General features: G+C 69.5%; 112 protein-coding genes, 5 tRNA genes and 2 pseudogenes. 30 read left to right on the plus strand and 89 right to left on the minus strand.

All coding sequences use genetic code 11. The features are described 5' to 3' along the window. Positions 1 to 140: 140 nt before the first annotated feature. The 4 genes from glmM to ACF1AG_RS31010 form a co-directional block, all read right to left on the minus strand. Positions 141 to 1,499 carry a phosphoglucosamine mutase gene (gene glmM, locus ACF1AG_RS30995; RefSeq protein WP_359599665.1) on the minus strand — a complete coding sequence of 453 codons (1,359 nt, stop codon included), beginning with the start codon at positions 1,497 to 1,499 and terminating at the stop codon, positions 141 to 143. A 360-nt stretch (positions 1,500 to 1,859) separates the two neighbouring features. Beyond that, complete coding sequence (rpsI, locus tag ACF1AG_RS31000; protein ID WP_048458032.1) at positions 1,860 to 2,372, minus strand: 30S ribosomal protein S9; 513 nt, start codon at positions 2,370 to 2,372, stop codon at positions 1,860 to 1,862. Between the two features lie 42 nt (positions 2,373 to 2,414). Next, positions 2,415 to 2,858, minus strand: coding sequence for a 50S ribosomal protein L13 (gene rplM / locus ACF1AG_RS31005; RefSeq protein WP_019526965.1), 444 nt, complete (start codon positions 2,856 to 2,858; stop codon positions 2,415 to 2,417). 243 nt (positions 2,859 to 3,101) lie between these two features. After that, entirely contained in the window at positions 3,102 to 4,316 is a 1,215-nt protein-coding gene (locus ACF1AG_RS31010) for a glycosyltransferase family 87 protein (protein ID WP_391810754.1), read from the minus strand. 74 nt (positions 4,317 to 4,390) lie between these two features. On the opposite strand from ACF1AG_RS31010, the gene ACF1AG_RS31015 reads away from it, so the two are divergent. Next, positions 4,391 to 5,275: a hypothetical protein gene (locus tag ACF1AG_RS31015; protein WP_359599668.1), complete on the plus strand. Its 885-nt coding sequence runs from the start codon at positions 4,391 to 4,393 to the stop codon at positions 5,273 to 5,275. A gap of 19 nt (positions 5,276 to 5,294) precedes the next feature. Here ACF1AG_RS31015 and truA read toward each other — a convergent pair whose 3' ends face one another. From truA to ACF1AG_RS31215, 40 genes and pseudogenes are all read right to left on the minus strand, one after another. Further along, positions 5,295 to 6,125 carry a tRNA pseudouridine(38-40) synthase TruA gene (gene truA / locus ACF1AG_RS31020; RefSeq protein WP_359599739.1) on the minus strand — a complete coding sequence of 277 codons (831 nt, stop codon included), beginning with the start codon at positions 6,123 to 6,125 and terminating at the stop codon, positions 5,295 to 5,297. Between the two features lie 152 nt (positions 6,126 to 6,277). Then, complete coding sequence (gene rplQ, locus ACF1AG_RS31025; protein ID WP_359599670.1) at positions 6,278 to 6,775, minus strand: 50S ribosomal protein L17; 498 nt, start codon at positions 6,773 to 6,775, stop codon at positions 6,278 to 6,280. A 171-nt stretch (positions 6,776 to 6,946) separates the two neighbouring features. Further along, positions 6,947 to 7,969 carry a DNA-directed RNA polymerase subunit alpha gene (locus ACF1AG_RS31030; RefSeq protein ID WP_003966937.1) on the minus strand — a complete coding sequence of 341 codons (1,023 nt, stop codon included), beginning with the start codon at positions 7,967 to 7,969 and terminating at the stop codon, positions 6,947 to 6,949. Between the two features lie 245 nt (positions 7,970 to 8,214). Next, entirely contained in the window at positions 8,215 to 8,619 is a 405-nt protein-coding gene (gene rpsK / locus ACF1AG_RS31035; protein ID WP_003956432.1) for a 30S ribosomal protein S11, read from the minus strand. A 64-nt stretch (positions 8,620 to 8,683) separates the two neighbouring features. Then, a complete protein-coding gene (gene rpsM, locus ACF1AG_RS31040; RefSeq protein ID WP_004984507.1) occupies positions 8,684 to 9,064 on the minus strand; it encodes a 30S ribosomal protein S13 in 381 nt (126 codons plus the stop codon). Between the two features lie 192 nt (positions 9,065 to 9,256). Then, entirely contained in the window at positions 9,257 to 9,370 is a 114-nt protein-coding gene (gene rpmJ, locus ACF1AG_RS31045) for a 50S ribosomal protein L36 (protein WP_003974245.1), read from the minus strand. A gap of 59 nt (positions 9,371 to 9,429) precedes the next feature. Further along, a complete protein-coding gene (infA, locus tag ACF1AG_RS31050) occupies positions 9,430 to 9,651 on the minus strand; it encodes a translation initiation factor IF-1 (protein ID WP_004927214.1) in 222 nt (73 codons plus the stop codon). A 234-nt stretch (positions 9,652 to 9,885) separates the two neighbouring features. Beyond that, positions 9,886 to 10,722: a type I methionyl aminopeptidase gene (gene map, locus ACF1AG_RS31055; protein ID WP_359599672.1), complete on the minus strand. Its 837-nt coding sequence runs from the start codon at positions 10,720 to 10,722 to the stop codon at positions 9,886 to 9,888. A gap of 157 nt (positions 10,723 to 10,879) precedes the next feature. Beyond that, positions 10,880 to 11,533, minus strand: coding sequence for an adenylate kinase (locus ACF1AG_RS31060; protein ID WP_359599673.1), 654 nt, complete (start codon positions 11,531 to 11,533; stop codon positions 10,880 to 10,882). Then, positions 11,533 to 12,846 (minus strand): preprotein translocase subunit SecY, encoded by a 1,314-nt coding sequence (gene secY / locus ACF1AG_RS31065; RefSeq protein ID WP_359599675.1) that lies wholly within the window; start codon positions 12,844 to 12,846, stop codon positions 11,533 to 11,535. Before secY ends, ACF1AG_RS31060 begins: the two co-directional genes overlap by 1 nt. 243 nt (positions 12,847 to 13,089) lie before the next feature. Next, on the minus strand, positions 13,090 to 13,545 hold the full coding sequence (gene rplO / locus ACF1AG_RS31070) for a 50S ribosomal protein L15 (protein ID WP_024883206.1): 456 nt from the start codon (positions 13,543 to 13,545) through the stop codon (positions 13,090 to 13,092). 2 nt (positions 13,546 to 13,547) lie between these two features. Next, on the minus strand, positions 13,548 to 13,730 hold the full coding sequence (rpmD, locus tag ACF1AG_RS31075; protein ID WP_003974250.1) for a 50S ribosomal protein L30: 183 nt from the start codon (positions 13,728 to 13,730) through the stop codon (positions 13,548 to 13,550). A gap of 2 nt (positions 13,731 to 13,732) precedes the next feature. Next, complete coding sequence (rpsE, locus tag ACF1AG_RS31080; RefSeq protein ID WP_004927232.1) at positions 13,733 to 14,338, minus strand: 30S ribosomal protein S5; 606 nt, start codon at positions 14,336 to 14,338, stop codon at positions 13,733 to 13,735. Between the two features lie 41 nt (positions 14,339 to 14,379). Further along, positions 14,380 to 14,763 (minus strand): 50S ribosomal protein L18, encoded by a 384-nt coding sequence (rplR, locus tag ACF1AG_RS31085; protein WP_004927235.1) that lies wholly within the window; start codon positions 14,761 to 14,763, stop codon positions 14,380 to 14,382. Between the two features lie 3 nt (positions 14,764 to 14,766). Then, complete coding sequence (gene rplF / locus ACF1AG_RS31090) at positions 14,767 to 15,306, minus strand: 50S ribosomal protein L6 (RefSeq protein WP_024883205.1); 540 nt, start codon at positions 15,304 to 15,306, stop codon at positions 14,767 to 14,769. A 24-nt stretch (positions 15,307 to 15,330) separates the two neighbouring features. After that, on the minus strand, positions 15,331 to 15,729 hold the full coding sequence (gene rpsH, locus ACF1AG_RS31095; protein ID WP_024883204.1) for a 30S ribosomal protein S8: 399 nt from the start codon (positions 15,727 to 15,729) through the stop codon (positions 15,331 to 15,333). Between the two features lie 211 nt (positions 15,730 to 15,940). Next, positions 15,941 to 16,126, minus strand: coding sequence for a type Z 30S ribosomal protein S14 (locus tag ACF1AG_RS31100; RefSeq protein WP_003948630.1), 186 nt, complete (start codon positions 16,124 to 16,126; stop codon positions 15,941 to 15,943). A 5-nt stretch (positions 16,127 to 16,131) separates the two neighbouring features. Next, entirely contained in the window at positions 16,132 to 16,689 is a 558-nt protein-coding gene (gene rplE, locus ACF1AG_RS31105; protein WP_006130773.1) for a 50S ribosomal protein L5, read from the minus strand. Beyond that, positions 16,689 to 17,012: a 50S ribosomal protein L24 gene (gene rplX, locus ACF1AG_RS31110; RefSeq protein WP_003992365.1), complete on the minus strand. Its 324-nt coding sequence runs from the start codon at positions 17,010 to 17,012 to the stop codon at positions 16,689 to 16,691. The genes rplE and rplX overlap by 1 nt, the downstream gene beginning before the upstream one ends. Before the next feature lie 2 nt (positions 17,013 to 17,014). Further along, positions 17,015 to 17,383 carry a 50S ribosomal protein L14 gene (gene rplN, locus ACF1AG_RS31115; RefSeq protein WP_003998823.1) on the minus strand — a complete coding sequence of 123 codons (369 nt, stop codon included), beginning with the start codon at positions 17,381 to 17,383 and terminating at the stop codon, positions 17,015 to 17,017. Positions 17,384 to 17,513: 130 nt separating this feature from the next. Beyond that, complete coding sequence (gene rpsQ / locus ACF1AG_RS31120; protein WP_019526950.1) at positions 17,514 to 17,801, minus strand: 30S ribosomal protein S17; 288 nt, start codon at positions 17,799 to 17,801, stop codon at positions 17,514 to 17,516. Continuing rightward, the gene (gene rpmC / locus ACF1AG_RS31125; protein ID WP_003974259.1) at positions 17,798 to 18,022 is read right to left on the minus strand and encodes a 50S ribosomal protein L29; all 225 of its coding nucleotides are present in this window, start codon (positions 18,020 to 18,022) and stop codon (positions 17,798 to 17,800) included. Before rpmC ends, rpsQ begins: the two co-directional genes overlap by 4 nt. Beyond that, positions 18,022 to 18,441: a 50S ribosomal protein L16 gene (gene rplP, locus ACF1AG_RS31130; RefSeq protein WP_004984526.1), complete on the minus strand. Its 420-nt coding sequence runs from the start codon at positions 18,439 to 18,441 to the stop codon at positions 18,022 to 18,024. The genes rpmC and rplP overlap by 1 nt, the downstream gene beginning before the upstream one ends. Positions 18,442 to 18,446: 5 nt before the next feature. Further along, positions 18,447 to 19,274 carry a 30S ribosomal protein S3 gene (rpsC, locus tag ACF1AG_RS31135; RefSeq protein ID WP_004927271.1) on the minus strand — a complete coding sequence of 276 codons (828 nt, stop codon included), beginning with the start codon at positions 19,272 to 19,274 and terminating at the stop codon, positions 18,447 to 18,449. Then, complete coding sequence (gene rplV, locus ACF1AG_RS31140; protein WP_006130776.1) at positions 19,274 to 19,621, minus strand: 50S ribosomal protein L22; 348 nt, start codon at positions 19,619 to 19,621, stop codon at positions 19,274 to 19,276. The genes rpsC and rplV overlap by 1 nt, the downstream gene beginning before the upstream one ends. A gap of 44 nt (positions 19,622 to 19,665) precedes the next feature. Beyond that, positions 19,666 to 19,947: a 30S ribosomal protein S19 gene (gene rpsS / locus ACF1AG_RS31145; protein ID WP_031076666.1), complete on the minus strand. Its 282-nt coding sequence runs from the start codon at positions 19,945 to 19,947 to the stop codon at positions 19,666 to 19,668. A 12-nt stretch (positions 19,948 to 19,959) separates the two neighbouring features. Then, on the minus strand, positions 19,960 to 20,796 hold the full coding sequence (rplB, locus tag ACF1AG_RS31150; protein ID WP_033272458.1) for a 50S ribosomal protein L2: 837 nt from the start codon (positions 20,794 to 20,796) through the stop codon (positions 19,960 to 19,962). Between the two features lie 50 nt (positions 20,797 to 20,846). After that, positions 20,847 to 21,266, minus strand: coding sequence for a 50S ribosomal protein L23 (gene rplW, locus ACF1AG_RS31155; RefSeq protein WP_006130779.1), 420 nt, complete (start codon positions 21,264 to 21,266; stop codon positions 20,847 to 20,849). Continuing rightward, the gene (gene rplD / locus ACF1AG_RS31160) at positions 21,266 to 21,925 is read right to left on the minus strand and encodes a 50S ribosomal protein L4 (protein WP_359599677.1); all 660 of its coding nucleotides are present in this window, start codon (positions 21,923 to 21,925) and stop codon (positions 21,266 to 21,268) included. The genes rplW and rplD overlap by 1 nt, the downstream gene beginning before the upstream one ends. A gap of 8 nt (positions 21,926 to 21,933) precedes the next feature. Continuing rightward, on the minus strand, positions 21,934 to 22,578 hold the full coding sequence (gene rplC, locus ACF1AG_RS31165; RefSeq protein WP_093767507.1) for a 50S ribosomal protein L3: 645 nt from the start codon (positions 22,576 to 22,578) through the stop codon (positions 21,934 to 21,936). Between the two features lie 18 nt (positions 22,579 to 22,596). Beyond that, entirely contained in the window at positions 22,597 to 22,905 is a 309-nt protein-coding gene (gene rpsJ, locus ACF1AG_RS31170; protein ID WP_003948644.1) for a 30S ribosomal protein S10, read from the minus strand. Between the two features lie 390 nt (positions 22,906 to 23,295). After that, positions 23,296 to 24,306 carry an SUKH-3 domain-containing protein gene (locus ACF1AG_RS31175; protein WP_391810755.1) on the minus strand — a complete coding sequence of 337 codons (1,011 nt, stop codon included), beginning with the start codon at positions 24,304 to 24,306 and terminating at the stop codon, positions 23,296 to 23,298. Beyond that, positions 24,307 to 24,450: a YwqJ-related putative deaminase gene (locus ACF1AG_RS31180; RefSeq protein WP_359599740.1), complete on the minus strand. Its 144-nt coding sequence runs from the start codon at positions 24,448 to 24,450 to the stop codon at positions 24,307 to 24,309. An 8-nt stretch (positions 24,451 to 24,458) separates the two neighbouring features. Then, positions 24,459 to 24,854, minus strand: a complete 396-nt coding sequence (locus ACF1AG_RS31185) for a hypothetical protein (protein ID WP_391810756.1) — start codon at positions 24,852 to 24,854, stop codon at positions 24,459 to 24,461. Positions 24,855 to 25,054: 200 nt separating this feature from the next. Then, a pseudogene (locus ACF1AG_RS31190) lies at positions 25,055 to 25,159 on the minus strand (DUF397 domain-containing protein); the annotation flags it as partial. A gap of 21 nt (positions 25,160 to 25,180) precedes the next feature. Further along, on the minus strand, positions 25,181 to 25,636 hold the full coding sequence (locus ACF1AG_RS31195) for a hypothetical protein (protein WP_345576415.1): 456 nt from the start codon (positions 25,634 to 25,636) through the stop codon (positions 25,181 to 25,183). Between the two features lie 95 nt (positions 25,637 to 25,731). Then, positions 25,732 to 30,159 carry a DUF6531 domain-containing protein gene (locus ACF1AG_RS31200; RefSeq protein WP_391810757.1) on the minus strand — a complete coding sequence of 1,476 codons (4,428 nt, stop codon included), beginning with the start codon at positions 30,157 to 30,159 and terminating at the stop codon, positions 25,732 to 25,734. A 201-nt stretch (positions 30,160 to 30,360) separates the two neighbouring features. Continuing rightward, complete coding sequence (locus tag ACF1AG_RS31205) at positions 30,361 to 30,828, minus strand: hypothetical protein (RefSeq protein WP_391810758.1); 468 nt, start codon at positions 30,826 to 30,828, stop codon at positions 30,361 to 30,363. A gap of 15 nt (positions 30,829 to 30,843) precedes the next feature. Then, positions 30,844 to 31,491: a hypothetical protein gene (locus tag ACF1AG_RS31210; RefSeq protein ID WP_359599686.1), complete on the minus strand. Its 648-nt coding sequence runs from the start codon at positions 31,489 to 31,491 to the stop codon at positions 30,844 to 30,846. A 100-nt stretch (positions 31,492 to 31,591) separates the two neighbouring features. Continuing rightward, a complete protein-coding gene (locus ACF1AG_RS31215) occupies positions 31,592 to 31,924 on the minus strand; it encodes a cupin domain-containing protein (RefSeq protein ID WP_359599688.1) in 333 nt (110 codons plus the stop codon). Between the two features lie 76 nt (positions 31,925 to 32,000). On the opposite strand from ACF1AG_RS31215, the gene ACF1AG_RS31220 reads away from it, so the two are divergent. After that, the gene (locus ACF1AG_RS31220) at positions 32,001 to 32,759 is read left to right on the plus strand and encodes a DUF2071 domain-containing protein (protein ID WP_359599689.1); all 759 of its coding nucleotides are present in this window, start codon (positions 32,001 to 32,003) and stop codon (positions 32,757 to 32,759) included. Between the two features lie 57 nt (positions 32,760 to 32,816). Here the strand turns inward: ACF1AG_RS31220 and gdhA are convergent, their stop codons facing one another. Then, positions 32,817 to 34,151: an NADP-specific glutamate dehydrogenase gene (gene gdhA, locus ACF1AG_RS31225; RefSeq protein ID WP_387795072.1), complete on the minus strand. Its 1,335-nt coding sequence runs from the start codon at positions 34,149 to 34,151 to the stop codon at positions 32,817 to 32,819. Between the two features lie 753 nt (positions 34,152 to 34,904). Between gdhA and ACF1AG_RS31230 the strand changes: the two genes are divergently transcribed. Further along, complete coding sequence (locus tag ACF1AG_RS31230; RefSeq protein WP_391810759.1) at positions 34,905 to 35,366, plus strand: hypothetical protein; 462 nt, start codon at positions 34,905 to 34,907, stop codon at positions 35,364 to 35,366. 145 nt (positions 35,367 to 35,511) lie between these two features. Here ACF1AG_RS31230 and ACF1AG_RS31235 read toward each other — a convergent pair whose 3' ends face one another. The 3 genes from ACF1AG_RS31235 to ACF1AG_RS31245 form a co-directional block, all read right to left on the minus strand. Then, on the minus strand, positions 35,512 to 36,699 hold the full coding sequence (locus ACF1AG_RS31235) for an endo-1,4-beta-xylanase (RefSeq protein ID WP_359599693.1): 1,188 nt from the start codon (positions 36,697 to 36,699) through the stop codon (positions 35,512 to 35,514). Between the two features lie 134 nt (positions 36,700 to 36,833). Next, the gene (locus ACF1AG_RS31240; protein ID WP_391810760.1) at positions 36,834 to 37,736 is read right to left on the minus strand and encodes an LLM class flavin-dependent oxidoreductase; all 903 of its coding nucleotides are present in this window, start codon (positions 37,734 to 37,736) and stop codon (positions 36,834 to 36,836) included. A 45-nt stretch (positions 37,737 to 37,781) separates the two neighbouring features. Then, entirely contained in the window at positions 37,782 to 38,804 is a 1,023-nt protein-coding gene (locus ACF1AG_RS31245; protein ID WP_391810761.1) for an aldo/keto reductase, read from the minus strand. A 167-nt stretch (positions 38,805 to 38,971) separates the two neighbouring features. Here ACF1AG_RS31245 and ACF1AG_RS31250 point away from each other — a divergent pair, with 167 nt between their 5' ends. After that, positions 38,972 to 39,559 (plus strand): TetR/AcrR family transcriptional regulator, encoded by a 588-nt coding sequence (locus ACF1AG_RS31250; RefSeq protein ID WP_387795043.1) that lies wholly within the window; start codon positions 38,972 to 38,974, stop codon positions 39,557 to 39,559. A 386-nt stretch (positions 39,560 to 39,945) separates the two neighbouring features. Here the strand turns inward: ACF1AG_RS31250 and tuf are convergent, their stop codons facing one another. The 4 genes from tuf to rpsL form a co-directional block, all read right to left on the minus strand. After that, on the minus strand, positions 39,946 to 41,139 hold the full coding sequence (tuf, locus tag ACF1AG_RS31255) for an elongation factor Tu (RefSeq protein WP_048458061.1): 1,194 nt from the start codon (positions 41,137 to 41,139) through the stop codon (positions 39,946 to 39,948). A gap of 169 nt (positions 41,140 to 41,308) precedes the next feature. After that, on the minus strand, positions 41,309 to 43,435 hold the full coding sequence (gene fusA / locus ACF1AG_RS31260) for an elongation factor G (RefSeq protein WP_058916773.1): 2,127 nt from the start codon (positions 43,433 to 43,435) through the stop codon (positions 41,309 to 41,311). Positions 43,436 to 43,474: 39 nt separating this feature from the next. Further along, the gene (gene rpsG / locus ACF1AG_RS31265; RefSeq protein ID WP_003998848.1) at positions 43,475 to 43,945 is read right to left on the minus strand and encodes a 30S ribosomal protein S7; all 471 of its coding nucleotides are present in this window, start codon (positions 43,943 to 43,945) and stop codon (positions 43,475 to 43,477) included. Between the two features lie 2 nt (positions 43,946 to 43,947). Then, positions 43,948 to 44,319 carry a 30S ribosomal protein S12 gene (gene rpsL, locus ACF1AG_RS31270; protein ID WP_003948652.1) on the minus strand — a complete coding sequence of 124 codons (372 nt, stop codon included), beginning with the start codon at positions 44,317 to 44,319 and terminating at the stop codon, positions 43,948 to 43,950. A 402-nt stretch (positions 44,320 to 44,721) separates the two neighbouring features. Between rpsL and ACF1AG_RS31275 the strand changes: the two are divergent. After that, positions 44,722 to 45,252 (plus strand): annotated as a pseudogene (locus ACF1AG_RS31275) (Crp/Fnr family transcriptional regulator); the annotation flags it as partial. Here the strand turns inward: ACF1AG_RS31275 and ACF1AG_RS31280 are convergent. Beyond that, positions 45,192 to 45,365, minus strand: a complete 174-nt coding sequence (locus ACF1AG_RS31280; protein ID WP_359599742.1) for a hypothetical protein — start codon at positions 45,363 to 45,365, stop codon at positions 45,192 to 45,194. The pseudogene ACF1AG_RS31275 and the gene ACF1AG_RS31280 overlap by 61 nt on opposite strands. A gap of 90 nt (positions 45,366 to 45,455) precedes the next feature. On the opposite strand from ACF1AG_RS31280, the gene ACF1AG_RS31285 reads away from it, so the two are divergent. After that, complete coding sequence (locus ACF1AG_RS31285) at positions 45,456 to 45,620, plus strand: hypothetical protein (RefSeq protein ID WP_359599743.1); 165 nt, start codon at positions 45,456 to 45,458, stop codon at positions 45,618 to 45,620. 6 nt (positions 45,621 to 45,626) lie between these two features. Here the strand turns inward: ACF1AG_RS31285 and ACF1AG_RS31290 are convergent, their stop codons facing one another. The 11 genes from ACF1AG_RS31290 to ACF1AG_RS31340 form a co-directional block, all read right to left on the minus strand. Continuing rightward, positions 45,627 to 46,157, minus strand: coding sequence for a DUF1707 and DUF4190 domain-containing protein (locus tag ACF1AG_RS31290; protein WP_359599698.1), 531 nt, complete (start codon positions 46,155 to 46,157; stop codon positions 45,627 to 45,629). Between the two features lie 174 nt (positions 46,158 to 46,331). Further along, positions 46,332 to 50,240 (minus strand): DNA-directed RNA polymerase subunit beta', encoded by a 3,909-nt coding sequence (locus tag ACF1AG_RS31295; protein WP_359599700.1) that lies wholly within the window; start codon positions 50,238 to 50,240, stop codon positions 46,332 to 46,334. A gap of 94 nt (positions 50,241 to 50,334) precedes the next feature. Further along, complete coding sequence (gene rpoB, locus ACF1AG_RS31300) at positions 50,335 to 53,820, minus strand: DNA-directed RNA polymerase subunit beta (RefSeq protein WP_387795044.1); 3,486 nt, start codon at positions 53,818 to 53,820, stop codon at positions 50,335 to 50,337. Between the two features lie 581 nt (positions 53,821 to 54,401). Continuing rightward, positions 54,402 to 54,788 carry a 50S ribosomal protein L7/L12 gene (rplL, locus tag ACF1AG_RS31305; protein ID WP_033272480.1) on the minus strand — a complete coding sequence of 129 codons (387 nt, stop codon included), beginning with the start codon at positions 54,786 to 54,788 and terminating at the stop codon, positions 54,402 to 54,404. A 114-nt stretch (positions 54,789 to 54,902) separates the two neighbouring features. After that, on the minus strand, positions 54,903 to 55,433 hold the full coding sequence (gene rplJ / locus ACF1AG_RS31310) for a 50S ribosomal protein L10 (protein ID WP_024883173.1): 531 nt from the start codon (positions 55,431 to 55,433) through the stop codon (positions 54,903 to 54,905). Positions 55,434 to 55,770: 337 nt separating this feature from the next. After that, on the minus strand, positions 55,771 to 56,703 hold the full coding sequence (locus ACF1AG_RS31315; RefSeq protein WP_387795045.1) for a hypothetical protein: 933 nt from the start codon (positions 56,701 to 56,703) through the stop codon (positions 55,771 to 55,773). A 170-nt stretch (positions 56,704 to 56,873) separates the two neighbouring features. Continuing rightward, positions 56,874 to 57,599: a 50S ribosomal protein L1 gene (gene rplA / locus ACF1AG_RS31320; RefSeq protein ID WP_145829780.1), complete on the minus strand. Its 726-nt coding sequence runs from the start codon at positions 57,597 to 57,599 to the stop codon at positions 56,874 to 56,876. 81 nt (positions 57,600 to 57,680) lie between these two features. Next, on the minus strand, positions 57,681 to 58,115 hold the full coding sequence (gene rplK / locus ACF1AG_RS31325) for a 50S ribosomal protein L11 (protein WP_024883170.1): 435 nt from the start codon (positions 58,113 to 58,115) through the stop codon (positions 57,681 to 57,683). A gap of 179 nt (positions 58,116 to 58,294) precedes the next feature. Next, on the minus strand, positions 58,295 to 59,122 hold the full coding sequence (nusG, locus tag ACF1AG_RS31330) for a transcription termination/antitermination protein NusG (protein WP_391810762.1): 828 nt from the start codon (positions 59,120 to 59,122) through the stop codon (positions 58,295 to 58,297). A gap of 80 nt (positions 59,123 to 59,202) precedes the next feature. Next, the gene (gene secE, locus ACF1AG_RS31335; protein WP_086704420.1) at positions 59,203 to 59,472 is read right to left on the minus strand and encodes a preprotein translocase subunit SecE; all 270 of its coding nucleotides are present in this window, start codon (positions 59,470 to 59,472) and stop codon (positions 59,203 to 59,205) included. A gap of 108 nt (positions 59,473 to 59,580) precedes the next feature. After that, positions 59,581 to 59,653: transfer RNA gene (locus ACF1AG_RS31340), tRNA-Trp, on the minus strand. A gap of 284 nt (positions 59,654 to 59,937) precedes the next feature. Here ACF1AG_RS31340 and ACF1AG_RS31345 point away from each other — a divergent pair. After that, complete coding sequence (locus ACF1AG_RS31345; protein WP_387795047.1) at positions 59,938 to 61,164, plus strand: pyridoxal phosphate-dependent aminotransferase; 1,227 nt, start codon at positions 59,938 to 59,940, stop codon at positions 61,162 to 61,164. Between the two features lie 127 nt (positions 61,165 to 61,291). Beyond that, on the plus strand, positions 61,292 to 62,332 hold the full coding sequence (locus tag ACF1AG_RS31350; protein ID WP_359599709.1) for an adenosine deaminase: 1,041 nt from the start codon (positions 61,292 to 61,294) through the stop codon (positions 62,330 to 62,332). Here the strand turns inward: ACF1AG_RS31350 and ACF1AG_RS31355 are convergent. The 7 genes from ACF1AG_RS31355 to ACF1AG_RS31385 all read right to left on the minus strand — a co-directional run bounded on the left by ACF1AG_RS31355 (position 62,277) and on the right by ACF1AG_RS31385 (position 65,651). Continuing rightward, complete coding sequence (locus tag ACF1AG_RS31355) at positions 62,277 to 62,996, minus strand: hypothetical protein (RefSeq protein ID WP_359599711.1); 720 nt, start codon at positions 62,994 to 62,996, stop codon at positions 62,277 to 62,279. The two genes, ACF1AG_RS31350 and ACF1AG_RS31355, sit on opposite strands and share 56 nt — an antisense overlap. A 74-nt stretch (positions 62,997 to 63,070) precedes the next feature. After that, positions 63,071 to 64,126 (minus strand): UDP-N-acetylmuramate dehydrogenase, encoded by a 1,056-nt coding sequence (locus ACF1AG_RS31360; RefSeq protein ID WP_359599713.1) that lies wholly within the window; start codon positions 64,124 to 64,126, stop codon positions 63,071 to 63,073. Between the two features lie 71 nt (positions 64,127 to 64,197). After that, complete coding sequence (locus ACF1AG_RS31365) at positions 64,198 to 64,626, minus strand: MaoC family dehydratase (protein ID WP_225654515.1); 429 nt, start codon at positions 64,624 to 64,626, stop codon at positions 64,198 to 64,200. An 8-nt stretch (positions 64,627 to 64,634) separates the two neighbouring features. Next, positions 64,635 to 65,087 (minus strand): MaoC family dehydratase N-terminal domain-containing protein, encoded by a 453-nt coding sequence (locus ACF1AG_RS31370; RefSeq protein ID WP_359599714.1) that lies wholly within the window; start codon positions 65,085 to 65,087, stop codon positions 64,635 to 64,637. A 119-nt stretch (positions 65,088 to 65,206) separates the two neighbouring features. Next, positions 65,207 to 65,371: a 50S ribosomal protein L33 gene (rpmG, locus tag ACF1AG_RS31375; RefSeq protein ID WP_003948671.1), complete on the minus strand. Its 165-nt coding sequence runs from the start codon at positions 65,369 to 65,371 to the stop codon at positions 65,207 to 65,209. 88 nt (positions 65,372 to 65,459) lie between these two features. Further along, a tRNA-Met gene (locus tag ACF1AG_RS31380) sits at positions 65,460 to 65,532 on the minus strand. 46 nt (positions 65,533 to 65,578) lie between these two features. Further along, a tRNA-Thr gene (locus ACF1AG_RS31385) sits at positions 65,579 to 65,651 on the minus strand. A gap of 209 nt (positions 65,652 to 65,860) precedes the next feature. Between ACF1AG_RS31385 and ACF1AG_RS31390 the strand changes: the two genes are divergently transcribed. Together ACF1AG_RS31390 and ACF1AG_RS31395 are read left to right on the plus strand one after the other, a co-directional pair. Next, positions 65,861 to 67,129, plus strand: a complete 1,269-nt coding sequence (locus ACF1AG_RS31390) for an amidohydrolase family protein (protein WP_359599716.1) — start codon at positions 65,861 to 65,863, stop codon at positions 67,127 to 67,129. 87 nt (positions 67,130 to 67,216) lie between these two features. Continuing rightward, complete coding sequence (locus ACF1AG_RS31395) at positions 67,217 to 67,873, plus strand: SDR family oxidoreductase (protein WP_359599717.1); 657 nt, start codon at positions 67,217 to 67,219, stop codon at positions 67,871 to 67,873. An 18-nt stretch (positions 67,874 to 67,891) separates the two neighbouring features. On the opposite strand, the gene ACF1AG_RS31400 is transcribed toward ACF1AG_RS31395, so the two are convergent. The 3 genes from ACF1AG_RS31400 to ACF1AG_RS31410 form a co-directional block, all read right to left on the minus strand. Continuing rightward, positions 67,892 to 68,104, minus strand: a complete 213-nt coding sequence (locus ACF1AG_RS31400) for a hypothetical protein (RefSeq protein WP_086703910.1) — start codon at positions 68,102 to 68,104, stop codon at positions 67,892 to 67,894. Between the two features lie 280 nt (positions 68,105 to 68,384). Next, positions 68,385 to 69,269, minus strand: a complete 885-nt coding sequence (locus tag ACF1AG_RS31405; RefSeq protein ID WP_391810763.1) for a hypothetical protein — start codon at positions 69,267 to 69,269, stop codon at positions 68,385 to 68,387. A gap of 284 nt (positions 69,270 to 69,553) precedes the next feature. Further along, positions 69,554 to 69,681 (minus strand) — tRNA-OTHER (locus tag ACF1AG_RS31410). A gap of 177 nt (positions 69,682 to 69,858) precedes the next feature. Here ACF1AG_RS31410 and ACF1AG_RS31415 point away from each other — a divergent pair. Beyond that, the gene (locus ACF1AG_RS31415; RefSeq protein WP_391810764.1) at positions 69,859 to 70,911 is read left to right on the plus strand and encodes a Shedu anti-phage system protein SduA domain-containing protein; all 1,053 of its coding nucleotides are present in this window, start codon (positions 69,859 to 69,861) and stop codon (positions 70,909 to 70,911) included. A gap of 91 nt (positions 70,912 to 71,002) precedes the next feature. Then, complete coding sequence (locus ACF1AG_RS31420) at positions 71,003 to 71,791, plus strand: NUDIX domain-containing protein (RefSeq protein ID WP_391810765.1); 789 nt, start codon at positions 71,003 to 71,005, stop codon at positions 71,789 to 71,791. Here the strand turns inward: ACF1AG_RS31420 and ACF1AG_RS31425 are convergent. After that, complete coding sequence (locus tag ACF1AG_RS31425; protein WP_391810778.1) at positions 71,775 to 72,782, minus strand: XRE family transcriptional regulator; 1,008 nt, start codon at positions 72,780 to 72,782, stop codon at positions 71,775 to 71,777. The genes ACF1AG_RS31420 and ACF1AG_RS31425 overlap by 17 nt on opposite strands. Before the next feature lie 770 nt (positions 72,783 to 73,552). Between ACF1AG_RS31425 and ACF1AG_RS31430 the strand changes: the two genes are divergently transcribed. The 11 genes from ACF1AG_RS31430 (at position 73,553) to ACF1AG_RS31480 (ending at position 82,528) form a co-directional block, all read left to right on the plus strand. Next, on the plus strand, positions 73,553 to 73,822 hold the full coding sequence (locus ACF1AG_RS31430; protein WP_391810766.1) for a DUF6284 family protein: 270 nt from the start codon (positions 73,553 to 73,555) through the stop codon (positions 73,820 to 73,822). After that, a complete protein-coding gene (locus ACF1AG_RS31435) occupies positions 73,819 to 74,352 on the plus strand; it encodes a hypothetical protein (protein ID WP_391810767.1) in 534 nt (177 codons plus the stop codon). The genes ACF1AG_RS31430 and ACF1AG_RS31435 overlap by 4 nt, the downstream gene beginning before the upstream one ends. Further along, a complete protein-coding gene (locus tag ACF1AG_RS31440) occupies positions 74,349 to 75,359 on the plus strand; it encodes a DUF2637 domain-containing protein (RefSeq protein WP_391810768.1) in 1,011 nt (336 codons plus the stop codon). The genes ACF1AG_RS31435 and ACF1AG_RS31440 overlap by 4 nt, the downstream gene beginning before the upstream one ends. Continuing rightward, complete coding sequence (locus ACF1AG_RS31445) at positions 75,359 to 75,727, plus strand: RRQRL motif-containing zinc-binding protein (protein ID WP_391810769.1); 369 nt, start codon at positions 75,359 to 75,361, stop codon at positions 75,725 to 75,727. The genes ACF1AG_RS31440 and ACF1AG_RS31445 overlap by 1 nt, the downstream gene beginning before the upstream one ends. A gap of 10 nt (positions 75,728 to 75,737) precedes the next feature. Continuing rightward, positions 75,738 to 76,049: a hypothetical protein gene (locus ACF1AG_RS31450; protein ID WP_391810770.1), complete on the plus strand. Its 312-nt coding sequence runs from the start codon at positions 75,738 to 75,740 to the stop codon at positions 76,047 to 76,049. A gap of 295 nt (positions 76,050 to 76,344) precedes the next feature. Continuing rightward, complete coding sequence (locus ACF1AG_RS31455; RefSeq protein WP_391810771.1) at positions 76,345 to 78,132, plus strand: MarR family transcriptional regulator; 1,788 nt, start codon at positions 76,345 to 76,347, stop codon at positions 78,130 to 78,132. A 95-nt stretch (positions 78,133 to 78,227) separates the two neighbouring features. Next, on the plus strand, positions 78,228 to 79,175 hold the full coding sequence (locus tag ACF1AG_RS31460) for a bifunctional DNA primase/polymerase (RefSeq protein ID WP_391810772.1): 948 nt from the start codon (positions 78,228 to 78,230) through the stop codon (positions 79,173 to 79,175). Between the two features lie 86 nt (positions 79,176 to 79,261). Continuing rightward, positions 79,262 to 79,591, plus strand: a complete 330-nt coding sequence (locus ACF1AG_RS31465; protein ID WP_391810773.1) for a hypothetical protein — start codon at positions 79,262 to 79,264, stop codon at positions 79,589 to 79,591. Then, positions 79,588 to 80,730: a DUF3631 domain-containing protein gene (locus ACF1AG_RS31470; protein ID WP_391810774.1), complete on the plus strand. Its 1,143-nt coding sequence runs from the start codon at positions 79,588 to 79,590 to the stop codon at positions 80,728 to 80,730. The genes ACF1AG_RS31465 and ACF1AG_RS31470 overlap by 4 nt, the downstream gene beginning before the upstream one ends. Positions 80,731 to 80,902: 172 nt before the next feature. Beyond that, a complete protein-coding gene (locus ACF1AG_RS31475) occupies positions 80,903 to 81,091 on the plus strand; it encodes a helix-turn-helix domain-containing protein (RefSeq protein ID WP_364119952.1) in 189 nt (62 codons plus the stop codon). A gap of 69 nt (positions 81,092 to 81,160) precedes the next feature. Further along, a complete protein-coding gene (locus ACF1AG_RS31480; protein WP_391810775.1) occupies positions 81,161 to 82,528 on the plus strand; it encodes a tyrosine-type recombinase/integrase in 1,368 nt (455 codons plus the stop codon). A gap of 172 nt (positions 82,529 to 82,700) precedes the next feature. Here the strand turns inward: ACF1AG_RS31480 and ACF1AG_RS31485 are convergent. Beyond that, positions 82,701 to 82,782: transfer RNA gene (locus ACF1AG_RS31485), tRNA-Tyr, on the minus strand. A 236-nt stretch (positions 82,783 to 83,018) separates the two neighbouring features. On the opposite strand from ACF1AG_RS31485, the gene ACF1AG_RS31490 reads away from it, so the two are divergent. After that, positions 83,019 to 83,507, plus strand: a complete 489-nt coding sequence (locus tag ACF1AG_RS31490) for a YajQ family cyclic di-GMP-binding protein (RefSeq protein ID WP_359744275.1) — start codon at positions 83,019 to 83,021, stop codon at positions 83,505 to 83,507. 133 nt (positions 83,508 to 83,640) lie between these two features. Here ACF1AG_RS31490 and ACF1AG_RS31495 read toward each other — a convergent pair whose 3' ends face one another. After that, positions 83,641 to 83,907, minus strand: coding sequence for a GlsB/YeaQ/YmgE family stress response membrane protein (locus tag ACF1AG_RS31495; RefSeq protein WP_026243884.1), 267 nt, complete (start codon positions 83,905 to 83,907; stop codon positions 83,641 to 83,643). A gap of 93 nt (positions 83,908 to 84,000) precedes the next feature. On the opposite strand from ACF1AG_RS31495, the gene ACF1AG_RS31500 reads away from it, so the two are divergent. After that, on the plus strand, positions 84,001 to 85,290 hold the full coding sequence (locus tag ACF1AG_RS31500; RefSeq protein WP_359599722.1) for an APC family permease: 1,290 nt from the start codon (positions 84,001 to 84,003) through the stop codon (positions 85,288 to 85,290). A 125-nt stretch (positions 85,291 to 85,415) separates the two neighbouring features. Here the strand turns inward: ACF1AG_RS31500 and ACF1AG_RS31505 are convergent, their stop codons facing one another. The 12 genes from ACF1AG_RS31505 to ACF1AG_RS31560 form a co-directional block, all read right to left on the minus strand. Further along, entirely contained in the window at positions 85,416 to 85,811 is a 396-nt protein-coding gene (locus ACF1AG_RS31505) for a YccF domain-containing protein (protein ID WP_359599723.1), read from the minus strand. Continuing rightward, positions 85,808 to 86,668 carry a zinc metalloprotease HtpX gene (gene htpX, locus ACF1AG_RS31510; RefSeq protein WP_359599725.1) on the minus strand — a complete coding sequence of 287 codons (861 nt, stop codon included), beginning with the start codon at positions 86,666 to 86,668 and terminating at the stop codon, positions 85,808 to 85,810. Before htpX ends, ACF1AG_RS31505 begins: the two co-directional genes overlap by 4 nt. A 231-nt stretch (positions 86,669 to 86,899) precedes the next feature. Continuing rightward, entirely contained in the window at positions 86,900 to 88,411 is a 1,512-nt protein-coding gene (locus tag ACF1AG_RS31515; RefSeq protein WP_359599727.1) for an NADH-quinone oxidoreductase subunit N, read from the minus strand. Continuing rightward, positions 88,408 to 89,982, minus strand: a complete 1,575-nt coding sequence (locus ACF1AG_RS31520; protein ID WP_359599729.1) for an NADH-quinone oxidoreductase subunit M — start codon at positions 89,980 to 89,982, stop codon at positions 88,408 to 88,410. Before ACF1AG_RS31520 ends, ACF1AG_RS31515 begins: the two co-directional genes overlap by 4 nt. A gap of 6 nt (positions 89,983 to 89,988) precedes the next feature. Then, the gene (locus ACF1AG_RS31525; RefSeq protein WP_359599731.1) at positions 89,989 to 91,983 is read right to left on the minus strand and encodes an NADH-quinone oxidoreductase subunit L; all 1,995 of its coding nucleotides are present in this window, start codon (positions 91,981 to 91,983) and stop codon (positions 89,989 to 89,991) included. Then, a complete protein-coding gene (gene nuoK / locus ACF1AG_RS31530) occupies positions 91,980 to 92,384 on the minus strand; it encodes an NADH-quinone oxidoreductase subunit NuoK (RefSeq protein ID WP_037641041.1) in 405 nt (134 codons plus the stop codon). The genes ACF1AG_RS31525 and nuoK overlap by 4 nt, the downstream gene beginning before the upstream one ends. Further along, on the minus strand, positions 92,384 to 93,052 hold the full coding sequence (locus tag ACF1AG_RS31535) for an NADH-quinone oxidoreductase subunit J (protein ID WP_359599733.1): 669 nt from the start codon (positions 93,050 to 93,052) through the stop codon (positions 92,384 to 92,386). The genes nuoK and ACF1AG_RS31535 overlap by 1 nt, the downstream gene beginning before the upstream one ends. Beyond that, complete coding sequence (locus ACF1AG_RS31540; protein WP_359599735.1) at positions 93,049 to 93,606, minus strand: NADH-quinone oxidoreductase subunit I; 558 nt, start codon at positions 93,604 to 93,606, stop codon at positions 93,049 to 93,051. Before ACF1AG_RS31540 ends, ACF1AG_RS31535 begins: the two co-directional genes overlap by 4 nt. After that, positions 93,606 to 94,574, minus strand: a complete 969-nt coding sequence (locus ACF1AG_RS31545; RefSeq protein WP_359599737.1) for a complex I subunit 1 family protein — start codon at positions 94,572 to 94,574, stop codon at positions 93,606 to 93,608. Before ACF1AG_RS31545 ends, ACF1AG_RS31540 begins: the two co-directional genes overlap by 1 nt. Then, positions 94,571 to 95,851: an NADH-quinone oxidoreductase subunit C gene (locus tag ACF1AG_RS31550; protein ID WP_391810776.1), complete on the minus strand. Its 1,281-nt coding sequence runs from the start codon at positions 95,849 to 95,851 to the stop codon at positions 94,571 to 94,573. Before ACF1AG_RS31550 ends, ACF1AG_RS31545 begins: the two co-directional genes overlap by 4 nt. Next, entirely contained in the window at positions 95,848 to 96,570 is a 723-nt protein-coding gene (locus tag ACF1AG_RS31555; protein WP_359607854.1) for an NADH-quinone oxidoreductase subunit B family protein, read from the minus strand. The genes ACF1AG_RS31550 and ACF1AG_RS31555 overlap by 4 nt, the downstream gene beginning before the upstream one ends. Then, on the minus strand, positions 96,561 to 96,953 hold the full coding sequence (locus ACF1AG_RS31560; RefSeq protein ID WP_359607856.1) for an NADH-quinone oxidoreductase subunit A: 393 nt from the start codon (positions 96,951 to 96,953) through the stop codon (positions 96,561 to 96,563). The genes ACF1AG_RS31555 and ACF1AG_RS31560 overlap by 10 nt, the downstream gene beginning before the upstream one ends. Before the next feature lie 240 nt (positions 96,954 to 97,193). Here ACF1AG_RS31560 and ACF1AG_RS31565 point away from each other — a divergent pair, with 240 nt between their 5' ends. From ACF1AG_RS31565 to ACF1AG_RS31585, 5 genes are all read left to right on the plus strand, one after another. Beyond that, a complete protein-coding gene (locus ACF1AG_RS31565) occupies positions 97,194 to 98,420 on the plus strand; it encodes a sensor histidine kinase (RefSeq protein ID WP_387795060.1) in 1,227 nt (408 codons plus the stop codon). A 110-nt stretch (positions 98,421 to 98,530) separates the two neighbouring features. After that, a complete protein-coding gene (locus ACF1AG_RS31570) occupies positions 98,531 to 99,895 on the plus strand; it encodes a sensor domain-containing protein (RefSeq protein WP_359607860.1) in 1,365 nt (454 codons plus the stop codon). A gap of 253 nt (positions 99,896 to 100,148) precedes the next feature. Continuing rightward, complete coding sequence (locus ACF1AG_RS31575; RefSeq protein ID WP_391810779.1) at positions 100,149 to 100,808, plus strand: LuxR C-terminal-related transcriptional regulator; 660 nt, start codon at positions 100,149 to 100,151, stop codon at positions 100,806 to 100,808. A 152-nt stretch (positions 100,809 to 100,960) separates the two neighbouring features. Next, positions 100,961 to 102,892 (plus strand): 2-oxoacid:acceptor oxidoreductase subunit alpha, encoded by a 1,932-nt coding sequence (locus ACF1AG_RS31580; protein WP_391810777.1) that lies wholly within the window; start codon positions 100,961 to 100,963, stop codon positions 102,890 to 102,892. Next, entirely contained in the window at positions 102,885 to 103,943 is a 1,059-nt protein-coding gene (locus ACF1AG_RS31585; RefSeq protein WP_359607972.1) for a 2-oxoacid:ferredoxin oxidoreductase subunit beta, read from the plus strand. Before ACF1AG_RS31580 ends, ACF1AG_RS31585 begins: the two co-directional genes overlap by 8 nt. Positions 103,944 to 104,069 lie beyond the last annotated feature (126 nt).

The raw sequence follows: 104,069 nt of genomic DNA on the forward strand, positions 1-104,069 counted from the left end.
CCGCAGGCGTCAAACCCAAGCCCCCACCGGACGGCACGACGCACCGCAGGCGTCAAACCCAAGCCCCCACCGGACGGCACGACGCGCCGCAGACGTCAGCCCTCATCCCACCGGACAGGAACCGCCACAGGCACAAAACCTCAGCCCAGCGCCGACTTCACCGCATCCGCGAGCCGCCCCGCCACCGACCGCGCCTGGTCGATGTCGGCCGCCTCCACCATCACCCGCACCAGAGGCTCCGTCCCCGACGGACGCAGCAGCACACGCCCCGTCTCACCGAGCTCCCGCTCGGCCTCGCCGACAGCCGTCGCCAGCTCCGCCGACGTCTTCACACGGGACTTGTCCACATCAGGCACGTTGATCAGCACCTGCGGCAACCGCTCCATCACAGAGGCCAGCTCCCGCAGCGACCGCCCGCTCTCCGCGACCCGAGCCGCCAGCAGCAGCCCCGTCAGCGTCCCGTCCCCCGTCGTCGCGTGGTCGAGGATGATCACGTGCCCGGACTGCTCGCCGCCCAGGGCGAACCCGTGCTGCTTCATCTCCTCCAGCACGTACCGGTCCCCCACCGCCGTCTGGACGAGACGGATCCCCTCCCGCTCCATGGCGAGCTTGAACCCGAGGTTCGACATCACCGTCGCGACCACCGTGTCGGACCGCAACGCGGACCGCTCCCGCATGGCCAGTGCCAGCACGGCGAGGATCTGGTCCCCGTCGACCTCCTCCCCCGTGTGGTCGACGGCGAGACACCGGTCGGCGTCCCCGTCGTGCGCGATGCCCAGCGCGGCCCCGTGCTCGACGACCGCGGCCTTCAGCTGCGCGAGGTGCGTGGACCCGCACCCGTCGTTGATGTTCAGCCCGTCCGGCTCGGCGCCGATGGTGACGACCTCGGCCCCGGCGCGCCGGAACGCCTCGGGGGAGACCTGCGACGCGGCCCCGTGGGCCTCGTCGAGGACGATCTTCAGCCCGTCGAGCCGGTTCGGCAGCACGCCCACCAGGTGGGCGACGTACGTGTCGAAGCCCTCGCCGTGGTCCCGCACGCGCCCGACCCCGGACCCGGTGGGCCGCCCCCACGGCGCACCGGTCCGGTGCTCCTCGTAGACCGCCTCGATCCGGTCCTCCAGTTCGTCGGCGAGCTTGTGCCCGCCGCGGGCGAAGAACTTGATCCCGTTGTCGGGCATGGCGTTGTGGCTGGCGGAGAGCATCACACCGAGGTCGGCGCCGAGCGCACCGGTGAGGTGGGCGACGGCCGGCGTCGGCAGCACGCCGACCCGCAGGACGTCCACGCCCGCGCTGGCGAGTCCGGCGACCACGGCGGCCTCCAGGAACTCCCCGGACGCGCGCGGGTCACGCCCGACCACCGCGGTGGGCCGGTGCCCTTCGAACGTGCCCGCCTCGGCGAGTACGTGCGCGGCGGCGACGGACAGGCCGAGCGCCATCTCCGCCGTGAGATCCGCGTTGGCGACACCGCGCACGCCGTCCGTGCCGAAGAGTCGTCCCACTTGTCCTCCTGAGGATGCGTCAGTATCGGCAGCCCTCCAGGGCCCCGCCACCAAGGTCCCGCCGAGGCGTTGGACCGGCCCGTACGGCCGACGGCTGTGCCACTGACAAAGCTGAGCTCATGATGTTCGACATTGCTTCTGATGTTCGACGGTCACGGAGCGCCCGCAGCTCCGAAGCCGCATGAACACGCACCACGGCCTCACCGGGCGTACACCACGATGCCACCGCCGAGCCATCCGATCACATTAGCGTTTGAGCGCCTTGTGCCGTTATACGCCCGCGTCTGTGAATAAACGAACGCCCCGGCAGCACGTTGGCGTGCCGCCGGGGCGTTCGGAGTACGCGCGAGCGCCCTGCGATTAGCGCTTGCTGTACTGCGGAGCCTTGCGGGCCTTCTTCAGACCGGCCTTCTTCCGCTCGACCGCACGGTCGTCGCGGCGCAGGAAGCCGGCCTTCTTCAGGGCACCGCGGTTGTTGTCGACGTCCGCCTCGTTCAGCGCACGGGCGACACCGAGACGAAGCGCACCGGCCTGACCGGAGACACCGCCACCCGCGATGCGGGCGATGACGTCGTAGCGGCCCTCGAGCTCGAGCACCTTGAAGGGCTCGTTCACTTCCTGCTGGTGCACCTTGTTCGGGAAGTAGTCCTCGAGGGTGCGACCGTTGATCTTCCACTTGCCGGTGCCCGGGACGATCCGGACGCGGGCGATGGCGTTCTTGCGACGGCCCAGGCCGGCGGCCGGCTGGGGCTCACCGAAGCGGGACGCCATGGACTCCGAGGTGTACTCGCCCTCGACGGGGGCCTCGGACTCGGTGGTGTAGCTGTCGATGTCAAGCTCTTCGAGCGGCTGCTCGGCAGTGGTCTCGGCCACGATTCTCCTCAGATTCTCTTCGGTCTTAGGGGGTGGCCGGACTTACTGCGCGACCTGGGTGATCTCGAACGGCACCGGCTGCTGGGCAGCGTGCGGGTGCTGGTCGCCCGAGTAGACCTTCAGCTTCGAGAGCATCTGACGGCCCAGGGTGTTCTTGGGGAGCATGCCCTTGACGGCCTTCTCGATGGCCTTCTCGGGGTTCTTGGCAAGCAGCTCGTCGTAGCGGACGGAGCGCAGACCACCCGGGTAGCCCGAGTGGCGGTACGCCATCTTCTGGGTCCGCTTGTTGCCGGAGAGGTGCACCTTGTCGGCGTTGATGATGATGACGAAGTCACCGGTGTCGACGTGAGGGGCGTAGATCGGCTTGTGCTTGCCACGCAGGATGGATGCGGCAGTGGAGGCCAGACGGCCCAGGACGACGTCCTGAGCGTCGATGACGTGCCACTGGCGCGTCACATCGCCGGGCTTGGGGCTGTACGTACGCACGGTTCGTAGCCTTCGCTTCTTCAGTGAATGGTCCTGACAAGGTCACCGAAGACGATCACGACAGCCCTGACCGCACAGCGGTGACGCAAACCGCGTGCTGGTCGCTGGTCATCGGCCCGGTGGACCGGTGTAAGGGCCCCTCACGTGAGAATGAGTAAGCCACTACACACAACAGAGACGCAGAATACCCGTGCTCGGCCGGACGGGTCAAAACGAGCCCGCCGCCCATGGGCGCGCCCCATTTTACGGCCGTACGGCGCCCCCCGCGGCCGCGCGCCACCCGCCCCCCTCCCGACCGGCGCCTTCCTCCTCTCGGGCGCCCCGCGCGCCCCGGACGGCGTGGTAAGCCACCGTCCCCGCCAGCACGCACAGTGTGGCCGCGTCCCGGAACGCCCGGCGCTTCCCCGACTCCAGCCACGGCCAGGTCACCCCCGGCAGCTGCGGAACCAGCGCCAGCCAGAACCACGGCCGCCGCGTCACCGACCCCGCGTACGGCAGTCCGGCGAACAGCAGCGGCAGCACGACGAGCAGGTAGTGGTTGTAGGAGGGCCGCGACACCAGGAACGCGGACAGCATCAGCCCGGCGGAGGTCTCCGCCAGCCGCAGCGGCTCGGGCCCCGGCCCCCGCCACCGTCGGTAGGCGCACGCCACGCCGACCGCGGCGGCGGCGACCGCCAGCGCCTGGGCCAGGGCCTCGGGGACGCCGAGCCGGGGCAGCACGGCCGCCGGGCCCGCCTCGTAGAGCCGGAGGAAGGCGTCGTCGGCGGTGAAGAGGAAGGGAAGGGTCTGCGTGAGGAAACCGGTGGGGTCGGGCAGGAAGAAGGCGGCCACCACCGACGACACCGCAGGCACCAGCACCACCAGCGCGAGCGCCCCCCACCGGCGCGCGAACAGGAACAGCAGCGCCATCGGCGCGAGCAGCGGCTTCAGCGCCACCGCCACCCCGATCACGGCACCCGCCGCGACCCACCGCCCCCGGCTCGCCAGCAGCAGGCACAGCGGCAGCGCCAGCACGGCCGTCACCGTCCAGTTGCCCAGCCGCACCAGCTGCGCGAACGGCGCGAACCCGGCGGCCAGCCCGAGCAGCCCGAGGACGGCGAGCCTGCTGCGCAGCGGAACCCGGTGCAGCAGCAGCGCGCACACCCAGCCCGCCACGAGTGCGAGGACGACCAGGACCGGCGTCAGGACGTCGAGCACGGACCTCGGCAGCAGCGCCTGCGGGGCGGCCGCGACGACCGCGCTCGGGAAATAGAGGAAATGCGCGTCGTCGTACGGCGATCCGCCGTCCAGCCAGGTGCGCGCCGCGTCCACGACGATGCCGTTGTCCATGCCTCCGTCCGAGGTCACCAGCACCGTATGGGTCGTCAGAGCGGCCAGCACCGCCACGAGTCCGGCCCACCAGCCGATGCCCGCGGGGCGCACCAACCACCCGGAGATGTCGCTTTTGCCCGTCGCCATGGGCGCAACGCTAGGGCCTCGCGGGCCCGTTGAGTCGGACCAGCACACCCCTTGCCCCGTCTAAGATGCGCCCCATGAGCTTTGGGCAGGGGGGGTCCTCGCAGCAGTGGGATCCCTGGAAACCGAATTCGCAGCAGCCGTGGAACGGCGGCGGCAGCGCCGGCGGGTCACCCGACTGGGCGGCCCTCGCCGACGCGTCCGAGGCGCGCGCCAAGCGGCGCCGCCTGCTGTTCATAGGCGGCGGCGCGCTCGCCGCCGTGGCGATAGGCACCGCGGTGGCGGTCGCCGTCGTATCGGCGGGCGGCTCGAACCAGGCCTCCCCGGGCACCGAGTCCGCACTGCCCGGCGTCTCCGACCTGCCGAGCGCCACCGGCACGGTCCCGTCGTTCGAGCCGACGAGCGCGCCGCCCCCGCTGGACCCGAAGGACTTCGTCGCCAGCGCCCAGAAGGACAAGGCGCCGCTGAGCCCCGACATCCTGTTCCCGGGCACGCAGCTGACCATGGGTGACACGGTCTACAAGAAGGGCCCGACGGCGGACACCAAGAACTGCGCGTCCGCGGCGAAGTCCACGCTCCCCAAGGTCCTCACCGACAACAAGTGCACGCGGCTGATCCGCGTCACCTACAGCCGGGACGGCGTGGCCGTGACGGTCGGCGTGGCGGTCTTCGCGACCGAGGCGCAGGCCACGAAGGCCAAGCAGCAGGCGGACGCGAAGAGCATCGTCAAGTCGCTGTCCGGCGGCGGGGTGAAGGACTTCTGCGTCGGCGCGGTCTGCCGCTCCACCACCAACGCCTACGGCCGCTACGCCTACTTCACGCTGGCCGGCTTCACCGGCGGCAAGGACGTGACGGAGAAGGACAAGGCCGTCTTCAAGACCGGCGACGACCTCCAGGAGTTCACGTACCGTCAGATCCGCCGCAGGGGCGAGGCCCAGGCGTCGGCGGCGGCGGCCGGCTGACCCGGCCGCCCGGAGCGCGTCAGCAGCAGCCGGCCGACGGCAGCGTCCGCTTGTTGCGCGCCTCGACGCTACGGGCCGCGAGGAGCTCGTCGGCCGGGTAGCCGACCTCCTCCAGGGTCAGGCCGTGCGGGCGTACGACGTGGACCGCCGAGTCCCGTACGCCCGCCGCCAGGACCTTCGCGGGCCAGTCCGGCGTGCGGTGTCCGTCGCCGACGAACAGCAGCGCGCCGATCAGCGAGCGCACCATGTTGTGGCAGAAGGCGTCGGCCCGCACGGTGGCCGTGATGATCCCGTCGTCGCCGCGGACCAGGCTCAGCTGCTGGAGCGTCCGGATGGTCGTCGCGCCCTCGCGCCGCTTGCAGTAGGCGGCGAAGTCGTGCTCGCCGAGCAGTCCGCGGGCGGCCTCGTTCATGGCGTCCACGTCGAGCGGCCAGTCGTGCCACAGCACGTGGTTGCGCAGCAGCGGGTCGACGCCGCCGGGGTTGTCGGTGACGCGGTAGGCGTAGCGCCGCCAGATCGCCGAGAACCGGGCGTCGAAGCCCTCCGGCGCCTCCCTGAGCGCCCACACCCGCACGTCCTTCGGCAGCCGCCCGGCGAGCCGCTTCAGCAGCTTCGGCCGGTGCTCGGCCCACACCTCGCGCGGCAGGTCCACGTGGGCGACCTGACCGCGCGCGTGCACACCGGCGTCGGTCCGCCCGGCCACGGTCAGCTCGTACGTCGTCGCGGACCGCGTCACGGTCCGCAGTGCGTCCTCGATCTCCCCCTGTACGGTCCGCCGCCCTCCGGCCTGCTTGGCCCACCCGGAGAATTCGGTCCCGTCGTAGGAAAGATCCAGCCGAACCCGCACCACATCACTCACCCGGACATCTCCATTCCAACAACGAAGCGGGCCCGCTCCTTTGAAAGAAGCGGGCCCGACAACACCCTCAAGGGGCGCGGGGAACTGCGCGAACAACCACGACGGAGCCGCGGCCGCCCATCGGCAGGCCCCCGGCAGAACGCTTACGCGTCCTTCGACTCCTCGGCCGGCGCCTCGGCAGCCTCGTCCTTCGACAGGTCCGCCTTCGGCTCAGCAGCCTCGGCGTCCTTCGCGGAACGCTTGGTCGCGGCCTCGGCCTCGCCGACCGCGGCCTGCTGCACCGTCAGCGCCTCGACCAGCTCGATGACGGCCATGGGCGCGTTGTCGCCACGGCGGTTACCGATCTTGGTGATACGGGTGTAGCCACCGGGACGGTTCTCGTACCGCGGGCCGATCTCGGTGAAGAGCGTGTGGACGATGCTCTTGTCCGTGATCACCTGGAGCACCTGACGGCGGTTGTGAAGGTCGCCCTTCTTCGCCTTGGTGACCAGACGCTCGGCGTAGGGACGCAGCTTGCGCGCCTTCGCCTCGGTGGTGGTGATGCGGCCGTGCTCGAAAAGCGCCTTCGCGAGGTTCGCGAGCATGAGCTTCTCGTGCGCGGCGCTGCCGCCCAGACGGGCACCCTTGGTGGGCCTCGGCATAGTGACTCTCCTGTGTGTCTGCCCCGGCCGTATCAGGTACCGGAGTCAGTATCCGAGCAGGCGGACGCCTGTCGGAGATCCAGGCCCCCGAAGGGGCCTGGAAGGGGGCGCGGGGACTGCGCGATCAGGCACAGCACCCGCACCCGAGTACGGACCGTAAGGCCCGAGCTCTCAGTACTGCTCGGTCTCCACGAATCCCGCGTCCGCGTCGTCGTCCGCCCCGAAGGCGTCCGCGGCGGCGGTCGGGTCGAACCCGGGAGGCGAGTCCTTCAGCGCGAGGCCCATACCGGCCAGCTTGGCCTTGACCTCGTCGATGGACTTCGCACCGAAGTTCCGGATGTCGAGCAGGTCCGCCTCGGACCGCGCGACGAGCTCACCCACGGAGTGGATGCCCTCACGCTTGAGGCAGTTGTACGACCGGACCGTGAGCTCCAGCTCCTCGATCGGCAGCGCCAGATCGGCGGCGAGAGCGGCGTCCGTCGGGGACGGACCCATGTCGATGCCCTCGGCGTCGATGTTCAGCTCGCGGGCGAGACCGAACAGCTCGACCAGGGTCTTGCCGGCCGAGGCCATGGCGTCACGCGGGCGCATGGCCTGCTTGGTCTCGACGTCGACGATCAGCTTGTCGAAGTCGGTCCGCTGCTCGACTCGGGTCGCCTCGACCTTGTAGGTGACCTTCAGCACGGGGCTGTAGATCGAGTCGACCGGGATCCGGCCGATCTCCTGGCCGACCTGCTTGTTCTGCACGGCGGAGACGTAGCCGCGACCGCGCTCGACGGTCAGCTCCATCTCCAGCTTGCCCTTGCCGTTGAGCGTGGCGAGGACGAGGTCCGGGTTGTGCACCTCGACACCGGCCGGGGGCGCGATGTCGGCGGCGGTGACCAGACCCGGGCCCTGCTTGCGCAGGTACATGACGACCGGCTCGTCGTGCTCCGAGGAGACGACCAGCTGCTTGATGTTGAGGATCAGGTCGGTGACGTCCTCCTTGACGCCCGGCACGGTGGTGAACTCGTGCAGGACGCCGTCGATGCGGATGCTGGTGACAGCGGCACCGGGGATCGACGACAGGAGGGTGCGGCGGAGGGAGTTGCCGAGGGTGTAGCCGAAGCCCGGCTCCAGCGGCTCGATCACGAACCGGGAGCGGAATTCGTCGACGACCTCTTCGGTCAACGAGGGACGCTGAGCGATCAGCATGAGTGGATCAGATCCTTCTTTCGTGGACGCCCGCTATTTGACGTCCGACGGAAACCGCACCCGGTGAGAAGTGCGGGTACTGCAAGGGTACGGGCGGTACGGCCCTTGCGAGCCGTACCGCCCGGAACCTCAGGAAACCGGCGCCTCGGACGCGACGGCGCTTCGGCGGTCGGCAGCCGTGCTGCGACATCGCGGAGGGCGACCCCCGCACCCCCAGCAGGGCGCCGACCAGCGCGACCGCTGCCTCAGACGCGACGGCGCTTCGGCGGGCGGCAGCCGTTGTGCGGGGTCGGGGTGACGTCCTGGATGGAGCCGACCTCGAGGCCCGTGGCCTGCAGGGAGCGGATGGCGGTCTCACGACCGGAACCCGGGCCCTTGACGAACACGTCGACCTTGCGCATGCCGTGCTCCTGGGCGCGGCGGGCGGCCGACTCGGCGGCCATCTGCGCGGCGAACGGCGTGGACTTCCGGGAGCCCTTGAAGCCGACGTGGCCGGCGGAGGCCCAGGAGATCACGTTGCCGGACGGGTCCGTGATCGAGACGATCGTGTTGTTGAACGTGCTCTTGATGTGCGCGTGGCCGTGAGCGACGTTCTTCTTTTCCTTGCGGCGCACCTTCTTGGCAGCGCCCTGACGACCCTTGGGGGGCATCTATAACTCCTACGGGAGGTGGTCGGTCCTGCAGCAAGACCGCTGGATGAGCGTCCGCTGAGGACTACTTCTTGCCCGGCTTCTTCTTGCCGGCGATGGCGCGACGCGGGCCCTTGCGGGTACGCGCGTTGGTGCTGGTGCGCTGACCGCGGACGGGCAGACCGCGACGGTGACGCAGACCCTGGTAGGTACCGATCTCGACCTTGCGGCGGATGTCGGCCTGGATCTCGCGACGGAGGTCACCCTCGGTCTTGATGTTGTTGTCGACGTACTCGCGGATCGCGACGAGCTGCTCCTCGGAGAGGTCGCGAACGCGGGTGTTCGGGTCGACGCCGGTGGCGGCCAGCGTCTGCTGCGAAAGGGTCCGGCCGATGCCGAACACGTAGGTGAGGGCGATCTCCACGCGCTTTTCGCGCGGGATGTCAACACCGGAAACGCGTGCCATTCAATGGCTCCAGTTGATTGTCGGAGGTCTTCCACAGGACCGGATCCCCGCCCGCCGTACCAGGTACGGGCCGGGTCCCCGGCCTCCGAGCCGGGGGTGTCGAGCCGTGCGGCTCGGGTCCTGCGTATGAACGTGTGTTGCTCGCGTCGCGCGAAGTCTGCGGAAGTCGCAGAGGGTGGATCAGTGCTGCGGTCAGCCCTGGCGCTGCTTGTGGCGCGGGTTGTCGCAGATGACCATGACCCGACCGTGACGGCGGATCACCCTGCACTTGTCGCAGATCTTCTTGACGCTCGGCTTGACCTTCATGGGTGTGAGGTTCTCCGGGTCAGTGCCATCACCCCGGCGGGCCGGGGAGCGGGCAAGATCTACTTGTACCGGTAGACGATCCGGCCACGCGTGAGGTCGTACGGAGACAGCTCCACCACGACCCGGTCGTCAGGGAGGATGCGGATGTAGTGCATGCGCATCTTGCCGCTGATGTGTGCCAGGACCTGGTGGCCGTTCTGGAGCTCGACCCTGAACATGGCGTTCGGCAGAGACTCGACGACAGTGCCCTCGATCTCGATGGCACCTTGCTTCTTGGCCACGCTTCGCCCTTCGAATCGACTACCTTGATCGACTCTTGAGTACACCGTGACCACATGCGGACATGCGGGTGCACCAGAGCCGACGAGTCAGTCTACGTCAGCGCACCCGGAAACACGAATCGAGGAATTCTGCCCTCCGGCGGAGATCCCTAACCCAGCGGTCCGCACCGACGTGACGGAGAGCCGCCCGGCCGCCGACGTCCGGGCGAGGGCGGGCGGGGACTTGGACCGTCGTCAGGCGAGCGGGTCCGGCGCCGCCGTGATGCCCATCTCCGCGAGCTTCGCCTTGCCGCCGTCGGGGGCGGTCAGGACCAACGGGCCCTGCTCGGTGAGGGCGACCGAGTGCTCCCAGTGGGAGGACCAGGTGCCGTCGGTCGTGATGACCGTCCAGTCGTCGGAGAGGACCTCCGTGCGCGGGGTGCCGAGGGAGACCATCGGCTCGATCGCCAGACAGAAGCCGGGCACCAGCTTCGGGCCCTTGCCGCGCTTGCGGTCGACGTAGTTCAGCAGGTGCGGGTCCATGTGCATCTCGGTACCGATGCCGTGGCCGCCGTAGTCCTCGATGATCCCGTACTTGCCGCCGCCGGGCTTCGGCTGGCGGCGGATGTACGTCTCGATCGCGCGGGAGATGTCGACCAGCCGGTTGCCCTGCTTCATGGCGGCGATGCCGGCCCACATCGACTCCTCCGTGACCCGGGAGAGCTCGACCAGCTCCGGGGAGTGACCGGAGCCGACGAAGGCGGTGTATGCCGCGTCGCCGTGCCAGCCGTCGATGATGGCGCCGCAGTCGATGGAGATGACGTCCCCGTCCTTGAGGATCACCTCGTCGGACGGGATGCCGTGGACCACGACCTCGTTCACCGAGGTGCAGATGGTGGCGGGAAAGCCGCCGTAGCCCAGGAAGTTCGGCTTGGCGTTGTGCTCGGCGAGCACCTTGCGGGCCACCTCGTCCAGATCCTTGGTGGACGCCCCGGGCACCGCGGCCTCGCGGGTGGCCGCGTGGATGGCGGCGACGACCAGCCCCGCCTCGCGCATCTTGGCGATCTGCTCAGGGCTCTTGATCTGCACCATGGGGACGACGGCCTTTCTGGACCAGGAGGGTACGAACGCTTCCAACGATACGGGCGCGGGCCGCCCGGGTGCCGCGCGGGCGGCGGCACGGACCCCGCCCACGCCACAGCCGCGGCCCCTCGGGGGGGAACCGCGGCTGTGCAGGCGGCGGGACGGACTACCGGTCGCTCTTCAGCGCCTCCAGCGCCCGGCCGGTGACCTCGTCGACCGGACCCATCGCGGAGATGGTCACGACCAGGCCCTGGGCCCGGTAGTAGTCGATGATCGGCTCGGTCTGCGTGTGGTAGACCTCCAGGCGCGTGCGGACGGTCTCCTCGGAGTCGTCGTCGCGCTGGTACAGCTCGCCGCCGCAGTGGTCGCAGACGCCGTCCTGCTTCGGCGGGCTGTAGGTCACGTGAAAGACGTGCGCGGAGTCCTTGCGGCAGACGCGCCGCCCGGCGATCCGCTTCACGACCTCGTCCTCGGGGGCCTCGAGGTCGAGCACCGCGTCCAGCTTGATGCCCTCGGTCTTCAGCAGCTCGTCCAGCGCCTCGGCCTGCGACACGTTGCGCGGGAAGCCGTCCAGCAGGAAGCCGTTCTCGGCGTCCGCCTGGGACATGCGGTCCTTTGCCATGGCGATGGTGACCTCGTCGGGGACGAGGTTACCGGCGTCCATGTAGGACTTGGCGAGCTTTCCCAGCTCGGTCTGCCGGCTGATGTTGGCGCGGAACAGGTCGCCCGTGGAGATGTGCGGGATGCGCAGTTTCTCGGCAAGGCGGGTTGCCTGTGTGCCCTTCCCAGCACCCGGCGGCCCGACGAGGACGATTCGCATCAGCGGAGGAACCCTTCGTAATTGCGCTGCTGGAGCTGGCTCTCGATCTGCTTCACCGTCTCGAGACCGACACCCACGATGATCAGGATGCTCGTCCCGCCGAACGGGAAGTTCTGGTTTGCCCCGAAACCAACCAACGCCATCGTCGGTACGAGAGCGATCAGACCCAAGTACAGCGAACCCGGCCAGGTGATCCGGTTGAGTACGTAACTCAGGTACTCAGCGGTCGGTCGGCCAGCCCGGATGCCCGGGATGAAGCCACCATACTTCTTCATGTTGTCCGCGACTTCCTCGGGGTTGAACGAGATGGCCACGTAGAAGAACGCGAAGAAGACGATGAGCAAGAAGTACAGCGTCACGTAGATCGGGTGGTCACCGCTGACGAGGTGACCCTCGATCCAGGTCTTCCAGCCCGAGGTGCCGCTGGAGAACTGCGCGACCAGTGCCGGGATGTACAGCAGCGACGAGGCGAAGATGACCGGGATCACACCGGCCTGGTTGACCTTCAGCGGGATGTAGGTCGACGTGCCGCCGTAGGAGCGGCGGCCGATCATGCGCTTCGCGTACTGGACGGGGATCCGGCGCTGGGCCTGCTCGACGAAGACGACCAGGCCGACCATGACCAGGCCGACGGCGATGACGGTGCCGAACTCGATCCAGCCGTCCGCCAGGCTGCCCTGCTCCTTGATGGCCCACAGGGCGGAGGGGAAGGTGGCGGCGATCGAGATGAACATCAGGATCGACATGCCGTTGCCGATGCCGCGGTCGGTGATGAGCTCACCGAGCCACATGACCGCGGCCGTGCCGGCGGTCATGGTGATGACCATGGTGATGGTGACGAAGATCGACTGGTCGGGGACGATCTGGCTCGCGACCGGGCAGCCCTGGAAGAGGGCGCCGCTGCGGGCGGTGGCCACCAGGCCGGTGCCCTGGAGGATGGCGAGCGCGATCGTCAGATAACGGGTGTACTGCGTGATCTTCGCCGTGCCGGCCTGCCCCTCCTTCTTCAGGGCTTCCAGGCGCGGGATCACCACGGTCAGCAGCTGCAGAATGATGCTCGCCGTGATGTACGGCATGATGCCGAGCGCGAAGACCGTGATCTGGAGCAGCGCGCCGCCGCTGAACATGTTCACCAGACCGAACAGGCCCTGGTTCGCCTGGGCGGCGTCGATACAGGTTTGGACGTTCCGGTAGTCGACACCCGGGATGGGTACGTGCGTACCGACGCGGTACACCACGATGATGCCGAGCGTGAAGAGCAGCTTCTTGCGCAGGTCGGGCGTCTTGAACGCCCGGGCGAACGCGGTGAGCACGGTGCCTCCTGCGACCCCCCGCGCAACTGCGTCAAGGGTGATGGTCTGAGATTCCGACTGAGGACGAATTCTTAACGGTCAACTGCCGCCCTGAGTGCCCCGCATGGGGCTCCCGGGGTGAATGGGCAGCGCAGGCCACCTTACCGGCGACACCACCGCCCTAGGAACGACCAACCGGGGATACCCCATTTGTGGGGTATCCCCGGTCGGGATCGCTCTACGTCATCGAGACACCTGACGGAGTCAGACGAGCTCGGTGACGGTACCGCCGGCGGCGGTGATCTTCTCCTTGGCGGAGCCGGAGACGGCGTCGACCGTCACCTGCAGCGCCACGGAGATCTCGCCCTGGCCCAGGACCTTGACGAGGCTGTTCTTGCGCACGGCGCCCTTGGCGACCAGGTCCTCGACCGTGACCTCTCCGCCCTCGGGGTAGAGGGAGGCGAGCTTGTCCAGGTTCACGACCTGGAACTCGGTCTTGAACGGGTTCTTGAAGCCCTTGAGCTTCGGGAGACGCATGTGGAGGGGCATCTGGCCACCCTCGAAGCGCTCCGGAACCTGGTAACGGGCCTTGGTGCCCTTGGTACCACGACCGGCCGTCTTACCCTTCGACGCCTCACCACGACCGACACGGGTCTTCGCGGTCTTGGCGCCGGGGGCGGGACGGAGGTTGTGGATCTTGAGCGGGTTGTTCTCCGCCATGATCAGTCGACCTCCTCGACCGTCACGAGGTGGCGGACGGTGTGCACCATGCCGCGGAACTCGGGACGATCCTCCTTGACGACCTGCGTGTTGATGCCCTTGAGACCAAGGGAGCGCAGGGTGTCACGGTGGTTCTGCTTGCTGCCGATGTAGGACTTGACCTGCGTAATCTTGAGCTGCGCCATGATTACGCACCCGCCCCGGCACGCGCACGGAGAAGAGCCGCGGGAGCGACGTCCTCGAGGGGCAGACCACGGCGGGCCGCGATCTCCTCGGGACGCTGCAGGCCCTTGAGGGCCTCCACGGTCGCGTGCACGATGTTGATCTGGTTGTCGGAGCCGAGCGACTTCGACAGCACGTCGTGGATACCGGCGCACTCGAGCACGGCGCGCACCGGACCACCGGCGATCACACCGGTACCGGGCGACGCGGGCTTGAGCAGCACGACGCCGGCAGCCTTCTCACCCTGGATGGGGTGCGGGATGGTGCCCTGGATGCGGGGGACCTTGAAGAAGTGCTTCTTGGCCTCCTCAACGCCCTTGGCGATGGCGGCCGGCACCTCCTTGGCCTTGCCGTATCCGACACCCACGGTGCCGTCACCGTCGCCCACCACGACCAGCGCGGTGAAGCTGAAGCGACGACCACCCTTCACAACCTTGGCGACACGGTTGATCGCGACGACGCGCTCAACGTATGCGGTCTTCTCGGCGGCAGCTGCGCCGCCGTCACGGCCCTTCCGGTCCCGCCGCTCGCCGCCACCGGCACCGCCACCGCGGCGCTGGGGTCCAGCCATTGGAATTACCTCTCTCTGTTTCCGCTAGCTACGGAACCGGCTCAGAACTTCAGTCCGGCTTCGCGGGCGGCGTCCGCCAGAGCGGCGATGCGCCCGGCGTACTGGTTGCCACCACGGTCGAACACGACGGCCTCGACACCGGCGGCCTTGGCGCGCTCGGCGACCAGGGCACCGACCTGCTTGGCCTGCGCGGACTTGTCGCCCTCGCCACCGCGGACGGACGCGTCCAGGGTGGACGCCGACGCCAGGGTGTGACCCTTCAGGTCGTCGATCACCTGCGCCACGATGTGGCGGTTGGAACGAGTCACGACCAGGCGAGGACGCTCGGCGGTGCCGGCGACCTTCTTGCGGATCCGGATGTGACGACGCTTGATAGCAGCACGCTTGTAGGCGTCGCCCTTGAGGATCTTCTGCCCGTATGCCATGGCTTACTTACCCGCCTTTCCGACCTTGCGGCGGATGACTTCGCCCTCGTACTTGACGCCCTTGGCCTTGTACGGGTCGGGCTTGCGCAGCTTGCGGATGTTGGCCGCAACCTCGCCGACCTTCTGCTTGTCGATGCCCTCGACCGAGAAACGGGTGGGGGCCTCCACCTTGAAGGTGATGCCCTCGGGGGCCTCGACCGTGATCGGGTGGCTGTAGCCGAGGGAGAACTCCAGGTTCGAACCCTTGGCGACAACGCGGTAACCGACACCGCTGATCTCGAGCTTCTTCACGTAACCCTGGGTCACGCCGGTGATCATGTTCGCCACCAGCGTGCGGGACAGGCCGTGCAGGGCCTTGTTCTGACGCTCGTCGTTGGGGCGGGTGACGTTCAGAACGCCGTCCTCACCCTTGGCGATCTCGATCGGCGCCACGACGGTGTGGGTCAGCGAGCCCTTGGGGCCCTTGACCGAAACCGTACGGCCGTCGATGGTGACGTCCACGCCGGCGGGAACCGCGATGGGGAGCTTGCCGATGCGCGACATAGCTGTTTCCTCCGTTCCCTTCCGCTACCAGACGTAGGCGAGGACTTCCCCACCCACGCCCTTCTTGCCGGCCTGCTTGTCGGTGAGGAGCCCGTGCGACGTGGAGATGATCGCCACGCCGAGGCCGCCCAGCACCTTCGGCAGGTTGGTGGACTTCGCGTACACCCGGAGACCGGGCTTGGAGATCCGCTTGATGCCCGCGATGGAGCGCTCACGGTTGGGACCGAACTTGAGGTCCAGGACGAGGCTCTTGCCGACCTCGGCGTCCTCGACCTTCCAGCCCGTGATGAAGCCCTCCTGCTGGAGGATCTCCGCGATGTGCGACTTGATCTTCGAGTGCGGCATCGCCACGGTGTCGTGGTACGCCGAGTTCGCGTTCCGCAGACGCGTAAGCATGTCTGCGATCGGATCAGTCATGGTCATGAATTGGCCTTCGGCCTCTCTCGCCGGGGTTTCCTGGTGCGCCATCCCTCTCCCCGATCCGAGACGGGACGGGTGCGGCGCGGTGGACCTACGGCGTAGTAAGTCGTACGGGCACGGCAGGTGCCCAACCCCACAAGCCTAAGCCATATGGAGCGGGGCTCCTGCCGTTCCCATTGCTTACCGAGAGCCCTGGGAGTCCGGAACTACCGGACTACCAGGAGCTCTTGGTCACGCCCGGCAGCTCGCCACGGTGAGCCATCTCACGAAGGCACACGCGGCACAGGCCGAACTTGCGGTACACGGAGTGCGGACGGCCGCAGCGCTGGCAGCGGGTGTAGCCGCGCACTCCGAACTTGGGCTTGCGAGCAGCCTTCGCGATGAGAGCCTTCTTCGCCATCTCGCTCACGCCTCCTTGAACGGGAAGCCGAGGTGACGGAGAAGGGCACGGCCCTCTTCGTCGTTGGTCGCCGTGGTCACCACGGTGATGTCCATACCCCGGACACGGTCGATCTTGTCCTGGTCGATCTCGTGGAACATGACCTGCTCCGTGAGACCGAAGGTGTAGTTGCCCCGGCCGTCGAACTGCTTGGGGGACAGACCACGGAAGTCGCGGATGCGCGGCAGCGCGAGCGACAGGGTGCGGTCCAGGAACTCCCACATGCGGTCGCCACGCAGGGTGACGTGGGCACCGATCGGCTGGCCCTCACGCAGCTTGAACTGCGCGATGGACTTGCGGGCCTTGGTGACGGCCGGCTTCTGACCGGTGATCGTGGTGAGGTCGCGGATGGCGCCCTCGATCAGCTTGGAGTCGCGGGCGGCGTCGCCCACACCCATGTTGACCACGATCTTGACGAGGCCGGGAACCTGCATGACGTTCTCGTAGGAGAACTGCTCGCGCAGCTTGCCCGCGATCTCCTCGCGGTACTTCGTCTTCAGACGCGGAGTGGTGGTGGTCGTCATCAGATGTCCTCACCCGTCCGCTTGGCAACGCGGATCTTGTTGCCCTCGTCGTCGAAGCGGTAACCGACGCGCGTGACGACCTTGTTGCCGTCCTTCTCCACGACCAGCTGGACGTTGGAGACGTGGATCGGGGCCTCGGTGGTCACGATGCCGCCGGCCTGCGAACCGCGAGCGGTCGGACCGGCCTTCGTGTGCTTCTTGACCCGGTTGACACCCTCGACCAGGACGCGGTCCTCGCGGGGGAAGGCCGCGATGACCTTGCCCTGCTTGCCCTTGTCCTTACCGGTGATGACCTGGACCAGGTCGCCCTTCTTGATCTTCATGCTCACAGCACCTCCGGCGCGAGGGAGATGATCTTCATGAACTTCTTCTCGCGCAGCTCACGGCCCACGGGGCCGAAGATACGGGTGCCGCGAGGGTCGCCGTCGTTCTTCAGAATGACGGCGGCGTTCTCGTCGAAGCGGATGTACGAGCCGTCCGGACGGCGGCGCTCCTTGACGGTGCGAACGATGACCGCCTTGACGACGTCACCCTTCTTCACGTTGCCACCGGGGATCGCGTCCTTGACGGTGGCGACGATGACGTCACCGATACCCGCGTAGCGGCGACCGGAGCCACCGAGCACACGGATGCAGAGGATTTCCTTCGCACCCGTGTTGTCGGCGACACGCAGTCGCGACTCCTGCTGGATCACGTCTATCTCCTGAATGTCTGCCGGTTCCCCGGGAGCCGCTCAGCGGAGCGGCTCCCGGAGCCTGGCGGAACTGTCCTGCGAGGAATGCCCCGCAGGAACGTACTGTTTGGAATTCCCTTGCGGGAATTACCTACTTGGCCTTCTCGAGGATCTCGACGACGCGCCAGCGCTTCGTGGCGGACAGCGGCCGGGTCTCCATGAGGAGGACGCGGTCGCCGACACCGGCGGCGTTCTGCTCGTCGTGCGCCTTGAGCTTGTTGGTACGGCGGATGACCTTGCCGTACAGCGCGTGCTTCACGCGGTCCTCGACGGCGACGACGACGGTCTTGTCCATCTTGTCGCTGACGACCAGACCCTCACGGGTCTTACGGAAACCGCGGGCGGCCTTCGTCTCTTCAGTCACGTTGTTCTCGCTCATGCGCTCTCCACCGTCTCGATGCCCAGCTCGCGCTCACGCATCAGGGTGTAGATCCGCGCGATGTCCTTGCGGACGGCCTTGAGCCGACCGTGGTTCTCGAGCTGACCCGTGGCCGCCTGGAAGCGGAGGTTGAACAGCTCTTCCTTGGCCTCGCGGAGCTTCGCCAGAAGCTCCTCGTTGCCCAGCTCGCGCAGCTCTGACGCCTTGGTACCGGCCGACATCACGCTTCACCTGCCTCGCGCTTGACGATCTTGCACTTCATCGGCAGCTTGTGAGCCGCACGGGTCAGGGCCTCGCGCGCGATCTTCTCGTTGGGGTACGACAGCTCGAACATGACGCGTCCGGGCTTGACGTTGGCCACCCACCACTCCGGGGAGCCCTTACCGGAACCCATGCGGGTCTCGGCCGGCTTCTTGGTGAGGGGGCGGTCCGGGTAGATGTTGATCCAGACCTTGCCGCCACGCTTGATGTGGCGGGTCATGGCGATACGAGCCGCTTCGATCTGGCGGTTCGTCACGTACGCCGGGGTGAGCGCCTGGATGCCGTACTCGCCGAACGCAACCTGCGTGCCACCCTTCGACATGCCGTTGCGCTTCGGGTGGTGCTGCTTGCGGTGCTTGACCCTACGGGGGATCAGCATGGTGGTCAGGCCTCCGTTCCGGTGCTCTCAGCCGGAGCGGCCGCCGGAGCCTCGGCCTTGGGGGCCTCGGCAGCGGGAGCCTGCTGCGGCTTGCGACCGCGACCGCCACGCTCGCCACCGCGGCCACCACGGGCCGGGCGGTCGGCACCGCCACGGGCCGGGCGGTTGCCGGCGCGGGCAGCGGCGTTCTCGGCGCGGACCTCGGCGATGTTCTTGACGTCGCCCTTGTAGATCCAGACCTTCACGCCGATGCGGCCGAAGGTCGTCTTGGCCTCGAAGAAGCCGTAGTCCACGTTCGCGCGGAGGGTGTGCAGGGGCACACGGCCCTCGCGGTAGAACTCCGAGCGGGACATCTCGGCGCCGCCGAGGCGGCCACCGCACTGGATCTTGATGCCCTTGGCGCCCGCCTTCATGGCCGACTGCATGCTCTTACGCATGGCGCGGCGGAAGGAGACGCGGGAGGAGAGCTGCTCGGCGACGGCCTGGGCGACCAGCTGGGCATCGGTCTCGGGGTTCTTGACCTCGAGGATGTTCAGCTGGACCTGCTTGCCGGTGAGCTTCTCGAGGTCGCCGCGGATGCGGTCGGCCTCGGCGCCACGGCGGCCGATCACGATGCCCGGACGCGCGGTGTGGATGTCCACACGCACACGGTCACGGGTGCGCTCGATCTCGACCTTGGAGATGCCGGCGCGCTCCATGCCGGACGTCATCATCCGACGGATGGCGACGTCTTCCTTGACGTAGTCCTTGTACAGCTTGTCGGCGTACCAACGCGACTTGAAGTCGGTCGTGACACCGAGCCGGAACCCATGCGGGTTAACCTTCTGGCCCATTACCGGGTTCCTTCCTTGCTGCTGACGACCACGGTGATGTGGCTGGTCCGCTTGCGGATCCGGTAGGCGCGGCCCTGGGCGCGCGGACGGAACCGCTTCAGGGTCGGGCCCTCGTCGACGTAGGCCTCGGAAATGAAGAGGCTGTCGACATCGGTGTGGTCGTAGTTGTGCGCGGCGTTGGCAATGGCGCTGTCCAGCACCTTGCCCACCGGCACGCTCGCGGCCTGCGGGGCGAAACGCAGGACCGCCTGAGCCTCCGTGGCATCCATGCCACGGATGAGGTCCACCACGCGGCGGGCCTTCATGGGCGTGACGCGGATGTACCGCGCCTGGGCCCTGGCTTCCATGGTTGTCCCTTCAGTGTCTGTCATGGTCGATTGCACCCCGCCGACTAGCGGCGCTTCGACTTCCGGTCGTCCTTGACGTGGCCCCGGAAGGTGCGGGTCGGCGAGAACTCGCCGAGCTTGTGGCCGACCATCGACTCGGTGACAAACACCGGGATGTGGGTCTTGCCGTTGTGCACCGCGATCGTGTGGCCCAGCATCGCCGGGACGATCATCGAGCGACGGGACCAGGTCTTGATGACGTTCTTGGTACCGGCTTCGTTCTGCGAGTCCACCTTCTTGATCAGGTGGTCGTCGACGAAGGGTCCCTTCTTCAAGCTACGAGGCATCTCAACCCGTCCTTAGCGCTTCTTGTTCGTCTTGCGGCGGCGGACGATGTACTTGTTCGACGCCTTCTTGGGCGAACGAGTACGGCCTTCCTTCTTGCCCCAGGGGGACACGGGGTGACGGCCACCGGAGGTCCGGCCCTCACCACCACCGTGCGGGTGGTCCACCGGGTTCATGACGACACCGCGGACGGTCGGGCGGACGCCCAGCCACCGCTTGCGGCCCGCCTTGCCCCAGTTGATGTTGCTCTGCTCGGCGTTGCCGACCTCGCCGACCGTGGCGCGGCAGCGCTGGTCGACCAGGCGGATCTCGCCGGAGGGCATGCGGAGGTGGGCCATGGTGCCCTCCTTCGCGAGCAGCTGCACCGAGGCGCCGGCGGAGCGGGCGAACTTGGCGCCGCCGCCGGGACGCAGCTCGATGGCGTGCAGCGTCGTACCCACGGGGATGTTGCGCAGGGCAAGGTTGTTGCCCGGCTTGATGTCGGCCCCGGGACCGTTCTCGACGCGGTCGCCCTGGTTCAGGCCACGCGGCGCGAGGATGTAGCGCTTCTCGCCGTCCGCGTAGTGCAGGAGCGCGATGCGCGCGGTGCGGTTGGGGTCGTACTCGATGTGCGCGACCTTCGCCGGCACGCCGTCCTTGTCGTGACGACGGAAGTCGATCACGCGGTAGGCGCGCTTGTGGCCACCGCCCTGGTGGCGGACGGTCACACGACCGGAATTGTTACGGCCGCCCTTGCTGTGCAGGGGACGGACCAGCGACTTCTCCGGCGTGGACCGCGTGACCTCGACGAAGTCGGCGACGCTGGAGCCACGACGGCCCGGAGTCGTCGGCTTGTACTTGCGGATACCCATTGTCTCTCAGTCCTCGGAAGCTATTCCGAAATCTGGACGATCCCGCCCGCTTACGCGGTCGGACCGCCGAAGATGTCGATACGGTCGCCCTCGGCGAGGGTCACGATCGCGCGCTTGGTGGCGGCACGCTGGCCGAACCCGGTGCGGGTGCGCTTGCGCTTGCCGACGCGGTTGATCGTGTTGACCCCGGTGACCTTGACCTCGAAGACCGCCTGGACGGCCTCCTTGATCTGGGTCTTGTTGGCACGCGGGTCGACGAGGAACGTGTACTTGTTCTCGTCGATGAGCGCGTAGCTCTTCTCGGACACGACCGGCTTGAGCAGGACGTCACGGGGGTCCGTGTACGCCTTGCTCGCCGGGGTGACGACGGTGTTCTTGCCTTCGGCCTCGTGGCGACGCGCCTTGGCGACGCGCGCAGCCTTGGCCGCCTTGGCGGCCTTCGAGGCGATCGAGGGGTGACGGGCAGCCATCAGACCTCGCTCCCTTCGTTGTCGTTGGCCTTGTTCGGGCCGGCGACGAAGGACTCGAAAGCGGCCTTGGTGAAGACCACGTCGTCCGAGACGAGAACGTCGTACGTGTTCAGCTGGCCCGGCTCCAGGATGTGGACCTGGGGCAGGTTGCGGGCGGACAGCCACGCGGCCTCGTCGGCGCGGTCGACGACCAGGAGCAGGTTCTTGCGCTCCGAGATCTTGCCGAACAGCGTCCTGGCGGCCTTCGTGGAGGGGTTCTCGCCCTCGACCACGCCGGTGACGACGTGGATGCGGTTGTGGCGCGCCCGGTCGGTGAGGGCGTGACGCAGAGCGGCAGCCTTCATCTTCTTGGGCGTGCGCTGCGAGTAGTCGCGCGGCACGGGACCGTGCACGACGCCACCACCGGCGAACTGCGGCGCGCGGGTCGAGCCCTGACGGGCGCGGCCGGTGCCCTTCTGGCGGTACGGCTTCCTGCCGCCACCACGGACCTCGCCACGGGACTTGGTCTTGTGCGTGCCCTGACGGGCAGCAGCCAGCTGCGCGACGACGACCTGGTGGATCAGCGGAACGCTGACCTTCTCGACGTCGAAGATCTCCGCGGGGAGCTCGACGGTACCGGCCTTGTCGCCCGCCGGCGAAAGGATGTCAACAGTGCTCATCGGTTACCTCAGGCCCCCTTGGCCGCGGTGCGGACCAGGACGAGGCCGCCGTTCGGACCGGGAACCGCGCCCTTGATGAGCAGCAGACCCTTCTCCGCGTCAACGGCGTGGACGGTCAGGTTCTGGGTGGTGACCCGCTCGTTGCCCATGCGACCCGCCATACGGAGGCCCTTGAACACACGGCCCGGGGTGGCGCAGCCGCCGATGGAACCGGGCGAGCGGTGCTTGCGCTGGGTGCCGTGACCGGCGCCGAGGCCCTTGAAGTTGTGACGCTTCATGACACCGGCGAAGCCCTTGCCCTTGCTCTTGCCGGTCACGTCGACCTTCACGCCGGACTCGAACACCTCAGCGGTGATCTCCTGGCCCAGCGTGTACTCGGAGGCGTCCGACGTGCGGATCTCGACGAGGTGACGACGGGGGGTGACGTCGGCCTTGGCGAAGTGACCCTTGAGGGGCTTGTTCACCTTGCGCGGGTCGATCTCGCCGAAGGCGATCTGGACGGACTCGTAGCCGTCGACGTCGTTCGTGCGGACCTGGGTGACGACATTGGGGCCGGCCTTGACGACGGTGACCGGGACGACGCGGTTGTTCGCGTCCCACACCTGCGTCATGCCGAGCTTCTCGCCCAGGATGCCCTTGATCTGCTTTGCCATCTCTTCAGATCACCGGCCTCAGAGCTTGATCTCGATGTCGACACCGGCCGGGAGGTCGAGTCGCATCAGAGAGTCAACGGTCTTGGGGGTCGGGTCGAGGATGTCGATCAGGCGCTTGTGCGTGCGCATCTCGAAGTGCTCGCGCGAGTCCTTGTACTTGTGCGGCGACTTGATGACGCAGTACACGTTCTTCTCAGTGGGCAGCGGCACCGGGCCCGCGACCGACGCACCAGTGCGAGTCACCGTCTCGACGATCTTCTTCGCCGAAGAGTCGATGACCTCGTGGTCGTAGGCCTTGAGCCGGATGCGGATCTTCTGTCCCGCCATGGCTACTTCGTAGTCCTGTCTCTCATTACGCTCTGGAACCCGGAGCGGCTTCCCCTCACCTCCGACCCACGCGGTCGGGCGTGTCGCACTCCCGCTGACACAGATGTCCCTTGTTCGAACATCCCTGCGGGATTGACACGGCCCTACCAGAACCGCGGACCGGGGGCGAAAGGCCCACCGGGCGCCTGGCCGGCGCCGCACCACACTTCCCGGAAGATTCCCGTACGTCCGCCCCTGATCAGGGGCGACGAGTACTGTGGGACTCGCTTCCGGTCCTCCCGGCGGGAGGCGCGCAGCATCAACACTCGACCGAGCAACTCGGCCAGTCTGCCACAGAGGGCGGCGGGCTGGCCAATCGGGCGGAAGAGAGTACCCCGACGGGGGTCGCGGTCAAACCCTGCGGGGGCGCGCCCCGGCTCCGGGCGGTCGGGGAGTGGCCTCCGGGCGGATCCGCGAGATGAGCCTGCACAGGGCTTCGTCGGGGGTGAGGGCCAGCAGGTGGACGTGGTCCATACCCGCGTAGACGGCGCCGTCCTCCGCCATGGCGAGGTACTGGTTGCCGCGGTCGCGGGTGCCGATGGGGTAGAGCTCGGTACCCGCCTGTTCGGCGAGGTCGTCGATGATCTCGGCGTCCCACATCGCCGTGAGCGGGTCGAGCGAGAACTCCATCCACGGCATCGAGTCCGCGGGGTCCCGGTGAGGGACGTCCAGGGCACCGAACTCGGCGAGGAAGCGGCGGGCGGCGTCGTGCAACTCGAACTCACCGGTGTGCAGGAGAATGCTCTCCCACGTGTCCGTGGCCACTTCCCGGCCCGGGAACCAGCCCGCCGCCCTCAGTACACGTCCCGTCTCCTCAGGCCAGCGCGACTCGGTGTCCGGACCGGCGTGCCCGGCACGGTAGTGCCGCCAGAAGGGGTGCTCCTGCGCCGCCTCATCAGGTGACCAGAGGCCGGACTGCGCCCGCTGTGTCTCCACCAAGCGGTCCAGCGCCTGATCGATGGTCGTCCCCATCGGTTCCGCGCTCTCCCGCACGAGGTGGAGCACACCGTCCTCGCTGATGCCGAGGAGGCTTGCTCCCCGGTCCGCGGTGCCGACCGGACACAACGACGTTTCCGCTTCCCGGCAGGCCTCGGCGAAGCGCTCCCCCTGCCACGCGGCCTGCAGGGGGTCGAACCGAACCGCCGACGCGGTGGTGATCGAGTCGGCCGGCCAGCCGTACGTGACAAGGCCGCCGAACTCGGCGAGGAAGGCCTCGGCGGCGCCATGGAGCACGAATGCCCCTCGCTCGCCCAGTACCGACTTCCAGGTCCCCGTGGGCACAGCACGGCCGGGCTGCCAGCCCGCACGGCGCAGCACGTCCCCGGTCTGCCGCGACCACCCGCGTGTCAGGTCGTCGTCCACTCATACCACCGCCCGAACTCCCAGTTGATCCAGCACATGAGCACAGGACGGGCACGGCGCCTTCGGTGTTCCGTGCACCGGATTGCCCTCCGCACGTACCTTCACGGCCGCCATCGTCCCGCAGGGACGAGTAACCGATCGCATCGACTTCCTCACCGCTCCGCGTCCTGAAGGACGGCTGCTGGGTCTTCGGCGAGGTGTACGCACTGCACGTCAGTGACCGCAGCCTCCACGAAGTACTCGTCCAGCACTGTCGGCTGCTCGGCCGCGACGATCCAGCGCCGGGGCCCGTCCTGCGCGCGGACGGGCGGCCCGGCCGGGTCGATCTCATGCTGTTCCGCGCCGCGGGGCACCGGAAGGGGGCACGCCATCACCTGGTCGTCGAACTGAAACGCCCCGGCGTCGTTCTCGGCATGGCGGACTTCAGCCAGATCAGCAGCTACGCGGAAGCGGTGATGTCCGACGATCGCTTCCGCGATCCGGCCGTGCCCTGGGATTGCTGGCTCGTCGGCAACGCCATGGACAACACTCTGCGACAGCTGGCCCACCAGACGGACCGCGTCCCCGGATGCGCGGTCTCCGCCCCGGCTTCCGGATCACGGTGTGACGGTCAGCCTCCGCGACCGTCGAGATCGTCCGGCACCTCCCGCCGCTCGACATCATCGAGGACGCCGGCTGATCCGACGCCGATGTGGAACACCCCACGCAAGGCTCCGGCCTCGCGTGGGGTGCGTGGTGCGTCGTGGAGTCAGCCACGGGACGCGTAGGCCACGAAGTCAGCCCACGCCCCGGGCGTGAGCGTGAGTCGCGGGCCGGATGCGTTCTTGGAGTCACGCACGTGGACGGTGGTGGGGGGCGCGTGCGGTTCTGGCGATCATTCGGGCCAGGGGACGCGGACCGGCTTGCGCTTCCACCACTCGCCGAGTTCCTCTTCCGGCCTCTCCATCGTCGGGCGTACCCACGGGCGGAGCGAAAGCTCCGGGTCCGGGACGGTGGCGGCTCTGAAGCGTGTGTCGAGCCGAGCAAGCAGTTGCCCCAGCGGGCCCTCGTTGGCCTCCTCGGGCAACGCACGCATCACCTGGTCCAGCGCGTCCCTGGAATCGAGGTCGTTGTCATAAGCGCTGATGGGGTAGAAGTCGTCGCCGTCCCAGCCGGGTTCCAGTCGGCGGATCAGACGCTCCCAGGACGCGAACCGGTCCGCCACCGAGTACGCGGGCACCGTCATCTTCTCCCTGATGTGCGGCGCGACTCGCGACCTCTCCACCTGCAGCCGTTCCGCGTCGCACCGGGCGATCGCTTCCAGAACGGACGGCGACAAAGCGTCCCACACGGACCTGCTCCACGGGGCGGCCCAGAACACGTCATGCGCCCGTCGCTCCCGGCCCCGCCGGGTCGGACCGGGTTCGGCTGCGCCTGTCAAACCGCTCACTCCTTCAACTGCTTCAAAAAGTACTCGTAGCCACCATCGGGCTGCATAAAGGTGCCGTTGTCGCCTTCACGGATCAGCATCGTCCCGGTGGCGTCGTCCCACCACGCGAAGCGGGGGATGCCGGACGGTGTGCTGCGCATACGTATACCCGGCGAACCGGTCATCAGGTCTTCCAGATGCTCCGCCACGTCCAGGTCGTCGACACCCGGGATGCCGCGCTTCTTGATGTCACCGTGAGCGGCGATCTTGTCTGCGATCATCGGCAGATTGCCGGCCTGGCTCGCGGCGTCCGGCTTGCCGATCTCGTAGAGGCCGAGCGGGTCCGCCGAAAGCAGCGGGTCGAGGAAGTAGAGGTAGGGGTTGGGCGACGGGCTCAGGCCGAGCGGGTCGGGTGTGAGGTATCGGGCCGTCTCGGGGTCGTAATAGCGGTGGAAGTTGTAGTGCAGGCCGCTCTCGTGGTCGTAGTACTGACCGGGGAACCGCAGTGGCGTGTACGCGCTGCTCCGGCGCGTCCAAGCGGTGACCCCCCACAAAGTGCTTCTCGCCTGCCAGGCCAGGCTGCCGTCCTCAGCGACCAACTCGGTGGGCGTACCCGCCAGGTCGGTGACGATGGCAAAGAACCGAGTGTCGATCTCCTCTTGGGACGCGGTGATGAGGCGTTCCGTCTGAGTGAGGGGACGCTCCCCGTCGTAGTCCCACGTCACCGCGACAGGGTGTGGGTACGCGGGGCCCGACGTCACCTGTTCGATGAGAGTGGTGCCGTCCCAGGTGAAGTCGGTCTGCTCCACCACAGTGGCGTCGTCCGCACCCAGCCGTTGCTTGGCGATGCGGCGGCCCATGGGGTCGTATTCGTAGCGCCAGAGAACACCATCGGGCGTACGGACGGAAACCAGTCGGTCCTCCGCGTCCCATGTGTACGTCCACGTCTCGGGCTTGCGGGAAAGGCGGGCGCGCTGCCGCCGCACCATTCGGCCCTGCTTGTCGTAGTGGTAGCGCGTGCGGCCGGCTCGGAGCACCCTCGTGCCCCCGTTCTCCCTCGGACCTGTGGCGAAATGACCAGGATGCCGACTCGGCCAGGCAGCAGTGGTTTGCCCTCCGTCGGTGCCGTACGTGTACGACTCGACCCATCCTTCTGCCCGGACAGCGGTCGTACGGCCGGACTCGTCGAGATCGAACGCCCGGTGCTCGCCGGACGGGCCGTCCATCCCGATCAGGTGCCCGTCGGCGCGGTAACGGTACGAGCGGTCAAGCACCACATGGCCCGAAGCTGTGCCGACGGTCTGCGTCGCCAGTCTTCCGGCGTCGTCATACGCGTGCGTCAGCAGCAGGGAGTCATCCACGCCGAGGGACAACAGTTGTCCTGCTGCGTCCCGGCCGCCAGTGAGGGCACGGCCCGCCGTGCGAGTCCAGGAACGGTCGCCCCTGGCGTCATGGCCCCATTCGCTGTTCGCCCCGCTAGGGGTGGTCCGGCTGAGTTGCCGACCGGCTTCGTCGTAGGTGAAGGTGCTGGTCCTGCCGTTCACCGTCTCCGCGGCCAGGCGTCCTTCCGGATCCCGGAGCAGCGTTACGGACGCGTCCGGTCCCTCGGCTTCGACCAGGCGGTCGTTGAGGTCGTAGCGGTACGTGCTGACCGCACCGTCCACGTCCTTGTCCACCATGCGCCCGAAGACGTCCCGGGTCATGCGGACGGATTGTCCCAGTGCGTTGATTCGCTCGACAACCCGGCCGGCCGCATCGTGGCGGTACGTCTGGGTGCGGCCGTCGAAGTCGGATTCCGCGACGAGGCGTCCGGCGGTGTCGTACTGGTAGACCCAGCGAAGTCCGTCGGGACGGCTCACTCCCACGAGTCGCAACGAGGGGTCATAGGAGAACTCGTGCCGGACACCGCCGGGTGAGATCCGCGCCGCCAGCAGGTTGAAGTGGGTGTACTCGAACCGCGTCACCTCTCCCAGGGGGTCTCTGTGGCTGATCCGGTTTCCTTCGGCGTCGTACGACCATTCCTCCACCGCCCCATCAGGGGCGGTCCGGCGCAGCAACTCGCCGTCCGCACTCCAGTCCATCCGCGTCACGCGGCCCAGCGGATCGGTGATCCGCGTGACGCGACCGAAGGCGTCATGGTCGCAGCGTGTGACACCGCCGGAAGGGTCGCAGACCCACTCCGCCCGTCCGGCGTCATCGCACCGCACGCGGGTCACGTGCCCGGTGGGGTCGGTCACTGACGCCAGGTGACCGGCCTCGTCGTAGGTGTAGCGGGTCGTGGCGCCCCCGGGCTTGACGATGGTCACGCAGTTACCCCGCGCGTCGTACTCGCGCCGTTGCACGTGCCCGTCCGGGCGAGTCACGGCGATCGGGTTGCCTTGGGCGTCGTATGCGATCCGGAACGTCGTGCCATCGGGTCTCACAACGCTCAGCAGCCGACCTAGACCGTCGTAGGTCCGATGCGCGGTATTGCCCAGTTCGTCGGTCCGTGATGTCAGGTGGTGATGCTCGTCCCAGGTGCTGCGGGTCAATCCACCCAATGGGTCGACTTCGGCAACGATCTGACAATTGTCGTTGACCACGTACGTGGTGACGGCACCTTCGGCCGTGGTGACGGTAGTGGTTCTCATCCCGGGCCAGGCGAGGTTGGTGCCGTCATAATCCAAAGTGAGGGTGAGGTGTCCGGCCTCTCCGCCCTCGGCCACACAACGGTCCATGGCGTCGTACGCATAGGAGTACCCGCGGCCATTGCGGTCGGTCCAGGACGTGATGCGGTACCTGTCGTCGTACGTCAGGCTCATCACGTGGCCGGTTGCGTTGGTGGTACTCGTGAGACAGCCGTCCGAGTACGCGTACCTGCGCAGAGTGACGTCCGCCCCGTCCTCGGCCGCTCCGACCAGGTGCAGTGCCGCGACGCGTCCTTCTTCGACGGTCACTCGGATGTGGTGGCCGCCGGAGTGCCGGATGGCGGACGGAGTTCCGTCGTCGGTGTAATCGAACTCGATCGCGTCGCCATTGCGGTCGGACACCCGTTCCAGCAGGGCGATTCCTTCACTCGGCGGGCTGAAACGACGGACTGCACCCGTCAGCGGATCGTCGATCGTGTATCCGCCGTCGTCGAGTCGCGTCAGTCCGCACCGGGGACCTGCCTCAGGCAGCACCGGGTGCCGCGAGGCGGTCGGGTGCGGATAGACGAGGAGCATGCCGTCCTCGGTGACGAACACGATGCCGTCGTCGTCGACTTCGAGACGCTGGTCGACGGTGGACGCCCACGATGGTCCGAACCACCAGCCGCAGCGGTAGTCGGAGGCAGCGCGGCGAGTGAAGAGCAGCGGCAGGCTACCGGGCAGAGTGACGTCGGTCTCAGGGAAGAACATCGTGCCGGTGGCCATGTCGATGGGGTCGCTGCCCTTGGACCGTACGACGGACTTGACGCGGTTATACGCCCCTTTTGCGCCGTCGGTGACCATGGCGCGGGCGTTCTTGCCCAGGCCGCGCAAGGCAAGGCCCATTCCCTTGAGGCCGCCCTTGATCCCCTTCATGGCTGCCATGCCGCCCTTGAGACCCTTGGCGAGGCCGCCGAGGGTCGTCAGGCCCTTCATGCCGGGTATGCAGTCCAGCGCCGCCAGTCCCACGTCCCATAGGGACGCTTGCCCCTTTGAATACTTGTAGAGCGTGTCGGCGAGCACGACGAGCGCTGCGATGAGGACGATCGCGCCGAGGATCGGCCCGCCGATGATCATTGCGACGATGCCGACGACCGCGACCACGATCTTGCAGGCGGCGACGATGTTGTCCCAGTTGTCGGTGAACCAGTCGCCGATCTCCTCCCACCACGACCGGTTCTGGATCCCCGCGTCGGACGCCTCGTCGATCTTCGACTTCGCGTCCCGCGCCGCCTCCTCGCGCATCTTCCGCGCGTCCGCGGCCATCTTCTTCGCCGCGTCCAGCGCGCTCTGCGCGGACGTGACGTCCGACTGCGCCTTCTCCTGCGCCGACTTCGCGCTCCGCACGTCCCGGGTCGCGGCCCGCACCTTCGCCTCGTCGGGCTTGTCCGCGTCCGACTTCGACCCCGTCGGGTCGTCCTTGTACTTGTCGGCCTCCTTCGTCGCCCGCCCCACCCACGACTCCGCCGACGCCAGCTTCGACTTCGCCGACGACAGATCCGCCTGCGCCTCACGCGCCTTCGCCAACGCCTTGTCCGCCAGCGCCTGCGCCCGCTCCAGCTTCGGCCAGTAGTCCGCGAGCGCGTCCCCGCACATCGCGTACGACTTCTCCAGCTTCCTCAGATTCTTCGGAACGCCGGAGAACTCTTCCTTGAACACCTTCGCCGACTTCCCCGCCCACTCCGCCAGCGTCCCCTCACCGGCCATCCCCTTCACCAGACGCAACGCCTCGGAGACGTCGTCGGCGAAGTCGTGCAGGAACCGCGCGAGCTTGCGCACCCGCTCCGGGTCCCCGGGCGTCGGATCCTTGTCCAGATCAAGGACATGCCAATCACTCGGCCGATGACCCGCCATCCCGCAACCCCCGTCACGCGCACATCGCCAACACCCGTATGCACACGCGAACTTACCGGGTACGGCCGTTCGACCGAAAGAGCGGTCCTCTACGGTCGGCGGGCGCCTTCGGGGGCCGCTGACCCTCTACCTGCCGCGCAACGCCCGCCAGACATCCCCCACCGCCCCCTCGGAGCGCAGCCACCAAGCCTCCAGCTTGTCCCGGACCGTCACGTACACCGCCCACCGCTTCAGCCACGGCGGCAGGTCGCGGAACGGTACGAAGGTCAGGGTGTCGTCGACGGCGTTCACCGCGATGCTGCTGCGGCCGGGACCCGCCGTGCGGAGTGCCTCGTACAGCTCCGGTGTCAGTACTCCGTTCAGCCGGGCCACCGTGCCCACCGCCGTGAAGGCGAAGCCGCGTTGGGCGGTGTCCGGGAGCTGCGTCGCGCGGACGAGACGCGGGGAGGCGTCCTCCAGCGGGCAGTTGAAGGCCAGCCCGATCGCCGCCGTGCCCAGGCACCGCTCACCGCGTTCGAATGCGGCGTCCCACTCCTCCGGGTTGTCGAGCCCCAGGAGACCCTCCCCAGTCGCCCAGTCCCACGACCGCGTCATGCCCACTCGGTCCACTCAGTCCGCGAACCGGAACGTCGACGTGATCGCGTCGAAGATGTCGAAGAACGACTCCGCGAGGTCCAGGACCTGGCTGCTGCCCGCGACCAGGGCGACCTTGCCCTCCTGCCCCGGCACCGGGACGAACGTCTGCATCAGGACCGCCCGTATCGTGCGGCCCAGTTCGTCGCCCGGGACCGGGACGTCCTCGATGCCGTACGTGCGGGCCGCCGGGCCGACGCCCGGGATGTCGACGGTGGTCACCTTGCGCCAGGAATCGCCCTCGCGCCTCGCTTCCTTGACCGCGAGCTGGGCGGTGACCGCCTCCGGGTCGGTGGGGAGCGGATCGCCCTTGCTGGTACGGCCGCCGACCAGGGACACCGTGACCGAGCCGGTGATCGGGGTGGCGCCGCCGAAGCTCTCCGCCATGCAGCCGCAGTACAGCGCACCCGACTTCCAGGCGTCCGCCGCGGCCTTGCGCAGGAAGGAGACGTACGTGTCCCGGTGCGGGGCCAGCTCAGGATGCGCGCGCAGCCGCTCGTTCACCATGCGGTGGATCGAGTCGTCCCGCGACTCCGGCCGCACGTCGAACTCCCACCAGGATTCCGGCACCTTGATCCGGAAACCGCCCCGCTCGACGGTCAGCGCTTCCATGTATCGGGCCATGACGCCGGCGTCCCCCTTCGCTCGAAAACGTGCCGACATCGTGCCATCGCGCCGTCGCCGCGTGGGGCGCGGGCCCGTCACTCGTCGAGGGTCACCGACGTCAGCCCTTCTTCGCGACCGTCAGCAGCACCGCCGCGTCCTCCAGCGCCTCCAGGCCGTGTCGGGCGTCCGGGATGACGAGGAGGTCGCCGGTGCGGCCCTCCCAGTCGGTCTCGCCGCTGGTGAGGCGGACGCGGCCGCGCAGGACGTGGAGGGTGGCCTCGCCGGGGCTGTCGTGCTCGGCGAGCTCCGTGCCGGCGGTCAGGGCGAGGAGGGTCTGGCGCAGGGTGTGCTCGTGGCCGCCGTAGACGGTGGTCGCGCTGCGGCCGCTGGAGGCGGTGGCGGCCTGCTCCAGGTGGGTGCGGACGAGGGCGTCGAGTGAGAGCTTCTCCATGCGTCCAGCGTCGCCGACCGCCTCGGGTCGCGGCCAGGGCCATGTGGGGTACCGCACCTTCCGCGATACTGGCGCCGTGCCGTCGACACCGCAGCCCGTCACGCCCGATCCGCCGGACGCGATCGCGCGTCCGCTGCTCACGCAGTCCTGGCTGGACCTGACGTTCGTGCACTGGGCGGTGGACCCGGCCGACGTGGCGGGGCTGCTGCCGCCGGGCGCCGTGCCCGACACGCTCGACGGCGTGACGTACGTCGGTCTCGTCGCGTTCCGGATGCACCGGGTGGGGTGGCTGCGGCTGCCGGGCGTGCCGTACCTGGGGAACTTCCCGGAGACCAACGTCCGCCTGTACTCCGTCGACGACCACGGCCGGCGCGGGGTGGTGTTCCTCTCCCTGGACGCCTCCCGGCTGATCCCGGTGCTGGCCGGCCGGCTCGGCTTCGGGATGCCGTACGTCTGGTCGCGGATGCGCGTACGTCACGACGACGACCGCACCGTCACGTACACCGCCTCCCGGCGCCTGCCGGGGCCGCGTGGCGCGGGTACGCGGCTCACCGTGCGACGGGGCGAGGCAATTGTCGAGCCGACCGAGCTGGAGCACTTCCTCACCGCCCGCTGGGGCATGCACGGCGTGTTCTTCGGGCGGCCGATGTACCTGCCGAACGCCCATCCGCGCTGGCCGCTGTACCGGGCCGAGCTGCTGGAGTGCGAGGAGGACCTGGTCGCCGCGGCGGGGTTGCCCGCGCCGGCCGGTGAACCGGTCAGCGTGCTGTACTCGCCGGGCGTCCCCGCCCGCTTCGGCCGCCCGGCCCGCCCGGCGGGCATCCCGACGCCCTGAACGCAAGCGGGGCCGAGGGCGCGATGCCCCCGGCCCCACGGCCGCACGACGTACGTGTCAGATGACGCCCTGCGCCAGCATCGCGTCCGCGACCCGCTCGAACCCGGCGATGTTCGCGCCCGCGACGTAGTCACCGGGGACGCCGTAGCGCTCGGCGGTCTCCGCGCAGGTGGTGTGGATGTCGGTCATGATCCTGGCCAGCTCGGCCTCGACGTGGTCGGCCTTCCACGACGTGCGTGACGCGTTCTGCGTCATCTCCAGCGCGCTGACCGCGACACCGCCTGCGTTGGCCGCCTTGCCGGGGCCGAAGGCGACACCGGCCTGCTGGAGCAGGTCGACGGCGTCGGGGGTGGTGGGCATGTTCGCGCCCTCGGAGACCGCCTTCACGCCGTTGCGGATCAGCACGGCGGCGTCGTCGGCGTTGAGCTCGTTCTGCGTGGCCGACGGGAGGGCGACGTCCGCGGGGACCTCCCAGACGCGCCCGCCGGGCACGAACCGCGCGGAGCCGCCGCGGCGCTCGGCGTACGTGCTCACGCGGCCGCGCTCGACCTCCTTGATCTGGCGCAGCAGCTCCAGGTCGATGCCCTTCTCGTCGACGACGTAGCCGCCGGAGTCGGAGCAGGTGACGGGGGTGGCTCCGAGGGCGGTGAGCTTCTGGATGGTGTAGATGGCGACGTTGCCGGAGCCGGAGACGACGGCGGTCTGCCCGTCCAGTTCCTCGCCGCGGGCGCGCAGCATGGCCTCGGCGAACAGCACGTTGCCGTAGCCGGTCGCCTCCGGGCGGATCAGCGAGCCGCCCCAGCCGGCGGCCTTGCCGGTGAGGACGCCGCCCTCCCAGCGGTTGGTGATGCGCCGGTACTGGCCGAAGAGGTAGCCGATCTCGCGGGCGCCGACGCCGATGTCACCGGCGGGGATGTCCGTGTACTCGCCGATGTGCCGGTACAGCTCCGTCATGAACGACTGGCAGAAGCGCATGACCTCGGCGTCGCTGCGGCCCTGCGGGTCGAAGTCGCTGCCGCCCTTGCCGCCGCCGATGTTGAGCCCGGTGAGGGCGTTCTTGAAGATCTGCTCGAAGCCGAGGAACTTGATGATGCCGAGGTTCACCGAGGGGTGGAAGCGCAGGCCGCCCTTGTACGGGCCGAGGGCGCTGTTGAACTCGATGCGGAAGCCCCGGTTGACGTGGACGCGGCCGTTGTCGTCCGTCCACGGCACCCGGAAGATGATCTGCCGCTCGGGCTCGATCAGCCGCTCCACGAGGCCGGGGTCGGCGTACTCCGGCCGCGCGGTGAGTACGGGGGCGAGCGTCTCCAGCACCTCACGCGCGGCCTGGTGGAACTCCGGCTCGGCCGGGTTGCGGCGCTCGATCTCGACGCGGATCTGGTCGAGCGACATCTTGGGGTCGGGGCGTGAGGTCACGGGGGTCACGGGGTCCCTTTCTGGGCACGGCGGGCAACCGGTCCGTGTGCGCATGGACGCCGGGGCACCATGCGCGGGGAACCGGAGTGGAGCGCTCGGCGCCGTTGCCGCGCGCGGGACGCCGGACGCCTCGTGCGTATGCCACTTTCGTATACGACAGGCCGCCCGACCTTCCCAGTGTTACTCCAGTGTTTCGCGGATACCAAGGGGCGGGCCCGAATGTCCGCTATCTGGACTCCGCGTACGGAGTGTGGACGCGCGTCAGTGGTCCGCGGCGGCGTGCGTGACGAAGCGGGTCCACGCGGCGGCGCGAGCGCGCGGCGGGGCCGGCGGAATCCTGAAAGTCACTGACGCGGACGAGGCGGAGGGCTACGGCAACCTCGACACGTAAGTCGCCGACGGGGCCGCTGCTGCAACTGCTCTTGAACCACTTCTGCTCGGAGATTGTCTCCGGTGAATGCCTCGCGTCGGAACGGCCCGTCGCCGTGCCCCTCGGCGAACTGGAGAATCGCGATCCGTCCGCTCAGCCCGGGGTGGGCGCCGCTGACGGTCGGCATCATCTGGAGGGATACGCTGCGCAACCGGCCCAGCTCCGGCGGGCGTTCGAGTCGTCAGCGCATCGCACAGACCGGCACCTCCCCCTGCCGACGAGCCGGACAGCTTGGACAGCACCGGACAACTCGTGGACGATCACGACAGGCAACTGATCTTCGGGGGAACGGGACTTCGATGCGCACCAGCCGTACGGCCTTCTCCATGGCGGCAGCCGTCTGCGCGCTGCTGACCGCCTGCACGGGAGGCGGCGGTGACGCGGACGTGCCACCCGTCCCGGACGCGTCCCCGTCGACCGTGGAGCCGCCGCCTCAGGGACCACTGACCGCGCCCGAAGTGGACCTCGGCCAGAAGGAGGTCCTCGCGGAGGGCCCCCGACGCGGCACCTGGCGAGGCGGTACCGCGGCCACGCACCCGGAGGGTGACCTCAGCATCACGGTGCACTGCCTGTCTCGGTCGAACCCGGCCGACCTCACCGTAAGATTCGACGACGGCGAGTTCGGCGCCCCCTGCTCCAACCTTCACCAGACGGCGGTCACGAACCTGATGGAAGCGGCCTCCGCCGGGAAACTCCGCATCACCGTCGCCACGGAGGAAACGGTCCGCTGGTACATCAGCGTGCAGGTCGCCTCCGGGTAACGCCCCGACGGAGTACAGCGGGCCCTGCTCGCTCGGGCGAGTGATCACGCACCCCCGACGCCCCCCACGTGAACATGGAGCCACCCCGGACCGGTGACGGGCGACCGGGCCGGGGCGGCGGTGTCGGGGGCGTGCGGGAGGCCGCTCAGTGCTTGTGCTTCGGGCCCTTCGGCCCCTTCGGGCCGCCCTTCCCGCAGTCGTCGTGACGGGCGTCCTTCAGCGTGTCGCGCAGCGCGTGGTACGCCGGCTTGCGGTCGAAGTCCTCCGTCATGACCGTCGCGAAGCCCTCGCCCTCGAAGAACACCGGGACCCACGAGTACTTGTCGGTGAAGCCCCAGATGGTGAACGAGTTGCAGCCCTCGACGTCCAGGCACGCCTCGAGCATCCGCTGGTAGTACTCGGCCTGCTGCTTCTCCTGGGCCGGGGTCGGGAGCGAGCCCTCGGGCACGTCCATCCGGACGTCCAGCTCGGTGACCGCGGTCTCCAGGCCGAGCGCGTCGAAGCGGTGGAGGTTGTCGGCGAGGTCGCCGGGGAAGCCGTAGCGCGTGCTCAGGTGGCCCTGCACGGAGAAGCCGTGCACCGGCACCCGCTGCTTGAGCAGGTCCTTCACCAGCGCGTAGTACGCGTCGCTCTTCGCGTTGACGCTTTCGACGTTGAAGTCGTTGAAGAACAGCTTCGCCTTCGGGTCCGCCTTGTGCGCCCAGCGGAACGCGTCCGCGACGATCTCCGGACCGAGCTCACGGATCCAGATGTTCTCCTGCGTGCGCAGGTTGCCCTGGTCGTCGAAGATCTCGTTCGCCACGTCCCACTGCTGGATCTTGCCCTTGTAACGGCCGACCACCTTGGTGATGTGCTCGCGCAGGATCGAGCGCAGCTCCGCCTTGGTGAAGTCGCCCTCCTCCAGCCACGCCGGGTTCTGGCTGTGCCACAACAGCGTGTGGCCGCGCACCACTTGGCGGTTCTTGCGGGCGAACTCGACGATCGCGTCCGCCTGCTCGAAGTCGTAGCGGTCGAGCTCGGGGTGGATGTGGTCCCACTTCATCTGGTTCTCGGGCGAGACCGAGCTGAACTCCCGCCCCAGGACCTTCCGGTACTCCTTGTCGTACGTGAAGGGGTCCGGGTAGTCCTGCTCCAGGTGGTGACCGCCGCCGGCGACGGCGGTGCCGATCACGAAACCTTCGGGGGCGGCCGCGCGCAGCGGGGCGTGCGAACCGTGGGCGTGCGGCGGCGCCTTGGGCCCGGCCGGCGAGGCGGCGGACGCCGAACCGCCGAGGAGCGGCAGGGCCAGTGCTGCGGTGGCGAGGGCCACGGTGGCGAAACGGAAGGGTCTCATGCGGGGGCTCTCATTCCCGTCGTCATTCTCGAATGTTTCGAAGTGGTATCCGAAACATTAGGGATGGCCGGACGGTACGGTCCCGCCGAGCGGCGCGTCAATACCCGTGCACGTGCGGTGTTTTCGCGGGGCGCTCATCCCGCCGACGGGCGGATCACCTCCTCCGCGACCCACCGGGCGATGCCCTCGGGGAACGGTGCCGGCAGCCCGAGCACGATGTGCGCGAACCCCGCGTCCAGCGCCTCCCCCACGGCGTCCCGTACGGCGTCGGGCCGGTCGGTGTCGACCGGGAGATGGATCGACCGGACGATCGACGCGGGGTCGCGGCCGATGTCGGCGCAGTACCGGTCCAGCAGGGCGCTGCGGCGCACCACGTCGTCGAGGGAGCCGCCCGGGACGTTCCACAGGTCGGCGTGCTCGGCGACCACGCGCAACGTCGCCGACGACCGGCCGCCGACGAGGATCGGCGGATGCGGGCGCTGCACCGGCTTCGGGCTGCCGAACGCCCCCGTCAGCCGGTGGTGCTCACCGTGGAAGTCGAAGGGCTTCTCCTCCGTCCAGAGCCGCCGGATCAGCACGCAAGCCTCGGCGAGGCTCGCCACCGCCCGCGCCGGCTCATGGAACGGCAGCCCGTGCGCCGGATACTCGCGCCACGCCTCGGGCGGATGCGGGCGCGAGCCGACGCCTATGCCGAAGTCGAGCCGGCCGCCCGACACGACGTCGACGGTCGTTGCGATCTTCGCGAGCAGGGCGGGCGGCCGGAACCGGTTGCTGGTGACCATCACCCCCAGTCGCAGCCGCCGCGTCTGCGCCGCGAGGGCCGACAGCAGCGTCCAGCCCTCGAACGTCGGACCCTCGGGGTCGCCCCAGATGGGCATGAGGTGGTCGAACAGCCAGGCGTGCTCGATCTCGGGAACCTCGTCCGCCTCGCGCCAGACGCGGACGAGGTCGTCGTAACCGACCTGTGAGGGCGCGGTCATGATGCCGAAGCTGGGCCGCCCGGGCGGGACGGGCGGACGTGTCGTCGTGTCGGGCATGGGCCGGGGCCCCTTCCGGGTCGGGTGGCGGCCGGGTGGCGGTGGTCAGCGACGGCGGCGCAGGGACGCGTCGAGCAGCGCCGGCGGGGTGTCGAACTTCTCGCCGGGCGCCAGATCGGTCCCCGGGGCGACGATCTCGTCGATCGCGTCGAGGACGTCGGCGGTCAGCACGATGTCGGCGGCGGCGAGCTGCGACCGCAGGTGCTCCATCGTGCGGGGTCCGATGAGCGCGGCCGTCACGGCGGGGTGCGCGTTGACGAAGCCGAGCGCCAGCTGGATCAGGGTGAGCCCGGCCTCGTCGGCGACCTTGGCCAGCCGCTCCACCGCGTCGAGCCGGGCCTGGTTGTGCGGGAGCGAGGGGTCGAAGCGCTCCGGCAGGACCGCCGAGCGGTGGGTGGTGACCTCACGCCCCACGCGCACTGCCCCGGACAGCCAACCGGAGGCCAGCGGGGACCAGGCCAGCACGCCCATGCCGTACTCCTCCGTCACGGGCAGGACGTGGGCCTCGATGCCGCGCTGCAGCATCGAGTAGCTGGGCTGCTCGGTCACGTAGCGGCCGAGCCGGTGCGCGCGGGCGGCCCACTGCGCCTGCACGATGCGGTACGCCGGGAAGGTCGAGGAGCCGAAGTAGCGGATCTTGCCGGCGCGCTGGAGGTCGGTGAGGGCCGACAGGGTCTCCTCGTCGCTGGTCGTCGGGTCCCAGCGGTGCATCTGGTAGAGGTCCACGTGGTCGACGCCGAGGCGGCGCAGGCTGTCGTCCAGGGCGGTGTGGATCCAGCGGCGCGAGCTGCCGCGGTGGTTGCGCTCGTCGCCGATCGGCATGGTCGCCTTCGTGGCCAGCACGATGTCGTCGCGGCGGCCGGCGATGGCCTTGCCGACCATCTCCTCGGACTCGCCCTTGCCGTACATGTCGGCGGTGTCGATGAGGTTGACGCCGGCCTCCAGGGCCGCGTCGACGATGGCGGTGGCCTCCTCCTGCGTGGTGCGCCCGATGGCGCCGAAGTTCATCGCGCCGAGCGCGAGGACGCTGACCTGGACGCCGGTGCGGCCGAGAGTGCGGTACTGCATGCCGTGGTCTCCTCACGAGTAGAATCGGAACAGTGTTCCGGTACGACTCCAACGATACGGAACGCTGTTCCGTTTTTCCAGTCCGAGCGCCCACGGACATGCGTGAGGCGCTTCGGGCAGGCGTGAGACCATGCGGTAGCTGTATGAGTGACGGAGGAAAAGACGCGGTGAACCAGAGCGACGACGGCGCGGGCGGCGGCCCGTCACGGCGCAAGGACGCCCGGCGCAACAAGGAAACGCTGCTGGAGGCGGCCGCCGCGGTCTTCGTCACGTCCGGCGTGGACGCCCCGGTGCGCGACATCGCCTCCCGGGCCGGCGTCGGCCTGGGCACCCTCTACCGGCACTTCCCGACGCGGGCGGACCTGATCATCGCCGTCTACCGGCACCAGGTCGAGGCCTGCGCCGAGGCCGGCCCGGTCCTGCTGGAGTCCACCCCGAGCCCGCACGACGCCCTGCGGCAGTGGATCGACCTGTTCGTCGACTTCCTGGTCACCAAGCACGGCCTGGCCGCCGTCCTGCGCTCCGACCAGGCGGGCTTCGAGGGCCTGCACGCGTACTTCCTCGACCGGCTCGTGCCTGTCTGCACGCAGTTGCTCGACGCCGCGCGGGCGGCCGGGGAGATCCGCGAGGACATCACCGCCCTCACACTGATGCGCGGTGTGGGCAACCTCTGCATCGGCGCGGAGACCGACCCGGACTACGACGCCCGCCGGCTGGCCGCAGTGCTGGTCGACGGGCTGCGCCGCCCGGACTGACGGCCCACCGGGTTGCTGGTTCCGCTTGGGTCGCCCGTAACTCCAGCTCGGCCACTCAGGCCGGGGCCTTCCGCCTCGTGCGCGGTCTTGATGCACACCACGACCCAAGTAACGAACCCTTGCTCGTGCCGCAGGAGGCCGAGGGGAAACATGGTCAGTCGGTCGCGAAACGGCCGTATGCGGTCAGCCGCTCACCAGCACCGCCTGTCCGCCATACGCCAGGCGGATATGCGGCAGCGTTCACGCGACCGAGCGAACCGACCGGCACGCGTTGACGCTCCCGCGCTCCCGAGATCACGAGCTCCCGCCCAAGCGAAAGGGCCCGCACGACCGAAGTCGTGCGGGCCCCTTCAGGTGCTCGCAGCAGGAGCTACCAGGTCAGAACGTCACTTGACGATCTTGGTGACCTGGCCGGCGCCCACGGTCCGGCCACCCTCACGGATGGCGAACTTCAGGCCCTCCTCCATGGCGACGGGCTGGATGAGCTCCACCTTCATCTCGGTGTTGTCACCCGGCATGACCATCTCGGTGCCCTCGGGGAGGGTCACGACGCCGGTCACGTCCGTCGTACGGAAGTAGAACTGCGGGCGGTAGTTGTTGAAGAACGGGGTGTGACGGCCACCCTCGTCCTTCGACAGAATGTAGGCCTGAGCCTCGAACTCGGTGTGCGGGGTGACCGAGCCCGGCTTGATGATGACCTGGCCGCGCTCGACGTCCTCGCGCTTGATGCCGCGGAGCAGCAGACCGACGTTCTCACCGGCCTGGCCCTCGTCGAGCAGCTTGCGGAACATCTCGATGCCGGTGACCGTGGTGGTGGTCTTCTCGGTCTTGATGCCGATGATGTCGACGGTCTCGTTGACCTTCAGGACACCACGCTCGATACGGCCGGTGACGACCGTACCGCGACCGGTGATCGTGAAGACGTCCTCGATCGGCATGAGGAACGGCTTGTCGACGTCGCGCTCCGGCTCCGGAATCGCGGTGTCGACGGCGTTCATGAGCTCGAGGACGGAGTTGCCCCACTCCTTGTCGCCCTCGAGGGCCTTCAGGGCGGAGACCTTGACGACCGGAACGTCGTCGCCCGGGAACTCGTACTCGGAGAGGAGCTCACGCACCTCGAGCTCGACGAGCTCCAGGATCTCCTCGTCGTCGACCATGTCGGCCTTGTTCAGGGCGACGACGATGTAGGGAACGCCGACCTGGCGGGCCAGGAGCACGTGCTCCTTGGTCTGCGGCATCGGGCCGTCCGTGGCGGCGACCACGAGGATGGCGCCGTCCATCTGCGCCGCACCCGTGATCATGTTCTTGATGTAGTCCGCGTGACCGGGGCAGTCGACGTGGGCGTAGTGACGCGTCTCCGTCTGGTACTCGACGTGCGCGATGGAGATGGTGATACCGCGCTGGCGCTCTTCGGGAGCCTTGTCGATCTGGTCGAAGGCCGAGGCCTCGTTCAGGTCCGGGTACGCGTCGTGCAGCACCTTGGTAATGGCGGCCGTGAGGGTCGTCTTACCGTGGTCGATGTGACCGATGGTGCCGATGTTGACGTGCGGCTTAGTCCGCTCGAACTTCGCCTTCGCCACTGGGGTCCTCCTGTGGAGTGGTTCTGTACGCCTTACTTCATCGGCGCCAGGTGATCTTTGCTGGGAAACCCGGGCCCGGGTCATCCCACCGGGTGACGGTGGAATGACCACTTGCAGGCTCCGGGGTCAAGCCTAAAGCGTTGTTACGGAGTCCGTTAAACGGAGCCCCTTATTCGCCCTTGGCCTTCGCGATGATCTCCTCGGCGACGTTCCGCGGAACCTCGGCGTAGGAGTCGAACTGCATGGAGTAGCTGGCACGGCCGGACGTCTTGCTGCGCAGGTCGCCGACGTAGCCGAACATCTCCGAGAGGGGCACGAGACCCTTCACGACGCGGGCACCGGCCCGCTCCTCCATGGCCTGGATCTGGCCACGGCGGGAGTTGATGTCGCCGATGACCTCACCCATGTAGTCCTCGGGCGTGGTGACCTCGACGGCCATCATCGGCTCGAGCAGCACAGGGCCGGCCTTGCGCGCGGCCTCCTTGAAGGCCTGCGAACCGGCGATCTTGAACGCGAGCTCGGAGGAGTCGACCTCGTGGTAGCCACCGTCGAGAAGCGTGACGCGGACGCCCGTCATCTCGTAGCCGGCCAGGATGCCGAACTGCATGGCCTCCTGGGCACCGGCGTCCACCGAAGGGATGTACTCCTTCGGGATGCGGCCACCGGTCACCTTGTTCACGAACTCGTACGAGGCGTCGCCGCCCTCGATCGGCTCGATCGCGATCTGCACCTTGGCGAACTGACCGGTACCACCGGTCTGCTTCTTGTGGGTGTAGTCGACGCGCTCGACGGTCTTGCGGATCGTCTCACGGTACGCGACCTGGGGCTTGCCGACGTTGGCCTCGACCTTGAACTCACGGCGCATACGGTCGACCAGCACCTCGAGGTGCAGCTCGCCCATACCGCCGATGATGGTCTGGCCGGTCTCCTCGTCCGAGTGAACCTGGAACGAGGGGTCCTCCTCGGCAAGCCGCTGGATCGCGACGCCGAGCTTCTCCTGGTCGCCCTTCGACTTGGGCTCGATGGCGACCTGGATGACCGGCGCCGGGAAGTCCATGGACTCCAGGATGACCGGGCTCTTGTCGTCGGACAGCGTCTCACCGGTGGTGGTCTGCTTCAGACCCATGACGGCGACGATGTCACCGGCGCCCACCGACTCGATCTCCTCACGCTTGTTCGCGTGCATGCGGTAGATCTTGCCGATGCGCTCCTTCTTGCCCTTCACGGAGTTCAGCACCTGGGTGCCGGACTCCAGACGGCCGGAGTACACGCGGACGAAGGTGAGCTTGCCGAGGTGCGGGTCGCTCATGATCTTGAACGCGAGCGCGGCGAGGGGCTCCTCGTCCGACGGCTTGCGGGCGACGACCTGCTCCGCGTCCTTGGGGTCGTGGCCCTCGATGGCCTCGACGTCCAGGGGGGAGGGCAGGTAGCGCACGACGGCGTCGAGCAGGGGCTGCACGCCCTTGTTCTTGAACGCGGTGCCGCAGAACACGGGGGTGACGGTGGTGCCGTCGCCCTTGCCGGAGGCGATGGTGATACGACGGATCGCCGCGTACAGCTGCTCCACGGAGGGCTCCTGGCCCTCGAGGTACAGCTCCATCAGCTCTTCGTCGTTCTCCGCGACGGCCTCGAGCAGCTTGCCGCGCCACTCCTCGGCGGCCTCGGTGTGCGTGGCCGGGATGTCGACGATGTCGTACATCTCGCCCTTGGCCGCCTCGGCGGACCACACGAAGGCCTTCATCGTGACGAGGTCGACGACACCCTGGAAGTCGGCCTCGGCACCGATGGGCAGCTGCATGACGAGCGGCTGCGCACCCAGGCGGTCGCTGATCATGTCGACGCAGCGGTGGAACTCGGCACCGGTGCGGTCGAGCTTGTTGACGAAGCAGATACGCGGAACGCCGTAGCGGTCCGCCTGACGCCACACGGTCTCGGACTGGGGCTCGACGCCGGCGACGCCGTCGAACACCGTCACGGCACCGTCGAGCACGCGGAGGGAACGCTCCACCTCGACGGTGAAGTCGACGTGGCCCGGCGTGTCGATGATGTTGATGGTGTGGTCGACGTCTTCCAGCGGCCAGTGGCAGGTGGTGGCAGCAGAGGTGATCGTGATGCCACGCTCCTGCTCCTGCTCCATCCAGTCCATGGTGGCAGCGCCGTCGTGGACCTCACCGATCTTGTAGGAAACGCCGGTGTAGAACAGGATCCGCTCGGTGGTCGTCGTCTTGCCCGCGTCGATGTGGGCCATGATCCCGATGTTGCGGACCCTGGCCAGGTCAAGCGAAGTGGTAGCCATAAGGCTTCAGTCTTCTCTCGGTCTCGATGGGGTCTGCGACTACCAGCGGTAGTGCGCGAAGGCCTTGTTGGACTCGGCCATCTTGTGCGTGTCCTCACGCTTCTTCACAGCGGCGCCCAGGCCGTTGCTGGCGTCGAGGAGCTCGTTGAGCAGACGCTCGGTCATGGTCTTCTCGCGACGGGCGCGGGAGTAACCGACCAGCCAGCGCAGCGCCAGCGTGTTGGCACGGCCGGGCTTGACCTCGACCGGGACCTGGTAGGTGGCACCACCGACACGGCGGGACTTGACCTCGAGGGTCGGCTTGATGTTCTCGAGAGCGCGCTTCAGCGTGATGACCGGGTCGTTGCCGGTCTTCTCGCGCAGGCCCTCCATGGCGCCGTAGACGATGCGCTCGGCGGTGGAGCGCTTGCCGTTCAGCAGCACCTTGTTGATCAGGGAGGTCACCAGAGGGGAGCCGTAAACCGGGTCGATGATGACCGGGCGCTTCGGGGCGGGGCCCTTACGAGGCATTCTTACTTCTCCTTCTTGGCGCCGTAACGGCTGCGAGCCTGCTTGCGGTTCTTGACACCCTGGGTGTCGAGCGAGCCGCGGATGATCTTGTAGCGAACACCCGGCAGGTCCTTCACACGGCCGCCGCGCACGAGCACGATCGAGTGCTCCTGCAGGTTGTGTCCCTCACCCGGAATGTAGGCGGTGACCTCGATCCCGCTGGTCAGACGCACACGCGCGACCTTACGCAGGGCCGAGTTCGGCTTCTTCGGGGTGGTCGTGAACACACGCGTGCAGACGCCACGGCGCTGAGGGGAACCCTCGAGTGCGGGCGTCTTGTTCTTCTCGACCTTGTCCTGCCGGCCCTTTCGGACCAGCTGCTGGATCGTAGGCACTACTTCTCCGGTTTCTGTGTGCCGATGGGTACAGCTAACCTGGAACATCTCCGACCCACGCGGTCGGGTGTGTCGAATCCGGCGGACTCCCACCGCAAGGCAGAAGGAAGCGCTGAATCGCGGTGGCCGTTTCACAGCCCCCGGTGCGGTGTGATGGCACGCACGAAGGCCAGGGCACACCCCAGGCACAAGGTCTGAGCGTACCTAGCTCATGGACTCCGGTCAAAACAAATGGAGTGGGACGCGACACGCCCGACTTCTCGTGGTTCTCCCGGCCGGTACCCGTGGTTCCTTTCGCACGGCACGCCACCCGTCCTCCGGGTTGGCCGGATCGCGCCCTTCACACACCCCGCGCTCAGTACTTTGATCCGTCCGCCGCGGATGAACGGGGGATCCGGTCTGATGACATCGGCGTCATACGGTCCGGACGACGGCGGCCTGGAGGACTGGGTGGTGCCGTTACTGGCGCGTCCGGAGAACGGTGAACGCACCGCGCTGCTCGGGCTCGGCCGCGAGCTGCGGTTCGCGCCGCGCGTCGTACTGCTGCACCAGCGCGAACCGTCCTCCCACGTGCTGTTCCTGGTCCAGGGGTGGACGAAGGTCACGGCCGCGGCCGCCAACGGCTACGAGGCACTGCTCGCGCTGCGCGGCGCCGGCGACGTGGTCGGCGAGTCCGCCGCGCTGACCGGGCGGCCCCGGTCGGCGACGGTGACCGCGCTGGAGCCGGTGCGGGCGGTGGCCGTGGAGCACGCGCGGTTCAAGGAGTTCCTGGGCCGGTCGCCCGCCGTGTCCTTCGCGCTCCTCGGTCTCACCGCTGACCGCACCAGGGCGGCGGACAGGCGGCGGCTGGAGTTCGCCTCGATGAGCGTGCGTCAGCGGTTCGCCGTGCTGTTGCTGGACCCGGCTCGCAGCCACGGTCGCCGTACGGCGGACGTGTCGGGGGCGTTCTCCTGCATCGGCGTGGCCTTCTTCGGCATCTGCGTCGGCGGCATCGCCCTCGCCACCATCGGCACCCTGTACGGTCTGCCGCTGCTGCTCCTGGCCATGCCGTACGCCCTCGCCGCCGTCGGCCGCCGCTCCGAGCTACGAGCCGATCAACACGCGGCGGCGCGGGTTTCGCCCCGATGCCGGCTGCCGTGCTGGAAAAGTTGCACCAGCAGGAGCAGGCGCAGCTCGCAGCGGCCGGGCAGGGTGGCGGTGAACAGGCGAAGGCAACGCCCGCGAGCAGGCTCCTGTCCTCCCACCCCGACCACCACACCCGGCTGCACCACCTGCGGGAGTACCTCCAGCCGTCGCGCTGAGGGCGCTCAGCCCGACGTCGCCGTCACAGCCAGCAGCCCGAACAGCCCCAGGAAGACCAGCCACCCCGCCACCGACAGCCATCCCAGCACCAGCCCTGTCAGCGCCATGCCGTCGCCCGTCTCGCCGGTGCGGCGTATCTCCGACTGGGCCATGTGTCCGAGGACGACGGCCGGGAGGCCGGTGAGGCCGCCCGTGGCCACGCACAGGATTCCGCACACCATGGACGCCAGCGCCTTGCCGTTGGTGCGGGGCTGCGGGCGGGGCAGGAACGCCGGCGGGACCGGGCCGTGGGGTGTCATCGGCTGGGGCGCCGGGCCCTGCGGCAGGTCGGCCACCAGGAGGGACAGCTCCCCCACCGTGCGCGCCGAGTAGGCGCGCGCCACCCGCTTCTCGAACTCCGAGTGGTCCAGGCGGCCCTCCCCGTACCCCGCGCGCAGCACGTCCACCGCGCGCTCACGCTCCGCGTGGGAGGCCAGCATCGACGGGCCGCCGGATCCCGGCAGCGGGGGTCCCTGCCACGGAGTCGGATACGACACGGCTGCCTCCCCAGGGCCGGGACGGACAGTCCCAGTATGAGCGTTTCACCCACTGGCACGCAGCACACGGGCAGTGCGGTTCCACGGCCGCACCCGCGGGCGTGTCCGCGGGCGCACACGCCGAAGGGCGGTCACCCCGTTCGGGGTGACCGCCCTTCGGTTCAGGCGACTCGCTTACTGGTTGTACGGACCGTAGTCGTAGTCCTCCAGGGGAACGGCCTGGCCGGAGCCGGTGCCGAACGGCGAGTAGTCGATGTCGTCGTAGCCGACGGCCGAGTACATCGCGGCCTTGGCCTCCTCGGTCGGCTCGACCCGGATGTTGCGGTAACGGGACAGACCCGTACCGGCCGGGATGAGCTTACCGATGATGACGTTCTCCTTGAGGCCGATGAGCGAGTCGGACTTGGCGTTGATCGCCGCGTCCGTGAGGACTCGCGTCGTCTCCTGGAAGGACGCCGCCGACAGCCAGGACTCCGTGGCCAGCGAGGCCTTGGTGATACCCATGAGCTGCGGCCGGCCGGAGGCCGGGTGACCACCCTCCTGGACCACACGACGGTTCTCGGTCTCGAACTTCGACCGCTCGACCAGCTCGCCGGGCAGCAGCTCGGCGTCGCCGGACTCGATGATCGTCACGCGGCGCAGCATCTGCCGGATGATGATCTCGATGTGCTTGTCGTGGATCGACACGCCCTGCGAGTTGTAGACCTTCTGGACCTCGCCGACCAGGTGGACCTGGACGGCACGCTGACCCAGGATGCGCAGCACGTCGTGCGGGTTGGTGGCACCCACGGTGAGCTGCTGGCCCACCTCGACGTGGTCGCCCTCGGAGACCAGGACCTTGGCGCGCTTCGAGATCGGGTACGCCGTCTCGTCGCTGCCGTCGTCCGGGGTGACGACGAGCTTCTTCGTCTTCTCCGTCTCCTCGATCCGCACGCGGCCGGAGGCCTCGGAGATCGGGGCGACACCCTTCGGGGTACGGGCCTCGAAGAGCTCGACGACACGCGGCAGACCCTGGGTGATGTCGTCACCGGCCACACCACCGGTGTGGAAGGTACGCATCGTCAGCTGGGTGCCGGGCTCACCGATGGACTGGGCGGCGATGATGCCGACCGCCTCACCGATGTCGACCAGCTTGCCCGTGGCCAGCGAACGGCCGTAGCACATCGCGCAGGTACCGACGGCGGACTCGCAGGTCAGGACCGAGCGGGTCTTGACCTCCTCGACGCCGCGCTGGACGAGCTCCTCGATGAGCACGTCGCCCAGGTCGGTGCCGGCCGGGGCCAGCACCTGCCCGTCGACGACGATGTCCTCGGCGAGGCAGCGCGCGTACACGGACGTCTCGACGTCGCCCTCCTTGCGGAGCACTCCGTCCGCGTCGCGGCTCGCGATCTTGAGACGCAGACCGCGGTCGGTGCCGCAGTCCTCCTCGCGGATGATGACGTCCTGGGAGACGTCGACCAGACGACGGGTGAGGTAACCCGAGTCGGCGGTACGCAGAGCGGTGTCCGCCAGACCCTTACGGGCACCGTGCGTGGAGATGAAGTACTCCAGCACGGACAGGCCCTCACGGAACGACGCCTTGATCGGACGCGGGATCGTCTCGTTCTTCGCGTTCGACACCAGACCACGCATACCGGCGATCTGACGCATCTGCATCATGTTGCCTCGTGCACCCGAGTTCACCATCATGAAGATCGGGTTGGTCTTCGGGAAGTTGTCGTTCATCGCCTCGGCGACCTCGTTGGTCGCCTTGGTCCAGATGTTGATGAGCTCCTGCGTGCGCTCGTCCTTGGTGATCAGACCGCGCTCGTACTGCTTCTGGACCTTCTCGTCCTGCGCCTCGTAGCCCTTGACGATCTCCTTCTTCGCCTCGGGAACGACGACGTCGGAGATGGCCACGGTGACGCCGGAACGGGTCGCCCAGTAGAAGCCGGCCGCCTTCAGGTTGTCGAGCGTCGCCGCCACGATGACCTTCGGGTAGCGCTCGGCGAGGTCGTTGACGATCTCGGAGAGCTGCTTCTTGCCGACCTCGTAGTCGACGAACGGGTAGTCCTCGGGCAGCAGCTCGTTGAAGAGCGCCCGGCCCAGGGTGGTGTTCAGGCGGAACGGGTCCCCCTGCTGCCACTCGGCGGCCTCGGTCTCGCCGTCCTCGCCCACCGGCGGGGTCCAGCCGCGCGGCGGGATGGTGCCGACCGGGAAGCGGATGTCGATCTTCGACTGGAGCGAGAGCTCGCCCGCGTCGAAGGCCATGATCGCCTCCGCGACCGAGGCGAAGGAACGGCCCTCGCCCTTGAGGTCGCGCATCTCGCCGTCGGTGGTGAGGAAGAACAGACCGAGGACCATGTCCTGGGTCGGCATCGTCACCGGGCGGCCGTCGGCCGGCTTGAGGATGTTGTTCGAGGACAGCATCAGGATGCGGGCCTCGGCCTGCGCCTCCGCGGAGAGCGGCAGGTGGACGGCCATCTGGTCACCGTCGAAGTCCGCGTTGAACGCGGTGCAGACGAGCGGGTGGATCTGGATGGCCTTGCCCTCGACCAGCTGCGGCTCGAAGGCCTGGATGCCGAGGCGGTGCAGCGTGGGCGCACGGTTCAGCAGAACCGGGTGCTCCGCGATGACCTCTTCCAGCACGTCGTACACGACCGTGCGGCCGCGCTCGACCATGCGCTTGGCCGACTTGATGTTCTGCGCGTGGTTCAGGTCGACCAGGCGCTTCATCACGAACGGCTTGAAGAGCTCCAGCGCCATGGCCTTGGGCAGACCGCACTGGTGCAGCTTGAGCTGCGGGCCGACGACGATGACGGAACGCGCCGAGTAGTCGACTCGCTTGCCGAGCAGGTTCTGACGGAAGCGGCCCTGCTTGCCCTTGAGCATGTCGGACAGCGACTTCAGCGGACGGTTGCCGGGGCCCGTCACCGGGCGGCCACGACGGCCGTTGTCGAAGAGCGCGTCCACGGCCTCCTGGAGCATGCGCTTCTCGTTGTTCACGATGATCTCGGGCGCGCCGAGGTCGAGAAGCCGCTTCAGGCGGTTGTTGCGGTTGATGACACGGCGGTACAGGTCGTTCAGGTCGGAGGTCGCGAAGCGGCCACCGTCCAGCTGCACCATCGGACGCAGGTCCGGCGGGATGACCGGGACGCAGTCCAGGACCATGCCCTTGGGGCTGTTGGACGTCTGCAGGAACGCGGAGACGACCTTCAGCCGCTTCAGGGCGCGGGTCTTCTTCTGGCCCTTGCCGGTGCGGATGATCTCGCGGAGCTTCTCGGCCTCCTCGTCGAGGTCGAAGGACTCCAGGCGCTTCTGCAGCGCCGCGGCACCCATCGAGCCGTCGAAGTACGTGCCGAAGCGGTCACGCAGCTCGCGGTAGAGCAGCTCGTCGCCCTCGAGGTCCTGGACCTTGAGGTTCTTGAACCGGTTCCACACCTCGTCGAGGCGGTCGATCTCGCGCTGCGCACGGTCACGCAGCTGCTTCATCTCGCGCTCGGCACCCTCGCGCACCTTGCGGCGCACGTCGGCCTTGGCGCCCTCGGCCTCGAGCTCGGCCAGGTCGGTCTCGAGCTTCTTGGCGCGGGCCTCCAGGTCGGCGTCCCGGCGGTTCTCGATCTGCTGACGCTCGACGGAGACGTGGGCCTCCAGCGACGGCAGGTCGCGGGTACGACGCTCCTCGTCCACGTACGTGATCATGTACGCGGCGAAGTAGATGACCTTCTCGAGGTCCTTGGGAGCCAGGTCGAGCAGGTAGCCCAGACGGCTCGGGACACCCTTGAAGTACCAGATGTGCGTGACGGGAGCGGCGAGCTCGATGTGGCCCATCCGCTCACGGCGCACCTTGGCGCGGGTGACCTCGACGCCACAGCGCTCACAGATGATGCCCTTGAAGCGGACGCGCTTGTACTTGCCGCAGTAGCACTCCCAGTCCCGGGTCGGGCCGAAGATCTTCTCGCAGAAGAGTCCGTCCTTTTCGGGCTTGAGGGTGCGGTAGTTGATGGTCTCGGGCTTCTTGACCTCGCCGTGGCTCCACTGACGGATGTCGTCAGCGGTGGCCAGACCGATCCGGAGCTCGTCGAAGAAGTTGACGTCGAGCACTATGCGTCAATCCCTCTCAGGGTTGTAAGTCATGGGGTCTGAAACGGGGGTCCTGGGGCCGGCGGCCTTCACGGGGAAGGCCGCCGAACTCCCGTCAGACCTCTTCGACGCTGCTCGGCTCACGCCGGGACAGGTCGATGCCAAGCTCCTCCGCAGCGCGGAAGACGTCCTCGTCGGTGTCGCGCATCTCGATGGACATGCCGTCCGAGGACAGCACCTCCACGTTCAGGCACAGGGACTGCATCTCCTTGATGAGGACCTTGAAGGACTCGGGGATGCCGGGCTCGGGGATGTTCTCGCCCTTGACGATGGCCTCGTAGACCTTCACGCGGCCGGTGACGTCGTCGGACTTGATGGTCAGCAGCTCCTGGAGCGCGTAGGCGGCCCCGTACGCCTCGAGTGCCCACACCTCCATCTCGCCGAACCGCTGGCCACCGAACTGAGCCTTACCGCCCAGCGGCTGCTGGGTGATCATGGAGTACGGACCGGTCGAGCGGGCGTGCAGCTTGTCGTCGACCAGGTGGTGCAGCTTCAGGATGTACATGTAGCCGACCGAGATCGGGTCCGGGAACGGCTCACCCGAGCGGCCGTCGAACAGCCGCGCCTTGCCGGACGGGAGCACCATGCGCTCGCCGTCGCGGTTCGGGATGGTGTGCTGCAGCAGACCCGCGAGCTCGTCCTCGCGCGCACCGTCGAACACCGGGGTGGCGACGTTGGTGCCGGGCTCCACCTTGTCGGCGCCGATGGCCTGCAGGCGCTCGGCCCACTCCTCGGCGAGACCGGAGACGTCCCAGCCGCGGCTGGCGAGCCAGCCGAGGTGGATCTCCAGCACCTGTCCCGGGTTCATTCGGGACGGCACACCGAGCGGGTTGAGGATGATGTCGACCGGGGTCCCGTCCTCGAGGAACGGCATGTCCTCGATGGGCAGGATCTTGGAGATGACGCCCTTGTTGCCGTGACGGCCGGCGAGCTTGTCACCGTCGGTGATCTTGCGCTTCTGCGCGACGTAGACGCGCACCAGCTGGTTGACACCGGGGGGAAGCTCGTCGCCCTCCTCGCGGTCGAAGACGCGGACGCCGATGACCTTGCCGGTCTCGCCGTGCGGCACCTTCAGCGAGGTGTCACGGACCTCACGGGCCTTCTCACCGAAGATCGCGCGCAGCAGGCGCTCCTCGGGGGTCAGCTCGGTCTCACCCTTCGGGGTCACCTTGCCGACGAGGATGTCGCCGGCGATGACCTCGGCGCCGATCCGGATGATGCCGCGCTCGTCGAGGTCGGCGAGGACCTCCTCGGAGACGTTCGGGATGTCCCGGGTGATCTCCTCGGGGCCGAGCTTGGTGTCACGGGCGTCGACCTCGTGCTCCTCGATGTGGATCGAGGAGAGGACGTCGTCCTGCACGAGGCGCTGCGACAGGATGATCGCGTCCTCGTAGTTGTGACCCTCCCACGGCATGAACGCCACGAGCAGGTTCTTGCCGAGCGCCATCTCGCCGTTCTCGGTGGCCGGACCGTCGGCGAGGACCTGGCCCTCGATGATCCGGTCGCCCTCGGCGACGATGACCTTCTGGTTGACCGAGGTGCCCTGGTTGGAGCGGGAGAACTTGGCCAGGCGGTACGTGATGTACGTGCCGTCGTCGTTGGCCGTGGTGATGTAGTCCGCGGAGACCTCCTGGACCACACCCGCCTTCTCCGCCTTGACCACGTCACCGGCGTCGACGGCGGAGCGGTACTCCATGCCGGTGCCGACGAGCGGGGCCTCGGACTTAATCAGCGGCACGGCCTGACGCATCATGTTCGCGCCCATGAGGGCACGGTTGGCGTCGTCGTGCTCGAGGAACGGGATCATGGCGGTCGCGACCGACACCATCTGGCGCGGCGAGACGTCCATGTAGTCGACCTCGTCGCCGGGGACGTAGTCGACCTCGCCGCCGCGGCGGCGGACCAGGACGCGGTTCTCGGCGAAACGCATGTCGTCGTTGAGCGGCGCGTTGGCCTGCGCGATGACGAAGCGGTCCTCCTCGTCGGCGGTCAGGTAGTCCACCTCGTCGGTGACCTGTCCGTCGACGGCCTTGCGGTACGGCGTCTCGATGAAGCCGAACGGGTTGATCCGCCCGTAGGAGGCGAGCGAACCGATCAGACCGATGTTCGGGCCTTCCGGCGTCTCGATCGGGCACATGCGGCCGTAGTGCGAGGGGTGCACGTCACGGACCTCGAAGCCGGCCCGCTCACGGGAGAGACCACCCGGGCCGAGGGCGTTCAGACGACGCTTGTGCGTCAGCCCCGACAGCGGGTTGTTCTGGTCCATGAACTGGGACAGCTGGCTGGTGCCGAAGAACTCCTTGATGGAGGCGACGACCGGCCGGATGTTGATCAGGGTCTGCGGCGTGATCGCCTCGACGTCCTGGGTGGTCATGCGCTCGCGCACGACGCGCTCCATACGGGCGAGACCCGTACGGACCTGGTTCTGGATCAGCTCGCCGACGTTGCGGATGCGGCGGTTGCCGAAGTGGTCGATGTCGTCGGTCTCGACGATGATCGTCCGGCCCGACTCGCCGACCGTCTCCGTCTCACCGGCGTGCAGCTTCACCAGGTACTTGATGGTGGCGATGATGTCGTCGGTGGTGAGCACGCCGGCGTCGAGCGGCTGGTCGCCGCCGAGCTTCTTGTTCACCTTGTAGCGGCCGACCTTGGCGAGGTCGTAGCGCTTGGGGTTGAAGTAGAGGTTCTCGAGCAGCGTCTGCGCGGCCTCACGCGTGGGGGGCTCGCCCGGACGCAGCTTGCGGTAGATGTCGAGCAGCGCGTCGTCCTGGCCCTGGGTGTGGTCCTTCTCCAGGGTGGCGCGCATGGACTCGTACTCGCCGAACTCCTCGAGGATCTGCTCGGTGGTCCAGCCGAGCGCCTTCAGGAGGACGGTGACGGACTGCTTGCGCTTGCGGTCGATGCGCACACCGACCATGTCGCGCTTGTCGATCTCCATCTCCAGCCAGGCACCCCGGGAGGGGATGATCTTGGCGGAGAAGATGTCCTTGTCGGACGTCTTGTCGATGGAGGAGTCGAAGTAGACGCCGGGCGAGCGCACCAGCTGGGACACCACGACACGCTCGGTGCCGTTGATGACGAAGGTGCCCTTGTTCGTCATGAGCGGGAAGTCGCCCATGAAGACGGTCTGGGACTTGATCTCGCCGGTCTCGTTGTTGGTGAACTCGGCCGTGACGAAGAGCGGGGCGGCGTACGTGAAGTCGCGCTCCTTGCACTCGTCGATGGAGTTCTTCGGCGGCTCGAAGCGGTGGTCGCGGAAGGTCAGCGACATCGACCCGGAGAAGTCCTCGATCGGGGAGATCTCTTCGAAGATCTCCTCCAGACCGGACTTGGTGGGGACGTCGTGCCCGTTCTCGAGAGCCTCCTCGACGCGAGCCTTCCACGCGTCGTTGCCGAGCAGCCAGTCAAAGCTCTCGGTCTGCAGCGCGAGAAGGTTCGGAACCTCGAGGGGCTCCTTGATCTTTGCAAAGGAGATGCGCAGCGGGGCGGTGCTGGCGCCGTTGTTCGTATTCGCGGTCGAGGCGTTGCGCGAGGCGGCCAAGAGGGGGTCCTTCCGAGGGCTCGGACTCACTACGCGCGTACCGGCCCCCCACTGGGCGCAGAGACGGACATTCCAGGTCGGAAGTGATCCGGTCGTCCATGCTCGAGTGAGGGCATGCCCCTGGTGACGGGCAGGGGACAGCTAACAGGCAGCGCAAAGGGTCAGTGTAGCCACTTGGCACACTGATGTCCAGTGCGGTGTACGAGACCGGTTGCTGGCCCTCGTTGTCATCAACTCCTGCGGCAAGGCGCTGCCCTCAACGCACGGTGATACTGCCCTCTTTGCCGTCGATCCATGCCTCGGATTCGGATCCTTGTGACGACGCGTCCTGAGAATTGCGCGCTGCGTGCGGTTCGTCAAGGGCCCCCCTTGCCCGAACCGCCGCCGTCCGGCTCACTCCGCGGCCCCCTCGGAGGCACAACGAAGATCACCATACCCCCCGCCGTCCCGGGTGCAAGGCAGTCGCCGCCGACCCCCCGATACGCCGAAGAGCGACCACCCGGATGGATGATCGCTCGTCGGCACTTGAGCGTTACACGCCTCTGGAGGCGCGTGACGGATCCCTGCGGACCCGGAAGGTCTTACTTGACCTCGACGGAGGCGCCGGCGCCCTCGAGGGCCTCCTTGGCCTTGTCGGCGGCTTCCTTGTTGACCTTCTCGAGGACCGGCTTCGGGGTGCCGTCGACGAGGTCCTTGGCCTCCTTCAGACCCAGGGAGGTCAGCTCGCGCACGACCTTGATGACCTGGATCTTCTTGTCGCCGGCGCCGGTGAGGACGACGTCGAACTCGTCCTTCTCCTCGACGGCCTCGGCGGCGGCGCCGCCGCCCTGGCCGGCGACGACGACCGGGGCGGCCGCGGCGGCGGTGACGTCGAACTTCTCCTCGAAGGCCTTCACGAACTCGGAGAGCTCGATGAGGGTCATCTCCTCGAACTGGGCCAGCAGCTCGTCCTGGGTGAGCTTCGCCATGATGGCGGTCCTTCCACTAAATCGGCAGGTGCCGGGTGTACTGGGTGAGGCGGGCGTTACTCGGGCCCGCATCGGTCCTCACCTCAAGCGGCGAGGACCGGAAAGCGAGCCGAATTACTCGGCACCGCCCTGCTCGTCCTGCTTGGCACGGAGCGCGTCCACGGTGCGGACGAGCTTCGACGGCAGCGCCTGGAAGACGGAGGCAGCCTGGGACTGCTTCGCCTTGAAGGCACCGGCCAGCTTGGAGAGCAGCACCTCGCGGGACTCGAGGTCCGCGAGCTTCTTGATCTCGTCGGCGGACATCGCCTTGCCGTCAAGGACACCGCCCTTGATGACGAGATTCGGGTTCTCCTTGGCGAAGTCACGAAGACCCTTCGCCGACTCCACCGGGTCACCGGTGACGAAGGCGACCGCCGTCGGGCCAGCGAAGAGCTGGTCGTCGAGCGTGATCCCGGCCTCGTTGGCCGCAATCTTGGTCAGCGTGTTCTTCACCACGGCGTACTGGGCGTTCTCACCGAGCGAACGACGCAGCGTCTTGAGCTGCGCCACGGTGAGACCGCGGTACTCGGTCAGCACGGCGGCGTTGGAGCTGCGGAACTTGTCCGTCAGCTCGGCAACCGCGGCAGCCTTGTCGGGCCTCGCCATAGAGCCTCGGCCTCCTTCCGGGTGATTCGGACCGCGCGGACCCGAAGGAGGACTGGGGAAAACGAAACGCCCCGGGCGCAGGCGCACGGGGCGAAGCTCAACCGGATTTCCGCGCCTTGCGGCGGCGGCCTTCCGGGAACTCTTCCACTGTCACCTGCGCGGGTCGTCCGCAGTTCAGCGGATCCTTCGGCCACCGCACCCTCTTGCGAGCGCACGGCAACGACCAGCGGTCTTTGGCTTCCTCGGAAGAGTACGCGACCGGATCGGCGTGAGGCAAATCGGCCGATCGGGGGCTCCCGGCGCAAGGCGTGCCGCACCCGGGAGCCCTCGCCGGACGTCAGGCGGCCGAGCCGGCGCCCAGCGACTCCAGGTCCTTGAGCATCTGCATGAAGTCGAGGGTCTCCCCGGCCGGCGGGGCCTCGACCTCGGCCTTGGCCCCGTAGTCCGAGAAGTGCGAGGTCATCTTCATCGTGCCCTGGGCCATGGTCATGCCGACGACCATCTTGACCGGGAGGTCGTCCTCGTTGACCCAGATCTCGGTGTCGTAGCCCTTCATGCCCGACTTCTCGGCCGTGGCGACGAGCTCGTCGCGCTCGTCCTTCGAGAGCAGGTCGAAGGAGGTGTTGGCGTCGACCATCTCCTCGAAGCTGAGCGTGCCCTTGTAGTGCTGCGCCTCCACCCCGTCGACCTTCTCGGGGCCCACGTGCTTCAGGCTCGACGACTCCAGCAGCAGGGCGAGCTGCTGCGCGGGGTCCTGGTTCATGTTCTCCAGGCCACCGGTCATCTGCTTCTGGACCTCCGGGTCGCCCGACGCGTCGGCGAGGGCCTTGAAGTCCATCTTCATCCAGCGCTTGCCGTCCATCTCCGCGGCCTGCTCCGCGCCCATGTCCACGTACATGACGCCGTCGAGCATGATCATGCGCATCTGCTCGGGCGTCCCGGGGCCGGCGGCGGCGAATCCGGAGCCCTTCATGGTGACGTCCATGACCGCCGGGTCCCACCCCTGCACCCCGGACATCTCCATGGTGCCGCTCTCCGCCGCGGTCCCGGACGTCTGGATGGTCATCCGGATCTTGGAGGACTTCGCCTCCGAGGTCTTCTTGAAGGCGGCCTGGAGCACCTCGGCCGCCTCCTCCCGCGTCTGCCCCTCGGCGGAGGCGCCGGCCTTCTTGCCGCCCCCGTCGTCACCGTCCTGGCACCCCGCGAGGCCCACGACGACCGCCGCGGCCGTCAGACAGACACCCGCGCGCTTCCATGTGGCCATGACCATCGGATTCCCCACCCCTGCTGTCTCGCTGTGCTGCGTGTGTGATTCCCGTGAACGGTAACCCACCGCACCGACACAGACGTACGAAAAAACCCGCCCCCGTGCCCGAGTTGGGCGCGAGGACGGGTTCTGTCACGCGTGCGCGAGTCCGGCCGTCGGCCGGCTCACCCGGCTCAGACGGCGGCCGGGTCCTCCTCGACGAGGAGGTTGCGGGTGCGGTTCGGGTCGAGCGGAATGCCGGGGCCCATCGTGGTGGTGAGCGCGGCCTTCTTGATGTAGCGACCCTTGGCGGCGGACGGCTTCAGACGGAGGATCTCCTCCAGGGCCGCGCCGTAGTTCTCCACCAGCTTGGTGTCGTCGAACGACGTCTTGCCGATGATGAAGTGCAGGTTCGCGTGCTTGTCGACACGGAACTCGATCTTGCCGCCCTTGATGTCGTTGACGGCCTTGGTGACGTCCGGGGTCACGGTGCCGGTCTTCGGGTTCGGCATCAGACCACGGGGACCGAGCACGCGGCCGAGGCGGCCGACCTTGCCCATGAGGTCCGGGGTGGCGACGACGGCGTCGAAGTCCAGACGGCCCTTCGACACCTCGTCGATCAGCTCGTCGGCGCCGACGATGTCGGCGCCCGCGGCACGCGCGGCCTCGGCACGGTCACCGGTCGCGAAGACCAGGACCCGGGCGGTCTTACCGGTGCCGTGCGGGAGGTTCACGGTGCCACGGACCATCTGGTCGGCCTTGCGCGGGTCGACACCCAGACGGAAGGCGACCTCGACGGTGCCGTCGAACTTGGTCGTGGACGTCTCCTTGGCGAGACGGACGGCCTCGAGCGGGGCGTACAGCTTCTCCCGGTCGATCTTGGCGTCCGCAGCGCGGAGAGACTTGCTGCGCTTGCTCACTGAAAGCTCCTGTGCGTTCGAGGAGTTGTGGTCCGGGCCGAGCCGGCCCTGCCACTACTGCTTGGCTTACGGGGGTGGAGGTCAGCCCTCGACCGTGATGCCCATGGAACGGGCGGTGCCGGCGATGATCTTCGACGCGGCGTCCAGGTCGTTGGCGTTGAGGTCGGGCATCTTGGTCGTGGCGATCTCACGGACCTGGTCGGCGGTGATCTTCGCGACCTTGGTCTTGTGCGGCTCGCCGGAGCCCTTCTCCACGCCCGCGGCCTTGAGGATCATCTTCGCGGCCGGCGGGGTCTTCGTGATGAAGGTGAAGGAACGGTCCTCGTAGACCGTGATCTCCACCGGGATGACCCAACCGCGCTGCGACTCGGTCGCGGCGTTGTAGGCCTTGCAGAACTCCATGATGTTCACGCCGTGCTGACCCAGCGCGGGGCCGACCGGCGGGGCCGGGTTCGCGGCACCGGCCTGGATCTGGAGCTTGATGAGCCCCGTGACCTTCTTCTTCTTGGGAGGCATGGCTCTCCGGGTCCTTTCGAATTCGGGTCCTGCCCGGGTCCTGGAAAAGCTCCGGGACGCAGGCATACCGCACAACGATAACGGGTATGGATGCGCGGCCAAAAACCGAGCAGGTCAGACAAACGCGCGAGCGTTCGCCTGACCTGCGCGGAAGCTGTGCAACAGCCGGTCCAGAAGGGCTAGTTCTTCTGGATCTGGTCGAAGGAGAGCTCGACCGGCGTCTCGCGGCCGAAGATCTCCACCAGGCCCTTGACCTTCTTGGAGTCGGGGTTGATCTCGTTGATGGTCGCCTGCAGCGTGGCGAACGGACCGTCGGTGACGGTGACCGAGTCGCCGACCTCGAAGTCCAGCACCTGGACCTCGACCTTGCGCTGCGGAGCCGGCTTGCCCTCGGCCTCGGCGGCCTCGCGGGCGGCCTTCTCCTCGGCCTCCGGGGCGAGCATCTTGACGATCTCGTCCAGCGTCAGCGGGTACGGGTCGTAGGCGTTGCCCACGAAGCCGGTGACACCCGGGGTGTTGCGGACGACGCCCCAGGACTCGTTCGTCAGGTCCATGCGGACCAGGACGTAACCCGGGAGCTTGTTCTGCTTGATCGTCTTGCGGTCGCCGTTCTTGATCTGGACGACCTCTTCCTGCGGCACCTCGGCCTGGAAGATGTAGTCCTCGACGTTGAGCGAGACGGCGCGCTGCTCGAGGTTGGTCTTCACGCGGTTCTCGTAGCCCGCGTAGGTGTGGATGACGTACCACTCGCCGGGGAGCGTCCGCAGTTCCTCGCGGAGCTTCTCGACCGGGTCGCGGTCGTCCTCCGGCTCGGCCTCGGCCTCTTCCGCGGCCTCGGCGGACTCCTCGTCCGCGGCCTCGGCGTCGGTGGTGTCGGCAGCCTCGGCCTCGGCGGAGGCCTCGGTGTCCTCGACGTCCGCGGCCTCGACGGCGGCGAGCGCGTCCTCGGCGGACTCGGCCCCTTCGCCGTAAGGCTCGACGGCGTCGTTCACGTTCGGGTCAGACACGGTGGCTGCTTCTTCCTGGATACATAGGGGTGGAACATGCGAAAGGAGCGCCGGGTACCTCGGCGCTCTTCGCTCGGGGATCAGCCGAAGACGTACTTGGCGGCGTTGCTGAGGCCATAGTCGATCAGGGTGATCAGGCCGATCATCACGACCACGAAGATGATCACCGCGATCGTGTACGACGTCAGCTGGTTGCGCGTGGGCCAGACGACCTTGCGGAGTTCCGCGATGATCTGGCGGTAGAAGAGCGCGAGACGCTTCAGAGGGCCCTTCTTGGCCCGCTTGCCGCCCTTGCGGGGCTTCTGCTCCTGGGCATCAGGCATGTCGATGGAGCCCACGGCGTCCGTCACTCGTCCTCACCTGATTCCGGGTCGTGGCCGTGCCGCGCCCGGTCTGAGCCGCACGGCGGTGCATTGCTGTACGTACATGCGCACACATCCTGGCGAAGGTGTGTGTAGCAGGGCCGGAGGGACTTGAACCCCCAACCGCTGGTTTTGGAGACCAGTGCTCTACCAATTGAGCTACGACCCTTTGTGCGTCCCCCAACGTACCGCATCCGGCCGGATGCTTGGTGTGCACCGGCTGAGCGCGGGCCGCTGAAGGCCAACGAGGTGAGAGTGTACGTGTTCCTGGGCCGGGCGTCGAACAGAAAGTGCCTGGGAGGGGGCTCACCGGCCACACCAAGGCCGGTGATCGTCCTGGCCACACCGCCCGCGGACGCGTGATGCGGACTGGTGTTCCACCCTTTGCCCGGTGTTGTTCAGTCCGTGAAACCGCTGTGCCGAGTGTGTTTCGTGTCTGGAACGATGGGCCCCATGAGCGCTGCAACCCCTCCCACCGAGCGCCGGGTCTCCGCCCGAGTCGGCGCGATCTCCGAGTCCGCCACCCTCGCCGTGGACGCCAAGGCCAAGGCCCTCAAGGCCGCCGGGCGACCGGTGATCGGCTTCGGCGCCGGTGAGCCCGACTTCCCGACGCCGGACTACATCGTCGAGGCCGCGATCGAGGCCTGCAAGAACCCCAAGTACCACCGGTACACCCCGGCCGGCGGCCTGCCCGAGCTGAAGCAGGCGATCGCCGCCAAGACGCTGCGCGACTCCGGCTACGAGGTCGACCCGGCCCAGATCCTGGTCACCAACGGCGGCAAGCAGGCCATCTACGAGGCCTTCGCCGCGATCCTCGACCCGGGCGACGAGGTCATCGTCCCGGCGCCGTACTGGACGACGTACCCCGAGTCGATCCGGCTGGCGGGCGGTGTCCCGGTCGAGGTCGTCGCCGACGAGACCACCGGCTACCGGGTGAGCGTGGAGCAGCTGGAGGCGGCCCGCACGGAGAACACCAAGGTTCTCCTGTTCGTCTCGCCCTCCAACCCGACCGGCGCCGTCTACAGCCGCGAGCAGATCGAGGAGATCGGCCGCTGGGCCGCCGGGAAGGGCCTGTGGGTCCTCACGGACGAGATCTACGAGCACCTGGTCTACGGGGACGCCGAGTTCCACTCCCTGCCGGTGGTCGTGCCCGAGCTGGCCGACAAGTGCATCGTCGTCAACGGCGTCGCCAAGACGTACGCCATGACCGGCTGGCGGGTCGGGTGGGTCATCGGCCCGAAGGACGTCGTGAAGGCCGCGACCAACCTCCAGTCGCACGCCACGTCGAACGTGTCGAACGTCGCGCAGGCCGCCGCCCTCGCCGCCGTCTCCGGCGGCCTGGACGCGGTCGCCACGATGCGCGAGGCGTTCGACCGCCGCCGCCAGACCATCGTGCGGATGCTCAACGAGATCGACGGCGTGGTCTGCCCCGAGCCCGAGGGCGCGTTCTACGCGTACCCCTCGGTGAAGGCGCTGGTCGGCAAGGAGATCCGCGGGAAGCGCCCGCAGAACACGGTCGAGCTGGCCGCGCTGATCCTGGAGGAGGCCGAGGTCGCGGTGGTCCCCGGTGAGGCGTTCGGCACGCCGGGCTACCTGCGGCTGTCCTACGCGCTGGGCGACGAGGACCTCGTCGAGGGCGTGAGCCGCGTCCAGAAGCTGCTGGCGGAGGCGCGGGACTGACGTCCCCTCCGTTCCGCTCCGGGGGGCGCCCAGGACTGTCCTGGGCGCCCCCGTTCGTCTGTGCGAGCAAGACCGCGTACGGGGAAGGCGCTACCGGGACGGCCGTGTCATGCGGCAGGATCGGCGAATGGAGCGTGTACGTGATGTCTCTGAGCTGCCGAAGGCCCATCTGCATCTGCACTTCACCGGGTCGATGCGGCCCAGCACCCTGCTGGAACTGGCCGACAAGTACGGGGTGCGACTCCCCGAGGCGCTGACCGACGCCCTCACCGGCGGGGAACCGCCCCGGCTGCGGGCCACGGACGAACGCGGCTGGTTCCGCTTCCAGCGCCTGTACGACGCGGCACGCTCGTGCATCAGATCGCCCGAGGACATCCAGCGCCTGGTGCGGGAGGCCGCCGAGGAGGACATCCGGGACGGCTCCGGCTGGCTGGAGATCCAGGTCGACCCGACGTCGTACGCGCCCCGGCTGGGCGGGCTGATCCCGGCGCTGGAGATCATCCTCGACGCGGTGGACTCGGCGTCCCGCGACACCGGGCTCGGCATGCGTGTGCTGGTGGCCGCCAACCGGATGAAGCACCCGCTGGACGCCCGCACGCTCGCCCGTCTCGCCGTGCGCTACGCCGACCGGGGGATCGTCGGCTTCGGGCTCTCCAACGACGAACGGCGCGGCATGGCCCGCGACTTCGACCGCGCGTTCGCCATCGCGCGGGACGGCGGGCTGCTGTCGGCGCCGCACGGCGGCGAGCTGGCGGGACCCGCGTCGGTGCGGGACTGCCTGGACGACCTGGAGGCGCACCGCATCGGGCACGGAGTGCGGGCGGCGGACGACCCGCGGCTGATGAAACGCCTCGCGGACCGGGGCGTCACCTGCGAGGTGTGCCCGGCGTCGAACGTCGCGCTCGGCGTCTACGACAAGCCGGAGGACGTGCCGCTGCGCACGCTGTTCGATGCGGGTGTGCCGATGGCGCTCGGCGCGGACGACCCGCTGCTGTTCGGCTCCCGGCTGGCGGCGCAGTACGAGATCGCGCGGCGGCACCACGACTTCACGGACGCGGAGCTGGCCGAGCTGGCCCGGCAGTCCGTCCGGGGCTCGGCGGCGCCGGAGGACGTCAAGGAGAAACTGCTGTCGGACGTCGACGCCTGGCTGACCGCCCCGGTGGGGTGAAGTGGGCCAGGGGCGGATAGGCCTGGAAGCCGATGTCCAGCTCCGTCCCCCGTCCCCGGGACAGGGGCAGCAGTGTGGTGAGCGAGGCGCAGAGCACGTCGTACCCCTTGGCCGCGCCCTTGGCGAGCGGGCCGAAGCCGGCCGCCTCGGTGAGCCTCACGGACGCGGCGGCGAAGGTGTCCCGCCCGCCGGACAGGAACAGCGTCCGGGCGTGGACGGCGGGCTGGATGCGGTCGGTGCGGGGCAGGCGGTCCCAGCGCCGCCCCCAGAGGTCCTCCCAGGCGGCGGCGTGCCGCGCGGTGCGCCGTTCGTCGGTGCGGACGGTGCGCGGGACGCCCTGGGTGAGCCCGCGGCGCAGGTCGGGCCAGGTGGAGGGCCGCAGTCCCAGCGTCTGGTGGACGAGGACCAGATCGACGGGCACGCCCTGGGGGAAGTCCCGGGGGATGTTCTGCCGGAGCGGGACATGGACGACCGTGTGCGGGGAGTACGCCGCGAAGGAGAACAGCCCGGCGAGGCGAGCCAGTCCGCCGTGGTCCCCGACCAGGTGGCCCCACTCGCGCATCGGGTCGACGAGCGTGGTGTGCCGCGGCGCGGGGCGCGGCTGGACCACCCGGAAGGCGTAGCGCCCGGCGCGCGGCCGGAACTCCTCGGTTCTCAGCCGCACGGATGCTCCCTCATGACCTCAGGGATACGCGCGACGGTCGCGGCGCGGCAACGGAATTACGCGGCCGGCGCCGCTCAGAGGCCGACGCCCACCATGACCGGCTCGTTCACCAGGGTGATCCCGAACGCCTCGTGGACGCCCGCCACGACCTCGCGGGCCAGGGCCAGCAGGTCCTCCGTGGTGGCCTCACCGCGGTTGGTGAGCGCGAGGGTGTGCTTGGTGGAGATGCGGGCCGGTCCGCTGCCGTATCCCTTGGTGAAGCCGGCCTTGTCGATCAGCCAGGCCGCGGAGGTCTTGGTGCGTCCGGCCCCGGCGGGGTAGGCGGGCGGCTCCACGCCGTCGCCCAACCGCTCCCGTACACGCGTACGGAATGCGGCGAACGTCTCGTCGTCGAGGATCGGGTTGGTGAAGAAGGAGCCGGCCGACCAGGTGTCGTGGTCCTCCGGATCCAGCACCATGCCCTTGCCGGCGCGGAGCTTCAGCACCGTGTCGCGGGCGGTGGCCAGCGGCACCCGCTCGCCGGGCGCGACGCCGAGCACGCGGGCGGTCTCGGCGTACTTGACCGGGCCGGACAGCCCGCCGGCGTCCTCCAGCCGGAAGCGGACGCGCAGGACGACGTACCGCTCGGGGTCGGCCTTGAAGCGGCTGTGCCGGTAGGAGAAGGCGCACTCCTCGTTGGAGAGGGTGACGGTCTCCCCGGTGCGCCGGTCGTAGGCGACGACCTCGGTGATCGTCGAGGCGACCTCCTGGCCGTAGGCGCCGACGTTCTGGATGGGGGTGGCGCCCGCGGAGCCGGGGATGCCGGCCAGGCACTCGACGCCGGCCAGCCCGGCCTCCACGGTGGCCGCGACGGCGTCGGTCCACACCTCACCGGCGGCCAGTTCCAGGCGGGTGCCGTCGAGGGTGACGCCCTTGGTGGCGACGACGAGCGCGGTGCCGTCGAAGCCCTTGTCGCCGACGACCAGGTTGGAGCCGCCGCCGATGACGAGCAGCGGGGTGCCCGCGGCGTCGGCCTCGCGGACCGCGGCGATCACCTCGTCGTCGGTGGTCGCGGTGACCAGCCGGGTGGCGGGGCCGCCCAGCCGGAAGGTGGTCAGCGGGGCGAGGGGGGCGTCGTGGAGTTCCTGCACGGCTCAAGACTACGAGACGGCGTCGCCGCCCCCCGCTCCCCCGCCGCCGGGGCTCCGGGCCGGACCCGGACTCAGGCGAGTCGTACGACCGCGCGCGAGGCGCCGAGGACCTTCTGGCCGGCGCTGGTCGCGGTGAGGTCGACGCGGACGGTGTTGTCGTCGAGCTTGGCGGCGACCTTGCCGCTGACCTCGATGACGGCGCCCTTGTCGTCGTCGGGCACGACGACCGGCCGGGTGAAGCGGACGCCGTACTCGACGACCGCGCCGGGGTCGCCCGCCCAGTCGGTCACGACGCGGATCGCCTCGGCCATGGTGAACATGCCGTGCGCGATGACGTCGGGCAGGCCCACCTCCTTGGCGAACCGCTCGTTCCAGTGGATCGGGTTGAAGTCGCCGGAGGCTCCCGCGTACTGGACGAGGGTGGCGCGCGTCACGGGGAACGTCTGCGCGGGCAGCTCGGTGCCGACCTCGACGTCGGCGTAGGAGATCTTCGCCGTCATGGTGTGGTTCACGCCTCCTCGGCCGCGCGGGCCACCAGCTTGGTCCAGGCGGTCACAACGTGCTCGCCGTCCTGGTCGTGCACCTCACCGCGGATGTCCAGTATGTCGTTGCCCGCCATCGTCCGGATGGTCTCGATGGTGGAGGTGACCGTGAGCCGGTCGCCGGCCCGCACGGGCCGGTTGTAGGCGAACTTCTGGTCGCCGTGCACGACGCGGCTGTAGTCGAGGCCGAGCTGCGGGTCGGCGACGACCTGGCCCGCGGCCTTGAACGTGATGGAGAACACGAAGGTCGGCGGGGCGATCACGTCGGGGTGGCCGAGCGCCCGGGCCGCCTCCGTGTCCGTGTACGCCGGGTTGGCGTCCCCCACCGCCTCGGCGAACTCGCGGATCTTCTCCCGGCCCACCTCGTAGGGCTCGGTGGGCGGGTAGCTCCGCCCCACGAAGGACTGGTCGAGCGCCATGCGCGCGGCACCTCCTGTGTCGGTCCGGAACCGACGTGTCTCACGGTGTGTGGTGTCGGTGGGGAAACGACACGAGGCCGCCCCCCGATTGGGGGGACGGCCTCGTGTACGAGCCTGTTTTATCGCGTCTCGCGGTGCGCGGTGTGCGCATTGCAACGCGGGCAGTGCTTCTTCATCTCAAGACGGTCCGGGTTGTTACGCCGGTTCTTCTTGGTGATGTAGTTCCGCTCCTTGCACTCCACGCAGGCCAGCGTGATCTTCGGGCGGACGTCGGTGGCAGCCACGTGAGTGCTCCTTGACGAACGGATGGACTTGATTAACGCAAGAAGAGTAGCCGATCGAAGGACCGACCCCGCAATCGGCTACTGTCTGTAGCGGTGACCGGACTTGAACCGGTGACACAGCGATTATGAGCCGCTTGCTCTACCGACTGAGCTACACCGCTTTGATGCGATCGGGCCCCGCCTCGCGGCGGGAACCTCTCACACCAGAGCCCCAAAACGGAATCGAACCGTTGACCTTCTCCTTACCATGGAGACGCTCTGCCGACTGAGCTATTGGGGCGAGCGATGAAGACATTACACGGTCCGCCGCCGTTCGCCCAAATCCGTTTCCGCCCTCCGTCCCCCTCCCGGACGCACGGGCCACGCCGGTACGACTATTGCGTTCCTCCCGGCGTGGGACGGGGGGCCGTCCTAGGCTCGACTCACTCTGCGTGATCTTGTCTCAGCGTGACGTGCGTCCTCGTGCGCAGCCCGAGCCCCAGGAGCGCGATGCCCGACAACCGGCCGCAGCCACCGTCCCAGCCGTGGTCCTCGCCCTCCGGTTCCGGTCCGGCCGACCCTCCCCCGCTCCTCCTGTGCGGCGCCCGCCTCACGGACGGCCGGACCGTGGACGTACGGCTGGGCGGCGGGCGCATCGAGGCCGTCGGCACGGCGGGCAGCCTCACGGCGGACGCCACGCGCGCGTGCGTACCGCGGCTCGACCTCACCGGCTACCTACTGCTGCCGGCCCCGGCCGAACCGCACGCCCACGCCGACACGGCGCTGTCCGCCGACGGCCCGGGCCCCGTCTCCCAGGACCCCCAGGACGTGCAGCGCCGGGCGACGGAGGCGGCGCTGCTCCAGCTCGGGCACGGTGCGACGGCCCAGCGCGCGCACGTGCGCGTGGGGGACATGGCAGGGCTCGGCGCGCTGCGGGCCGTGCTGCGCGCGGCGCGCTCGCTGCGCGGGCTGGCCGAACTGACCACGGTGGCGATGCCCCGGGTGCTGACCGGGGTGGCCGGGGCGGACGGGCTGGCGGTGCTGCGGGACGCGGTGAAGATGGGCGCGTCCGTGGTGGGCGGCTGCCCGGACCTCGACCCCGACCCCACGGGCTATGTGGAGGCGGTGCTGGAAACGGCCGCCGAGCACGGCCTGCCGGTCGATCTGCACACCGACGCGTCCGACCCGGCCCGGCTGGCCCGCCTCGCGGCGATCGCGGGCGGGCTGCGGCCGGGGGTGACGCTCGGTCCCTGTGGGGGCCTGTCCGCCCTCCCCGCCGACGTCGCGGCCCGTACGGCGGAGCGGCTCGCGGCGGCCGGGGTGACGGTGGTGTGCCTGCCCCAGGGCGGCTGCGGCGCGGCGGAGGGCCGGGACGCGGCGCCGGTACGGCTGCTGCGCGCGGCGGGCGTGCGGGTGGCTGCGGGCAGCGGTTCCCTGCGGGACGTGTCGAACCCGGTGGGCCGGGGCGATCCGCTGGAGGCGGCGTACCTGCTGGCCTCCTGTCAGGGCCTGTCCCCCGAGGACGCGTACGCGGCGGTGAGCACGCGGGCGCGGGCGGCGATGGGGCTGCCGGAGGTGCGGGTGGAGGCGGGTTTCCCCGCCGACCTGCTGGCGGTTCGGGGCGACGGCCTGCCGGCCGCCCTGTCCCTGGCGTACAGCCGGATCGTGGTGCACGGGGGGCGGGTGGTGGCCCGCACGAGCGCGGTGCGGGAGTACTGCGACTCGGCTGCGTCGGGCACCGGTCCGGGGCTGCCGCGGCAGGGACGCGGACCGGCGTAAGGGCCCGCGAGGCCAGGCGAGTCCTGCCGCGGTGCGGCCCGGCCGGCCGGGCGGCGGACGGGCCCGGTAAGACGTACGGTCGAAGGCATGCGCATTGTCATCGCTGGTGGTCATGGTCAGATCGCGCTGCGTCTTGAGCGGTTGCTCACCGCGCGCGGGGTCGAGGCGGCGGGCATCATCCGCAAACCCGAACAGGCGGACGACCTGCGGGAGCTGGGCGCGGAGCCGATCGTGCTCGACCTGGAGTCGGCGTCCGTCGAGGAGGTCGCGGAGATCCTGAAGGGCGCGGACGCGGCGGTGTTCGCGGCGGGCGCCGGTCCGGGCAGCGGCGTGGGCCGCAAGGACACGGTGGACCGGGCGGCGGCCGTCCTGTTCGCGGACGCGGCCGTCCGGGCGGGCGTACGCCGGTTCGTCGTCGTGTCGTCGATGGGTGCGGACGCGGAGCACCAGGGGGACGAGGTCTTCGACGTGTACCTGCGCGCCAAGGGCGAGGCGGACGCGTACGTACGCAGCCTGGACGGCCTGGACTGGACGATTCTGCGGCCGGGTCAGCTGACGGACGAGCCGGGCACGGGCCTGGTCCGCCTGGAGGCCCGTACGGGCCGCGGCCCTATCCCCCGCGACGACGTGGCGGCCGTCCTTTCGGAACTGGTGGACACGCCCGCGACGGCGGGCCTCACACTGGAACTGATCAGCGGCTCGACGCCGGTGCCGGTGGCGGTCAGGTCGGTCGCGGGCAACTGAGCGGGCTGGAGCTCCGGTTCAGAAGAGGGGCATCTGCCCGGGGAACGGCGGTACGACGTAGCCGTCCAACGAGGGCTGCTCCGGGCCCGGTTGGGCGAGCCGGCGGGATCCCGGGCAGGAGGTCAGCTCCCCGCTGCCGCGAGCGCCGGGCGGATCGTGCCGCGCGTACCGCCCGGCGACGACGGCGATCTCACGACGGCACTCGGGGCAGGGGCGGCGGCGGGGCGACATGGGTTCAGTGTGCCTTCAGGATGGCGGACCGTCAGCTCACTGACGCCGCGCTGGATCCCGGGTGACGGGGCACCGCGGCAGGAGCCGTGGCACCGGACGGAACCGGACGGAACCGAGGTACCGGCCCACAGACAAGCACCCCCTCCTGGTTGATCCCACGACCGGAGAGAAGGGACAGGGGCGAGCGCCGAGCGGCTGAGTCCGCAGGTGGCGGGTCCGGTGCGAGGGGCGACCAGGACACGCATGACGGTCTCCGGGGAGTGCCCGTACCGGACCACCCTCACCTGTGCCCGTGCAGCCGCCCGATGGTGAAGGCGAGTGCGAGCCGGGAGAGGAGTGGCGAGCCGGCGGGTTCCAGGCGCAGCACCCATTCAGGCATGCGGCTGGCGCTCCGGGCGGCCGTCACACCCCGGTCGTCCCGGAACTCGTAGGCACCCCACTTCGTGCCCGGGGAAGGTTCGACGGAGCCCACCCATGTACCGTCAAGAGCAAGCAGCGCGTAGCCGTCGGGTGAGTTGTCGCCGGCTCTGCGGATGATGTGCCCGGTCACGCCGGAGGGGTCCCAGACCACCAGTTCCGGCGCGGACTTCCTGGCGCGGCGCTTCTCGACCCGGAACAAGGGGTGTCCTGCGGGGTCGCGCACTTCCCAGTACGTCGTCTGCACCCCGGGGGCAGCAGGCACGGGCCGGGGGAGCGTGACCACCGACGCCGAGCGCCTGCCGTCGGGCGCGCGCGCATCCTTGCGCGTGACGATCAGCGCATTCCCTGGGGCGCCGGGTTCCGCGAGGAGCCGGCGAGTGCGCTTCCGCGCCCGGATCTGCATCACCGTCAGGGCGCTGAACGAGGCCAGCCAGAGCAGCGACAGGGAGACAGGCGCAGCGGCAGCCTTGAGGCCGGGAACGTACGGCCCCAACGGGCCGACGCGCACCTCGACGGTGCGTCCCTCGTCGCTGCGGCTGAGGCCGTAGATCTCGCCGGAGTCCGTGTCACCGCCGGCGGTGCGCCATGTCCCCGTGCACTTGAGCGGGGATCGGCCCGCTCCCCGATGGCACTCGGCGACCTGCGCGGTGGCCCGCTCTCCGGCCATGAAGGTGTACGTCAGCACCGCCGGCCAGAAGAGTCCGCCAATCATCGCCAGGGGTATGACGGCACGGAAGAATCTCATGGTGGTGCAGCACACCACAGCGGCAGACCGGCCTGGTCCACGCGGAGGTGCGGCACAGGCCAGAACCGAGCAGCTCGCCAGATCGAGGCTGGCCTGCGGGAATGCAGAAGGAGGGCGCGTCCCCCGGGGACGCCTGGGGGACGCACACTGATCAGGATCGAGTCCCACCAGAGACCAGGTGAGACACGGCTCGTTCCTCGACCGTTGTTCGCAGCAGTGCATTGCACACGAAGAAGCCCCCTCCGTACCGCTTTTCAGCAGGTCGGAGGGGGCTTCCCTCAGCGTGGCGGCGCCAGGATTCGAACCTGGGAAGGCTGAGCCGGCAGATTTACAGTCTGCGCGCGGACATGCGCCTGACGTGCCGTTTCTACTCCAACGTGCTGCCACTGCCCCGCGAGCGCCCCACACTGCCCTCACTGGTTGCGCCCCGGTGCCTCTGGGCGAGGGCGGGGCGTCCTCCTTCCCTCGCGCTCACCCCGCCACCACCGAATGCATCACCAGTTCGAATTATGCAACTTGTGAACCTCTGGCACTTTGTGGACCTTCCATGCCAAGATACTCATCCGCTTTTCTTTGACGTGGGGGGGCCATGTCGACCGATGAAGTGAACGCGTGGGTTTTGCCGGCAAGAGAAGAGGAAGGCCATTTCGGTGCCCGAAGTGTAGCCATCAAGAACGGGCAGCGTGTCTACAAGCAGGCAACCATTTCCGTCTTCGGCAGCCCATCCAGTGGCGAGATTAAAAAAGAAGAGCTACGCCTGGAGTCATTTGAACGAAAGCCCGGTTCAAATGAATTCGACTTTGAAAACCCGAAGAGTCGGTGGCACTGCGAGAACGAGGAGATCGAAAGGCTAGCATCCTTCCTCGCCGGCACATTCAACACTGCCGGGCGGTATCGCCTAATCGACGCCGCATCCGCTTCGGCCACCATTCTTTCGCTACTTGATAGCGGCGACTTGGACCCGGGAGCTTTGGGTGAAACGCTCGCGGGACACGCGGACCTCACATCGGTCGTGACCGCCCTCACCGCTTCCGCTTCAGGCCTCAATGCCGTAGAGGCCGCCGTGATCGCCCGGCGACGGAGTGTGCTGGCAAACCTCAAGCTGAAGGCTACTGAACCGAGAACCACGGAACGGGACATGCAGAGTGCCCTAGAAGGGCACACGTGGATATTTGGCGGGCAATACATCGGCATAGCACACCGCCGAAACCTGACTATGCTCGACGAGTACGACATCCCGCTCGTTGAAGCCAACGGCGCTCTTCATATCGTGGAACTAAAGGGCCCCAACATCAAGGACCTAATCAAGAAGCACCGCAACCATCAGGTCGTCGGAAACGATGTACACCTGGCTGTCGGTCAGCTCATAAACTATCTAAAGCAGCTAGATCAGCAAGGCGCCGCCATGGAACAAGCGTTCCGCAATGAACATGGCGTCGAATACGACATGAGTCGCCTCTGCGGCACTGTCGTAATAGGCCATTCCAGACACGTACCCGACTTCGCCAGGAAGCAGATTGATCAGACCATCCGAACCTTCAACTCTCACCTGAGCAGAGCTCAGGTCCTTACATACGAGGACCTTCTTGACCGCGCGGAAATGGCACTGCGCTTCGAGGAGGACTCGCTGGACTCGGCGTGAGATGTGTCCAGCACCTCCTCCCGTACGCCTAAGCGTCAGCACGCCCCGCTACGCTGGTACGCACCACGTCAGAACGGAGAGTGCTCCGCGGATGGGACCGAAGACGACCAAGGTCTACGAGACGCTTCGCGCGCGACTCGCGGCAGGCGAGTACGCGCCCGGTGACAAGCTCCCCTCAGAACGCGCACTCGTGGAAGAACTCGGCATCGGCCGGACGGCTCTACGGCAGGTGCTCGCTCGTCTTGTCTCCGAAGGACAGTTGGAAGTGCGGGGACGGAGTTCGTACCGGGTGCCGGGCGCGGTGAGCGTTCAGCGTCCGGAAGGGCTGGAACCCTGGCGTATCCACGGCGAGCGGGACGTGTACGACAACCGATGGGTCAGACTCCAGCTCTGGGACGTGGAGCCCCCGGGGGTGAAGCGGTTCGAACACCACGTCGTGAGGCTCCACCACGTGGCAGTCACGGCCGTCATTGATGATCAGGACCGCGTTCTGATGATGTGGCGGTACCGCTTCGTTCCGCAGCAATTCGGCTGGGAACTTCCCGGCGGCATCGTCGACGAGGGGGAAGATCCGGCAGACACGGCGTTGCGGGAGACCGTCGAAGAGACGGGTTGGCGGCCCAAGTCGCTGGAACACGTCGTGAGCTATCAGCCCATGGTCGGCATGGTCGACTCGCCACACGAGATCTTCGTAGCGCACGGCGCTGAGAAGGTCGGTGAGCCGACCGACCTAGAAGAGGCCGGCCACATCGAGTGGGTACCGCTGGCGGACATCCCCGGGCTCATGGCCCGCGGTGAGCTGCTGGGTTCGGGCACCCTGGTCGCGCTCCTGCACATCTTGGCCGCCCGACGCACGAAGGGCCTCACAACCGCGCAGTAAGCATGTCGACGCGACGGCGCTGCCGGACCGAACCGGTCCGGCTCGCCAACAGTCGGGCCTGCCGCAGGTGCGTACTGGCGTCGTCGTACTCGGCTCGCGTGAGGTGCGCTTGGGCAAGGTCGGCGTGGAGGCCGGCGCGTGCGCGAACGAACGTCGGGTCCATCACCTCAAGCGCGCCGTAAAGGCTGGTCACCGCCGACTCCTCCCCAAGCAGGGCGAGCACGTTGCCCTGCCACCGGGCGAGGTGCGCGCCGTTCAGGAAGATGCTCAGCATGTCCGGGTCCCGATCCTCGGGGCCCGGCGGGATAACGGCCATGGCCGCGTCCAGCGCACGCCGGCAGTCGTCCGGCATGTCGGCGTGCGCGCACATCTCGGCTTCCGCGGCGTACAGCCATGCCCGGAGTCGGGCGGAACCGGCTTGCCCGACGGTGCGCTGAGCATCCCGCACTAGGTCGACGGCGAGCGCCGGCCGTCCCGCTTCGCAGAGCACGTACGCCTGCTCGCCCATTGCGTGGGCCAGATACATGGGTTCCTCAGCGTCACGTGCCGCGCGCTTGGCAAGTTCGTAGTGTCGCCACGCCCGCTCGACGGCCCCCGAGTCGATTGCCTGCCACGCCGCAAGAGTTGAGGCGCCTGCGAGCGCGAGCGCCACGGGCCGACGAGCGGAAGGCAGCACAGCGAAGTTGAGTGCGTCTTCAAGGGCGGACAGATGACCGGACATCTGATCGACCAAGGCCGCGGCGCCCCTCTGGCGGTCCATGGTCCGCAGTAGCTCAGTTTGGTCGTTGAACATCTTCACCATGGACTCGCTGACACTACTGGCCGAATCGATCCGGCTCAGGAGGTCGTCGTAACCGTCGGCGGTGGGTGCCACGGGGGCCGGGTCGGAATCCCGCAGCTCCCCGTCCGTGACGCCGAGGAGTTGCCGCAGGATGCGCGCGTACCGGTCCGAGATGGTGCGCTTGCCGTTCTCCCACTCGGACACGTACACCCGCAGACTCGCGGTTGACGCAACGTCCGTGAGGTTCCGTCGGGCGAACTGCTCGATCTCGCGAACCAGTCGTTCCTGCGACCATCCGCGCGCCGTCCGCGCACTCCGAAGTCCCGCACTCACGGGTCCACCTCCCGGCGTTGGGCTTGCCTCACACCACCTTGTCAGTCTGACGCACGTCGCCGCAGGTCAACAGGGGTTAACAGGCCGACAGTTAAGCCCTGTTGGCTACCGGCGGCCCTGCCTCCAGAGGTCTTCTGGAGATGCACCGCGACGGTTCGACCGCCACCCGAACCAGCGAACCACCTTGACACTGGTGCGCACCAGATGCACTCTACTGGTGCGCACCAGATTGCGGGTCGGTCCCGGAATCACGGTGTGCGAGGCAGCGCCCGGACGCACGGCCCGGAGTACGCGCTGTGGAGAACTCAACAGAGTGCCAACCCAGCCGCATGAACACGTGCGGTCGATGGGTGCGGGTCACCACCCCGACCGCCCATGTCGGGCCGGGTGACCTGCCCGGATCCGCCCCTCGGGGCGGTGACTGGCATCGCGTGATCTGAAATCCGCAGAACCTTCGCGGCATCTGCCGTTTCGAACTTCAGCCCTTCCGCCGTGCCACTTACGGCGGCCGGTTGCCTCCGCTGCTCGTCTCGTACGAGCAGCGCTGAGGGGAGCCGGATCTACCGACTTCAACGGCGTGAGCCCCCGGTGCTGGAACACCGGGGGCTCTGTTCGGGCCGTTCCTCTCTGGAAGGAACCACGACCCAATGAACCACATCGTCACTGTTCAGGACGCTGTTACCGCGTTCGCCGACTTCATGGAGCCGACGGATGCGGAGCTGGACGCGATCGAGCAGGAGATGCCCGTGATCCTCGCGGGCGTCGAGCTGGTCGACGCGCAGATCATCGCCCTCGACCACATGCCGAACGAGGTGGACGCGCGGCGCATCCGCCGGGCCCGCCGCCGCGTGCTGGCCGCCCGCCGGGAGCTGGCCAACCGCACGGCCGGCGCGAGCCTGCCCGGGGGTGCCGCGTGATCCGCATCGTCACCCACGCCCGCCTCGCGCAGCTTGAGGACGACGCCCGCACTGCAAACGAGCAGGCCCGGCAGACTAACGGGGCCGCGAACGAGGCGTTCGGCCGGCACGTGCGGGAGCTGTACGCGGTCACGGACCGCGCGGAGCGAGCCGAGGCCGCCACGACTGAGGTGGGCGTCCTGCTCGCTCGCGCGGTGGAGGAGCTGTCCGCTGCGCAGCAGGAGCTGCTGCTGAAGGACATCGAGATCCGCCGGTTGCGCGAGGACCTGAGCGGTGGGCCGCGTGAGGGCGAGACGCTGACGGTGCTGCTGCACTACGGCGAGCCGCACACCATCTACGCCTCCCGCGAGGACGCCTACGCCGACACGGCCACGCACGGCGTGCCCGCCAACGCCAAGTGGGTGCCCGTGCGTGAACGCCCGTCGGCCGCGTCCAAGTGGTGCCTGGAAGTGTTCATCTACGACGCCGCCTGCAACGGGTTCCGCCGCGTGTACATGCCCGCGCCGAAGTCGGTCGGGGAGGCGGCGTGAACAGTGTTCAGACGCGTTCAGCGGAGCGCGCTCTGTCGGGCGGAACGTGGCTGATCGTGTGCGGGGCGATGCTGTACTCCATCCTGACCGTGACGCCGCTCATGGCGAAGCACACGGCCGAGGCGTGGGACTGGACAGCGCCGATCCTGCCGCTCGTGGTGGACGCCGCTGTGGTCATCGTGGTCAAGCTCGATGACGTGCTGGCCCGCCTCGGGGGGCATGGCGGACGCTGGCCCGTCGTGCTGCGGTGGATGACCGGGCTGATGACCCTCGCACTCAACACCGCCGACTCCGCACTGAAGAAAGACCTGGTCGGCGTGGCTGTCCACTCCGTGGCGCCGCTGCTGCTCATCGTCACTGCAGAGACCAGCCTCGCCTACCGGCGCGCCATCGCTGCCGCCGTAGCGGCGCAGGAGGAGCAGGAGCGGGCCGAGCGGGAGCGGCGGGAGCAGGTGGCCCGCGAGCGTGCCGAACGGGCCCGTGCCGAGGCCCGGGAGGAGCGCGAGCACGCCGCCATGCTCGCCCGTGAACAGCGTGAGCACGAGGCCGCGCTTGCCCGTGAGCAGGCCGAGCGGGAGGAGCGGCAGCGCCGTGAGGAGCGGGCCGCGCGGGAGCGTGCCGAGCAGGCTGAGCGGGAGGCTCGTGAACGCCGTGAACGCGAGCGTGAACAGCGTGAACAAGAGCGGCTGCGGCGTGAACAGCAGGCCCGGCAGCAGGCCGAGGCCGAGCGCCGCGAGCGGGCCGAGCAGGCGGAGCGTGAACGCCGTGAGCGCGAGGAGCATGCGGCCCGCGAACGCGCCGCGCTGCTGAACCGCGGGCCGGCCGACGGCAAGCTCCAGGAGGATGAGGCGCGCCGGATCGTGGCCGCCGCGTTCGCCTCGAACATGTCGGTGCGGGCGGCTGCGGAGCTGTGCGGCTGGTCGGTCGGGTGGGTCTCCCACCGCTACGCCGAGCACCGCGACCCCGGCGCGGACCGCCGCGCTGATCTCGCGATCGCGGGTCAGTGATGGGCGCCCTGCCCATCTACCGGTGGCGCCTCGCCCCCGACGGCTACGCCACCCGCCGCCAACTCCGCGCCGCCGGGCTTCGGCCCGGCGGTCAGGACGTGGCCGCTCAGCTCGAACGGCCACGCCGTCGCCGGGAACCGCTGGTCGCCTACCTGTACCGCGTCGACCGTGCCAAGCCGGTGCGTCCGATGACGCCGGCCCGGTGGGCTGCTCTGGCCAAGGCCAACGCCGCCCGCCGCACCTGCCCCGCCTGCCGCCGGGACGCGGGATACGTCATCCCGCCGTCGCTCGGCATGTGCTCTGCCTGCGCCTTTCCCGACAACGCCGTGCCGGCCGGTCCGTCTGCCGCTCACGGCTTACGCGCCTGAAGGAGTCCTGATGTCCCACCGTGACCCGCCGGGGATCGTCGCTCCGCACATCCCCGCCGACGCCTACCGCCGCGCCGCATCCACCGGACAGCCCATCGTCGTCGTCCACCACACCACCGACCCGGCCGGCCGCCCGTTGCGGCACTACCTGCTCCCGCTCGTCATCGCCGGGGCCGCCGCTATGGGCTGCTGGGGACTGGTTGCCGCGCTGTGCGCACTGCTCGACGCCGCCGCCCACACGGCCACCGTCCTCGCTCAGACCGCCGGCCCCCTCGGCATCGGCGGCATCACCCTCAAACTCGCCCGCCCCAAGGGCAAGTGAGCACCCGCCTATGGCTCTCCCTGGCTCCGCAACGGGCGGGAAGCCGTAGGCGGCCCGTAGGGCGCCTGAGCCCCCTTCCGGGTGGGGTTTGACCCCCGGAAGGCCGTTCGGCCGCCACAACCCCCGTAGCGACGCAGGGTGACGGAAGTTTCCGCCCTCGCGCGCACGCGCGTAGGGGGCCCCTTCGGAAACCAGGAAACCGGAAACACGCTCACTCCGCGTAACACGCGCGTGTGGTGACGGGCCGTCGCAGGGCCCGTCACCACCAACCCACCAACCCCGGAAATGAGGACTCGTGAGTCAGTCTCAAGTCTGGCGTACACATCGCCAGTACGCCGCCACCGCCGCCCGCTGGACCGCCGACCGGTGGCGCAAGGAAGCCGAACGCCGCTCCACCCTGCGGGCCGAACGCAAGCCGCTCGTGCGCGACGCCCGCCGTGCTCTGGCCACCGCGCGCGCCGTCGACCCCGAGGGCGTCACCCCCCTGCGCCACCGCGCCGAGCGCGAGTTGCGTACGGCCAAACGGCGCGTGCCGGACCCGATGTGGCTGTTCGCCTCCAAGACCGCCGCCGCCCTCGGCGCGGCCGGTTACGTGTGGCTGCCGCAGGTCTCCGCCCGCGTGTGGGTGTGGTCGGCCGTCGCCGTGGTCGCCGCCGTCACCGCACTGTCGGTGTGGATCGCGGTGCGCGAGCGCGACACCACCGGACTCAAGCCCACGGCCGAGGAGTCGGCGCTGCTGAAGCGGTTGCAGCCTCAGCACTGGAAGGAGCACGCGGAACAGCGCGGCCTCGCCGGCACGCTGACCGGCCGGCCCCGGCTGACCGAGGCCGGGATCGTGTGCGCGGTCCGGCTCGACGGCACGTGGACCGCGACCAAGCTTCGTGGCGCTGAAGAGCACATCCGCGCGCTGCTCGGGGCGCGCACCAGCCTGCGCATGCAAGTGAAGGCGGGCAAGCAGGGCGGATGGGCCGAACTGATCCTGCGCACCCGCTCGGCCGCTGACAGTGACGATCTGACGTGGACGCCCGAGCGGCGTTCGCTCGGCATCGACACGGTGACCGGCGAGCAGGTGACCGTGCCGCTGGGGGAACGGTTGCTCATCGCCGGCCGCTCCGGTGCTGGCAAGTCGGTGGCGTCCCGGCCGCTGCTCTACGACGCGTCCGAGGGCGAGACGAACGCGCTGGTCATCATCGATCTCAAGCGCGTGGAAGGCCGGTTGTGGGACCACCGGGCCCGCGTCGCCTCCACCCCGCACGAGGTCATCGATGTGACCGACGAGCTGGAGACGGAGATGCTGGACCGGCTCTCCATCCTGCCCAAGGGACAGGACACCTGGACCCCGACGGCGGACCGGCCGCGCATCACGGTCGTGGTCGACGAGGGTGCCGAGGTCATGACGGCCGCCGACAGCGTTCCGTACGAGGTCGAGGCCGGTGAGGGGAAGACGCGCACGGTCAAGCGGTCCGCGCTCCCGGCACTGGAGTCCATCGCACGGATGGGGCGGGCGGCGTGCATCGACCTGTGGTGGATGACGCAGAAGCCCACCATCGGTGACGGGATCCCCAAGCAGATCGCCCCGCAGATCGGCGTCTCCATCTGCCTCGCCGTGCGCACGCCGGCCGAAGCCCGCGTCGTGCTCGGTGAGGACGCGCAGGCCAAGGGATGGAACGCCGACGAACTGCCCGTGCCCGGCGTGGCGCTGATCCGGGACGGCAAGCGCAAGCCCGACCCCGTCAAGGTCCGCTACATGGACAAGTCCGTGGTCATCGCCCTGCCTGACCGCTCCCCGTGGTCCCGCAGCGCGGCGCCCACGGTGGAAGCCGCGGGAACTCCGACGCTCACACTCGTCAAAGACACGACGCCCGAGACGGCACCCGCCACGGACGGCGCCGCCGCCCGCGTGCTGAAGGCCATCGAGACCGCCGACGAACCGGTCCGACAGAAGGACCTCGTGACGCTCACGGGCCTGTCCAAGGGCGCCGTCTCCAAGGCCATCAAGGCACTGACCATGAGCGGCGCAGTCGTCCGCACCCCGGACGGCGCCCTGACCGTGACGCGCGGCGACGAGTCCGCCGCCGCCTGACCACCCGCACAACGACGACGGCGGCCCCCTTCCGCCAAGAACCGGGGCCGCCGTCTTCCACCAGACCGTCAACAGACCTGTGGAGGTCTCCCAGCATGACGCAACCCGTGCAGATCCGGCGAGTCCCCGGCTCGCCGCCGACGCTTCCGGCAGTGGACCTGGAGTGTCTGCCGCTGCTCGCGTCCGCGCTCACGGCGGCTGAACGTGGCTGGCCCGTCATCCCGCTGCACCCCAGCAGCAAGCGGCCGGCCGGGCACGCCGAACGTGCCTGCCCCCGCACCGGCCGGTGCACCGACGGGCACCGCACCCCGGAAGAGCGCGCCACCACCGACCCCGAGCTGATCCACGCCGCGTGGGCGCACCGCCCGTACAACGTGGGGATCGCGACGGGCCCGGCCGGGCTGCTCGTCATCGACCTGGACCCGGTCAAGGCCGAAGAGCCAGAAGGAGCGCCTGACGGCGCCACTTCGTTGCAAGCGCTCTGCGAGCGCGCCGGGCAGGTGCTCCCCACCACCTACCGGGTGCGGACCGCGCGCGGTGAACACCTCTACTTCACCGCCCCCACCGGGGCGCGGCTGAAGTGCAGCGTTGACCGCCTCGGACCGCACATCGACACCCGCGCCTGGGGCGGCTACGTCGTCGCCCCCGGCAGCACCACCCCCGACGGCACATACGAGATCGCCTGTGACGCGCCTGTCGCTGAACTGCCCGGCTGGCTCGCCACGCTGCTCACGGAGCCGCAGCGGCCCGCACCGGTGCCCGTCCGGGTCCATGACGGCACGCGCGCCGCGCGGGTGGCACTGGAACGTGAGTGCGCCGTCATCACCGCCGCGACCGACGGCGGACGCAACAGCACCCTGCACAAGAGCGCCTGCAAGGTCGCCCGGTTCGTCGCATGGGGCGACCTGCCGCGCGACGTGGCAGAGCAGGCAATCCAGGGGGCGGGGGAGGCTACCGGCCTGCCGCCGGCCGAGTGCCGCACCACCATCCGCAGCGCACTGGACTGGGTCATCGCCCACGCCACCCCACGGGAGGCGGCATGACGGCCCCCACTCCCCCCGCCCTGGATTGCCCCACCCCGACCACGCACGGCCCGAACGCCGCTCCACAGCCTGTGGAGACGGCGGGCGTGGGCGAGCCGACAGGCGCCGCCCGCAAGGGCGTCGTAACTGCTTTTCGTCCGAACCGGTCCACAGTCCGGCCGGGAGCCGACCCGACCCCGGACGCGCCCGGTATCCGGATCTTCGCCCCGCCGGTCTACCGGCACCACTACGACCGCGCCCGCTGGTCGACGCGCCCCGGTGCCCTGCCCACCGCCGCCTACACCTGCGCCTGCGGGCTGACCGGCACCGCCACCGGCCCGGCCGCCGTCGCCGCGCTGGTCACCGAGTACGACGCCCACCGCTCCGCCTGCACCGGGGCGCTCACCCCGCCGTGTGAAGGGAGGCACGCCGCATGACCGCCATCAATGGCGCCGCGCTGCTCAACGAGGTGGAAGCCTTCCACCGCCGCTTCAACGTCTTCCCCACCGACGCCGCGTTCGTCGCCGTGACGCTGTGGGACGCGCACGCGCACCTGCTCGACTGCTTCGACTCCACCCCTCGTATCGCCTTCCTGTCCCCCGAACCGGGGTCCGGGAAGACGCGGGCCCTGGAGATCGTGGAAACGCTCGTGCCGCAGCCCATGACCGCCGTCAACGCGTCCGCCGCCGCCCTGTTCCGCTCGGTTTCGGCAGGCAATGGCAAGCCCACCATCCTGTTCGACGAGATCGACACGGTCTTCGGGCCGAAGGCAGGGGACAACGAGGAACTGCGCGGCTTCCTCAACGCAGGCCACCGCCGTACCGGAGTCACCTACCGGTGCATCGGGGACGGCGGGCAGCAGACCGTGCAGGCGTTCCCCTCATACTGCGCGGTCGCGGTCGCCGGTCTCGGCTCCCTGCCAGACACGATCATGAGCCGGGCCGTCGTCATCCGCATGCGCCGCCGGGCCCGCAACGAGAAGGTGGAACCCTTCCGGGCCCGCATCCACGAGGCCGAGGGACACAAGCTCCGTGACCGGCTCGCAACCTGGGCAGAGCAGGCTCGCGCGTCCGTCGTGGGAGCGTGGCCCGACATGCCCGACGGGGTCACCGACCGGCCGGCGGACGTGTGGGAACCGCTGCTCGCGATCGCGGACGCCGCCGGCGGGGACTGGCCCGATCGGGCCCGCGAAGCCTGCGTCGCCCTGGTAACCGCGTCCAAGGTCAACGACAAAGGCAGCCTCGGAGTCAGGCTGCTGACCGACCTGCGCGACCACGTCATGGTCGGCATCGACCGGCTTCCCACGGTCGCGATCCTGGACCGGCTGAACGCTCTGGACGACGCTCCGTGGGCGGACCTGCACGGCAAGCCGCTCGACAACCGGCGCCTGGGTCGGATGCTCGCGGAGTACATGACGGCGGACAACGAGCCGATCGCCTCCCGCAACATCAAGACCGCCGGGAGCGTCCTCAAGGGCTACTACGCCGCCGATCTGTGGGACGCGTGGGCCCGCTACTGCCCCCCACCCCCGGAAAGTCCGCTACCTCCGCTACCGGGCACCGAAAACGCGGCCTGACCAGCACCGATGCGGTAGCGGCAACCGGCTTCGGTTGCCGCTACCGCACCGCTACCGCTACCCCTTCCCGCTACCTCCAACAGGCCCCTGACCTGCGCGGTAGCGGCGGTAGCGGAAGTAGCGGCCCTCAGAGGGACCCCCCGACGACCCGCCCCGAGAAGGAGTCACCACCTTGGCTGGCACCAAGATGCTCAAGCTCCCCGAAGTCCTCACAGAGATCGGCATGAGCCGCGCCGCCTTCTACCGCATGCGCGCACGCGGACAGGCACCCCGACTCGTGAAGTTGCCCAACGGTCACCTGCGGGTCCGCCGCAGTGACCTGGACGACTGGCTCAGCAACCTGGATTCGCCCGCCTACTGATCACACCCATTCACCACACCACCCCAGGGGCCCGGTTCTCGCCGGGCCCCTTTCGCAGGAAGGCCCCCGATGGGGAAGACGTACGACGTTCGCATCTGGTCCGTCCGCCAGCGGAAGGACCGTGGCCAGAGCTCTGCAGAGCTCCGTTGGAAGACGGGCGAGACCCCGCACTCTCAGACCTTCCGGACCAAGACCCTGGCCGAGGGCAGGCGCGCCGAGTTGCTGCGGGCCGCGCACGCTGGGGAACCGTTCGACGAGTCCACCGGGGTGCCGGTCTCCGAGCTGCGGAAGCGCAACGACGTGAGTTGGTATCAGCACGCCCGCGAGTACATCGAGATGAAGTGGCAGCACTCCCCCGGGTCGACGCGCCGGACGCTCGCGGAAGCCATGGCCACGGTGACGCCGGCGCTTGTCACGAACACCAAGGGAATGGCCGACGCCAAGACCGTGCGGACGGCTCTGTATAGCTGGGCATTCAACGTGAGCCGCCGTGACCAGGAACTCCCGGACGATGTGGCCGCCGTGCTGGCGTGGTTCGAGCGGAAGTCGCTGCCCACCTCCGCGCTGGCCGACCGGATGCACGTGCGCGCGGCTCTGGACGCCCTGACCAAAAAGCTGGACGGCGCCACGGCGTCCGCGTCGACCATCCGGCGGAAGCGGGCCATCTTCCACAACGCCCTCGGCTACGCCGTCGACGCCGGCCGTCTGACAGACAACCCTCTGCCACAGGTGCAGTGGAAAGCTCCGGAGCAGGTAGCCGAAGAACTGGACCCCGCCTCAGTGCCAGACCCCCGGCAGGCTCTCGCGCTGCTCGATGCCGTGCGCACGCAGAGTCCCCGCGGGCGACGCCTGGTCGCATTCTTCGGCTGCATGTACTACGCGGCGGCGCGGCCGGCGGAAGTCATCGGCCTCCGTCTCCAGGACTGCGACCTGCCCCGGCGAGGGTGGGGCACTCTGCGACTCCGAGAGACCCGCCCGCGCTCGGGGTCGGCCTGGACGGACAGTGGTGAGGCACACGACCGGCGAGGTCTCAAGCACCGGCCCCGGAAAGCAGTCCGCACGGTGCCGATCCCGCCCGATCTCGTGAGCCTGCTCCGGTGGCACGTCACCGCGTACGGCGTCGCCCCCGACGGGCGGCTGTTCCGGACGCAGCGCGGCGGGCTGATCCAGGACACCGGATACGGCGAGGTATGGGCGGAAGCCCGCGCGCGTGCTCTTACGCCCGCTCAGTGCGCGTCGCCGCTCGCCAAGCGTCCATATGATCTTCGCCACGCGGCCGTGTCCACATGGCTCAGCTCCGGGGTGGAACCGCAGGAGGTAGCTGCCCGCGCCGGCCACAGCGTGGCCGTGCTGTTCCGGGTGTACGCCAAGTGCCTGGACGGCGGTGCGGCCACAGCGAACGCCCGGATCGAGCGGGCACTGAGGAACGGCAACTAGGCGCTGAAGCTGCCCCACGCCTGCCCCACACGGACTGGTCAGCACCCGAATCAGGGTGAGACACACTGGGAAAAGCGCCCATAACGATCAGATCGGGCCGATCAACGAGCAAGACCCCCTCCGTCCTGCGTTTCCGCAGTTCGGAGGGGGTCTCGTTTCAACTTTCTCAGCGTGGCGGCGCCAGGATTCGAACCTGGGAAGGCTGAGCCGGCAGATTTACAGTCTGCTCCCTTTGGCCGCTCGGGCACACCGCCGGGGTTGCTGCACGGAACCCCGCCTTCCGGCGGTGCTCGCTGGCAACGACGTAAACAATACCCGATGGACAGGGGTGCTCCGCCACCCGATTGATCGCCACCCCGGGGCCGGGGGGTGACTAGGCTGGTCCGGATGCGGTCCGGGGCCGATGCCGGGCTCGGGGACCGCTCCCAGTACGCCGGTACGCATCCGGTGCGCAGCCCGATACGCACCCCGAATCAAGGAGCCACAGGACATGGCCGACTCCAGTTTCGACATCGTCTCGAAGGTCGAGCGGCAGGAGGTCGACAACGCCCTCAACCAGACCGCCAAGGAGATTTCGCAGCGCTACGACTTCAAGGGCGTGGGCGCCTCGATCTCGTGGTCCGGGGAGAAGATCCTCATGGAGGCGAACTCCGAGGACCGGGTGAAGGCAGTCCTCGACGTCTTCCAGTCCAAGCTGATCAAGCGGGGCATCTCCCTGAAGGCCCTGGACGCGGGTGAGCCGCAGCTCTCGGGCAAGGAGTACAAGATCTTCGCGACGATCGAGGAGGGCATCTCCCAGGACAACGCGAAGAAGGTCGCGAAGATCATCCGCGACGAGGGCCCCAAGGGCGTGAAGGCCCAGGTGCAGGGCGACGAGCTGCGCGTCACCTCCAAGAGCCGCGACGACCTGCAGGCCGTCATCGCGCTGCTCAAGGGCAAGGACTTCGACTTCGCCCTGCAGTTCGTCAACTACCGGTAGGACGGCCGACGCACCGGACTGGACGGCCGACGCGCCCGACCGACGGACAGACGCAGAAGGGTGGGTGCCTGCTCAGGCGCCCACCCTCGTTGTGTCGTCACGTCGCGGTCGCGTCGTCCTCGGCCGCCCGTCGTCAATCGCGTGAGTGGCCGAACAGGATGCGGTACGCGATCAGCAGGACCAGCGAACCGCCGATCGCGGCCACCCACGTGGTGCCGTCGTAGAAGTCCTTGCTGATCGGGTGGTCCAGCCAGCGGGACGAGATCCAGCCTCCGATGAACGCGCCGGCGACGCCGATCAGGGTGGTGCCGACGAGGCCGCCCGGGTCGCGGCCGGGCAGCAGGAACTTCGCGATGGCTCCGGCCAGCAGGCCCAGAATGATCCAGCTGATGATCGTCATGCCGAGTACCTGCCCTCTCCCGCCGGTCTTTGCACCATGAAGGACGTCACGAGTACACCTGTCGGTTGCCCTTGATCAGTAGGGTGCGGCCCCATGACGAACGCCCCCGCCGATTCCGGCCCTTCCGGACTGCGCCGCACCCTCGGGACGGGCGACGCCGTGGTCGTCGGCCTGGGCGCGATGCTCGGCGCGGGCATCTTCGCCGCGCTCGCGCCCGCCGCGCGGGCCGCCGGTTCGGGGCTGCTCCTCGGGCTGGCCGTCGCCGCCGTCGTCGCCTACTGCAACGCCGGCTCGTCGGCCCGCCTGGCCGCCCTGTACCCGGCCTCTGGCGGCACCTACGTGTACGGGCGGGAGCGGCTCGGGCCGTTCTGGGGCTACCTCGCCGGGTGGGCGTTCGTCGTCGGCAAGACGGCGTCCTGCGCGGCGATGGCACTCACCGTCGGCGCGTACGCCTGGCCGGGACAGGCGCATGCCGTGGCCGTCGCCGCCGTGGTGCTGGTCACGGCGGTCGACTACGGCGGGGTGCAGAAGTCCGCGTGGTTGACGCGGGCGATCGTGGGTGTGGTCCTGGCGGTCCTCGCTTCCGTGGTGGTCGTGTGTCTGACGTCCGGGGACGCCGCTCCGGGCCGGCTGGACGACGGCGCGTCGGGCGGGGCCGGCGGAGTGCTCCAGGCGGCCGGTCTGCTGTTCTTCGCGTTCGCCGGGTACGCGCGGATCGCGACCCTCGGCGAGGAGGTGCGGGATCCCGCGCGCACGATCCCGCGGGCCGTCCGGGTGGCCCTGGGCATCGCGCTCGTCGCGTACGCGGCTGTCGCCGTCGCCGTCCTTGCCGTGCTGGGGTCGGAGTCGCTCGGTGCGTCCGTCGCGCCGCTCGCCGACGCGGTGCGGGCGGCCGGGGTGCCCGGACTCGCGCCGGTCGTGCGGGCGGGCGCGGCGGTCGCCGCGCTGGGGTCGCTGCTCGCCCTGCTGCTCGGGGTGTCGCGGACGACGCTGGCCATGGCCCGGGACCGGCACCTCCCGGCGCCGCTGGCCGCCGTCCATCCGCGATACCACGTGCCGCACCGGGCGGCGCTGGCCGTGGGCGGTGTCGTCGCCGTCCTGGCCGCCACCGTGGACGTGCGGGGCGCTGTCGGGTTCTCCTCCTTCGGTGTGCTGACGTACTACGCTGTGGCGAACGCCTCGGCGTGGACACTGCGGCGGGGTGCCGCGGCCCGGGTGGTACCGGCGGTGGGGTTCGCCGGGTGCCTGACGCTGGCGTTCTCCCTGCCCTGGACCTCGGTGGCCCTGGGCGCGGCGGTGCTCGGTGCGGGTGTGATGGCGTACGGGGTACGGAAGGTGTGGGGGCGGCGGCAGGGTGGTCATCCGGATCCGGACGGGCGGTGACCCGTCCGTGGATTCATGATGCGCGGTGACGGCGAGCAGCGTGCGGGCCTGTGGACGAACCGACGGTTGTGGACAACCTCGGGCCGGCGGTCCTCCGCCACGGTCGGGCAGTGCCGCCGATCACCTCACCAGCGGTCCGTGAACGCCTGGTCCGTACGGACGATCTCGCGGCCCAGCGGGAACAGCGAGACCGGGATCAGCTTGAAGTTGGCGATGCCGAGCGGGATGCCGATGATCGTCACGCAGAGGGCCAGGCCGGTGAGGATGTGGCCGAGGGCGAGCCACCAGCCCGCGAGGATCAGCCACAGCACGTTGACGACGAAGGACGGGGCGCCGGCGTCGCGGCGCTCCACCGTCGTGTAGCCGAAGGGCCACAGGGCGTAGACGCCGATGCGGAACGCGGCCACACCGAACGGGATGCCGATGATCGTGATGCACAGCAGCAGACCGGCCACCAGGTAGCCGAGGAACAGCCAGAAGCCGCTGAAGACGAGCCAGATGAGGTTCAGGATGGTCTTCACAGGTGGCCTGCCATCTTCTCGAGCCGGGCGATGCGTTCCGCCATCGGCGGGTGGGTGGAGAACATCTTCGCGAGCCCCTGCCCCGGACGGAAGGGGTTCGCGATCATCATGTGACTGGCCGTCTCGATACGCGGCTCAGGGGGCAGCGGGAGCTGCTTGGTGCCCGCTTCCAGTTTGCGCAGGGCGCTCGCCAGGGCCAGGGGGTCGCCGGTGAGCTGGGAGCCGGAGGCGTCCGCCTCGTACTCGCGGGAGCGGCTGATGGCCAGCTGGATGAGGGACGCCGCGAGCGGGCCCAGGATGAGGATGAGCAGCATGCCGAGCAGGCCCGGGCCGTCGTCGTCGTCCGAGCGGCCGATCGGGATCAGCCAGGCGAAGTTGACCAGGAACATGATCACGGAGGCGAGGGCGCCGGCCACCGAGGAGATCAGGATGTCGCGGTTGTAGACATGGCTCAGCTCATGGCCGATCACGCCGCGCAGCTCCCGCTCGTCGAGGAGGCGCAGGATGCCTTCCGTGCAGCACACCGCCGCGTTGCGCGGATTGCGGCCGGTGGCGAAGGCGTTGGGGGCCTCCGTCGGCGAGATGTACAGGCGGGGCATGGGCTGGCGGGCCTGCGTGGACAGCTCACGGACCATCCGGTACAGGCCGGGGGCCTCGAACTCGCTCACCGGCCGCGCCCGCATCGCCCGCAGGGCCAGCTTGTCGCTGTTCCAGTACGCGTAGGCGTTGGTGCCCAGCGCTACGACGACGGCGATGACGAGCCCCATACGGCCGAAGAAGCTGCCGATGACGATGATGAGCGCGGACAGTCCCCCGAGGAGGACCGCGGTCCTGAGCCCGTTGTGCCGGCGGTGCACGGTACGCCCTCCAAGTCGTGCGGCAGGGGAACCCTTGCTAGCTGATCTTCCGTCTGACCTGCGCTGCCCACTGGTGTCGTGGCGTCACGTCTCCAGTGGACCCTCCCGTATCGGTCAACGCCAGGCGAAGGGCACGAGTTCCCTTGTGGGCGCGGTGGCGCGTGTCAACCGTCCGGGTGAACGGCCGCGGCGGGCGGGGCGGCGGTCCCGCGCGCGTGGAGCGCCGGACGCCTAGAAGAGCCCGGTTTCCGTGAAGCGCAGCACCAGTTGCGGGGCGCCGGACAGGGCGATACCGAGGACGCCGGTCAGGGCGAGCGCCGCGGTGAGCGGTGCGGGAAGGCGGTGGGCCGCCGCCTCGCCGCCGGGGGCCGTCTCAGGCTCACGGAACAGGAGCGCGGTCCAGCGCAGGTAGTACACCAGCGCGATGACGACGTTGACGGCCATGACGACGGCCAGCCAGCCGAGGCCCGCGTCGACGGCCGCCGCGAACACGGTGACCTTGGCGAAGAGGCCGATGACGCCCGGCGGGAGGCCGGCCAGACACAGCAGGAAGAAGCCCATGAGCAGCGCGGTGAGCGGGCTCGCGGCGTACAGGCCGCGGTAGTCGGCGACCCGGTTGAGCCGGTGCGCCCGGCCGACGAGGGCGGCCACCGCGAAGGCGCCCAGGTTCACGGCGCCGTACATGAGGGCGTAGGCGAGGGTGGCGCCGACCGATTTCTCGGGGTCGTCGGAGTACCCGGCTGCGGCGATCGGCACCAGCAGGTAGCCGGCCTGGCCGACGGACGACCAGGCGAGCAGGCGTACGGCGCTGTACGCGCGCGTGGACTGCTGGCGCAGGGCGCCGACGTTGCCGACGGTCATGGTGAGCGCGGCCAGCACGGCCAGGGCGGGCGCCCAGGCGTCGGCGTACGAGGGGAGGGCGACGACGGTGACGAGGACGAGGCCGGAGAAGCCGACGGCCTTGCCGATGACGGAGAGGTAGGCGGCGATCGGCAGCGGGGCGCCCACGTAGGTGTCGGGGACCCAGAAGTGGAAGGGGACGGCGGCCGTCTTGAAGGCGAAGCCGACGAGGGTGAGGACGACGCCGGTCTGCGCGAGGGTGGCGAGCTGTCCGTCGACGTCCTGGATGCGTTCGGCGACCCGGGTGAGGTGGAGGGTGCCGGTGGCGGCGTAGACGAAGCTGATGCCGAGCAGGCTGACCGCGGTGGCGGTGACGGAGGACAGGAAGAACTTCAGGGCAGCCTCGGAGGACCTGCGGTCGCCGTGGCGCAGGCCGACCAGGGCGAACGCGGGCAGCGAGGCGACCTCCAGGGCGACGACGAGGGTCGCGAGGTCCCGGGAGGCGGGCAGCAGGGCCGCGCCGGCGGCGGAGGAGAGGAACAGGAACCAGTACTCGCCCTCGGGCAGCCGCTTGCCGGAGTCCTTCAGCGCGGTCACCGACAGCAGGGCGGAGAGCAGGGCGCCGCCGAGCACCAGGAACTGGATGACGAGGGTGAAGCGGTCCGCGGTGTAGCTGCACACCTCGGCGTCGCCGACCAGGCAGAAGGTCGAGCGGTCGGCGTCGAGGAGCGGCAGCAGCATGAGCGCGGCGAGCACGAGTCCGCCCACGGCGATCCAGCCGAGCAGGGGCTTCCTGGATTCCGCGAGGAACAGGTCGGCGACCAGCACGACGAGTGCGACGACCGCCGCGACGGTGGGCGGTGCGATGGCCAGCCAGTCGACGGACTGGACGAGGGAGCTCATCGGGTGCCTCCTGCGAGGAGCTGCTGCACGGCCGGATCGGTCAGCCCGAGGAGGGCCCTGGGCCACAGGCCGGCGACGACGGTGAGGACGACGAGCGGGGTCCAGGCCGCGAACTCGTAGGAGCGCACGTCGGTGTATGCGGGCGTGTCCTTCGGCGCGGCGCCCATGCAGACGCGGCGGACCACGATCAGCAGGTAGGCGGCGGTGAGCAGGGTGCCGAACGCGCCGATCGACATGAAGGTGAGGAAGGCCGGGCGGCTCAGCCCTTCGGCGGGTTCGAAGGCGCCGAACAGCGCCAGCATCTCGCCCCAGAATCCGGCGAGGCCGGGCAGCCCGAGGGACGCGACGGCGGCGAAGGCGAGCAGACCGCCGAGGCGCGGCGCCCTGCCGTAGAGGGCGGCCCCGGTCTCCTGGGCGAGGGCGTCGAGGTCGGTGCTGCCGGTGCGTTCCTTCAGGCCGCCGACCAGGAAGAACAGCAGGCCGGTGATGAGGCCGTGGGCGATGTTGGCGAACAGGGCGCCGTTGACGCCGGTCGGGGTCATGGTCGCGATGCCGAGCAGGACGAAGCCCATGTGGCCGACGGACGAGTAGGCGATCAGACGCTTGAGGTCCCCCTTCGCGCCCTTCCTGGCCAGGGCGAGGCAGGCCAGGGACCCGTAGACGATGCCGACGACGGCGAACGCGGCGAGGTACGGCGCGAAGGTGCGGAAGCCGTCGGGCGCGGCCGGGAGCAGGATGCGGACGAAGCCGTACGTGCCCATCTTCAGCAGGACGCCGGCGAGCAGGACGGAGCCGACCGTCGGGGCGGCGGTGTGGGCGTCGGGCAGCCAGCTGTGCAGCGGCCACATCGGCGTCTTCACCGCGAGCCCGATCCCGATCGCCAGAACCGCGACGACCTGCACGGACACGGAGAGTGACCGGCCGTTGTCAGTGGCGAGTGCCACCATGTCGAACGTGCCCGCCTTGATCCCGATCAGGAGCAGGCCGAGCAGCATGACCACCGAGCCGAGCAGGGTGTACAGGATGAACTTCCAGGCGGCCCCGGCCCGGCCCTCGCCGCCCCAGCGGGCGATGAGGAAGTACATCGGGATGAGGACGGTCTCGAAGGCGAGGAAGAACAGGACGAGGTCGAGGACGGCGAAGGTCGCCAGGGTGCCGGACTCGAGGACGAGCAGCAGGGCGACGAAGCCCTTCGGGGACGGCCCCGCGGGCGGCTTGAAGTACGAGTAGAGGGCGCTGAGGAAGGTCAGCAGGGCGGTCAGGACCAGAAGGGGGAGCGAGATGCCGTCGATGCCGAGGTGGATCCGCACGTCGAGTGCGGGGATCCAGCTGATGTCGGTCGTGGCCTGCATCTTCGACGGGTGGTCGTGGTCGAAGCCGAGCGCCAGGACGATCGCGGCGATGAGGATAACGCCGGTGACGGTGACGCCGTGGCGGAGCACGGCCTGCTCGGGCGACTTCCCCTTCAGCCCGGGCGGGGCGGGCAGCAGAGCGGCGGCCGCGCCGAGGAGCGGGCCGACGACGATCAATGCCAGAAGAACCTGCATCACGGACTCGTTGATATCGATCACGCCTGCTCACGCTCCCGTGGCGACGAGGACGGCGGCGACCGCGAGGACGACGGTGCCGGCGAGCAGCGCGCTCACATAGGTCTGCAGATTGCCGGTCTGGGCGCGCCGGACGGCGGTGCCGAGCCAGCGGGGCAGGGTGCCCGCGCCGCGTACGTAGGTGTCGACGACCTCCCGGTCGAGGAACCGCACGAGGCTCGCGCCGGCCCGCACCGGGCGGACGAAGAGCGCGGAGTACACGGCGTCCAGGTGGAAGCCGACGGCGGCGTGCCGGTGCAGCCGTCCGAGCAGCAGCCGTCCGGGGTCCGAGGGATCGGCCGCGTAGGCGACGTCACCGTAGGCCGGTTCATGGCTCGCGATGGCCTCCGCCTCGACCCGGCCGGCGTCGCCGTCGGGGTGGGCGGCGACGGCGCCGAGCGGGACGCGGGCGGCGTGCGCGGTGGTGTGCCGCCAGGTGGCGTAGGTGACGATGCCGCCGACCAGGGCCACGCCCGTGCCGAGCACGGAGGTGGTGAGGGTCGGAGTCAGGTCGTGTCCGTCGAACCAGTCGGGCAGGACCCGGAAGGCGAAGCCGCCGAGCGCCAGCGACGGCACGGCGAGCACCCACAGCACGGTGGTCATGGTGAGCGGCTGCCGGCCGTGGTCGGGTGCCTCGGTGCCGCTGCCGCGGAAAACGAGCAGCCACAGCCGTGTCGCGTACGCGGCGGTGAGGAGGGCGGTGAGCAGTCCGGCGAGGAGCACGATCCAGCCCGCGGCGGCGGGAGCGTGCTCGGTGTGGCCGGTGACGACGTGCTCGGCGACGCCGAGAACGGCTTCCTTGGAGAAGAAGCCGCTGAACGGCGGGATCGCGGCGAGCGCGAGGAGCGCCACGGTCATCGTCCAGTAGGCGTCGGGGACGCGGTCGCGCAGGTGGCCCATGCGGGACATGGCGGCCAGGGAGTTGGTGCCGGCGGCGTGGATGATCACGCCTGCGGCGAGGAACAGCAGCGCCTTGAAGGCGCCGTGGGACAGGAGGTGGAAGACGGCGGCACCCCGGTCGGCGACGGCGAGGGCGCCGGTCATGTAGCCGAGCTGGCCGATCGTCGAGTAGGCGAGGACGCGCTTGATGTCGTCCTGGGCGAGGGCGGCGAGCGCCGAGCCGGTCATCGTCACGGCGGCCATGACGGCGAGGACGGTCATCGCGGCCTGCGAGGCCTCGAAGAGCGGGAGGAGACGGGCGACGAAGTAGACGCCGGCGGCGACCATCGTCGCGGCGTGGATCAGCGCGGAGACGGGGGTGGGGCCCGCCATCGCGTCCGGCAGCCAGGTGTGCAGGGGGAACTGCGCGGACTTGCCGGCCACGCCCGCGAGGAGCAGCAGGGCGATCAGCGTCGGATGGTCGATGCCGCCGTGCGCGACGGCGCCGAGGATCCGGGTGATGCGGAAGGACCCGGCGTCGGCGGCGAGGGCGAACAGGCCGATGAGGAACGGGACGTCGCCGAGCTTGGTGACCAGGAAGGCCTTCAGGGAGGCGGCGCGGGCCTCGGGGGTCTCCCAGTAGTGGCCGACGAGGAAGTAGGAGCAGATGCCCATCACTTCCCAGCCGACCAGCAGCACCATCAGGTCGCCGGTGTAGACGACCAGGAGCATCGCGGAGGTGAACAGCGAGACGAGAGCGGCGTACGACGGGTAGCGCGGGTCGTCGCGCAGGTAGCCCGTGGAGTAGATCTGCACGCAGGTCGCGACGGTGCCGACGACCAGGGCGGTGAGGGCGGCGAAGCCGTCGATGTGCAGGGCGAGTTCGATCGGGACCGAGCCGGTGGGGGTGAGCTCGGTCGCGGCGTCGACCGGGACGCCGCCGCCCTGACGCGAGGCGACGGTGGCGGCGAGCGCGAGGGAGGCGAGCGTCGGCAGGACGGCGAGGGGGCGGGCGAAGCCGGGCGCGGTGCGGCCCAGCAGCAGTCCGGCGAGCGCGCCGAGGAACGGGAGGAGGGGGACGAGGACGGCGAGGGTGGTCGTGGTCACGCGGTGGCCTCGGCCTTCTCGCCGGCGGCCGGCGCGGGAAGGGCGCGGCCGGTGGCGTCGCTGTCGGGGTCGTCGGGGTCATGGCCCTCGGCGGTGTCGCGGAGCCGGTCGATGTCCGAGGTGCCGCGGTTGCGGTACACGGCGAGGACGATCGCGAGACCGATGCCGATCTCGGCGGCGGCGACGGCGATGGTGAACAGCGCCAGGGCCTGGCCGGAGTGGAGGGTGTCCTCGGCGGCCCGGCTGAGCCAGGCGTCGAAGGCGACGAGGTTGAGGTTGACGGCGTTGAGCATCAGCTCGACCGACATCAGCACCAGGATGGCGTTACGGCGGGCGAGGACGCCGTAGAGGCCGGTGCAGAAGAGGAGCGCGGCGAGGACGGCGGGATAGGCGAGGTGCATCAGCGGGCCCCTTCCTGGTCGCGCCGGGTGCGGGTCGCGCCCGTCGCCGTGCCGGGCGCGGCCGCGTCCTTCGCGCCGGGCCCGGAGCCGGCCGTGGCCTTGCGGGACAGGACGATCGCGCCGACGAGCGCGGCGAGGAGGAGGACGGAGAGGGCCTCGAAGGGGAGGACCCAGTGCTGGAAGAGGCTGGCACCGGTCACCTCGGTGGTGCCGGAGGGGGCGCCGTCCAGGTCGATCCAGGTGGTGCGGAAGGCGTCGACGACCACCCAGACCAGGGCGCCGGCCGCGGCAACGGCGACGGCGAGCGCCACCCGGCGGTTGCCGGAGTCGGCGTCCGGTGAGCGGCCGATGGGGGCGCGGGTGAGCATCAGCCCGAACAGGAGGAGGACGACGACGGAGCCTACGTAGATGAGGACCTGCACCCAGGCGATGAACTCGGCGGTGAGCAGCAGGTATTCGACGGCGAGTCCGCCGAGGGCGACCACCAGCCACAGGGCGGCGTGCACCAGTTGGCGGGTGGTGACGGTGACGACGGCGGCCCCGAGGGTGACCAGACCGACGAGGAGGAAGGTGATCTCGACGCCGGTCGGGGACAGGAAGCCGGGCGACTCGGCCGCCCGGTGCACGGTGCCGGCCGCGAGGGCGCCGGCGGTCGCTGCGGCGCTCATGCGCTGCCCTCCTGACCCGGTTCGTCGGCCTGGGCGGCCGCGAGTTTCTCGGCGGTCTTGCGGGCGGCTGCGACTTCCTTCGGTTCCTCCGCGCCCGGATCGAGGGCGGGCGGGGCCGGGACGGTCCACATCCACTCGCGGAGTTTGTCCCGCTCGTGGGTGAGGTCACGGATGTCGGTCTCCGCGTACTCGAACTCCGGGGACCAGAACAGCGCGTCGAAAGGACAGACCTCGATGCAGATACCGCAGTACATGCACAGGGAGAAGTCGATGGCGAACCGGTCGAGGACGTTCCGGCTGCGCTCGCGGCCGCCGGGGGCGGCGGGCGGGACGGTCTCCTTGTGCGAGTCGATGTAGATGCACCAGTCGGGGCACTCGCGGGCGCACAGCATGCAGACCGTGCAGTTCTCCTCGAACAGGCCGATCACCCCGCGGCTGCGGGGCGGCAGTTCGGGCTGGGTGTCCGGGTACTGGGCGGTGACGGACTTCCGCGTCATCGTCCGCAGCGTGACGGCCAGGCCCTTGGCCAGGCCGGAGCCGGGGATCGGGGCCATTACAGGAACACCACCTTGACGACGCCGGTGAGGGCGATCTGGGCGAGGGCGAGAGGAACGAGGAGGGTCCAGGCGAACTTCTGGAGTTGGTCCTCGCGCAGACGGGGGTAGCTGACGCGCAGCCAGATGACGACGAAGGCGAGGACGGCGGTCTTCAGCAGGGTCCACACCCAGCCGAGCCCGTCGGCTCCCCAGGGGCCGTGCCACCCGCCGAGGAACAGGACGGTGGTCAGCCCGCACAGCACGACGATCCCGGCGTACTCGGCGAGGAGGAAGAGGGCGAAGCGCAGGCCGGTGTACTCGGTGTACGCGCCGAAGATGATCTCCGAGTCGGCGACCGGCATGTCGAAGGGCGGGCGCTGGAGTTCGGCGAGCCCTGCGACGAAGAACACCAACGCGCCGGTGATCTGCCAGGGCAGCCACCACCACTCGAACGCGTCGAGGATGCCCACGAGGGACACGGTCCCGGCGGCCATCGCCACGGAGGCGGCGGTGAGCAGCATCGGCAGTTCGTACGCGAGGAGCTGGGCCGCGGTACGGAGGCCGCCGAGGAGGGAGAACTTGTTGGCGGACGCCCAGCCGGCCATGAGCGAGCCGAGGACGCCGACGCCCATCACGGCCAGGACGAAGAACACGCCCGCGTCCAGCACCTGGCCGACCGCGCCCTCGCCCGGCCCGATCGGGATGGCGAGCAGCACGAGGAGGTAGGGCAGAAGAGCGACGGCCGGGGCGAGCTGGAAGATACGGCGGTCCGCGCCGGCCGGTACGACGTCCTCCTTCTGCGCGAACTTCACACCGTCGGCGATGAGCTGGGCCCAGCCGTGAAAGCCGCCGGCGTACATGGGGCCGACGCGGCCCTGCATGTGTGCCATGACCTTGTGCTCGGTCTGGCCCACGAGCAGGGGGAAGGTCAGGAAGACGACGAACACGACGAGGAGTCGCAGGGCGACGTCGAGAACGTCGGTCACCGCGTGCCTCCTGAGGGTCCGTCGGGGGTGGTGGGGTCGGTGTCGCCCTTGCCAGGGCGCGCTTCGGGCTCCGGGGCGGGCTGAGGCTCACCCTCCGGCTCCGCCGCCTGCTGCTCACGCTCCGGGTCGTCCGGTTCCTCGAAGGCGGGGCGGGCGTGGTGCCACGGGGCGTCGGGGCTGCGCGGGGCGGCGGAGGGCCTACGGTCGCGCGGTTCCTCGGCGGGAGCCGCTGCCGTGTCGTCGGCGGCCGGCCCTCGGCCCTGCGCGGCACGTTGTGACGCCGAGCCCTCGGACGCGGAACGGGCCCGACGGGGGCCGCCCGCGTCCGGGGCGCCTTCGCGTTGCGACGCCGAGCCCTCGCTCGCGCTGCGCGACCGGCGCGCAGGGGCGTCCGGCTGCCGGCTCGCGGAACCCTCGGACGCCGACCGCGACCGACGAGGCGCGCCGCTGCCGGCGGCGCCGGCCTCCGAGTCGCCCGCTCCCCGCCGGCTCGCCGAGCCCTCCGGCACCGACCGCGACCGGCGCGGCCTGACGGGTGTCTGAGACTCGGCCGCCTCAGTCACCTCAGCACCCGTGCCGGCGGGCGTCCCCGCCGTCTGGCTCGCCGAGCCCTCGGAGACGGAGCGGGTGCGGCGCGGCGGGCGCTCGCCCGGGGTGGCGGCCGACGCGGTGGCCGTGCGTCGGGCGGGACGGGCCGGGGCGGGCGGAAGCTGGCCCTTGAGCGGGCCCCACTCGTTCGGGTCGGGCACGCCCGGCGGCAGCATCTGGCGCCGCTTGGGTCCGCCGTGTTCCGACTCCCCCGGTTCCTTGGCGCCGGGCCATGCCTTGGCGACCCGGGCCGCGAGGACGAAGTCCTTGCGCAGCGGGTGGCCCTCGAAGTTGTCGGGCAGCAGCAGGTGGTCGAGACCGGGGTGTCCGGTGAACTCGACGCCGAACATCTCGTGGGTCTCGCGTTCGTGCCAGGCCGCGCCCGCGTAGACGTCCACGGCGGACGGCAGGACGGGGGCCTCGTGCGGCACGGTGGTGCGCAGCAGCAGGCGCCGTACCGGGGCGAGGGCGGCTACGTGGACGGTCACGCGGAAGCCGGTGCCGGGTTCGTCGACGGCGCTGAGCCAGTCGAAGAAGGTGCAGCCGAGGCGGTCGCGGGCGGCTTCGAGGGCGGGGATCCAGGCGTCGGACGGCACGTCGACGGTGAGGACGCCGTACGCCTCCTCCGCCGTGGCCCGCGCGCCGAACAGGTCCTCGACGTCCACCGGGAGCCATCCGACGGCGGTCATCCGGCGCCCCCTTCGCCCTCGGCGGCGGACGGCCGGGCCTCTCCCTCGGCCGCGGACGGCCGGACCTTGCCCTCCTCGGCCGCGGACGGCCGGATTCCACCCTCGGCCGCGGACGGCCGGACCAGTCCGCTCGTGAGCGCCGCCGCCGAGGGACGCCCCGCGGGGCCGGTGCCGTACCGCTCCCCCAACGACTCCTGGGCGATCTTCTCCTGGAGCTTGAGGATGCCCTGGAGCAGCGCCTCGGGCCGGGGCGGGCAGCCGGGGACGTAGACGTCGACCGGGATGATCTGGTCGACGCCCTTGGTGACGGAGTAGGAGTCCCAGTAGGGGCCGCCGCAGTTGCTGCACGCGCCGAAGGAGATGACGTACTTCGGCTCGGGCATCTGCTCGTACAGGCGCTTGACGGCGGGCGCCATCTTGTCGGTGACCGTGCCGGAGACGACCATCAGGTCGGCCTGGCGGGGTCCCGGGGCGAACGGGATGACGCCGAGGCGGATGAAGTCGTGCCGGGCCATCGACGCGGCGATGAACTCGATCGCGCAGCAGGCGAGGCCGAAGTTGAACACCCAGAGCGAGTAGCGGCGGCCCCAGTTGAGGACCACCTTCATCGGCTCGGGGGCGAGCCGGGCGAGCGCGCCGAGCCTCCCCTTGCCTTCGCCGGGGGGAAGTCCGGGGTCCGGCAGGAGCACCGGCTCGGGGGTGGCAGGGTTCACGTCCATGTCAGGACGCCCTTCTTGTAGGCGTACAGCAGGCCCACGGCGAGGAAGCCGAGGAAGACGAACATCTCCACGAGGGTGGTCGCGCCGTAGCCGTCGGCGGCGAAGACGGTCGCCCAGGGGAACAGGAAGATCGAGTCGACGGCGAAGATCACGTAGAGGAAGGCGTAGACGTAGTAGCGAACCTGGGTGTGGGCCCAGCCCTCGCCGACGGGGTCGACGCCGCACTCGTACGTCAGCAGTTTCTCCGGCGTGGGCACCACCGGCCGCAGCATGCGGCCCGCGCCGAAGGCGACGGCGACGAACAGCAGGCCGACGACTGCGAGCAGTCCGACGACCGAGTAGGACTGGAAGTAGTCCGCCGCGACGACGGTCGTTTCCCGCACGTCCGCCCCTCACTCCTCAGATCGGCGACCAGGCGCTCCTGCCTGTGCCCTGCCCTTGCTCCGTGCCGGTGAACGCCGAACGCCACGGTCCGACGATCTGTACGCACGGGAGTCTAGGCCCTGATAAAGGCACGGTAAGCAGCCCGTCGGGGCTCGGCATGCGGGGGTGGGGTTTTCCTCAGTTCAGGTTGGCGGTCCGCCTCATGGCGCAGGCACCCCGCCGCCGGGCAGGCTAGGCCCATGACCGAACCGATCCCGCAGCCGGCCGGACCGGGCGACCGCCCGCCGCCGGCCCGCTTCGCCTACGACGCGCACACCTGGAAGGAGATCGCGCATCTCCTGACGAACCTCCCGGTGTCGATCGTCGGCTTCGTCTACACGGTGACCGCGCTGTCCGTCGGTGCGGGCCTGACGGTCACGGTGATCGGGTTGCCCCTGCTCGCGCTCGGCCTGATGGGGGCGCGGCAGCTCGGCCGGTTCGAGCGGGCTCGCGCGCGGGCGATGCTCGGGGTGCGGGTGGACGAGCCGAGCCCGCTGCCGTGGCGGAGGTCAGGCGGTTTCTGGCCGGGGCTCTGGCAGGCGGTCAAGGACCCCGTGGGCTGGCGGACGTGCCTGTACGCGCTGATACGGATGCCGTGGGGCGTCGTCACCTTCACCGTCACGCTGACCGGGCTGTTCGTGCTGTGGCCGGTGCTGGCGTTCGTGGTGCGGGCGATGGCCGACGTGGACCGGGCCATGGTGCGGGGTCTGCTGTCGCCGTCGGACGAGCTGGAGAGGCGCATCGCCGAGCTGGAGTCGGACCGCGGGGTCGTGGTGGACACGGCGGCGGCGGACCTGCGGCGCATCGAGCGTGACCTGCACGACGGGGCGCAGGCCCGGCTGGTGAACCTGGCGATGGGGCTGGGCCTGGCCAAGGAGAAGCTGCTGGAGGACCCGGACACGGCGGCGTCGATGGTCGAGGAGGCGCACGGTGAGGTGAAGCTGGCGCTGCAGGAGCTGCGGGACCTGGCCCGGGGCATCCACCCGGCGGTGCTCACCGACCGGGGTCTGGACGCGGCCCTGTCGTCGGTCGCCGCTCGGTGCACGGTGCCGGTGGCGGTGACGGTCGATCTGGAGGAGCGGCCGGCGCCCGCGATCGAGGGGATCGCCTACTTCACGGTCTCGGAGCTGCTCCAGAACGTCAGCAAGCACAGCCGGGCGCGGTCGGCGTCCGTGGAGGTGTGGCGGTCGGACGACCGGCTGTTCCTTCTGGTGCGGGACGACGGCGTGGGCGGGGCGAGCCTCGACGGCGGTACGGGCATGCGGGGGCTGGCCGACCGGCTGGGCGCGGTGGACGGGCTGTTCGTCGTGGACTCCCCCGAGGGCGGTCCGACGACGGTGACGGCGGAGCTGCCGTGGCGGGACCGCTCCGGCACCCCGGCCGGTAAGGCGCCGGGCAAGGGGGCGTCTGCCCGCGGCCGTGGGTAGGGAAAACCCCCCGCCGAAGACTGCGACGGCCTTCATTCCCCGCCGACCTGCGGCGCAGCACTCTGGTTGTACGACAGCACAGCCGCCGGACGAGGAGAAGGACGAAGCCGATGGCCACGGAGTACGGACAGGGTTACGGGCTTCCCACCGGGCCCGGACACGCGCGGGACGTGGGGGGACGGCGGCACCGGATGCCCGCGGCGCTGAGGGCGCCCGTCGAGGGACGCGCCTGGCGGGAGCTGGCCTATGTGCTGCTGAGCCTGCCGATCAGCATCCTGCTGTTCACCTACGCGGTCACGATGGTGTCGCTGGGCGCGGGCCTGCTGGTGACGTTCCTCGGGGTGCCGGTGCTGGCGGCGGCCCTCGCCGGGTGCCGGGGCATCGGGGCGGTGGAGCGGGCGCGGGCGCGCGGGCTGCTGGGCCTGGACGTCGGCGAGCCGGAGCCGCTGCGGCTGAAGCGGCAGGGGTTCATGGGCTGGATCGGGGCGGTGCTGAAGAGCGGCACGTCCTGGCGGGCGCTGCTGTACTCGGTGATCCAGCTGCCGTGGGCGGTGCTGACCTTCACGGTGACGGTCACCTTCTGGTCGGTGGGCTGGTCGCTGCTGACGTACCCGCTGTGGTTCTGGGTGCTCCCGATGTACGCGGGCCAGGACGGCATACAGCTGTACGGCGACGAGCAGCGGGCGATCTACCTGGACAACCCGTTCGAGATCGCGGTGACGGCGGGTGTGGGTCTGCTGTTCACGCTGGCCACGCCGTGGATCGTGCGGGCCTTGACGACGGTGGACAGGGTGATGGTGCACGGGCTGCTGGGCCCGTCGCGGCTGGCGACCCGGGTGGTGGAGCTGGAGTCGGACCGCGGGGTCGTGGTGGACGCGGCGGCGGCGGACCTGCGGCGCATCGAGCGTGACCTGCACGACGGGGCGCAGGCCCGGCTGGTGAACCTGGCCATGGACCTGGGTCTGGCGAAGGAGAAGCTGCGGGAGGACCCGCAGGCGGCGGCGCGGATGGTGGACGAGGCTCACGGTGAGGTGAAGACGGCCCTCCAGGAGCTGCGGGACCTGGCCCGGGGCATCCACCCGGCGGTCCTCACCGACCGCGGTCTGGACGCGGCGCTCTCCGCGGTCGCCTCGCGCTGCACGGTGCCGGTGCGGGTGGAGGTTGACCTGTCGGAGCGGCCGGCGCCCGCGATCGAGGGCATCGCCTACTTCACGGTCTCGGAGCTGCTGCAGAACGTCAGCAAGCACAGCCGGGCGACCTGGGCGGCCGTGGAGGCGTGGCGGTCGGAGGACAGGCTGATGCTCCAGGTGGTGGACAACGGCGTGGGCGGTGCGAACCTGTCGCGTGGTTCGGGTCTGGCGGGTCTGGCGGAGAGGCTGGACGCGGTGGACGGGATCCTCGTGGTGGACTCGCCGGCCGGCGGCCCGACGCGGGTGACCGCGGAGCTCCCGTGGCGTGCGGAGCGGGCGCGATGACCGCGCGGTGAGGCGAGCGGTCCGGCGGACGGACACACGGGCGGGTGCGGGCCCCTGGGGCGCGCACCCGCCCGGTGTGACGCGCCGGAGCCTGGGCGGGTCCGGACGGGCCGGCGGCACGCGACGACACCCCCGATCGCGTTGCCCCGGCCCGTCCTCCCCCGGATGCTGGAATGCTGGACCCGACGACCGGGCCCGCCACAAGGGCGGGTCCGGAGCGGTTTTTTGGGGGGACGAGGACGTGGAGGACAGGGTGCGGGTGGTCATCGCCGAGGATTCGGTGCTGCTGCGGGAGGGCCTGACCCGGCTGATCACCGACCGGGGGCACGAGGTGGTGGCCGGGGTCGGCGACGGCGACGCGCTGATCAAGACGGTGGACGACCTGGCCCGGGGAGGCCAGCTGCCGGACGTGGTGGTCGCCGACGTGCGGATGCCCCCGACGCACACCGACGAGGGTGTGCGGGCCGCGGTGCAGCTGCGCAAGAGCCACCCGGGTGTCGGGGTGCTGGTGCTGTCGCAGTACGTGGAGGAGCGGTACGCCACCGAGCTGCTGGCCGGTTCCAGCCGGGGAGTCGGCTATCTGCTGAAGGACCGGGTGGCCGAGGTACGCGAGTTCGTGGACGCGGTGGTCCGGGTGGCCCAGGGCGGCACGGCCCTGGATCCGGAGGTGGTGGCGCAGTTGCTGGGCCGCAGCCGTAAGCAGGACGTGCTGGCGGGACTCACCCCGCGTGAGCGCGAGGTGCTGGGGCTGATGGCGGAGGGGCGGACGAACTCGGCGATCGCGCTGCAGCTGGTGGTGAGCGACGGCGCGGTGGAGAAGCACGTCAGCAACATCTTCCTGAAGCTGGGGCTGTCCCCGAGCGACGGCGACCACCGGCGGGTCCTGGCGGTGCTGACGTACTTGAAGTCCTAGGGGGCGGCGGCTCGCGTCTCGGCTCCCTGTCCACCATCTGGATCGTTCGGTCGAATCCTTCATGGTGGGCCCCCCTGACGGTCGTAGGGTTTATGCGGGGAAGGCCTGCGGGAAGGCCGTCCCGGACAGCCGCCTCGAGGAGGTCCAGTTCAGTGACCAGCCAGGTCAGCAGCCCAGCGGAGCAGGCCGACGGAACAGTCGTAGGGGAGCAGCGCACAGCGGCGGGGACGAAGGACGTCCGCCGGCTCGACCGAGTGATCATCAGGTTCGCGGGGGACTCGGGTGACGGGATGCAGCTCACCGGTGACCGTTTCACCTCGGAGACCGCGTCCTTCGGCAACGACCTCTCCACGCTGCCGAACTTCCCCGCCGAGATCCGAGCCCCGGCAGGGACGCTGCCGGGTGTGTCGTCGTTCCAGCTGCACTTCGCCGACCACGACATCCTGACCCCGGGTGACGCGCCGAACGTGCTGGTGGCGATGAACCCTGCGGCGTTGAAGGCGAACGTCGGGGATCTGCCGCGCGGGGCGGAGATCATCGTCAACACCGACGAGTTCACCAAGCGGGCGATGCAGAAGGTCGGCTACGCCGCCTCGCCGCTGGAGGACGGTTCGCTGGACGGCTACCACCTGCACCCGGTGCCGCTGACGACGCTGACGGTGGAGGCGCTCAAGGAGTTCGACCTGACGCGGAAGGAGGCCGAGCGCAGCAAGAACATGTTCGCGCTGGGTCTGCTGTCGTGGATGTATCACCGGCCGACGGAGGGGACGGAGACGTTCCTGCGGTCGAAGTTCGCGAAGAAGCCGGACATCGCGGCGGCGAACATCGCGGCGTTCCGGGCGGGCTGGAACTTCGGGGAGACGACGGAGGACTTCGCGGTCTCCTACGAGGTGGCGCCGGCGGCGAGGGCGTTCCCGCCGGGCGTCTACCGCAACATCTCCGGGAATCTGGCCCTGTCCTACGGGCTGGTGGCGGCTTCGCGTCAGGCGGATCTGCCGCTGTTCCTGGGCTCGTACCCGATCACTCCGGCCTCGGACATCCTGCACGAGCTGAGCAAGCACAAGAATTTCGGTGTGCGGACGTTCCAGGCGGAGGACGAGATCGCCGGGATCGGTGCGGCGCTGGGGGCCGCGTTCGGCGGATCGCTGGCGGTGACGACCACCTCCGGGCCGGGGGTGGCGCTCAAGAGCGAGACGATCGGGCTCGCGGTCTCTTTGGAGCTGCCGCTGCTGGTGGTGGACATCCAGCGCGGCGGGCCGTCGACGGGTCTGCCGACGAAGACGGAGCAGGCGGATCTGCTGCAGGCGATGTACGGCCGCAACGGTGAGGCGCCGGTGCCGGTGGTGGCGCCACGCACGCCGGCGGACTGCTTCGACGCCGCTCTGGAGGCGGCGCGGATCGCGCTGGTCTACCGCACCCCGGTGTTCCTGCTCTCCGACGGGTATCTGGCCAACGGCAGCGAGCCGTGGCGGATCCCGGAGCTGGAGGAGCTGCCGGACCTGAAGGTGCAGTTCGCCCAGGGCCCGAACCACACCACCGAGGACGGCGCCGAGGTGTTCTGGCCCTACAAGCGCGACCCGCACACGCTGGCCCGCCCGTGGGCGATCCCGGGCACGCCGGGCCTGGAGCACCGCATCGGCGGGATCGAGAAGCAGGACGGCACGGGGAACATCTCCTACGACCCGGCCAACCACGACTTCATGGTCCGCACCCGCCAGGCCAAGATCGACGGCATCGACGTGCCCGACCTTCAGGTCGACGACCCGGACGGCACCGCCCGCCTGCTCGTCCTGGGCTGGGGGTCCACCTACGGGCCGATCACCGCGGCGGTCCGGCGCCTGCGCCGCGCCGGGCAGCAGGTCGCGCAGGCCCACCTGCGCCACCTCAACCCCTTCCCGCCCAACCTCGGCGAGATCCTGCGCAGATACGACAAGGTGGTGATCCCCGAGATGAACCTCGGGCAGCTCGCCACGCTCATCAGGGCGAAGTACCTGGTCGACGCCCGCTCGTACAACCAGGTCAACGGCATGCCGTTCAAGGCGGAGCAGCTCGCCGCGGCGCTGAAGGAGGCCATCGATGACTGACGCCGACACGCTGCTCCAGCTCGTGCCCAAGGCCGAGGGCAAGCAGACGATGAAGGACTTCAAGTCCGACCAGGAGGTGCGCTGGTGCCCCGGCTGCGGCGACTACGCCGTGCTGGCCGCCGTGCAGGGCTTCATGCCGGAGCTGGGCCTGGCCCGGGAGAACATCGTCTTCGTATCGGGCATCGGCTGCTCCTCCCGCTTCCCGTACTACATGAACACCTACGGGATGCACTCCATCCACGGCCGCGCCCCCGCCATCGCGACCGGCCTCGCCACGTCCCGCCGGGACCTGTCCGTGTGGGTCGTCACCGGCGACGGCGACGCGCTGTCCATCGGCGGCAACCACCTCATCCACGCCCTGCGCCGCAACGTCAACCTCAAGATCCTGCTGTTCAACAACCGCATCTACGGACTCACCAAGGGCCAGTACAGCCCCACCTCCGAGGTCGGCAAGATCACCAAGTCGACCCCCATGGGATCGCTGGACGCACCCTTCAACCCGGTCTCGCTCGCCATCGGCGCGGAGGCGTCCTTCGTCGCCCGCACCGTCGACTCCGACCGCAGACATCTCACCGAGGTGCTGCGCCAGGCCGCCGACCACCCCGGCACCGCCCTGGTGGAGATCTACCAGAACTGCAACATCTTCAACGACGGCGCCTTCGAGGTCCTCAAGGACCGACAGCAGGCCGAGGAGGCCGTCATCCGCCTGGAGCACGGGCAGCCGATCCGCTTCGGCGCCGACGGCGGCAAGGGCGTCGTCCGCGACCCGGCCACCGGTGACCTGAAGGTCGTCGCCGTCACCCCGGACAACGAGGCGGACATCCTCGTCCACGACGCCCACAACGCCTCTCCGACGACCGCGTTCGCGCTGTCCCGGCTCGCCGACCCCGACACCCTGCACCACACCCCCATCGGGGTGTTCCGCTCCGTCGACCGGCCGGTCTACGACACCCTCATGGCCGACCAGCTCGACACCGCCGTCGACCAGCACGGCAAGGGCGACCTCGCCGCACTCCTCGCGGGCGGGGACACCTGGACCGTCGTCGGCTGAGCACCGACGCGCGAGGGCCCCGGCATCCACGGCTTGGGTTCAAGGGGTCGTCGCAACACCGCCTGGTTTCAGGTGGTGAGTAGATCACGTAGACGCTCGGCTGGGGTATCCCAGTCGAGCGTCTTG

Source organism: Streptomyces sp. NPDC014764, from assembly GCF_043082785.1.
GTDB lineage: Bacteria > Actinomycetota > Actinomycetes > Streptomycetales > Streptomycetaceae > Streptomyces > Streptomyces althioticus.

Bases quoted from the DNA above. Each gene is read 5' to 3' on its own strand.
- ACF1AG_RS31515 (WP_359599727.1), bottom strand. From the start codon at position 88,411: ATGAGCTCCCTCGTCCAGTCCGTCGACTGGCTGGCCATCGCACCGCCC.
- rpmD (WP_003974250.1), bottom strand. From the start codon at position 13,730: ATGGCGCAGCTCAAGATTACGCAGGTCAAGTCCTACATCGGCAGCAAG.
- ACF1AG_RS31480 (WP_391810775.1), top strand. From the start codon at position 81,161: ATGGGGAAGACGTACGACGTTCGCATCTGGTCCGTCCGCCAGCGGAAG.
- rplE (WP_006130773.1), bottom strand. From the start codon at position 16,689: ATGACGACCACCACCACTCCGCGTCTGAAGACGAAGTACCGCGAGGAG.
- ACF1AG_RS31215 (WP_359599688.1), bottom strand. From the start codon at position 31,924: ATGGAGAAGCTCTCACTCGACGCCCTCGTCCGCACCCACCTGGAGCAG.
- map (WP_359599672.1), bottom strand. From the start codon at position 10,722: ATGGTGCAGATCAAGAGCCCTGAGCAGATCGCCAAGATGCGCGAGGCG.
- rpsK (WP_003956432.1), bottom strand. From the start codon at position 8,619: ATGCCCCCCAAGGGTCGTCAGGGCGCTGCCAAGAAGGTGCGCCGCAAG.
- ACF1AG_RS31230 (WP_391810759.1), top strand. From the start codon at position 34,905: ATGCGCACCAGCCGTACGGCCTTCTCCATGGCGGCAGCCGTCTGCGCG.
- ACF1AG_RS31395 (WP_359599717.1), top strand. From the start codon at position 67,217: ATGCGCATTGTCATCGCTGGTGGTCATGGTCAGATCGCGCTGCGTCTT.
- ACF1AG_RS31100 (WP_003948630.1), bottom strand. From the start codon at position 16,126: ATGGCGAAGAAGGCTCTCATCGCGAAGGCTGCTCGCAAGCCCAAGTTC.
- ACF1AG_RS31550 (WP_391810776.1), bottom strand. From the start codon at position 95,851: ATGACCGCCGTCGGATGGCTCCCGGTGGACGTCGAGGACCTGTTCGGC.
- ACF1AG_RS31555 (WP_359607854.1), bottom strand. From the start codon at position 96,570: ATGGACGTGAACCCTGCCACCCCCGAGCCGGTGCTCCTGCCGGACCCC.
- ACF1AG_RS31180 (WP_359599740.1), bottom strand. From the start codon at position 24,450: ATGCGATCGGTTACTCGTCCCTGCGGGACGATGGCGGCCGTGAAGGTA.
- ACF1AG_RS31240 (WP_391810760.1), bottom strand. From the start codon at position 37,736: ATGCCCGACACGACGACACGTCCGCCCGTCCCGCCCGGGCGGCCCAGC.
- ACF1AG_RS31405 (WP_391810763.1), bottom strand. From the start codon at position 69,269: ATGAGATTCTTCCGTGCCGTCATACCCCTGGCGATGATTGGCGGACTC.
- rplW (WP_006130779.1), bottom strand. From the start codon at position 21,266: ATGGCTGCCCGTCACCCCTCGATCGCCTCGAAGGCCGCCAAGGCGGCC.
- ACF1AG_RS31370 (WP_359599714.1), bottom strand. From the start codon at position 65,087: ATGGCGCTCGACCAGTCCTTCGTGGGGCGGAGCTACCCGCCCACCGAG.
- ACF1AG_RS31315 (WP_387795045.1), bottom strand. From the start codon at position 56,703: ATGGTCATGGCCACATGGAAGCGCGCGGGTGTCTGTCTGACGGCCGCG.
- gdhA (WP_387795072.1), bottom strand. From the start codon at position 34,151: ATGTCGCTCGACCAGATCCGCGTCGAGATCGAGCGCCGCAACCCGGCC.
- ACF1AG_RS31060 (WP_359599673.1), bottom strand. From the start codon at position 11,533: ATGCGAATCGTCCTCGTCGGGCCGCCGGGTGCTGGGAAGGGCACACAG.
- ACF1AG_RS31500 (WP_359599722.1), top strand. From the start codon at position 84,001: ATGACGAACGCCCCCGCCGATTCCGGCCCTTCCGGACTGCGCCGCACC.
- rpsJ (WP_003948644.1), bottom strand. From the start codon at position 22,905: ATGGCGGGACAGAAGATCCGCATCCGGCTCAAGGCCTACGACCACGAG.
- rpsC (WP_004927271.1), bottom strand. From the start codon at position 19,274: ATGGGCCAGAAGGTTAACCCGCATGGGTTCCGGCTCGGTGTCACGACC.
- ACF1AG_RS31470 (WP_391810774.1), top strand. From the start codon at position 79,588: ATGACCGCCATCAATGGCGCCGCGCTGCTCAACGAGGTGGAAGCCTTC.
- rplV (WP_006130776.1), bottom strand. From the start codon at position 19,621: ATGGAAGCCAGGGCCCAGGCGCGGTACATCCGCGTCACGCCCATGAAG.
- rplB (WP_033272458.1), bottom strand. From the start codon at position 20,796: ATGGGTATCCGCAAGTACAAGCCGACGACTCCGGGCCGTCGTGGCTCC.
- ACF1AG_RS31585 (WP_359607972.1), top strand. From the start codon at position 102,885: ATGACTGACGCCGACACGCTGCTCCAGCTCGTGCCCAAGGCCGAGGGC.
- ACF1AG_RS31495 (WP_026243884.1), bottom strand. From the start codon at position 83,907: ATGACGATCATCAGCTGGATCATTCTGGGCCTGCTGGCCGGAGCCATC.
- ACF1AG_RS31445 (WP_391810769.1), top strand. From the start codon at position 75,359: ATGGGCGCCCTGCCCATCTACCGGTGGCGCCTCGCCCCCGACGGCTAC.
- ACF1AG_RS31460 (WP_391810772.1), top strand. From the start codon at position 78,228: ATGACGCAACCCGTGCAGATCCGGCGAGTCCCCGGCTCGCCGCCGACG.
- ACF1AG_RS31365 (WP_225654515.1), bottom strand. From the start codon at position 64,626: ATGACGGCGAAGATCTCCTACGCCGACGTCGAGGTCGGCACCGAGCTG.
- ACF1AG_RS31010 (WP_391810754.1), bottom strand. From the start codon at position 4,316: ATGGCGACGGGCAAAAGCGACATCTCCGGGTGGTTGGTGCGCCCCGCG.
- ACF1AG_RS31205 (WP_391810758.1), bottom strand. From the start codon at position 30,828: ATGACGCGGTCGTGGGACTGGGCGACTGGGGAGGGTCTCCTGGGGCTC.
- ACF1AG_RS31450 (WP_391810770.1), top strand. From the start codon at position 75,738: ATGTCCCACCGTGACCCGCCGGGGATCGTCGCTCCGCACATCCCCGCC.
- ACF1AG_RS31030 (WP_003966937.1), bottom strand. From the start codon at position 7,969: ATGCTGATCGCTCAGCGTCCCTCGTTGACCGAAGAGGTCGTCGACGAA.
- ACF1AG_RS31015 (WP_359599668.1), top strand. From the start codon at position 4,391: ATGAGCTTTGGGCAGGGGGGGTCCTCGCAGCAGTGGGATCCCTGGAAA.
- ACF1AG_RS31345 (WP_387795047.1), top strand. From the start codon at position 59,938: ATGAGCGCTGCAACCCCTCCCACCGAGCGCCGGGTCTCCGCCCGAGTC.
- ACF1AG_RS31245 (WP_391810761.1), bottom strand. From the start codon at position 38,804: ATGCAGTACCGCACTCTCGGCCGCACCGGCGTCCAGGTCAGCGTCCTC.
- rplJ (WP_024883173.1), bottom strand. From the start codon at position 55,433: ATGGCGAGGCCCGACAAGGCTGCCGCGGTTGCCGAGCTGACGGACAAG.
- fusA (WP_058916773.1), bottom strand. From the start codon at position 43,435: ATGGCTACCACTTCGCTTGACCTGGCCAGGGTCCGCAACATCGGGATC.
- rplP (WP_004984526.1), bottom strand. From the start codon at position 18,441: ATGCTGATCCCCCGTAGGGTCAAGCACCGCAAGCAGCACCACCCGAAG.
- rplD (WP_359599677.1), bottom strand. From the start codon at position 21,925: ATGAGCACTGTTGACATCCTTTCGCCGGCGGGCGACAAGGCCGGTACC.
- rpsE (WP_004927232.1), bottom strand. From the start codon at position 14,338: ATGGCTGGACCCCAGCGCCGCGGTGGCGGTGCCGGTGGCGGCGAGCGG.
- ACF1AG_RS31420 (WP_391810765.1), top strand. From the start codon at position 71,003: ATGGGACCGAAGACGACCAAGGTCTACGAGACGCTTCGCGCGCGACTC.
- ACF1AG_RS31235 (WP_359599693.1), bottom strand. From the start codon at position 36,699: ATGAGACCCTTCCGTTTCGCCACCGTGGCCCTCGCCACCGCAGCACTG.
- ACF1AG_RS31535 (WP_359599733.1), bottom strand. From the start codon at position 93,052: ATGAGCGCCGCAGCGACCGCCGGCGCCCTCGCGGCCGGCACCGTGCAC.
- ACF1AG_RS31570 (WP_359607860.1), top strand. From the start codon at position 98,531: ATGGCCACGGAGTACGGACAGGGTTACGGGCTTCCCACCGGGCCCGGA.
- ACF1AG_RS31540 (WP_359599735.1), bottom strand. From the start codon at position 93,606: ATGGCCCCGATCCCCGGCTCCGGCCTGGCCAAGGGCCTGGCCGTCACG.
- rplX (WP_003992365.1), bottom strand. From the start codon at position 17,012: ATGAAGATCAAGAAGGGCGACCTGGTCCAGGTCATCACCGGTAAGGAC.
- rplQ (WP_359599670.1), bottom strand. From the start codon at position 6,775: ATGCCGAGGCCCACCAAGGGTGCCCGTCTGGGCGGCAGCGCCGCGCAC.
- rplF (WP_024883205.1), bottom strand. From the start codon at position 15,306: ATGTCGCGCATCGGCAAGCTCCCCATCGCGGTTCCCGCCGGCGTGGAC.
- ACF1AG_RS31565 (WP_387795060.1), top strand. From the start codon at position 97,194: ATGACCGAACCGATCCCGCAGCCGGCCGGACCGGGCGACCGCCCGCCG.
- nuoK (WP_037641041.1), bottom strand. From the start codon at position 92,384: ATGCACCTCGCCTATCCCGCCGTCCTCGCCGCGCTCCTCTTCTGCACC.
- rpsH (WP_024883204.1), bottom strand. From the start codon at position 15,729: ATGACCATGACTGATCCGATCGCAGACATGCTTACGCGTCTGCGGAAC.
- ACF1AG_RS31350 (WP_359599709.1), top strand. From the start codon at position 61,292: ATGGAGCGTGTACGTGATGTCTCTGAGCTGCCGAAGGCCCATCTGCAT.
- ACF1AG_RS31415 (WP_391810764.1), top strand. From the start codon at position 69,859: ATGTCGACCGATGAAGTGAACGCGTGGGTTTTGCCGGCAAGAGAAGAG.
- rpsS (WP_031076666.1), bottom strand. From the start codon at position 19,947: ATGCCTCGTAGCTTGAAGAAGGGACCCTTCGTCGACGACCACCTGATC.
- ACF1AG_RS31280 (WP_359599742.1), bottom strand. From the start codon at position 45,365: ATGGCCAGGAGCAGCAGCGGCAGACCGTACAGGGTGCCGATGGTGGCG.
- ACF1AG_RS31210 (WP_359599686.1), bottom strand. From the start codon at position 31,491: ATGGCCCGATACATGGAAGCGCTGACCGTCGAGCGGGGCGGTTTCCGG.
- ACF1AG_RS31490 (WP_359744275.1), top strand. From the start codon at position 83,019: ATGGCCGACTCCAGTTTCGACATCGTCTCGAAGGTCGAGCGGCAGGAG.
- ACF1AG_RS31390 (WP_359599716.1), top strand. From the start codon at position 65,861: ATGCCCGACAACCGGCCGCAGCCACCGTCCCAGCCGTGGTCCTCGCCC.
- rpmC (WP_003974259.1), bottom strand. From the start codon at position 18,022: ATGTCGGCCGGTACCAAGGCGTCAGAGCTGCGCGAGCTGGGCAACGAG.
- rplL (WP_033272480.1), bottom strand. From the start codon at position 54,788: ATGGCGAAGCTCACCCAGGACGAGCTGCTGGCCCAGTTCGAGGAGATG.
- rplO (WP_024883206.1), bottom strand. From the start codon at position 13,545: ATGGCGGAGAACAACCCGCTCAAGATCCACAACCTCCGTCCCGCCCCC.
- rpsG (WP_003998848.1), bottom strand. From the start codon at position 43,945: ATGCCTCGTAAGGGCCCCGCCCCGAAGCGCCCGGTCATCATCGACCCG.
- rplK (WP_024883170.1), bottom strand. From the start codon at position 58,115: ATGCCTCCCAAGAAGAAGAAGGTCACGGGGCTCATCAAGCTCCAGATC.
- rpmJ (WP_003974245.1), bottom strand. From the start codon at position 9,370: ATGAAGGTCAAGCCGAGCGTCAAGAAGATCTGCGACAAGTGCAGGGTG.
- rplR (WP_004927235.1), bottom strand. From the start codon at position 14,763: ATGGCATACGGGCAGAAGATCCTCAAGGGCGACGCCTACAAGCGTGCT.
- ACF1AG_RS31430 (WP_391810766.1), top strand. From the start codon at position 73,553: ATGAACCACATCGTCACTGTTCAGGACGCTGTTACCGCGTTCGCCGAC.
- rplC (WP_093767507.1), bottom strand. From the start codon at position 22,578: ATGGCAAAGCAGATCAAGGGCATCCTGGGCGAGAAGCTCGGCATGACG.
- rpsM (WP_004984507.1), bottom strand. From the start codon at position 9,064: ATGGCACGCGTTTCCGGTGTTGACATCCCGCGCGAAAAGCGCGTGGAG.
- rpsQ (WP_019526950.1), bottom strand. From the start codon at position 17,801: ATGAGCGAGAACAACGTGACTGAAGAGACGAAGGCCGCCCGCGGTTTC.
- ACF1AG_RS31400 (WP_086703910.1), bottom strand. From the start codon at position 68,104: ATGTCGCCCCGCCGCCGCCCCTGCCCCGAGTGCCGTCGTGAGATCGCC.